Source organism: Streptomyces sp. NPDC021100 (assembly GCF_044333095.1).
GTDB lineage: Bacteria > Actinomycetota > Actinomycetes > Streptomycetales > Streptomycetaceae > Streptomyces.
Map to the genome: position 1 here is coordinate 1 of NZ_JBIRQH010000017.1, position 114,498 is coordinate 114,498.

Consider the following 114,498-nt stretch of genomic DNA (forward strand, 5'->3'; position numbering starts at 1 on the left):
GGTTGATAGGCCAGGTGTGGAAGACCGGTAACGGTTGGAGCTGACTGGTACTAATAGGCCGAGGGCTTGTCCTCAGTTGCTCGCGTCCACTGTGTTGGTTCTGAAACCACGAACAACCAAAGTGCCGGTTGTTGTTATGTTTCATAGTGTTTCGGTGGTCATAGCGTTAGGGAAACGCCCGGTTACATTCCGAACCCGGAAGCTAAGCCTTTCAGCGCCGATGGTACTGCATGGGGGACCGTGTGGGAGAGTAGGACGCCGCCGAGCAAATTTTGACAGTAAGCCCTGGTGGGGAGCATCGCTCCCTGCCAGGGCTTACTTGCGTTTACGCCCCCGTACAACGAATTGGGGCCGGCCCCGCCCCGAGGGCGCCTTCGCGCCCCCGGGTAGCGAGTTATGCGGTGGAAGAGAACGGGTCAGCCGGAGTTCGTGGCGCGGATGAGTTCCACGTCCAGCGACTCGCGGCGAATCCGCTGGTCCAGATAAATCAACGCCGTTACGCCGGCCATAAACGGCAGGGCGGCCGTGGAACTGATGACGGCACCCACACCGCTAATGATCAAGGAAGGCCAGGTGACGGATGCGCCGGAATCAAGATCGCCAATAGTGATCATTTGAATGGCGCTGACCGGAACCTGCACGACCATGGTGATCGCGGATATGACCAACAGGGCGACAACCTGCACTCCGAGAATCCGCCACCAAACTCCCCGGACCAGCTTCGCGCTCCGTCGCAGGGACTCCGTCACGCCCTGCTTTTCCAGCATCAGCGCCGGCGCCGCGAGGGAGTAGCGGACCCAGAGCCACACCATGGCGGCCAGCCCGGCCAGCGAGCCCAACAGGGCGAGCGCGACGCCGGCGGAGTCCGCTCCGGCCGCGAAAAGGAGCAGGCCCGGGACCGCGCCGAGGGCGAAGACGCCGAGGAGCATCAGCGGGATCAGACACAGCAGGCCCGCCATCCGGGCCAGTTGGGGACGCGCGTCGCGCCATGCCTCCGCCGTGCTGACGGGCCGTCCGAGAACGGCCCGGCTCACCACGACCGTCAGGATCGACGAGGCGAGGATCGACCCGACGAGGCCGGCGACCATGGTGATGCCCAGCGCCCCCAGGCTGTCCTTCATGGTGTCCAGCACCTGCTGGGAAGTGGCGTCGTCGCGCAGATCGTCCAGCGCCTGGCCGTCCTTCAGCCACAGGCCGTTGGCCGCCGTCGTCGCGGCCTGGGTCACCAGGGCGATGCCGAAGGAGACCGGCAGCACCGTCCGCCAGTACCGGGACAGGGTCGCGAACGAACCCTGGAGGATCTCGCCCAGGCCCAGCGGGCGCAGCGGGACGACACCGGGCTGTGGGGCGCTCGGCAGAGGTGCCCACTGGCGGTTGCCCCAGCCGGGGCCGTTCTGCCACCCAGGGGGCGGCGGGGGGCCGGGAGGGCCGGGCGGGTGGGGTCCGGGCGAGTTCCGGCCCGGAGAGTCGTTCATGGTCTGTCGCTCCTTCTGGGCCCGCGTGCCGGTGCGGCGTCCGAGCCGTACTCCGACATCGTGTCATGGGGGAGTGGGGGCGCCCCGGGCCCGTAAAGCGGCCCGGAGGGCCTTGGCGGAAGCCTGACGGAGGTGGCGGTGGGGCGTGCGGTGACCGGTTCGGGACCCCCGTCGGCGCCCCCTGGTCTCATAAGGGGGAGAGAAGCGAGAGGACCTTCAATAGTCGCCCCGGGACGGGGCAGACTGGGTGAATGGCCGATCAGTACGCGCGACCTTCGGATGCCGCTGCTCTTTCCGCCACTCCGCCCCTCCGCTGGGAGGAGCCACCGGAAGGGCCCGTGATCGTCCTCCTGGACCAGCGGCGCCTGCCCGCCGAGGAAGTGGAGCTGGTCTGCACGGATGTGCCGGCCCTCGTTGACGCCATGCAGACGCTCGCCGTCCGTGGGGCTCCGCTGCTGGGAGTGGCCGGTGCGTACGGTGTGGCGCTGGCGGCGGTGCGCGGGTTCGATGTGGAGGAGGCCGCCGAGATGCTGGCCCGTGCCCGTCCCACCGCGGTCAACCTCGCGTACGGCGTCACCAGGGTGCGTGACGCCCACCGGGCGGCGGCCCGGAAGGGCGGGGGTGACGGGCGGGCCGCCGCGGCGGCCGCGCTGGCGGAGGCGCGGGCGGTGCACCGGCAGGACGCGGAGGCCAGTGCCAGGATGGCCGAGCACGGGGTCGCCCTGCTCGAAGAGCTGCTGCCGGGCGGTGGCTACCGCATTCTGACCCACTGCAACACCGGAGCCCTGGTCTCCGGCGGCCAGGGCACGGCGTTCGCCGTCGCCGGGGCCCTGCACGGCGCGGGGCGGCTGCGGCGGCTCTGGGTGGACGAAACGCGTCCGCTGCTCCAGGGGGCGCGGCTGACCGCGTACGAGGCGGCCCGCGCCGGGATGGCGTACACGGTGCTCACGGACAGTGCCGCGGGCTCGCTGTTCGCGGCCGGGGAGGTGGATGCCGTCCTCGTGGGCGCGGACCGGATCGCGGCGGACGGTTCGGTGGCCAACAAGGTGGGCAGCTATCCGCTCGCCGTGCTGGCCCGCTATCACCACATCCCGTTCGTGGTGGTGGCGCCGAGCACGACGGTGGACCTCGGCACGGAAGGCGGCGCGGATATCGAAGTGGAGCAGCGGCCCGGCCAGGAGGTCACCGAAATCCCCGTTCCGCCGCAGGCGGCGGGTGTGGGGGCCGGGGCGGGGGTGCCGGTGGCACCGCTGGGGGCGCAGGCGTACAACCCTGCGTTCGACATCACACCTCCCGAGTTGATGACCGCGATTGTCACGGAAAACGGGGTTGTTTCCCCCGTGACGAAGGCCGGTCTGGCGGAGCTGTGTGACAGGTCACGATCGGGTAATGGGATGATGTCGATATGAAGGGACGCGTCCTTGTCGTCGACGACGACACCGCACTGGCCGAGATGCTCGGAATTGTGCTTCGTGGTGAGGGTTTCGAGCCGTCGTTCGTAGCCGACGGTGACAAGGCACTCGCCGCTTTTCGCGAGGCCAAACCCGATCTTGTTTTGCTTGATCTGATGCTGCCCGGCCGGGACGGTATCGAGGTGTGCCGGCTGATCCGTGCCGAATCCGGTGTGCCGATCGTGATGCTGACGGCGAAGAGCGACACCGTCGACGTGGTGGTCGGTCTGGAGTCCGGGGCGGACGACTACATCGTCAAGCCGTTCAAGCCCAAGGAGCTGGTGGCCCGGATCAGGGCCCGGCTGCGGAGATCGGAGGAGCCGGCTCCCGAGCAGCTGACCATCGGCGACCTCGTCATCGACGTGGCGGGTCACTCCGTGAAGCGGGACGGGCAGGCGATCGCCCTGACGCCGCTGGAGTTCGACCTGCTGGTGGCGCTGGCCCGGAAGCCGTGGCAGGTGTTCACGCGCGAGGTGCTCCTGGAGCAGGTGTGGGGATACCGGCACGCGGCCGACACCCGGTTGGTCAATGTGCACGTGCAGCGGTTGCGCTCGAAGGTCGAGAAGGACCCCGAGCGCCCGGAGATCGTGGTGACCGTGCGGGGCGTCGGCTACAAGGCCGGGCCGAGCTGACATGACGGACGGCGGTGCCGCTCCGGAGCGGGGCGCGGGGCGGCCCGCCGAGGTGACGGGCGGGGTATCTCTCTTCCGGCGGCTGTGGCGGGCCGGCCGGCTGCTTCCCGACGGGGCGGCGACGGCGCCCGTCCACCCGGTGCTGCGCCTCTACGCGCGCTGGGTACGCCGTCCGCTGCTGCCGGTGATGCGGTTGTGGCTGCGGAACATCCAGTTGCGCGTGGTCGCCACCACGCTGCTGATGTCCCTGGGTGTGGTGCTGCTGCTGGGCGTCGTGGTGATCGGCCAGGTGCGCAACGGCCTGCTGGAGGCCAAGCGGAACGCGGCCCAGAGCCAGGCCGAGGGCGGCTTCAAGGCTGCCAGGGACGCCGCCGACGCCGGGGCGACCGGTGCGGACGGGCGGGCCCAGGACACGCCGCAGACGGGTGGGAGGTCCCCGGACCCGGGCGCCTGGCTCACCGGGCTCGTCCAGCAGCTCGCCAGTGGCGGCCAGGGCGTCTACTACGTCGTCGCGCTGAGCGACGGCGGTTCCGACGGGGCACACGTGGGGACGCGCGGGCCGCGGGCCTCGGGGGACATCGATCCCGAGCGCAGCGTGCCGCAGGAGCTGCGCAAGCGGCTGGAGAAGCAGGGGGCCTTCGAAGAGCCCACGTCGATCCGGCGCAGCGGTTCGGACGAGGGCGAGCCCGCGCTCGTCGTCGGCAAGCGCCTCTACGACATCAGCGGCAGGCCGTATCAGCTGTACTACCTCTTCCCGTTCACGCAGGAGGAGAAGTCGCTGAGCCTGGTGAAGGGCACGCTGGCGACCGCCGGGGTGTTTCTGGTGGTGCTGCTGGGGGCCATCGCGTGGCTGGTGGTGCGGCAGATCGTCACTCCGGTGCGGATGGCGGCCAGCATCTCCGAGCGGCTGGCGGCCGGGGTGCTCCAGGAGCGGATGAAGGTCACGGGCGAGGACGACATCGCGCGGCTGGGCGAGTCGTTCAACAAGATGGCGCAGAACCTCCAGGTGAAGATCCAGCAGTTGGAGGAGCTGTCGCGGATGCAGAGACGGTTCGTCTCCGACGTGTCGCACGAGCTGCGGACGCCGCTGACGACCGTGCGGATGGCGGCCGAGGTCATCCACGAGGCCCGGGACACCTTCGACCCCGTCACGGCGCGCTCGGCGGAGCTCCTCTTCGGACAGTTGGACCGGTTCGAGTCGCTGCTCGCGGACCTGCTGGAGATCAGCCGGTTCGATGCGGGCGCCGCGGCCCTGGAGGCCGAGCCGATCGACCTGCGGGACGTCGTCCACCGCGTCATCGAGGGCGCGCTGCCGCTGGCCGAGCGGAAGGGCACCCGGCTGCTCGTCGAGGGCGGCGAACGGCCGGTGATCGCGGAGGCGGACGCCCGGCGGGTGGAGCGCGTGCTGCGGAACCTCGTCGTCAACGCCGTGGAGCACGGTGAGGGGCGGGACGTGGCGGTCCGGCTGGCGATGGCCGGCGGAGCGGTCGCGGTGGCCGTCCGGGACTACGGCGTCGGGCTCAAGCCGGGCGAGGCCACCCGGGTGTTCAACCGGTTCTGGCGCGCCGATCCGGCGCGGGCCCGGACGACCGGCGGGACGGGCCTCGGGCTGTCCATCGCGGTGGAGGACGCGCGGCTGCACGGCGGCTGGCTCCAGGCGTGGGGCGAGCCGGGCGGCGGGTCGCAGTTCCGGCTGACGCTGCCCTGTACGGCGGGGGAGCCGCTGCGCGGTTCGCCGATCCCGCTGGAGCCGGCGGACTCGCGGCGCAACCGCGGGGTGAACGAGGCCGGGGTGCCGCTGGCGGCGGCCGGCCGCGGGGCGCCCGTACCGCCGCAGACGCGGCAGACGCCGGCCGTGGACCCGACCGCGCTGCCGGGCAGCGGGGCGCGGGTGGTGGCGCGGCCGGGCGGGACGACGGCGGACGGTTCGATGGGTGGCGTTCAGAGCGGTCAGAGCGTTCAAGGCGCTTCGGGCGCTTCGGGCGCTTCGGGTGTTCAGGGCGTTCAAGAGCGGAGGCGGCCGTGAGCAGGCGGAACGACCGGTGGCGCGCGGCGCTGCCCGCGGTGGCGGCCGTCGCCGGACTGCTGCTGGCCGGCTGCGCGTCGATGCCGGACAGCGGCGAGGTGCACGCCGTCGACTCCTCGCAGCGCGCGGACGCCGACTCGCAGGTGCGGGTGTACGGTGTGCCGCCGCGCAAGGGCGAGCAGCCGACGGAGCTGGTGAAGGGCTTCCTGGAGGCGACGACCAGCGACGACCCGGACTACGCGACGGCGCGGATGTACCTGGCGAAGTCCGTCAAGCGGCAGTGGGATCCGGCCGCGTCGACGACGGTGCTGGCGGATATGCCGCAGGTGCAGGTGGAGCCCGGGGGCCGCGACCGGGACCCGGGTGCGGTGCCCTCGCGGCGGGTCAAGCTGACCGGCAAGCAGGTCGCGCGGGTGGACGTCAAGCACGCGTACAAGCCCGACGATCGGACGTACGAGCAGTCGGTGCACCTGACGTACGAGGACGGGGAGTGGCGCATTGACGTGCCGCCCCCCGGGCTGGTGGTCGGCGTTCCCGATTTCCAGCGCATCTACCGGTCGGTCAACAAGTACTACTTCGCCGAGCTGGGCCCGGGGGCGGCCGGGAAGGGGCGGGACGTGCTCGTCGCCGACCCGGTGTACCTGCGCAAGCGCATAGACACGGTGACGTCCGCCGTGAAGGCGCTGCTGGACGGGCCGACGACGTGGCTGAACCCGGTCGCGGCGACCGCGTTCCCGCCGGGGACGCGGCTGGCGGCCGAGCGGCTGTCGCTCGACGACTCCAACAACCTCAAGGTGCGGCTCGACGGCAAGGCGGCCCGGGTCGGGGAGCGGCAGTGCCAGCAGATGGCGGCGCAGCTCTTCTACACCGCGCAGGAGTCGGCGCGGGTGGAGAGCGTGACGCTGCAGAGCGGTGACGAGACGCTGTGCTCGCTCAAGCGGGACCGGGCCGCGGACTTCGGGCCGGACCAGACGGCGGGGCGGCCCTATCGGCAGTACTTCCTCGACAGCCGGCGCCGCGTGGTCGAGCTGGCCGACGCCGAGGACGAGGCGCGGCGGGTGGCCGGGCCGTTCGGGGCGGACGGGCCGCGGCTGGGGTCCGTGGCGGTGGACCGGGACGAGCGGCTGGCCGCCGTGGTGAGCGCCAACGGCCAGTCGTTGTTCGTCGCGGGCCTGGAGTACGGGACGCAGCCGGGCGAGGCGCGGCTGACCTCGCGCGGCGGCGCCAAGGCGGGTCTCACCACGCCCAGCTGGGACGGTCTCGGTGACCTGTGGGTGGCCGACCAGGACCCCGAGCACCCGCGGCTGCTGCGGCTGCGCGAGGGCAAGGGCGCGCCGGAAGAGGTGCCGGTGAGCGGGCTGGACGGCGGCCGGATCACCGGGGTCCGGATAGCGGCGGACGGGGTGCGGATCGCTCTGGTGGTGACCAAGGGGGACCGTTCCTGGCTGCGGCTGGGCCGGGTGGAACGGCAGGGCCACGACGGGCGGCCGGAGCTGTCGGTGCATGACCTGCGGTCGGTGGCGCCGAACTTCGTGCACGTGGACGCCGTCTCCTGGGCCGGCGGGAGCCGGCTGCTGGTCGCGGGGAACGAGCAGGGCGGCCTGCAGCAGGTGGAGTTCATCGAGACGGACGGTTCGCTGTCCGGTGTCTCGGCGCTGCCGGGCATCACCGGTGTCGGCGGGGTGGCCGCTCCGGAGGGGCAGGGTCGGGCGACGGCGCTGCTCGCGGAGCGGGACGGGGACATCGTCCGGCTGCTGCCGGACACCAACTGGAAGCCGGTGGCGAAGGACGGGGCGGCGCCGGTCTATCCGGGGTAGGGGGCCGGGCGGGGCGGCGCCTGGGCGGGGCAGGGGCTTTCGCGGGGAGTCCGGGCCGGCTGGGTGCGGTGAGCGGGCTGAGCGGGCGGTGTCGTGGGGCTGTCCACAGGGTGTCGTGCCCATGCCCGGAGTTGTCCACAGGGGTGGCGGGTCCGGTCTCCCGGCGGGAGAGTGGAGACCGTGCGGGGGTGGTGGCAGGAGATCGCCGGGCTGGTGCTCCCGGCCGACTGCGCGGGATGCGGGGCTGCGCGCCGCGTCCTGTGCGAGGAGTGCCGGGAGGAGCTGTCGGCGCGCTCGGCGCGGCGGGCGTGGCCGGATCCGGTGCCGGCCGGGCTGCCGCGGGTATACGCCGCGGCCTGGTACGCGGATGCGGTGCGGTCGGTGCTGCTCGCGCACAAGGAGCGGGGAGCGCTGGTGCTGACGGAGGCCCTGGGCGGCGCGCTGGCGGGCGCGGTGTGCCGGGTCGCTACGGGTGGCGCGCGCCGGGGCGCGCGGGGCCTGGGCGGGCCTCTGCTCCTCGTCCCGGTGCCTTCCGCACGGCGGGCCGTGGCGCGGCGCGGGCACGATCCGGTGCGCCGGCTGGCCGTGGCCGCGGCCGGGGTGCTGCGGCGGTCCGGCGCCGAGGCCCGGGCGGTGCCCGTGCTGCGGCAGCGCCGGGCGGTGGCCGACCAGGTGGGGCTGGACGGACGGGAGCGGCGGGCCAATGTGGCCGGTGCGCTGGCCGTGCCGGCGTGGGCCGCGCGGCTGTGGGCCGGGGGCACGGTGGTGGTGCTGGTCGACGACCTGATGACGACGGGAGCGTCGCTGGTCGAGGCGGCGCGGGCGGTGGGCGCCGCGGGCGGCCGGGTGGCCGGGGCGGCGGTGGTCGCGGTGCCGCCGCGGGAGGCCGGGAGGGGAAGACCGGGGAGCTCCGGGAGATCCATGGCGCGGTCGTGGTGATGGCGCGGCTGTGCCGGCGGGATTCATGGGGACGAAAGTGATCTCGGGGGAGTGAGGGGCGCTGGTGGGGACAGACGTCAACCAAGCGCGGAGGCCCGCCGGACCGGCAAGCGGAACTCGCGGGTAAGCCCCGTCGTTCCACATGGAAACGGGTGGAGAACACCTGAATGGAGGTACGGCGGGGTAAGGGGTACCGACGGGCCTCCCCGCGAGATATGTTCGGTTGTGAGGAATGGCGAAAGCTATGACTCATATCTCCGAATGGCGCGTTTTGCGCGCCTTCGAAGAAGCTGGAACCGGGTGGGACGCAGGTCTTGCCGCCGGGGAGGAGGAGGTGGAACCGCCGTGTCGGTGGCTCCGGTCAGCTCCGGGGCCTGATGCAAGAGGGATGCGCTCCGCACCTTCGGCGGGGCGATCCGGGAACGGAGTTCTGCGTGGACATCGTCGTCAAGGGCCGCAAGACAGAGGTGCCCGAGCGCTTTCGCAAGCACGTGGCCGAGAAGCTGAAGGTCGACAAGATCCAGAAGCTCGACGGCAAGGTGATCAGCCTCGACGTGGAGGTGTCCAAGGAGCCCAACCCCAGGCAGGCGGACCGTTCGGACCGTGTCGAGATCACCTTGCGCGGTCGCGGACCGGTGATCCGGGCGGAGGCCGCCGCGACGGATCCCTACGCCGCGCTGGACCTGGCCACAGCCAAGCTGGAAGCGCGGCTGCGCAAGCAGCACGACAAGCGTCTCGACCGCCGGGGCAACGGACGTATTCCGGCGAGCGAGGTCGGGGTCGCCGTCGACGGCGCCGCGCGCCTCGACGACAGCGGCCGGCTGGCCACGGAGACCGCGGACGAGGTGCCGGTGACCCGCATGGGGCCGCTGGAGATCCGGGGCGAGGGCCCCGTCGTGGTCCGCGAGAAGACCCACACCGCCGCTCCGATGACGCTCGACCAGGCGCTCTACGAAATGGAGTTGGTCGGCCACGACTTCTATCTGTTCGTCGACTCCGACACCAAGTTGCCCAGTGTCGTCTATCGGCGGCACGCCTACGACTACGGCGTCATCCACCTCAACGCCGACCCCTTCGCCGAGGCGGAGCCCGGCGGGGCCGGCGGAGCGCTCGGCGGCTGACGCCGGGCCGCGGCCCGGCGCCGGCCGCGGGTGAGCGCGACACGCCACGCCGGCCGCCGGTCCGCGGTTCCCTCCGAGGCGGTGCCCCGGAGCCCGGGAGGGCTTCCGGGGCTCCGTCGTGCGTCCCGCGCCCGGCCGCGGCGGCAGCGCGGTCCGGCCCGGCATGGAATCATGGGCGGGCGGCAACGGCTGGTCCGGCGGGACCGGTTGGGGTGCGCATCGTGCAACCGCGAGGGGCCATGGCCTTCAGGGGGAGGAACAATGGCGGACAGGTTCGGATCCGTGACCGGCGCCGGCGAGGACGACGTCGAGGGCGCCCGCACGGACCCGGTCGCGGGGGCGGCCCCGAGGAGCGAGCCGATCCGGGTCCTGGTCGTGGACGACCACGCGCTCTTCCGCCGCGGGCTGGAGATCGTGCTGGCACACGAGGAGGACATCCTCGTCGTGGGCGAGGCGGGCGACGGGGCCGAGGCCGTGGACAAGGCCGCCGACCTGCTGCCGGACATCGTGCTGATGGACGTGCGGATGCCGCGGCGCGGGGGTATCGAGGCGTGCACCTCCATCAAGGAGGTGGCCCCCAGCGCCAAGATCATCATGCTGACGATCAGCGACGAGGAGGCCGACCTCTACGACGCGATCAAGGCGGGCGCCACCGGCTACCTCCTCAAGGAGATCTCCACCGACGAGGTCGCCACCGCGATCCGGGCGGTCGCCGACGGGCAGTCGCAGATCAGCCCCTCCATGGCGTCCAAGCTCCTCACCGAGTTCAAGTCCATGATCCAGCGCACCGATGAGCGCCGGCTGGTACCCGCGCCCCGGCTGACCGACCGCGAGCTGGAAGTGCTCAAGCTGGTGGCCACCGGCATGAACAACCGTGATATCGCCAAGGAGTTGTTCATCAGCGAGAACACGGTGAAGAACCATGTGCGCAACATTCTGGAGAAGTTGCAGTTGCATTCCAGGATGGAGGCGGTGGTGTACGCGATGCGGGAGAAGATTCTGGAGATTCGCTGAGGATCGCGCCGGGGGCCACCGGTGGGCTGGGGGCCCGGGGGTTATCCCCCGGAGTGTCGCAGTATCAGCGAGAACACGGTGAAGAACCATGTGCGCAACATCCTGGAGAAGTCGCAGTTGCACTCCAGGACCGAGGCGATGGTGTACGCGATGTGGGAGAAGATCCTGGAGATCCGCTGACCCGGTGGCCGGTCAGGCCGTGAGTGCGGTCCGCAGTGCCTCCCCCAGCCGCGCGTCGTCGCAGCGCTCCACGCGTACGTCGTCGCAGCCGACCCACTCGGCCGCCTCGCGCAGTGCCCGGGCCATCGGTGCCACCGCCCCCGCTCCGGCGAGCGAGACCTGGCGGGCCACCAGCGTCCGTCCCTCCCGGGCCGGGTCCACCCGGCCCGCCAGCCGGCCGCCCGCCAGCAGGGGCATCGCGAAGTAGCCGTGCACGCGTTTGGCCTTGGGGACGTACGCCTCCAGGCGGTGCGTGAAGCCGAAGATCCGCTCCGTGCGCGGCCGGTCCCAGATCAGCGAGTCGAAGGGGGACAGCAGCGTCGTACGGTGCCGCTGCCCGCGGGCCGTCGACTCCGCGTCCAGCGCGGCCGGGTCCGCCCAGGCGGGCGCGGTCCATCCGGCCACGTCCACCGGGACCAGGCCGGAGCCCTCCAGCGCCGCGTCCACCTGCTCCGCCTTGAGCCGGTGGTAGTCCGCCAGGTCCGCCCGGGTGGCCACCCCCATGGCCGCCCCGGCCTGGGCGACCAGCCGCCGTATGCACGCCGCGTCGTCCAGGCCGTCGTGGAAGAGGGCGTCCGGCACCGCGCGTTCCGCCAGGTCGTACACCCGCTTCCAGCCGCGCCGTTCGGTGCAGACCACCTCTCCGGTGTCGAGTAGCCACTCGACGGCGATCTTCGTCTCGGACCAGTCCCACCACGGCCCGCCCTTCTTGGCGCCGCCCAACTCGGTCGCGGTGAGCGGCCCGTCGGCCAGCAGGCGGTCGCGTACGGCGGCGCAGGAGCGCTCCGCGTCCGCCATGATGTGCCAGCGGTGGCCGCGTTCCCGGAACGCCCGCCGCCGGAACGCGAAGAGGGGCCACTCCTCGATGGGCAGCACGCACGCGGCGTGCGACCAGTACTCGAAGCCGTGCGGCGGCTCCGCCGCGCCACCGGCCGGCCGCGGCGTCCAGTAGGCGGACTCCACCACGTCCCGGCCCACGGCGCCCAGCCGGGCGTAGGGGACCAGCTCGTGCGAGCGGGCCAGCACCGAGATGGTGTCCAACTGGACGGCGCCCAGCCGCCGCAGCACCCCGCGCACCCCGGCCCGCCGGTCCGGCGCGCCGAGCAGGCCCTGGGCGCGCAGCGCGATGCGGCGCGCCTCGTCGGCGGAGAGGCTGATGTCGGCCCTACGGCCCTTCGAGGTGGCGGCAGTTGTCATGCGATCACCCTAGGGCGTGGCACTGACAACGCCCCCTGTGGTCAGGCTCCGGCCGCCCGGTCCCGTCCCGGATACGGCAGGTAGGGCGTCGGCGACGGCAGGCCCAGGTCCGAGGGGAGCAGCGTGCCCGTCCAGGCGTCGCGGCGTGTCCCGTTGTGCGGGATCAGGGCGCGGACCGTGCCGTCCATCCGGAACCCGACCTTCGCAGCGACCGCCCGGGAGCCCTCGTTCCCGGCCTCCGCGATCCACTCCAGCCGTTCGGCGCCGAGGTCCTGGAACGCCCAGCGGACGATCTCGCGGGCCGCCTCGGCGGTGTAGCCGCGACCGCGCAACTCCTTGGCGGTCCAGTAGCCGATCTCGGCCTGCCGTTCGGGAGCGGCCAGTTTGAGCTGTATCAGGGACATCGAGCCGACGAGCCGGCCGTCGTCCCGGGTGAAGACCCCGAACGTGTACGCGGTGTTGTCGCGCCAGCCGGCCGGGCAGCGTTCCTCGACGAAGAGACGGGCGTCCTCGAGCGTGTACGGGGAGGGCACCGGGGTGTAGCGGGGGATCGCGGGGTCCTGGCAGGCGGCGTGCACGGCCGGGATGTCGTCCGGGGTGAAGGGGCGCAGGAGCAGGCGCTCGGTGGTGAGGGGTGTCGGTTCCATGATCCGAGAGTCTGGTGGGTGGGCGCCGCCGCGTCGCCGGGGCCCGGGGATTTCTCGCGGCGGAAGCGTCGGGAAGCCCCGGGAAGCGTCGGAAAGCGGCACATGCGCGTGCGCAATGGACCGGAAGACAACATTCCGTATACCGGTTACCCCCGTCGGGCACGTCGCGGGCGCCCCGTGCGTTCACCGTGCGGGTGATCCCCGGCCTCCGCGATGACGGACCTCCCGGCGCGGTGGGGTCCTCGCTTACGATGGCCGTTGCGGCGGGGACTGTCCCGTCGTGCCCGCGCACCCTCTCCCCGCCGGTGGCGGGGGACAGCCAGTGCCAGGCCCGACCGGCAAGGAGTCAGCCTACGTGTCCGTCTTCGGCAAGATCATGCGTGCAGGAGAAGGCAAGATCCTGCGCAAGCTGCACCGCATCGCGGACCAGGTCAATTCCATCGAAGAGGACTTCCTCACCCTCTCCGACGCCGAGCTGCGCGCCCTGACCGAGGAGTACAGGCAGCGGTACGCCGACGGCGAGAGCCTCGACGACCTGCTCCCCGAGGCGTTCGCGACCGTCCGCGAGGCGGCCAAGCGCGTGCTCGGCCAGCGCCACTACGACGTCCAGCTCATGGGCGGCGCCGCGCTGCACCTCGGGTACGTGGCGGAGATGAAGACCGGTGAGGGCAAGACCCTCGTCGGTACGCTGCCCGCCTATCTGAACGCGCTCTCCGGCGATGGTGTGCACCTGATCACCGTCAACGACTACCTCGCCGAGCGCGACTCCGAAATGATGGGCCGGGTCCACAAGTTCCTGGGTCTGTCGGTCGGCTGCATCCTGGCCAACATGACGCCGGCCCAGCGCCGCGAGATGTACAGCTGCGACATCACGTACGGCACGAACAACGAGTTCGGCTTCGACTACCTGCGCGACAACATGGCGTGGTCGCAGGACGAGCTCGTGCAGCGCGGGCACAACTTCGCGATCGTCGACGAGGTCGACTCGATCCTCGTCGACGAGGCCCGTACCCCGCTGATCATCTCGGGCCCGGCCGACCAGGCCACCAAGTGGTACGGCGACTTCGCCAAGCTGGTCACCCGGCTGAAGCGCGGCGAACCGGCCAACCCGCAGAAGGGCATCGAGGAGACCGGCGACTACGAGGTCGACGAGAAGAAGCGCACGGTCGGCATCCACGAGGCCGGTGTCACCAAGGTCGAGGACTGGCTGGGAATCGACAACCTCTACGAGTCGGTCAACACGCCGCTCGTCGGTTACCTCAACAACGCCATCAAGGCGAAGGAACTGTTCAAGAAGGACAAGGACTACGTCGTCATGGACGGCGAAGTCATGATCGTCGACGAGCACACCGGCCGTATCCTCGCCGGCCGCCGCTACAACGAGGGCATGCACCAGGCGATCGAGGCGAAGGAAGGGGTGGACATCAAGGACGAGAACCAGACGCTCGCCACGATCACCCTGCAGAACTTCTTCCGCCTCTACAACAAGCTTTCCGGCATGACCGGTACGGCCATGACCGAGGCCGCCGAGTTCCACCAGATCTACAAGCTCGGCGTGGTGCCGATCCCGACGAACCGTCCGATGCAGCGCAAGGACCAGTCGGACCTGATCTACCGCACCGAGGTCGCGAAGTTCGACGCCGTCGTCGAGGACATCGCAGAGAAGCACGCCAAGGGCCAGCCGATCCTCGTCGGCACCACCTCGGTGGAGAAGTCGGAGTACCTCTCCCAGCAGCTCTCCAAGCGCGGCATCCCGCACGAGGTCCTCAACGCCAAGCACCACGAGCGCGAGGCGCAGATCGTCGCGCAGGCCGGCCGCAAGGGCGCCGTCACCGTCGCCACCAACATGGCCGGCCGCGGTACCGACATCAAGCTCGGCGGCAACCCCGACGACCTCGCCGAGGCGGAGCTGCGCCAGCGCGGCCTGGACCCGGTGGAGCACGTCGAGGAGTGGGCCGCCGCCCTGCCCGCCGCGCTGGAGAAGGCCGAGGCCGCGGTCAAGGCGGAGTTCGAGGAGGTCAAGGCGCTCGGCGGGCTCTACGTCCTGGGCACCGAGCGGCACGAGTCGCGCCGTATCGACAACCAGCTGCGCGGTCGTTCCGGCCGTCAGGGCGACCCCGGCGAGTCCCGCTTCTACCTGTCGCTCGGCGACGACCTGATGCGCCTGTTCAAGGCCCAGATGGTCGAGCGCGTCATGGCCATGGCCAACGTGCCCGACGACGTGCCGATCGAGAACAAGATGGTCACCCGGGCCATCGCCTCCGCCCAGTCGCAGGTCGAGCAGCAGAACTTCGAGACCCGCAAGAACGTCCTCAAGTACGACGAGGTGCTCAACCGCCAGCGCGAGGTCATCTACGCCGAGCGCCGGCGCGTCCTGGAGGGCGAGGACCTGCACGAGCAGATCCAGCACTTCATGGACGACACCATCGACGACTACATCCGCCAGGAGACCGTCGAGGGCTTCGCGGAGGAGTGGGACCTGGAGCGGCTGTGGAGCGCGTTCAAGCAGCTCTACCCGGTCAAGGTCACCATCGAGGAGCTGGAGGAGGCGGCGGGCGACCGCGCGGGCATCACCGCCGAGTTCATCGCCGAGTCCGTCAAGGACGACATCCACGAGCAGTACGCGGCCCGCGAGGAGCAGCTCGGCTCCGACATCATGCGCGAGCTGGAGCGCCGCGTCGTCCTGTCGGTCCTGGACCGCAAGTGGCGTGAGCACCTCTACGAGATGGACTACCTCCAGGAGGGCATCGGCCTCCGCGCGATGGCCCAGAAGGACCCGCTGGTCGAGTACCAGCGCGAGGGCTTCGACATGTTCCAGGCCATGATGGAGGGCATCAAGGAGGAGTCGGTCGGCTACCTCTTCAACCTGGAGGTCCAGGTCGACCAGCAACTGGAGGAGGTCCCGGTCCAGGCCGGCGAGGCGCCCTCGCTGGAGAAGGCCCCGGCCGACGCGGTGCCGGCCGCCCGTCCGGAGATCCGGGCCAAGGGGCTCGACGCCCCGCAGCGTCCGGACCGGCTGCACTTCTCCGCCCCGACGGTGGACGGCGAGGGCGGCGTCGTCGAGGGCGACTTCACCAACGACGACGGTCCGGTCCGCTCCGCGGCGGACGGGATGACCCGGGCCGAGCGCCGCAAGGCGCAGCGGAACGGCGGCGGTGGCCGGCGTCGCAAGAAGTGACCTGACAGGTCGTGAGGAGGGGCGGGACGCCGGTGCGTCCCGCCCCTCCGGCGTGTTCAGGCGCGGGCGCCGCCCAGCTCCACGGCGGAGCACCGCCAACGGCGGTCCGTGCCCTGCTCCAGCCGGAAGGCCAGGGCCCGCACCCGGTCGCCGGAGGCGATCCGCGCGTACGCCTCGATCACGCCGGGGCGCGGCTGGAACTGGTCGCAGCGGTGTACGACCGGGGTGCCGCCGCCGGGGGCCGGCGGGCGCAGGGGCGCCCGTGGCGCGAGCTCGACGAGCAGGTCGTAGGCGGCGGGCAGGGTGTAGCCGAGCATGCGGTGCACCGGGCGCTGCCCGCTCAGGGTGAGCAGGAGCTGTTCGGCGAACCAGTAGCGCGGGATGCCCGCGCGGAGTTGCCGGGCGGCCGGTCCTGCGCCTGGGCGCCGGGCGTCCGTCCGCCGCGGTGGTGCGGTGCGCCGGGCGGTGTCCCGGCCCGGTCCGGTGGTCCTGTTCAACGCTGTTCGCCCCCTTCGGTCGGGGATCTTCTACCGGCGCGCGGATGGGCCCGGCAAGGACCTCCGGCGGGCGGGGGCGGTTCACCTATCCGGGTGAGGGATGTGCGGTTTCCGCTGGTCGCGGCCGTGGGCCGGGTGGGGGCCGGAGGCCGGTCGACCGGTGTCCGGCACTTCGAAGGGGGACGCGCCCCGGTCCGGCGCGCCCCCGTATGCTGGCAGCGCACCCATCCACAGGTACTCCGGAAAGCGGCGGACATGCGCGTCTACGTCCCTCTGACCCTCCACGGTCTCGCCGAGGCGCACCGGACGGGCGAGCTCGGCCCGGCCCCGTTCGACGCCTACGCCGTCACCCCCGCGCTGCGCGAGTGGTACGTCTCCGACGACATGGAGGAGCTGGAGTATGCGGCGCTCGGGCGCGCCGCGCAGGCGTCGCTCCGGCGGATCGCCACCGACCCGGAGGCGCCGCGGCGCCGGGTGGTCGTCGCGGTCGACGTCCCGGACCGGGAGACCGCCGTGGACCCGGACCGGGGGCTCGACGAGTCGGCGCTCGGCGAGGTACGGCTGTCCCGTCCGGTGCCGCTGGCGAAGGCCGCGGCCGTGCACGTGGACGCGGACGACGCCGAGGCGGACGTCGCGGCCGCCGCGGCGGCGCTGGGCGCGGCCGACCAGGGCGACGAGGACGCCCGTTTCACGGTGGACGGCGCGGAGGACCACGAGCTGATGTGGTTCGGCGTGCAGGAGATCCCCAACCTGATCTGAGCCGGCCCGGTCCGAGGGGCGTCCGCCCTGGTCGGACGGGGGGCCCGGGGCGTTGTCAGTGGGGGCCGGTACGGTCTTTCCATGACACAGCACGGGGCTCATATCGTCTGGGACTGGAACGGCACGCTGCTGCACGACGTCGACGCGGTGATGGCCGCGACGAACGCCTCGTTCGCCGAGGTGGGGCTGGCCCCGATCACGCTGGAGCGGTACCGGGACCTGTACTGCGTGCCCGTGCCGCGGTTCTACGAGCGGCTCATGGGCCGGCTGCCCAGCGACGCCGAGTGGCAGGTGATGGACGCGGCGTTCCACCGGCACTACGCGAAGTACGCCGTGGAGGCCGAGCTGGCGGAGGGGGCCCGGCAGCTGCTCGCGGACCGGCAGGCGGCGGGCCGCACCCAGTCGCTCTGTTCGCTGGCGTCGCACGACGACCTGATACCCCTGGTGCGGACGTACGGGATCGAGCACCACTTCGTGCGCGTCGACGGCCGCACGGGCCGGAGCGACCGGGGCAAGGCCGAGCAGATGGCCCGACACGTGGCGGCCCTGGAGGGCACGGTTCCGGAGCGGGTGGTCGTCGTCGGGGACGCGGTAGACGACGCGCTCGCCGCGGCGCACGTGGGCGCGAAGGCGGTGCTGTACACCGGGGGGTCGCACAGCAGGGCGAGCCTGTCCGCCGCCGGGGTGCCGGTGGTCGACACCCTGACGGAGGCGGTCGAGCTCGCGGAGCACCTGGTGGCGTGAGGCCGGCGGCTGCCGACGAGTCGCGGGCGGCGGGCGAATGCCGAGGTGAACGGGGGGAAAGCGGTGAGGAGAGCGCCGGGAAGGGGTGCCGGGCCGCGGCCGGGGGCGGGTCGCTGTCCAGACCGTCAAAGACAGGGGCCGTCTTTTGTACACAATCGGCTCATGACGCGGTCCCCCGGAAGAGCGATAGCCTTACCGGGTGATCAGCGCGATATCCCGCGGGGGCGACGACGCCCCTGTGCGCCGCCCGGAGCGCCACGGCGCCCGGGCCACCGCTGGTCCCCGGAACCGGGTCCGTCCGACGCTTCTGACGTTTCTAACAGAGTTGTCCGAGAACGGCCCGGTCACCCCTCATCCCGGCATACCGTCGAAGTCGACCGGAGAACCGGCGTCGCGGCGTGATGCCTTCACCACCTATGTCACGCAACGGCGCGCGACAGGAGCCAGAGGACATGCAGACCAAGCTGGACGAAGCCAAGGCCGAGCTGCTCGCGCGGGCGGTCCGCGTCGCCGAGAACACGCCGGCCGGGGCACCGCACCCGACCGGGCCGAACGGTGAGGGCGGGCTCGACCAGGACACCCTGACCGCGTACCTCCAGCGCTACTACCTGCACACGGCGCCGGAGGACCTGACGGGCCGCGACCCCGTCGACGTCTTCGGCGCCGCGCTGTCGCACCACCGGCTCGCCGAGAACCGGCCGCAGGGCACCGCGAACGTGCGGGTGCACACGCCCACGGTCGAGGAGAACGGCTGGACGTGCAGCCACTCGGTGGTCGAGGTGGTCACCGACGACATGCCGTTCCTGGTGGACTCGGTCACCAACGAGCTCTCCCGGCAGAACCGCGGCATCCACGTCGTCATCCACCCGCAGATGGTCGTCCGCCGCGACCTGACCGGCCGTCTGCTGGAGGTCCTCGGTTCCAACTGCGACGCGCACGGCACCGGCAAGGACGCCGAGCTGCCGCACGACGCGCTCGTCGAGTCCTGGATCCACGTCGAGATCGACCGCGAGACCGACCGCGACGACCTCAAGCAGATCGGCACCGACCTGCTGCGCGTCCTCTCCGACGTCCGCGAGGCCGTCGAGGACTGGGAGAAGATGCGGGAGGCCGCGCTGCGGCTGGCCGACGGGCTGCAGGACGAGCCCGCCCCCGCCGACCTGCCGGTCACCGAGGTGGACGAGGCCCGCGAGCTGCTGCGCTGGCTCTCCGCCGACCACTTCACGTTCCTCGGCTACCGCGAGTACGAGCTGACCAAGGTGCCCGCCGACAGCGGCGACGAGGACGCGCTGACCGCCGTCCCCGGCACCGGCCTCGGCATCCTCCGCTCCGACCCCGCGCACACGGCCGACGGGCACCACGAGGGCCCGCACGCGCCGCTGGCCCGGCCCGCCTCGGCGTCCTTCAGCCGGCTGCCCGCCGACGCCCGGGCCAAGGCCCGTGAGCACAAGCTCCTCGTGCTGACCAAGGCCAACAGCCGCGCCACCGTGCACCGCCCCTCGTACCTCGACTACGTGGGCGTCAAGAAGTTCGACGCCGAGGGCAACGTCGTCGGTGAGCGCCGCTTCCTGGGCCTGTTCTCCTCGGCCGCCTACACCGAGTCGGTGCGCCGGGTCCCGGTCATCCGCCGCAAGGTGGCCCAGGTGCTGTCCGACGCCGGGTTCACGCCGCACAGCCACGACGGGCGCGACCTGCTCCAGATCCTGGAGACCTACCCGCGCGACGAGCTGTTCCAGACCCCGGCCGACCAGCTGCGCTCCATCGCCACCAACGTGCTCTACCTCCAGGAGCGCCGCCGGCTGCGGCTGTTCCTGCGCCGCGACGAGTACGGGCGCTACTACTCCGCCCTGGTCTACCTGCCGCGCGACCGCTACACCACCGGCGTCCGGCTGCGCCTGATCGACATCCTCAAGGAAGAGCTCAACGGCACCAGCGTCGACTTCACGGCCTGGAACACCGAGTCCGTCCTGTCCCGGCTGCACTTCGTCGTCCGGGTCGAGCCCGGCTCCACGCTGCCGGAGCTGAGCGACGCCGACGCCGAGCGCATCGAGGGCCGCCTGGTGGAGGCCGCCCGCTCCTGGGCCGACGGCTTCGCCGAGACCCTCACCGCCGAGGTCGGCGAGGAGCGCGCCGCCGAGCTGCTGCGCCGCTACGCCCACGCCTTCCCCGAGGGCTACAAGGCCGACCACAGCCCGCGCAGCGCCGTCGCCGACCTCCAGCACCTGGAGAAGCTGACCACGGCCGGCGGCGACCGTGACTTCGCGTTCAGCCTCTACGAGCCGGTCGGCGCCGCCCCCGGCGAGCGTCGCTTCAAGATCTACCGCACTGGCGAGCCGATCTCGCTCTCCGCCGTGCTGCCGGTCCTCAGCCGGCTGGGCGTCGAGGTCGTCGACGAGCGCCCCTACGACCTGCGCTGCTCGGACCGGACGACCGCGTGGATCTACGACTTCGGGCTGCGGATGCCCGAGCACGTCGAGGGCGACGACGCCCGCGGCCGCTTCCAGGACGCGTTCGCCGCGGTCTGGACGGGCAAGGCGGAGAACGACAACTTCAACCAGCTCGTGCTGCGCGCCGGTCTCGACTGGCGGCAGGCGATGGTGCTGCGCGCCTACGCCAAGTACCTCCGGCAGGCCGGTACGACGTTCAGCCAGTCGTACATGGAGGACACCCTCAGCAACAACGTCCACACCACGCGGCTGCTGATCAACCTGTTCGAGGCCCGGATGTCGCCGGCCCTCCAGCGGGCGGGCCGGGAGCTGACCGACGGGCTGCTGGAGGAGCTGGACGGCGCCCTCGACCAGGTCGCGAGCCTGGACGAGGACCGCATCCTGCGGGCGTTCCTCACGGTCATCAAGGCCACCCTGCGGACGAACCACTTCCAGAGGGATGCGCAGGGGCAGCCGCACGACTACCTGTCGATCAAGCTGGACCCGCAGGCCATCCCGGACCTGCCGGCGCCGCGCCCGGCCTTCGAGATCTGGGTCTACTCGCCGCGCGTCGAGGGTGTGCACCTGCGCTTCGGCAAGGTCGCCCGCGGTGGTCTGCGCTGGTCCGACCGGCGCGAGGACTTCCGTACCGAGGTGCTGGGCCTGGTCAAGGCGCAGATGGTGAAGAACACCGTCATCGTGCCGGTGGGCGCCAAGGGCGGCTTCGTCGGCAAGCGGCTGCCGGACCCGTCGGTGGACCGCGACGCGTGGCTGGCCGAGGGCATCGCCTCGTACAAGACCTTCATCTCCGGTCTCCTCGACATCACCGACAACATGGTCGGCGGCGAGGTCGTGCCGCCGAAGGACGTCGTGCGACACGACGAGGACGACACCTACCTGGTGGTCGCGGCCGACAAGGGCACCGCGACGTTCTCCGACATCGCCAACGAGGTCGCCCAGTCGTACGGCTTCTGGCTCGGCGACGCCTTCGCCTCCGGCGGTTCGGCGGGCTACGACCACAAGGGCATGGGCATCACCGCCCGCGGTGCCTGGGAGTCGGTGAAGCGCCACTTCCGGGAGCTGGGGCACAACACCCAGACCGAGGACTTCACGGTCGTCGGCGTCGGCGACATGTCCGGCGACGTGTTCGGCAACGGCATGCTGCTCTCGGAGCACATCCGCCTGGTGGCCGCCTTCGACCACCGGCACATCTTCCTGGACCCGAAGCCGGACGCCGCCACCTCGTACGCCGAGCGCCGGCGCCTCTTCGAGCTGCCGCGCTCCTCGTGGGCCGACTACGACACCTCGCTGCTGTCCAAGGGCGGCGGCGTGCACCCGCGGACGGCCAAGTCGATCCCGCTCAACGCGCACGTCCGCGAGGCCCTCGGCATCGAGCCGGGCATCACCAAGATGACCCCGGCCGAGCTGATGAAGACCATCCTGCGGGCCCCGGTCGACCTGCTGTGGAACGGCGGCATCGGCACCTACGTCAAGGCGTCCACCGAGTCCCACGCGGACGTCGGGGACAAGGCGAACGACGCGATCCGCGTCGACGGCGGCGACCTGCGGGTCAAGGTCGTCGGCGAGGGCGGCAACCTGGGCCTGACCCAGCTCGGCCGGATCGAGTTCGCGCTCGCGGGCGGCCGGGTCAACACCGACGCCATCGACAACAGCGCCGGCGTGGACACCTCGGACCACGAGGTGAACATCAAGATCTTGCTCAACGCGCTGGTCACCGACGGCGACATGACCGTCAAGCAGCGCAACAAGCTGCTGGCGGAGATGACCGACGAGGTCGGCGAGCTGGTCCTGCGCAACAACTACGCGCAGAACGTCGCCCTGGCCAACGCGGTGGCCCAGGCCCCCAGCCTGCTCCACGCCCACCAGCGGATCATGCGCCGCCTCAGCCGGGACGGCCACCTGGACCGCGCGCTGGAGTTCCTGCCCACCGACCGGCAGATCCGCGAGCGGCTCTCCGCCGGGCGCGGCCTGTCCCAGCCGGAGCTGGCGGTCCTGCTCGCCTACATCAAGATCACGACCGCCGAGGAGCTGCTGGCCACCGACCTGCCGGACGACCCGTACCTCCAGCGCCTGCTCTACGCCTACTTCCCGGGTGCCCTGCGGCAGACGTTCGGCGAGCAGATCGACCACCACGCCCTGCGCCGCGAGATCGTGACGACCGTCCTCGTCAACGACACGGTCAACACCGGCGGTTCGACCTTCCTGCACCGGCTGCGGGAGGAGACCGGGGCCTCGCTGGAGGAGATCGTCCGGGCGCAGGCCGCGGCCCGCGAGATCTTCGGCCTGGGCGCGGTGTGGGACGCCGTCGAGGCGCTGGACAACAAGGTCACGGCGGACGTGCAGACCCGGGTGCGGCTGCACTCGCGGCGGCTGGTCGAGCGCGGCACCCGCTGGCTGCTCAACAACCGTCCGCAGCCGCTCCAGCTGGCCGAGACCATCGAGTACTTCCGCGACGGGGTGGCGACGGTCTGGGGCGAGCTGCCCAAGCTGCTGCGCGGCGCGGACCTCGACTGGTGGCAGTCCATCCACGACGAGCTGACGGAGGCCGGGATCCCCGGCGAGCTGGCCGTCCGGGTCGCGGGCTTCTCGTCCGTCTTCCCGGCGCTGGACATCGTCGCCATCGCGGAGCGCACCGGCAAGGAGCCGCTGTTCGTGGCGGAGGTCTACTACGACCTCGGCGACCGGCTGCACATCACCCAGCTCATGGACAAGATCATCGAGCTGCCGCGCGCCGACCGCTGGCAGTCCATGGCCCGCGCCTCCATCCGCGAGGACCTGTACGCGTGCCACGCCGCGCTCACCGCCGACATCCTCTCGGTGGGCAACGGCTCCTCCACGCCGGAGCAGCGCTTCACGGCGTGGGAGGAGAAGAACGCGCCGATCCTGTCCCGCGCGCGGACCACGCTGGACGAGATCCGCGGCTCGGACTCGTTCGACCTGGCCAACCTGTCGGTGGCCATGCGGACCATGCGCACCCTGCTGCGGACGCACAGCTGACCGGTTGACCGATCGCCGTCGAGGGGCGGCCCCGGGGTTCCAGAACCCCGGGGCCGCCCCTTTTCGTCCTTCTTCATCCCCGCGTTCCTGCCGGTTCCGCCGGTGTTGGCGGCCCGGCCGCCCGGCCCTGCTGTCCTGGGGGGCCGGTGGTTCCTACGGTGGAGGTGCGGTGGTCTCGGGGCGGTACGCGGCCGGGTCGGACCCGGCGGGTCCTGCGGGCACGTCGTGATCGGGCGCGGCATGAGAGCGGCCGTGCCGCGGCCCGTGGCGGGGCAGCGTCCGGAAGACCCAGGCCCGGTACGCCCAGAAGCGGAACAGGGTGGCGGTGCCGATGCCGAGGAACTTGAAGAGGTTGCTCTGGAACGGCGAGCCCCAGCCGAAGCCGTAGGTGGCGATGTAGAGGACGCCGTTCTCGATGACCAGGCCGAGGGCGCTGAAGACCGCGAAGAGCAGCACCTCCCTGCTGCGGTGGCTCTTGTCGCGGTCGCGGTAGGTGAAGTACCGCAGGCCCAGGTAGTTGAAGGCGATGGCGACGACGGTGGCGACCACGCTGCACCGCACGACGGGGAGCCGGGTGATGCCCCGGCACAGGTTGAAGACGCCGAAGTTGACGAAGATCCCCAGCACCCCGACGGTGCCGAATTTCGCGAACTCGTGTCCGAGCGCCAACAGCCTCGCCGCACCGGGCAGGCGTCTCCCTCTTGCCGTCGTCTGTCGCAAGGGCATCTCCCGAAACGGTCGCCACGCATAGCGGACATTGCACGCAGACAGCCGATTGTAGTGTAATTTCCCGCGAAAACTAACGCAGTGCGACGATGCGACGACGATGCGCGAGGACAGTGGCATGACAGAGGCAGTACTGCTCGTCGGTGGCAAGGGCACTCGGCTCCAGCCGCTCACGCTGAACACACCCAAGCCCATGGTCCCCGCCGCGGGGGTGCCGTTCCTCGCCCACCAGCTCGCCCGGGCGCGGGCGGCCGGCGTCGACCACGTCGTGCTGGCCACCTCGTACCTCGCCGAGGTCTTCGAGCCGTACTTCGGCGACGGCTCCGCCTACGGCCTGCGGCTCACCTACGTCACCGAGGACCAGCCGCTCGGCACGGGCGGGGCGATCCGGGGCGCCGCCGACGCGCTCACCACCCGGCCGGGCGAACCCGTGCTCGTCTTCAACGGCGACATCCTCACCGGCCTCGACATCCCCGCCCTGCTCAGACGTCACGAGCAGGCCCAGGCCGACGTCACCCTGCACCTCACCCGGGTCGCCGACCCCCGGGCGTACGGCCTGGTCCCCACCGGCCCCGACGGCCGTGTGCTCGCCTTCACCGAGAAGCCCCGGCACCCGGACGAGATCGTCACCGATCAGATCAACGCCGGCTGCTACGTCTTCCGGCGGGAGGTCATCGACACCATCCCCGCCGGCCGCCCGGTCTCCGTCGAGCGGGAGACCTTCCCCGGGCTGCTGGACGGCGGCGCGCTGCTGCACGGCGTCGTCGACGCGTCGTACTGGCTGGACCTGGGCCGGCCCGCGTCGTTCATCCAGGCCTCCGCCGACCTGGTGCGCGGCATCGTCCGGTCCCCGGCGGTACCGGGCGAACCGGGCGAGCACCTGGTGCTGCCCGGCGCCCACGTCGAGCCCGGGGCCCGGCTGGCCGGCGGGACGGTCGTCGGCGCGGGGGCCCGGGTCGGGGCCGGTGCCGAGATCACCGGGTCCGTGGTGCTGGACGGAGCCCGGATCGAGGCGGGGGCGCGGATCCGGGCGTCCATGATCGGCACAGCCGCCCGGGTGGGGCCGCGCACCGTCCTGGACGGCGCCGTCATCGGCGATCACGCTGAAATCGGAGCGGACAACGAGCTGCGCGAAGGGGCCCGTGTCTGGTGCGGCACCGCCATTCCCGACGCCGCCATCCGCTTCGGCGCCGCCTGAACGGGGACCCGTCGTTCCGTACGCCCCGCCACCGCCCCCTACCGAAGAGGACAGCCCATGAGCGTTCCGCACACCCCCGCCGTCCTGACCCCGTTGCCCGCCGAATGGGCCCGCACGGTGACCACCGTGGTGATGCCCACCTACAACGAGGCGGAGAACCTCCCGATGATGGCGGAGGCGCTGATGGCGCTGCCGCTGGAGGGACTGCGGCTGCTGGTCGTGGACGACGACAGTCCGGACGGCACCGGAAAAGTCGCCGACCAGCTGGCCGAGAAGTACCACGAGCCCGGCCGCCGCCGCGTCTCCGTGCTGCACCGCACCACCAAGGAGGGCCTCGGGCGGGCGTACGCGGCCGGCATGGCGCGGGCCGTCGAGGACGGTGCCGCGTACGTCCTGCAGATGGACGCCGACGGCAGCCACCCGGTCGGCAAGGTCGCCGAGATGCTGGGCGTCGCCCTGTCCACCGGGGCGGACGTCGTCGTCGGCAGCCGGTACGTGCCCGGCGGCACGCTGTCCGCCGCCTGGGGGGCCCACCGCAGACTGCTCTCGCGCTGGGCCAACGCCTACGCGGGCACCATCCTCGGCACCCGGCTGCGCGACATCACCGGTGGCTTCAACCTGTGGAGCGCGGCGGCGCTGCGCTCCCTCGACCTCGACACCGTCGACAGCGCGGGCTACAGCTTCCAGGTCGAGGCCAAGTACCGGGCGCTGCGGGCCGGGTTCACGGTGGTGGAGGTGCCGATCCACTTCGAGGACCGGACGGCGGGGGAGTCCAAGATGAGCCTGGCGGTGCAGCTGGAATCGGTCGCGATGCCCTGGCGGCTGCGGGCCAAGGAGGTGCGTTCGAGCGGTGGGCGGGCCCGCTGAGCCGCGCGCCGTGACCACCCGGACGGAGGCCCCGCCGGCCGCCGGCGCCGCGACGGATCTGCCGTACCGCGCCCTGCTGCTGGTCACCCTGGTCCCGGCCGCGCTGCTGCTGGCCGCCGTGGTGCGGCTGCCGTGGGCCGGCGACCTGGGGATGCACGCGGCCGTGGTGGAACGGCTGCGCGCGGACCCGCTGCACCCGGGGCATCCGCTGGTGGACGCGGACGTGCCCAGCCCCTACTACTCGCCCTGGATGGTCCTGCTGGCGCTGCTCGCGGCGGCGACCGGGGCGAGCGCGCTGGCCGTGCTGCACCTCGCCGCGCTCGCCGGGCTCGTCGTGCTGGGCACCGGGGTGCGCGCGTTCGTCCGGACGCTGACCGGCCGGCGGGCGGCGGTGCCGCTGGCGCTGCTGTGCGTCCTCTTCCTGTACGGCACCCGGCTGTTCGCCTGGAGCGGGGTGCCCGGCCTGACCTCGCTGGCCCTGACCGTCGCCTATCCCAGCACGCTGGCGCTGGGGCTGGCGCTGCATCTGTGGGCCCTGCTGCGCCGGGCGGTCGGCGAGCGGTGGGGGACGGTCCGGTTTCTGGGGCTGGGGCTGCTGCTTGCCCTGGTGCTGCTGGTGCACCAATTCACGGGGGCCGTCACGGCGTTGGGGGTGGTGTCGGTGCTTCTCGGGGCGCGGCCTTTTCCCGCGCGCGCCGTCTGGCTCCGGGTGGGCGCCGGCGCGCTGCTCGCCGGCGCGGTGCTCGCGGCGTGGCCGTACTACCCGTTCACCGCGCTGTCCGGGGCCGACGGCCTGGAGGCGATCCATCGGCCGCTCTACCAGCATCTGGTGTCCAAGTTCTGCCTGGTGACCCTGGGACTGGTGGCGCTCTGTGTGCGATGGCGGCGGGACCGGCGCGATCCGCTGGTCCTCCTGTTCGCCCTGGGCGCGGCGGTGTTCGCGGCGGGCGGGCTGACGGGTCACTGGTCGTGGGGGCGGATCCTGCCCGCCGTGCTGCTCCCCGCCCAACTGGCCCTCGCGGTGGAGGCGGCCGGGCGGACCGGCCGCCGGGCTGGGCCGTTGCTCGCCGGGGCGACCGCCGCCGCCCTCCTGGTGGGAGCGTGCGTCCAGGCCGGGGCCGTGGCCTACGCCCTGCCGGCCCGCGCCGCCCGGATCGTCCGGGCGCACGTCCCGTCCATCGCCCCGTGGCCGTCGTTCACCTGGGCGGCCGCGCGGGTGCCGGCCGGGGAGACGGTCATGACCGACGACTACCACGCGCTGCGGATGCTGCCCGCCTACGGGCCGTACACCGTCGCCCCCGCCTACCCGGACGTGTTCCTCCCCGATGAACGGGAGCGCAGGACGGTGACACGCCGCTATTTCGCGCCCTCCGCCACGCGCGCGCAACGGCTGGGCGCCCTCCGGGAGTACGGGGCGCGGTGGGTGCTGCAGAAGGACGGCGGGCCCGGCCTGCCGCCCGACGACCCGGCCCTGCGGCGTGCCGCCCGGGGCCCCGGAGGACTGATGTTGCTGGAGGTGGAACGATGAGTGCGCCGGACGACGGGCCTCCGTCCCGGGACGGCTTCGCGCGCTGGATCGCCGGCCGGGCCTCGTGGCCCGTACTGGCGGCGGCCCTGCTGGTCTATGTGCTGAGCGCCGGGCGGATGCTGGGCGTCCGCCGGGCGGGCATGGACAACGCGGTCGTCGTCCGGGCCGCCCGCGCCCTGCTGGAGGGCGGCTCGCCGTACGCGGACAAACGGTTCCTTTACCTGCCGGGCGCGGTGTTCGCGGCGCTGCCGCAGGCGCCGTTCGGCAACGCGACGCTGTCCCGCGCGGTGCCGTTCGCCACCGCCGCCCTGGTGCTCGCCGGCGTCGCGCTCGCCCTGCGGATCTTCGGCGTCCGGGCGGACAGCCGGCTCGCCGCCGCCCTGACCGCCGGACTGGGCCTCTTCCTCCCCTTCCAGAGCATCGTCCACCTGGGCAACTGGACGGCAGCCTCGGCCGTGGCCTTCCCCGCCGCACTGCTGCTGGCCCTCCGCGGCCGCTGGACCGCGGCCGGCGTCACCGTCGGCCTGGCCGTCGCGCTCAAGCCGATGCTCGTGCCGCTGCTGCTGCTCTTCGTCCTCGCCCGGCGGTGGCGGGCGCTGGCCTGGGCGGTGGCCCTGCCCGCGGCGATCTCCCTCGCGGCGGCACTCGCCATGCCCCGGCCGGGGCTGTTCCTCACCAAGACGCTGCCGTTCCTGCTGCACGGCCAGGACGACTACGCCGCGCCCTTCGACGCCTCGTGGACCGCCGTCCTGCCCCGCCTCGGCGTCCCCCACCACCTGGCGTTCGTCTTCGCCGCCTGCGCCGCCGCGGCGGTGCTCGCCGTCGCCCGGCTGCGCTGGCGGCGCGGCGGTGACGAGGCGCTGCGGCTCGTCGAGTGCGGGGCGCTGCTGATGCTCGCCGCGTTCCTGGTGTCCCGGCCGTCCTTCCTGCACTACGCCCTGGTGATCGTGCCGGCGCTGGTCGCGTCGGTGGTGGTGCGGGGCGCCGCCGCGCGCTCGGTGTGGTTCTGGATGGCCCTGCTGCCGCAGCTCGCCGGGGTGCCCTGGCCCGAGCTGGGGAGCGCGCGGCGGCACGCCTTCAAGGACATCGTGATGTTCACCGGGATGGCGGCGGTGCTCGCGGTCAGCGCCTGGCGGAGCCGTCCGTGGACCGCCCGGCCGGTGACTGTCAGTGGCGCCGTCTACTCTCTGAGTAGTGATCCGGGTCCCCGGGATCCTTCCGAGATGAGGTGACTTGTGCCCGCCGCGCCCCCGCGTCCCGTCCCCGACGTCAGCGTCGTCGTCATCGTCCACAACGACGAGGACCGGCTGCCGCGCGCCGTGCGGTCCGTCCTCGGCCAGTCGCTGCGCAACCTCGAAGTGATCGTCGTGGATGACTGCTCCACCGACGGCACCCCCGAGCAGGTGCGCCGGCTGGCCGCCGCCGACTCGCGGGTGAGCGGCCTCCGGCTGCCCGTCAACAGCGGCGGCTGCGGGGCGCCGCGCAACGCGGGCATCGACGCCGCCCGCGCGCCGTACCTGATGTTCCTCGACAGCGACGACGAACTGCCGTACCACGCCTGCAAATCGCTGCTGCTCACCGCCGAACGGACCGGCGCCGACCTGGTGACCGGCGAGGTCACCCGGCTCTACGAGGCCACCGGCACCACCGGCCTCTGGTACCCCCGCCTGTTCTCCGAACCCCGCGTCGTGGAGGGCATCGAGTCGGCCCCCGAGTACTTCCTCGACCACCTCTCCACCAACAAGCTCTACCGCGCCGGCTTCCTCGCACGTCACCGGCTGCGCTTCCCCGAGGACATCCACTACGAGGACCTGTACTTCAGCGCCCGCGCCTACACGCTCGCCGAACGCTTCGCCGTCGTCCCCTGGTCCGTCTACACCTGGCGGCTGGCCGCCGACCCGGCCACCCTCTCCATCTCCTCCAGCCGGCACCGCATCCGCAATGTCGAGGACCGCGTCACCGCCTCCCGGCTGACCGACGCCTTCCTGGAGGAGGTGGGCCGCACGGAGCTCAGACCGGCCAAGGACGAGGCGTTCCTCCGCCACGCCCTGCGGCTCCACCTCGGCGACCTCCCGTTCCGGGACCGGCGGTGGACCGAGCGGTTCGCGGAGGTCGTCACCCCCTTCCTGGCCGACGTCGACCCGCGGGCGGTCGAGGCCCTCCCCCGGGAGCAGCGGATCTGCCAGTACCTGCTGAGCGCCGGGCGCCTCGCCGAGGCCGCCGAGTGCGCGCGCACCCTCGACCGGCCGCGGATCGCCCCGCGCCGCGTCGTCCGGCACGAGGGGCGCACCTACTGGGGCGGCACCGCGCCCGCGGACGCCCGGGAGGCCGCAGCACTCGACGTCACCGACTGGCACCTGGACGCCCAGCCCTTCACCACCGGCCCGCTGCGCCACGAGGTGACGCTCGTCGAACCGCACGGCACCCGGCTGCGGATCACCCTGCGCACCTACGACCCGGGCGGACTCCTCGCCGGGCCCGCCGACGTCACGGCCGAACTCCGCGTCACCGCCCGGGCCGCCCCCCTCGTCGTCCCCTTCGGCTACGCCCCGGCGCCCGACGACGCCGGTGTCCGCAGCGCGGAGCTCGTCCTCGACCTGGCCCGGGTGCCGCTCGGCCCCAAGGGCTTCACCGGCCGGCGCCATCCGGTGGTGACCCTCGGGCGGCTGGGGCTGCGCCGCACCGACCCCCTCCTCGCCCCCACCGGGCGGCCCGCGCTGCGGGCCCGCGTCGGCGGGCACGACGTCCGCGTCGGCTGCGAGGACGGGGGCCCGGGACGGCTGGAGATCCGGTGGGAGCGGACCGGCCCGCGGGCCCGCGCCGAAGTCCTGGCCCCGCACCTGGAACCCGTCCGCGCCCGCTGCGCGCGGCTGGCCCGCCGCGCCACCGGGCCCGGCGCCAAGGCGCTCGTCTCCCACGAGCTCCACCGGCTCCCCGTCGACGAACAGCTCGTCGTCTTCGAGGCCCTGGAGGGCCGCGGTTACGCCGACAGCCCCCGCTACATCCACGAGGAGCTGCTCCGCCGCGACCTCCCGCTGTACGCCGTCTGGTCGTACACCGGCAGCCGGGCCGGCTATCCGAAGGGCGTACCGCTGGTCCGGCGCGGCAGCTGGGAGTACGTCCGGACGGTCGCCCGCGCCCGCTACTGGATCGACTCGCACGGCTTCCCCGCCCACATCCCCAAGCACCCCGGCACCCGCTACCTCCAGACCTGGCACGGCCAGGCGCTCAAGCACATGGGCTACGACGCCCCCGAGCTGCGGCTCGCCGGGCCCGCCCGGCGGGCGCGGCACCGGGCCATGGTCGACCGCTGGGACGCCCTCATCGCCCCCAGCGAGGAGTTCGAACGCACCTTTGTGCGCGGCAACGCCTACGGCGGCGAGCTGCTGCGCACCGGTCTCCCGCGCAACGACGTCCTCGTCCGGTGGAACGAGCCCGCCCAGCGCGAGCGCGCCGCCGCCGCCCGCGAGCGGCTCGAAATCCCCGAGGGGAAGAAGGTGCTGCTCTACGCGCCGACCTTCCGTGACGGCGCGCGGGCCAGCGGCGAGTCGATCCGGGTGGACCTGGAGGAGCTGGTGCGCCGGGTGGGAGACGAGTGGACGGTGGTGGTCCGGCCGCATTACTACGAGCGGTTCACGGTCGCCCGGGAGGTGGGGCACGCGGTGCGCGACGGGCGGGAGTTCGCCGACCTGAACGACCTGCTGCTGGTCTCGGACGCGCTCCTCACCGACTACTCGTCCGTGATGTTCGACTACGTCAACCTGGGCCGGCCGGTGCTGCTCTACGCCGACGACTACCCGGCCTACCGGTCCACCCTGCGCGGCACCTACTACGAGCTGACGGACATCGCCCCGGGGCCGCTGCTCACCGAGACCGGTGAACTCGCCGCGGCGCTGCGGGACCTGGGCGCCGTACGGGAGGAGTGGGCGGGGGCGTACGAGCGGTTCCGGGCGCGGTTCAACCCGTACGAGACCGGGCGGGCCGCCAAGGCCGTGGTCGACCTCTTCTTCACCGGGGGCGCGCGATGAACCGGCCGCCGGGGAGCAGGGGTTCCGCCGCCTCCCGCCGCAACCTGTTCCTGGTCGGCATCGACGTGGACTCGATGGGCGGCTCCCAGCGGGTCCTGCACACCCTCGCCCAGGGCTTCGCGGAGCGCGGGCACCGGGTGGAGCTGATCGGCATCCGGCCCAGCCCCGAACCGCACACCTACCACGCGCGTCCCGCGTACCGCCGGGCCACGCTGCACCGCATGCCGGCGGCGCCCGCCCGGGACGCCGTCACCCCGGCCGAGCGGCTGCGGCCGTCCCGGCTGCGGGCCCTGCGCGCCGCGCGGCGGGACGGGGAGCGGGCCCGGGAGCGGCTCGCCCGGCGGTTCGCGGCCGTACCGCACGGCTACGTCGTCATCGGGTCGCCGTGGGCGGCGGACTGGCTGCGGACGGTGGACCACCGGCATCTGAAGGCCGTCGGCCAGTACCACGAGTCCTTCGCGCAGGCCGCGGCGTCCGCGAACCTCCGGCTGATCCTGCGGCACTACCCGGCCCTGGAGAAGGCGGTGTTCCTCAGTGAACCGGACGCCGAGGAGTTCCGCCGCCGGCGTCTGCCCAACGCGGCGGTGGTGCCCAATCCGCTCCCCTTCGCCCCCGGTCCGCCGGCGCCGCTGGACACCCGGTGCGTCGGCGCGGTCGGCCGGCTCGATCCGGTCAAACGGCTGGACCGCCTCGTCGACGCGTTCGCGGCGGCCTGCGCCGGGCGGCCGGACTGGGAGCTGCACTTCTTCGGGGACGGCCCGGAGGAGGCGGCCCTTCGGGAACGCGCCGTACGGCACGGGATCGCGGAACGGGTCCGTTTCCGGGGCACGGTGCGGGACATGGCCGCCGCCTACCGGGAGCTGTCCGTGGTGGCGCTCACCAGCGAGTGCGAGGGCCGTCCCATGGCGCTGGCGGAGGCGTCCGCCTGCGGGGTGCCGTGCGTGAGCTTCGATCTGTCGGGAGGGGTGCGGGAGTTGGTGGACCACGGGCGGACCGGGGTGCTGGTGCCGCCGGGGGACGGGGACGCTCTGGCCGCGGCGCTGGGGGAGTTGGTGCGGGACGCGGGGCTGCGGGAGCGGTACGGGCGGGCCGCGCGGGAGCACGTGGCGCCACTGGCGCTGCCGGGGGTGCTGGACCGGTGGGAGGAGCTGTTCGAGGAGGTGGACCGGTGAGAGCGGGGCGCGGGGGTGGTCTTCGGTGGTGTCGTCGGACGGTTCGGAGGGTGGGGGACGGGCGCGGCTCGCGGTGGCGCCGGAAGGCGGGTACGGGTGGCGGTGTTCGGTCTCGCTGGTGCCGGGGCGGTTCTCCGTGGTGTCGGCGTGAGAGGGCGGCGGGGGCCCGGTCCGGGCGGGACGTGGCGGGTCTGTTCCGGTCGTTCCGGTCATTACGGACGGGCGGTTCGGCGGCGGCGGAGCCGACGCGCGGCCAGGAGCAGGGCGCACCGCAGTCCGGCGGCGACCCGCAGGGAGAGCGAGCCGTTCGCCGCCGCGTACGGGCGCACCAGCAGCAGCCCGTGGCGGGCGCTCGGCAGGGCGCGGCGGCCCAGGGTGCCGCCGGCCGCCCGGACGGCGGTGCGGATGACGCCGCCGTGCGCGCAGTGCAGCCGGACCCGCAGGTCCCAGGTGCGCGGCCGGTGGCCGTGGCCCGGCGCGGCCAGCGAGGCCAGGCCGACCCACAGCCGGGCGGTCCAGTCGGGGCCGTCGGGCGAGAGGGGGGCACGGACTTCGAGCGCCGTTCCGCCGCCGCGCGGCCGGAGTTCGAGGTCCACGGTGTGCGGGCGGGCCGTGGCGAGCCGTCCGTAGAGTTCGTGGACGCGGAGCCGGAGCTCGGCCCGGGGCGGGCCGGTCAGCAGGCGGAGCGTAGCGTCGACGGTCACCGGCAGCCGGCGGGCGGGCGCGGCGCCGGGGCCGACGAGGCCGTCGAGGGTGACCGCGGGCAGGTCGTCCGCCCAGACGGGACGGTCACCGGCCCGGGCGTAGGGCGGCAGCAGCCGGGCCGGGTGGGCGGCGAGCTGGGCGAGGCGGTCCAGGTCGCGCGGGTCCGCGGCGGCCAGGACGACCCGGGCGATCCAGCGGGCGGGGGCCCGGGCCGCGGCCAGTTCGGCCTCGGCATAGCCGGTCAGGCACTCGCGGGTGGCGCGCCACCAGGCGTGCCGGTAGCCGTCGCCGCGGGCGGGCAGCTCCCGGACGTACATGCGCAGGTCGTGGTCGAGGAACTTCACCCGGGCGGCGTGTGCGAGCGGGTCCAGGCCGGCCGCACGGTAGATCTCCACCCCGCGCCGGTGGGCGCGCAGCCGGGCGTGCCAGTTGCCGATCCGGTCCCGGTCCAGGGAGATCGACGGTCGGCGGGCGCCGCGCCGCACGTGCCAGACGTAGACGGTGTCGGGGACGGTCGCGATGCGGGGGGCGGCGGCGAGGAGGCGGGCGCTGAACACGAAGTCCTCGTAGGGATAGGCCCCTTCGGGGAAGGTGACGCCGTGCTCGGTGAGGAAGCGGCGGTCGTAGAGCTTGTTGACGCAGAGGGTGTCGTGGAGGAGCGCGGGATGGTGTTCGGGGGAGGGGTGCAGGGCGGCGGCGCGGTAGAGGCCGGGCTGCCAGCGGGTGTCGAGGCGCTGGGGGAGTTCCCGGCGGACGCACAGGCCGGCGGCGACGGGTGCCGCGTGGCGGAGGGCGGCGGCCAGGAGCGTCTCCGCGGCGCCCTCGGGGAGGACGTCGTCGCTGTCGAGGAACATCACATAGGGCGTCCCCGCGGCCCGGACGCCGTCGTTGCGCGGGGTGCCGCAGCCGCCGCTGTTGACGGCGCGGTGGACGACCCGGAGCCGGGGGTCGCGGGCGGCCAGCCGGTCGAGGACGGCGCCGGTGCCGTCCGTGGAGGCGTCGTCGACGGCGATGACCTCGGCGACGGCGGGGCCCTGCGCGAGGGCCGACCGCACGGCGGTGGCGATGTGGGAGGCGTCGTCGTAGCCGATGACGATCACGGTGACGAGGCCGGTGGGCAGGGTGCCGGGAGCGTGTGGCAGGGCAGGGGTTCCGCTCTCGTTCACTGTCACGAAAGACATTTTTATCGGTTAAGAGGGATGAATCGGGTGATTCTGGGTCCGGGTGTGCCGGGCGCGGGTCGCTGATCACGGACGGGAAGGGGGAGGCGATGGTGCGGGGGCCATTGCGCGCGGTGCTGACCGGGCGGGGCGGTTCCGGGGCCGCGGCCGGGGACCGCGCGGACGGCGGAGACGGTGCCGGAGAGGGCGTCGTCGGGAAGGGGGGCGGCGCGGGAGCGGCGGCCGGGCCGGTGCCCGGGGCGCGGGACGGCGGGGGTGATCCGCCGCCCGGACGGGCGCGGGGGCGGCCGGACGGGACAGCCGGGGGCGCGGGCCGCGCGGACCGCTCACGTGCGGCGATGGCGGCCGTCCTGCTGCCGGCCGGGGTGATGCTCGTCCTCGGTCTGTGGGGGCTGGACCGTGGGACCGTGTGGCGCGACGAGGGGGCCACCCTTCAGGTGGCCCGCCGGTCGCTGCCGGAGATCTTCAAGCTGCTCCGTGACATCGACCTCGTCCACGGCCTGTACTACCTGCTGATGCACGCCGTCATGGCCGTGCACGACGACGAGGTGACGCTGCGGCTGCCCTCCGTCGTCGCGGCGGCCGGGGCGGCGGCCCTCGTCGCCGCGATCGGGTGCCGGCTCGCGCGGCCCCGGGTGGGGCTGTGGGCCGGGCTGGCGTACGCGGTCACCCCGTTCGTCGGGTACTACGCCCAGGAAGGGCGCTCCTACGCGCTGGTCGCGGCGGGCGCCGCGGGGGCCACCTGGCTGCTGGTGCGGGCCGCCGAACAGGGGACCGGGCTCCGCTGGGCCGGCTACGGGGCCGCCGTCGCCGTCACCTCCCTGCTGCACGAGTTCGCGATCCTGCTGCTCGCGGCGCACGGGCTGACCCTCCTCGGCTCCCGGGTGCCGTGGCGGACCTGGCGCGGGTGGCTGTGCGCGGCTCTCGCCGCGTGCGCGGCGGTGGCACCGTTGGCGGTGCTGTCCCGGCGGCAGAGCGCGCAGGTCTCCTGGATCCGGACGCCCGGATACGCGGAGGCGAAGGGGCTCGTGCTCGCCTTCACGGGCCCCACCGGCCTCGTCGCCGGCGCGACACTGGCGCTGGCCGTGCTCGCCCTGCTGGCGCCGCTGCCGCGGACCGGCCCGCCCGGGGCGCGGCGGCTCCCGCTGAACGCGGTGGCCCTGCCGCTCGCGGTCGTCCCGCCCGTCCTCCTCTACGCCGCGTCGCAGCGCACGCCCCTGTTCCTGGACCGGTACCTGCTGTTCAGCCTGGCGGGTGTCCCGCTGCTGGCCGCCGCGGGGCTGGAGCGGGTGCTGGGGGCGCTGCCCGGGCGGCGGGCGGTGGCGGCGGCCGGGGCGGTCCTGGTGGCGGCCGGGTTCCTGTGGCAGCTGCCCCAGCAGCAGCGCGAACGGCTGCCGGGCAGTCGCGGGGACGAACCGGCGGGGGTGGCCCGGGCGCTCGGGCGGCTGGCGCGGCCGGGGGACGCGGTGCTGTTCCTGCCGCACCACGAACGGCGGATAGCCCTGTTCTACCCGGAGGAGTTCACCGGCCTGCGGGACCTCACCCTCGGGCGCTCGGCCGCCGCCTCCGGCACGCTCTACGGGGAGGAGGCCGGCGCGGCGGAGCTGCGCGCACGGCTGGCCGCGCTGCCGGCGGACCGGCCGGTGTGGGTGGTGTCGGACACGACCACCGTCGGCGGCCGCTGGTTCCGCGCCCAGCGCGCGGAGACCGCCAAGACCCGGGTGCTGGCCGAACTGTGCCGCGAGCGGCCGGAGTCGACGGTGTACGTGCGCGGCGGCTCGGTCTCGGAGTACCACTGCGGCCCGCGGCGGGGGCGGGGGCCGTGACCGGCGGGGGAGGAACGGCCGGCGCTCGTCCGGCCGCTCCTCCCGCCGGGTGCCGCGTTACTTCACCGCGCCCGCCATCACACCGCTGACGAACTGCCGTTGGAAGGCGAAGAACACCGCCAGCGGCACGATCATGGAGAGGAAGGCGCCCGAGGCGAGGATGTCCACGTTGTCGCCGAACTGCCGGACCTGCTGCTGGAGCGCCACGGTGATCGGGGGGTTGGCGCTGTCCGCGAAGATCAGCCCGACCAGCATGTCGTTCCACACCCAGAGGAACTGGAAGATCCCCAGGGAGGCGATGGCCGGCCCGCCCAGCGGCAGCACCACCCGGAAGAACAGCCGGAACTCGCCCGCGCCGTCCAGCCGGGCCGCCTCCAGGAGTTCGCGGGGGATCTCGGCGAAGAAGTTGCGCAGCAGGAAGATGGCGAACGGCAGCCCGAACGCCGTGTGGAAGAGCACCACGCCCACGGTCGTCTCGAAGATGCCGAGCGTGTTGAAGAGCTTCGCGACCGGGATGAGGGCGACCTGGACGGGCACCACGAGGAGGGCGACGACGGCCATGAACCACCAGTCCCGGCCCGGGAAGTCGAGCCAGGCGAAGGCGTAGCCCGCGAACGCGCCGACGAGGATCACCAGGACCGTCGCCGGCACGGTGATGAAGGTGGTGGTGAGCAGCGAGTGCATCACCTTGTCGTTGTGGAACAGCGTGTCGTAGCTCGACGTCGTCAGCTGCCCCGGGTGGCTGAAGACCTTCCACCACCCGGAGGCCGCGATGTCCGACCGGTCCCGGAGCGAGGAGAGGAGCAGTCCGACCGTCGGCATCAGCCAGAACAGCCCGACGGCGACGAGGAAGAACCGGGTGACGCCGCCGCCGAGGCGGGAGGCCAGCCGGGCGGGCAGGGACCGTCGGCGCCGCACGGAACCGGCGGAGGGCGCGGGTGCGCCGGTGAGGGGGTCCGCAGTGGTCATCGCCGCCGCTCCTTACGCATGCGCCGGATGTTCACGATCACCACCGGCAGCACCAGCAACAGCAGGAGCACGGCGATGGCGCTGCCCAGCCCCTGGTTGACGGCCGTGCCGAAGGACGACTGGTAGAGCTGGAGCGCCAGCACGTTGGCGTCGGGCAGGCTGGAGCCGGGGGCGATGATGTACACGAGGTCGAAGATCTTCAGGACGTTGATCACCAGCGTGATGACGACGACCCCGAGCACGGGTGCCAGCAGCGGCACCGTGACCCGGCGGAAGACCTGCCACTCGTTGGCGCCGTCCACCCGGGCGGCCTCCAGGAGTTCGCGGGGCACGCCCGCCAGGCCCGCTGCGATGAGCACCATCGCGAAGCCGGCCCACATCCAGATGTACGCGCCGATGATCGAGGGGGTGACCAGCGTCGGGCCGAGCCATTCGGCGCCGCTGTAGCGCTCGGCGAAGTTGTCCGCCGGGAGCCGCAGCCGGGCGCCGTCGGCCTTCGCCGGGAGCGTGAACGTCCCGTCGGCGGCGGTGGTGGCGGATGCCACCGTCCGGCCGTCCTTCACGGCCTGCACGGTGATGCCCGACAGGGCCTTCTCACCCTGGTCGATCCGGCCCGGCGTGCCGCCGCCGCCCCGGACGAAGTCCAGCCAGACGGTGCCCGTCACCTTCCCGGGTTCGGGCCGGGCGGCCACGGCGTCGCGCGCCCCCTTGGCGTCCTCCGGCTTCACCGCCACCAGCGGCACCGCCGCCGGGCTGCCCTGCCGCAGCACCGTCTTGGAGGTGAACGAGCCGTCGGAGGCGGCGGCCAGGTCGCCGTTGGGCCGAGGGCGTGCGCCCGGGTAGGGCGCGGGGTCGGAGAAGGTGTCGTGGATGCCGACCCACACGGCGTTCGCGACGCCGCGGTCCGGGTCCTGCTCGTACACCAGGCGGAAGATGATGCCCGCGGCGAGCATGGAGATCGCCATCGGCATGAAGACGATCATCTTGAACGCCGTTCCCCAGCGCACCCGTTCGGTCAGCACGGCGAAGATCAGGCCGAGGACGGTGGCGATGCTGGGGGCGACGACGACCCAGATGACGTTGTTCTTCAGGGCGGTGCGGATCCGGTCGTCGGAGAAGACCTCGTGGTAGTTGTCCAGCCCCACGAAGCCGTCGCCCGAGGCGTCGAAGAGGCTGCGGTGGACGGACCAGCCGATCGGGTAGACGACCAGCGCGCCCAGCAGGGCCAGCGCGGGCAGCAGGAACAGCGCGGCCACCCAGGGGCGGGTGCCCAGGACGGTCCGCCGTCCCCGTGGTGTGCGCGCCGGCGGCACGGTGCCGGGGCCCGGTGGGACCCCCGTCGTGACGGAGCTCATGGGACCGGGCCCGTCAGTTCTTGAACGCCTTGGCCGCGTCGGTCTCCAGCCGCTGCTGGATGCCCGCCACGTCCGCCGGGTTCCGCAGGAAGTCCTGGAGGGCCTTCCACTCGCCCTGGCCCGGCTTGCCGCCGAAGGCCGCCGGCGCCTGGTCCGACATGTCGAACCGGAACGCGTCGCCGGCCTGGACCAGCGCCTTGGCGATGGTCCGCTGGGTGTCGTCCGGATAGGCGGCGAGGTCCAGGTTCTTGTTGCCCGAGATGAAGCCGCCCCGGTGGGCCCAGACCTGGGCCGCGTCCGGCGAGGCCAGGAACGTCAGCAGCGCCTGTGCGGCCTGCCCGTCCTTGAGCGCCACGCCCACGTCGCCGCCGGTGACCACCGGCGCCTGGGCGCCGACCTTCGGGAACGGGAAGACCTTGGCGTCCGTGCCGATCTTCGCCTTGGCGGCCGTGATGTTGGCGGCGGCGAAGTCCCCCTCGTAGACCATGGCGGCTTTCGCCTTCTCGCCGCCGCTGAACGTCTGGGTGACGGAGGTGGGGAACTGCGTCTGGAGCGCCCCGCTGTTGCCGCCCGCCAGCAGCTCCTTCTTGCCGAGCAACTGTCCCAGCGTGGTGAGGGCGTCCTTGACGGACGGATCCGTCCACTTGATCTTGTGTGCGGCCAGCTGGTCGTACTTCTCGGGACCGGCCTGGGAGAGGTAGATGTTCTCGAACCAGTCGGTGAGCGTCCAGCCGTCCGCGCCGCCGACGGAGACCGGGGAGACGCCGTAGTCGGCGATCGCCTGGGCCGTCTTCATCAGCTCCGGCCAGGTCGCCGGCTCCTTGACGCCCGCGGCGTCGAAGATCTTGGTGTTGTACCAGACCAGTGACTTGTTGCTGGCCTTGAAGTAGACCCCGTACGGCTTGCCCTGGTGGGAGCCGAGGTCCACCCAGCCCTTGGCGAAGTTCTTCCGCAGCTCCGCCGTGGCCTCGGTGGAGAGCGGTTTCAGCCAGCCCTTCTCCGCGAACTCGCGGAGGGCGCCCGGCTGTTGCAGGAGTGCGACGTCCGGCGGGTCACCGCCCGCGACCTTCGAACCGATGAACGCCGACATGTCGTCACCGCTGGGGACGTACGACACCGAGGCGCCGGTGCGCTTGGCGAACTCGTCGAGCACCTTGGTGAAGTTGGCCTGCTCGGCGCCGGTCCAGACGGCGGTCACCTTGATCTTCTGCCCGTTCAGCTTGGGGAGCCGGACGGTATTCGGTATGACGTCCGAGGAGCCGGACGCGGTGACGTTCGGCTTCCCCTCGTCCTTCTTGCCGTCGCTGTCACTGTCACCGTCACCGCCGCAGGCCGCCGCCGACAGGGCCAGGGCGCCCGAGGCCAGTACCGCCAGCGCGCCGCGCGCCACGCGGTTCCTCCACAGCGTTGTACGCATTGCCGTCCCTTCCGTGCCCGGTCGCAGCGGACGGCCGCCCCGTACGTCGTCCCCCGTACGACCGCACTCCCGTGCGACAGTCCTACGCCGCCCCGGAGGTGCCCGCAATAGCGGTCCCGGTGTCAACTCGCCGATCGTGACCGGGATGTGATGTCGCGTGGGCAGGCGCGCGGAAACGGCCGGGGAGGAGCGGGAACGGTGGGGCGGAAGGGCCCGGAAGGTGCCGTTGGCGCCGGTTCCGCCCGGGGTGTCGGCGGGTGTCCCGGGCGGGGCGAGGCGGGGTGGGGTGGGGTGGCGATGGGCGTTCCCCTGGGCCGGGAGCGGATCACGCGGTGGCGGCGGGCATCCGCCGGGCCGGGCGCGTGCCGCCGCCGGGCCGGGCGTCGGCCATCCGGGCGTCGGCCATCTGGGCGTCGCTCGCGGCGGCGCGCGGTCGGTCCGGCGCCGCTACCGGCATGCGTCTGGTGACGCGTGTCCGGCCCCGGCACGGTGCCGCGTGGGCACCACGCCTGCGGTGACGCGCGCCCGGATCCGGCACGATGCCGCGTCGGCACCGCGCCGGATCACCGCCGCATCACCGTCGGCTCACAGCAGGGGCGGCGCCGGGCGGGCGCCCGCCGACTGGGCGGCCCGCTGCAGGGCGCTGGCGAGCAGGGCCAGGTCGGTCGGGCCGTTGCCCAGCTCGCGCACCGGCCGGCGGGTCGGCGGATCGCCCATGCGCTGCCAGTCCAGTGGGACCACGGTCGGGCGGAGCGTCGCCGTACGGGGGATGCGGCCGGTGACCCGGCCCGCCTGGAACGGGGTCGCGGCCTCGTCGTCGGGACGGCGCAGCCGGCCCCGGCCGGGAGCCGGTCCGCCGTCGCCCTGGGCACCCGCCTCCGCCGGGGCGATCTCCAACGCCGCGCGCAGCGCCGCCCGTTCGGCGGCCTCCGTGCTGTCGGTGCGGTCCGGGCGGCCGGAGGCAGCGATCAGGTGGAGGCCGAGCCGCTCGCCGTCCCGGGCGACGGCCTCCAGGGCCCGGACCACCGAACCGGCGGCCGGCCGGCCGGTGCTGCCGAGGGCCGGCGCGACCAGGGCGTCGTAGTCGTCGACCAGGACGACGAGCCGCGGCAGCGCGGTCTCCGCCGTCCGGGCGGCGCTGTCGCCGCCCCGCGCGGGGCGCAGCCGGAGGGTGCCGGTGGGGGGCGAGTCGAGGTCGCCGGACGACGGGTCGGCGGACCGCCGGGGGGGTACCACCTGGGGCTGTGGCGGGGCGTGCCGCTCGTGCCAGGCGGCGAAGTCGAGCGTGCCCAGCAGCTCGGCGCGGCGTTTCAGCTCCGAGCCGAGGGCCTGCGCGAACTCCCGCATCCGGACCGGGTCGGACGCGGCCAGGTAGGTGGAGACGTGCGGCAGGTCCGTGCACACGCGCAGGCCCTCGCCGCGTTCGGCCGCCGCGCCGTCCACGAGGACGAGCGAGAGCCGGTCGGGGCGGTCGGCGGCGGCGAGCGAGGCGGCCAGCGAGCGCAGCAGCTCCGTCTTGCCGCTGCCCGGCCCGCCCTCGACCAGCAGGTGCGGACCGTCGGCCGCCAGGTCGACGGCGAGCGGACCGTGCGGGCCCGCGCCGAGGACGGTGACGGCCCGGCCGCCGGGGCGGCTGCCGGGGTCGGTGGCCTCGGCCCAGCGGGCGGTCAGCGAGGCGGGGGTGGCGCGGGCCAGGCCGAGCTCGTCCAGCAGCCGCGCGGTCCTGGGCAGGGCGGCGACGCGCGCCGAACGGCCCGTCGGGTCGGCGTCGGTGACGCGCAGCGGCGCGAGGGCCCGGGCGAACCGCTCCGCCCAGGCGCCGGACACGGCGTCCACGGCGGCCACGACCGAGCCGCCGGGCGGCGGGGCGGAGACGGACCGGTCGCCCGGCCGCGCCGTCCGCTCGATGACCTGGACCACCGTGGCCACGTCGCCGCCGAGCAGCGCCACCGCGCCGCAGTGCGGGAACGCGGGGGAGCCGGCGGCGGCGGTCTCCAGCGCGGCCGGGACCGGGGAGCTGGCCGTCGTCGCCGGCGCCTCGGCGAGGCAGACCAGATGGATGCCCGCGGCGGCGCCGCGCGCGGCCAGCCGGGCGACGGTCTCCCGGAGCGCGGACGTGCCCGGGTCGCCGTCCACGATCACCACCGTGTACGGCCCGGGGTGGCGATCGGCCGCCGCCGCGACGTCCTCCGGGGGCGCGGTCGGCCAGCCGGGGCCGAGCGGGCCGTCGTCCAGCCGGCGCACCAGCTCGGCGACGCGCGCCGCGGCCTGCTCCCGGTCGTAGGCGACCAGCAGCCGGCAGTCCTGGCCGTGGGCCGGGCGGAGGTGCGGGAGCCAGCCCAGCCAGGACCACTCCGCCTGCCGCCGGTCCGCGGGGCGGGCCGGGTCGGCGGCGATCAGGACGAACTCCAGGACCGACGGCGAATGCAGGGCCGCCAGGTGGGCGAGGGCGGACCGGGCCAGCCCGGCCAGCCGCCCCCGGGGCCCGGCCAGACCGAGCGAACCGGCCTGCCGCAGGGCGACGGTGACGGGGACGGCGGGCAGCAGGGTGCGGCCGGTGGCGGTGTCCGGGGCGGGGGCGTAACGGTCGGCGGTGCCCAGGCGGACGGTCAGCAGGTCCGCGTGGTCCGGGCCGCGCTCCCACAGGCGCGGGCCCGGGCCGAGCGCCGTGAGCAGCACGGCGGCCGGGTCAGGCCAGCGCTCGCGCAGGCTCGCGGCGTCCGCGGCGGCACCGCGGGCGTCCGCGCGTCCGGGGCCCGGTTCGGCGGCCACCCCGGTGATCGGGGGTTGGGCGGCGTCGATGCCGGTGTCGGCGGTCTGCGGCTGACGGTCGCCGCGACCGCCGGTGAGCCGGCGCGCCCAGGCCGCTATGCCGCGGCCGCGGGGTCGCTTTCCGGGCGCGGGTGAGGGGGCGGCGTCGGGACCCGGCGGGGGTGAGGGGGCGGTGGGACTTCCGTCCGCGTAAAGGGTTTGGGGGCCGGGGGCGGGAGCGTCTCCGGCGGCCTCGGGTTCGGCGGGGATCCGGGCGGTGACCCGAGGCGTTCGCGCCGCGAGCGCGTCGGTCCGGTGCTGCCCGCCGTGCCCGTCCGTGGCGGGGTGGGCGGTACCGGAGGCGTCGGAGGCCGGGGAACGGAGGTGCGCGGCCCCCCGGTGGTCCGTCGTCGGCGCGGCCGGGGCGTGCGCCGGGTCCGCTTCCCGGGCGGTGCCCGGCGTCCGGCCGGCTTCGGATGCCGACGCTGCGTGCGGCCGGAGGTGGCCGGTGGCCCAGGAGGGGCGGCCCGCCTCCGACGGCGCGTCCGGCCCGGTTTCGGGAGCGGTGTCCCGGTGCTCTGCACGGGGCTGTTGGGGGACGTGAGGCGTCGTGCGGCCGGAGTGGCCGGGCAGATTGGTGGTGCGCGGGTCATCGGCCGTTGAGGTCGCGGCGAAGTGGGCGGTTCCGGTGCCCGTCGTGCCCGTGCCTGTCGTGCCTGTGCCCGGGCCCGCGCCGTGCCGGACGCCGTTCGCGGGCGTGGCGGTCTCCGTCGTTCCGGCGTCCGTACGACCGGCCGCCGACAGCCCGGCGCCCGACGCGTGCCCCCTGCTTCCGGCGCCCGGCGCCCCGGCGCCGCTCGCGGCCCTGGCCTGCCCGGGAACGCCCGCGCCCGAGGCGGTGCGCCGGCTGTCGGCCGCCGTCAGGTCACCGTGGTGTGCGACGGCGCGCCGAGCGGCGTCGAGGGCTTCCGCGCCCTCCGACCGGGGAACGCCGCCGGATGTGCCGGCCTCCGCCCGGAACCCGCGCGCGTGCGTGCCGCGTTCGGAGTCGGCGGTCGTGGGAACGCGGGATGCCCCGGAACCCGCGCCGGTCACGCGGGCGCCACGACCGTCGGACACCGCCGGGGACGCTCCGGCGTTCCCCGGCTGCCCGTTCGCCGGGCCGGTGGAACGGGCGTCCTGAACGCCTCGCGCCCCGGCCGCGCGGCCGGACGCGTCGCCGGCTCGCACCGAACCGGTGCGACGGAACGCGTCGTCGGGACCGTCCGGTTCGTCGAGGGCCCCTTGGCCGGGGGTGCCTTGAACGCGAGAGCCCGGTCCGGACGCGCCCGCCTGGGGGCCGTCGGGATTGGTGGCTCCTCGCCGCAGCGCGGGGACGCCGGGACCGGCCGGGGCCGGGCCGCCCGTGCGTGAAGTCAGGCTTCCGGCACGGCCGTCGGGGGGCGTGGCGCCTCCGTCGGCGACGTGCCCGGCCCGGGCGGACCGCTGCTCACCGAAACCGGAACCGGGACGGGAACGGAAGTCGGCCCCGGCCCCCTGGTCCCGTCCGCCGTCCGCCCGGGCCGCAGCCTGAGGGGACGTGCCCGCGTCCCCGGCCCGGGTGCCGTCGAGGCCGCGCGCCCTGTCCGGTGCGGACGGTCCGTGCCCGCGCCCGGCCGCGTCCGATGCCTGGCCGCCGGCGTCCGTACGGCCCGACGCGCCGTGGGCGAAGCCGTTCGTCGAGGGCGCGTGCGGCGCCGATCCGCCGGCGCGCCCCGTGGAGGCCCCGGTACCGGGGTTCGTGGTTCCGCCGCCGCCGGCGGGCGTGAGCCCATGGTCCTGGATACGGGTGTCCGCGGTCGGTGCCTCGTACGGTCGCGCCGATCCGCCGGCCGCCACTCCGCGGCCGTGCGTGCCGTGGGCCTCGCCGTGCGGAGGGCCGGCCGGGCTCGGCGCCCGACCGTCCCCGCCTCCGGCCGTCAGGTCGCGCCCGGCCTCGGCCGCCGCTTCCCCATGGGCTCCGGCCCGGGACCCGGCGTCCGGGCGGGCGGTGAGGGGGCGCGCGCCGGAACCGGCGGACACCACCGCCGGGCCTTGGGGGGAGGCGTGGGTGCCCGTGGTGGACGGGGCGCGGTGCTGCGCGCTTCCCGCTGCCGCCGAGGCGTCGCCGTCGCTTCTCCGGAGCGTGTGGTCCGTGTCCCGGGAGGCGCTCGCCGGCCGGTGGGCGGGCACCCGTCCGGCCCAGGACGCCCCGGTTTCCGGTCCGCGGCCGGCCGCGTCCTCGGCTTGGGACGGACGCGCATCCGCCGCGCGGACGTCCGCGGCCGTCCCCTCCCCGCCGGGCGGCGGGGCGGCGTGCGCGGGCAGCCCCTGCGTGCGCGGGGCCGCGGCCCCGGAGCGCGGCCCGGCAGCCTGCCCCGGACGGGGCGCGTCCGGGGCGGGATCGGCCGTCCGCACGGCGGACGCGACGTCGGCCGCCACGGGGGAGTGGCCGGTCTCGTGGCGCTGACCGCCGTGCGCGGGGTCCGCGGCGGGTCGCCCGCCGTGCGCGGCCGACGCGGACCCCGCGCCGCCGTGCGGCGGTTCGTGCGTCCCGGCCGTCCTGTCAGTCGCGGCAGCCCCGGCGGAGCGCGCGGTGCGGCCCGGCGCCTCCGTGCGCCCCTGCGCGCCCCCGCGCAGGTCCGTCCCCGATGTGGCGGACCGCCCGCCGGACAGGGCCGGCGTGCTCGACCCGGCCGAACCGGAACCCCCGGCGTCGCGCGGCAACGCGTGCTGTGCCGCGGCGGCGGCCGTACCGCCCGCGCCGCCCGCCGCGCGTCCGTCCCGTGGCCCGGGGACGTCCGTCCGGGTGACGGCCGTCGGACGGTGTGCCCGGGGCGTCACCCGAAGGTGTCCCTCGCCGTCGGGTGATGTGGGGAGGAGGAGGGGGGAGCCGGGCCCTTCCGCCGTCGTGCCGGGCGCGGGGGCGGGACCGGCGGAACGGCCGTCCGTGCCGTCGGGACCGTGCAGGACCAGGGTCGATTCACCCGCGCGGAGCAGTGCCCCGGGGCGGAACGGCACGGGGCGTTCGTCGACCGGGGTCGCGTCCAGGGTGGTGCCGTTGGTCGAGCCGAGGTCGTGGAGGGTCACGCGGCCGTCGTCGCCCAGGGTGACCGCGCAGTGCAGCCGGGACACGTCCGGGTCGTCCACCGGGATGTCGGCCGCCGAGGAGCGGCCGATGCGGACCTCGCCGCCGTGCAGCAGGTGCACTCCGCCCGCGTCCGGCCCGGAGACGACGTGGAGCCGGGCGGTGGTCTCCGCCGACAGGGCGAGGGGCGTGGTGGGGTGCCGCTCGGGGTCGGCGGGGGCGCCGAGGGAGAGCACCGCGCCGTCGATCAGCGGGGGCTCGCCCAGCGCACAGCGCTGGGCGTCCAGCCGCTCGGTGCCCGCGTAGACGGCGACGGCCCCGGTACCGAGGTCGGAACCGGCCGCGGCCAGGACGGCGGCCAGGCCGCTCGTCACACCGGCGAGGGCGGTGCCCGCCGGGGCGGTCACCAGAACGTCGCAGGCGTGCGCGGCGTGGCCGCCGAGCGACGGCCCGAGGACGGTCAGCCGGATCTGCATCGGCGTCCACAGTCCCTTCCTGCCCCTGACGCGCCCGACAGGGGCAGGACGCTCCCCCACCGGCCGCACGGGCGCTTCGGCACGTACAGGTCACCACGGAGCGCGGGGCCTCGGCTCCGCCCCCACCGCACCGTGCTGCGAGCATCCTCGCACCTGCCACTGACAGCGCGCCCGGCGCAGGCCGATTCGTGATCTTGAAAATCGGTCGGCTCGTACGGTGTGGTGGAGAAAACGTCCGATCACGACCGAGGAGTGATTGGATCCGGGGGGACTTTCTTCCCTTCTTCTTCGCTTTCCTTCGCCTGGTGACAGCCTGCCCACGCCTGCCGGCGCCCCCGCCGGAACTCCCGCCCCCGCTCGTGGCAACCAACCGTCCCGGAGGCGCGTCTTTCCCCCATGCCCCACCGATTCGCCAGGACGGCGCCGCGTGGGGCCGCACTACAGTGGGCCGGAGGGCCGGTCCCCGGGAGACCGGGAGCCGGAAGGCCGGACACCGAACCGAAGGCAACCGGTGGGAACCGGGAAGAACCGGAACGAAGAGGCGGCCCGGCATCCGGTCCGCGGCATGACCGCGGGCCGGCCACCAGGCCGGAGTACACGACCAGGGAGCGCATGACGTGCGGCCGGTAGGCAGCAAATACCTGCTCGAAGAGCCGCTCGGACGCGGGGCGACGGGCACCGTCTGGCGGGCGAGCCAGCGGGAGGCGGCGGGTGCCGAGGCGGCCGTGGCCGGGCAGCCCGGCGAGACCGTCGCCATCAAGGTCCTCAAGGAGGAGCTGGCCAACGACGCGGACGTCGTCATGCGCTTCCTGCGCGAGCGCTCCGTGCTGCTGCGGCTCACCCACCCGAACATCGTCCGCACCCGCGACCTCGTCGTCGAGGGCGATCTGCTGGCCCTGGTGATGGACCTGGTCGACGGCCCGGACCTGCACCGCTACCTGCGGGAGAACGGCCCGTTCACCCCGGTGGCCGCGGCCCTGCTGACCGCCCAGATCGCCGACGCCCTGGCGGCCAGCCACGCCGACGGCATCGTCCACCGCGACCTCAAGCCGGCCAACGTCCTCCTGAAGAACGAGGACGGCCGGATGCACCCGATGCTCACGGACTTCGGCATCGCGCGCCTCGCGGACTCGCCCGGCCTGACCCGCACCCACGAGTTCGTCGGCACCCCGGCGTACGTCGCGCCGGAGTCCGCCGAGGGCCGCCCGCAGACCTCCGCCGTCGACATCTACGGCGCCGGCATCCTGCTGTACGAGCTGGTCACCGGCCGTCCGCCGTTCGCCGGGGCGACCGCCCTGGAGGTGCTGCACCAGCACCTGAGCGCGGAGCCGCGCCGCCCCACCACCGTTCCCGAGCCCCTGTGGACGGTCATCGAACGCTGTCTGAGCAAGCGCCCGGAGGGGCGGCCGAGCGCCGAGAACCTGGCCCGCGCCCTGCGCGTGGTGGCCGCCGGCATCGGCGTGCACGCCAGCCCCGCCCAGGCCGAGGCGGCGCTCGGCGTCGCGGCCCTGCTCGCCCCGGACCCGCAGCCGGCCCAGGTGCCCGGCACGGGCCTGGCGGGTCAGCAGGGCGGCCCCGGCGGCGGCTTCGGCGACGCGGACCCCACCCAGGTGCTGCCCCCGACCGTCAACCCCTCGGCCGGCCAGGGTCCGGGCGCCTACGACCCCAACGCGGCGACCAGTGTGCTGCCCAGCACCCCGCCGGGCCCCGACGCCGGCCCGACCCAGATCCTGCCCACCGGCTCCGCGCCGGGCCCCGACGGCACCCGGATCATGCCCACCGGCCCCGGCGGGTACGGCGGCGCGGACCCGACGCGCGCCATGCCGCCCGTCGGCCCGGACCAGCAGCAGGCCGACGGCCCGCACCCCTGGCAGACGCAGCTGCGCGCGGCCCGCGACCGCAACGACCAGACGCAGGTCCAGTACCTGGACCCCAGCGAGGACCCGCTGCGCCGGCGCCCCACGCGCCGGCCGGCCCCGCAGCAGCAGCCGTACCAGCAGCCCCAGCAGTCGCAGTACCCGCAGCAGGGCTACCCGGACCAGCAGGGTTACGCGAACCCGCCGTACCCCGGCCCCCAGCACCAGCCGTACCCCCAGCAGGCGCAGCAGTACCCGCCGCAGCAGCCGCAGCAGCGTCAGGCCGCGCCTCAGCGGCCCGCTCCCCAGCGGCCCGAGCGCCGCCGCCCCGAGCCGCGCCGGCAGCAGCCCGCGCCCGCGCCGGAGCCGCAGCGGTACGCGCCGCCCGCGCCGGAGCCCGCGCCCCGGCGCGAGCCCCGTCCGCCCCGGCAGCGCAGCGCGAATCCCATGCGCATCCCTGGCCTCGGGTGCCTCAAGGGCTGCCTTTTTGTGATCGTCATCCTGGTCATCGGCTCCTGGGCGGTATGGGAGTTCACCCCGCTGAAGGACTGGGTCGCCGACGGCAGGAGCTTCTGGGACGCCGCCTGGGACTGGGTCACCAAGGCCAAGGACTGGGTGTCCGAGCTGGGGTCGAAGGCGTAGTCCCGGACGGACGGTCCCGGGGGAGCGGCCACGACGTGTGGACGGCGGATCCGGCCGGGGTGGCGAAACGATGCGCCCCGGCCTCGAAAGCGCGACCGGCCGACGGGAACGCGACCGGCGGACGGCCGGGGTCAGGAGCGGGCCGCCACCCGTAGGGTGGCTAGTGCCGCGAAAATCACGGGAAACGCAGTCCGGCACCGGCCGGTGCCCCTAGCATCCCCTCGGCCGCGTAGGTTGTCGGTGACGCGCCTGTCGGATGTCGGAGGAGTCGGGGAACAGTCTTGGCACGGAAGATCGGCAGCCGGTACACCGCCCACCAGGTCCTCGGCCGGGGCAGCGCCGGAACGGTGTGGCTGGGCGAGGGGCCCGAGGGCCCGGTCGCGATCAAGCTCCTGCGTGAGGACCTCGCGTCCGACCAGGAGCTCGTCGGCCGGTTCGTCCAGGAGCGCGCCGCCCTCCTCGGTCTCGACCACCCGCGCGTGGTCGGCGTCCGCGACCTGGTCGTGGACGGCGCCGACCTCGCCCTGGTGATGGACCTGGTCCGGGGCACGGACCTGCGCACCCGGCTCGACCACGAGCGCCGGCTGGCCCCCGAGGCGGCCGTCGCCATCGTCGCGGACGTCGCCGACGCCCTGGCCGCCGCGCACAAGGCCGGGGTCGTCCACCGCGACGTCAAACCGGAGAACGTCCTCCTCGACATGCAGGGCCCGCTCGGGCCCGGCGGCGCCCACCCGGCGCTGCTGACCGACTTCGGCATCGCCCGCCTCGTGGACGCCCCGCGCCCGGCCCGGGACCGGCAGCTGGGCTCGGGCGCGGGCGGCCGGGCGGCCGCGCAGCGGAGCGTCATCGGCACCCCCGACTACCTAGCCCCCGAGATCATCGAGGGGCTGCCGCCGCGCGCCTCCGTCGACGTGTACGCGCTGGCGACCGTCCTCTACGAGCTGCTCGCCGGGTTCACGCCGTTCGGCGGCGGGCATCCCGGGGCCGTCCTGCGGCGGCACGTCACCGAGACGGTGGCGCCGCTGCCGGGCATCCCCGACGAGCTGTGGCAGCTGATCGTCCAGTGCCTGGCCAAGGCGCCCGCCTCCCGGCTGCGCGCCTCCGAGCTGGCCTCCCGGCTGCGGGAGCTGCTCCCCGGCCTGGCCGGACTGCCGCCGCTCGACATCGACGAGCCGGGCGCCGAAGAAGAGGGGGCGCACGCGGAGTACGCCGGGTACGGCGAGGCCGGTGAGGTGTCCGCCGACGGCGCCGGGGCGCCCGGCACGGCGTACGCCGTGCCGGGCGCGCCCGCCGGGACGGCGCCCGCGCCGCAGCGCCGGGGTGCGGTGCCCCTCGTGCCCACCCCCGCCTTCGACTCCACCCGCGACACGCATACGAGCATGCGCGTACCGGGTCCCGAGGAGCTCGCGGGCGGCGCGCACGGCACGGCCCGCGCTCCCCGGGCCGCCGGTGAGCCCCGGGCCGGTTCCGCCCGGCACCGCACCCCCGCCGAGGCCCGGCGCCGCCGCCGGATCAAGCTGGGCGCCGCGGCGGCGGCCCTGGCCGCCGCGGCAGGCGTGGGCGGCTGGCTGGCCACCGCCGACCACGACTCCGGCGACGCCAAGCCGGGCGTGCACCGCACGGACACGCCCCAGGGCGAGCTCCCGTAGCGGACCCCGCCCGCCCCGGAAAGGGGCGCGCGGCCGCCCGGGGGCCGCCGGGACCGTCCCGCGCGCCCCTGGATCCCGGCCGGACACCCCGGTCCCGCACGGCGTCCCCCACCGCCCCGCGCACCGGTTAGGCTGGTCGCGTGGCAGTCGTTGACGTATCCGAAGAGCTCAAGTCCCTCTCCTCCACCATGGGGTCGATCGAGGCCGTTCTGGACCTCGACAAGATGAGGGCCGACATCGCCGTGCTCGAGGAGCAGGCGGCAGCCCCGTCGCTGTGGGACGACCCGGAGGCGGCGCAGAAGATCACCAGCCAGCTGTCGCACCTCCAGGCCGAGCTGCGCAAGGCCGAGACGCTGCGCGGCCGCATCGACGACCTCGCGGTGCTCTTCGAGCTCGCCGAGGCCGAGGACGACGCCGACGCCCTCGCCGAGGCGGAGACCGAGCTCGTCTCCGTGCGCAAGGCGCTCGACGAGATGGAGGTCCGCACCCTCCTCTCCGGCGAGTACGACGCCCGTGAGGCGCTGGTCAACATCCGGGCCGAGGCCGGCGGCGTGGACGCCTCCGACTTCGCCGAGCGCCTCCAGCGGATGTACCTGCGCTGGGCCGAGCGCCACGGCTACAAGACCGAGATCTACGAGACCTCGTACGCCGAAGAGGCCGGCATCAAGTCGACCACCTTCGCCGTTCAGGTCCCCTACGCCTACGGCACCCTCTCCGTCGAGCAGGGCACCCACCGCCTGGTGCGCATCTCGCCCTTCGACAACCAGGGCCGCCGCCAGACCTCGTTCGCGGGCGTCGAGGTGCTGCCGGTCGTCGAGACGACCGACCACGTCGAGATCGACGAGTCCGACCTCCGCGTCGACGTCTACCGCTCCTCCGGCCCCGGCGGCCAGGGCGTCAACACCACCGACTCCGCGGTGCGCCTGACGCACATCCCGACCGGCATCGTCGTCTCCTGCCAGAACGAGCGCTCGCAGATCCAGAACAAGGCGACCGCGATGAACGTCCTCCAGGCCAAGCTGCTGGAGCGGCGCCGCCAGGAGGAGCAGGCCAAGATGGACGCCCTCAAGGGCGACAGCGGCGGCTCCTGGGGCAACCAGATGCGGTCGTACGTCCTGCACCCCTACCAGATGGTGAAGGACCTGCGCACCGAGTTCGAGGTGGGCAACCCGCAGGCCGTGCTCGACGGTGACATCGACGGCTTCCTGGAGGCCGGCATCCGCTGGCGTAAGCAGCAGGAAAAGTAAGACGAAACCTGAAACACATACGGCGCAAACGCTGAAGGATCCGGACATACCGCCCGGATCCCGCTTGACGCTGCCCTGGAATCTCGGAAGGCTGGCGAGCGGCATGCGTATCACTGGGGTGCGTGTGGCGGGGGGCGTGGGACCCGGCCGTACGGCCGGAGTCGTCGCGCACGGTTCCCCGGAGCCGCCGCCCCGTGGATAGCTGCTCCATCGACGAGACCAGCTACTGGGGGTAGCAGGCATATGACCAACAAGACGCGGTTGCGCGTGGCGCGTATCACCGCGGGCGCGGTGATCGCCGCGGGTGCTTCGCTGACGGCCGCGGGTGTGGCCTCGGCCGCCGGCGTGGACGTTCCGCTGGACGGCCTGAAGAAGGGCAAGTCCGTTTCGGTGCCCGACGGTCCGGGCGACGGCCAGACCCCGCCGCCGGGCGGTACGGAGACGACGCAGCCTCCGACGAGCATCCCGCAGCCCACCACGGAGCCGCCGACCGGGAACCCCGATCCGACGGGAGCCCCCGACCCGACGCAGGACCCGACGAAGGGCCCTGAGCCGACGCAAGACCCGACGAAGGGTCCCGAGCCGACGCAGGACCCGACGAAGGGCCCTGAGCCGACGCAGGATCCGACGAAGGGTCCCGAGCCGACGCAGGATCCGACGAAGGGCCCTGAGCCGACAGGCGGCCCGAAACCCACATCGGACCCGACGTCCGAGCCCACGACCGGTCCCACGAGTGAGCCGACCCCCGGCTCCACCGGCTCGCCCTCCACCGGCAGTGTCCCCGGCGCCACCGACAAGGCCTGCCCGGTGGACACCAGCAGCGGCAACTGCAACACCGGTGCGGACGGCGCGGCCGTCAAGCCGGTTCAGCAGGCCAAGCCCAAGGAGGAGCTGGCGCAGACCGGTGCCGGGCAGACCGAGTTCCTGGTCGCCGGTGCCGCGACGATGATCGCGGGCGGGATCGGCTTCCGGCTGCTGCCCCGGGTGATCAACCGCAACACCGTCGCCTGACCGTCACCCGCCCGACCGCCGCGCGGAAACGTTCCGGCGCGGCCCGGTGCGAGGGCGCCGACGCGACGAGGCCCGGGGTGCCGTACCGCACCCCGGGCCTCGTCGCCTGTCATGATCGTGATGTCCGTACCGAGAGGAACCCCCGACCGGATCGTGACCCTCGGTTACGCCGCGAAACTGCGCGCGACGACCGCCACCGCCACCAGCGCCACCAGCAGTGCCACGAGCGCGGCCGGGGTCAGGCCCGCGAAGAGGCCCTCCTGCTGCTGCAGCCGCTCCCGGCTCGCCCGGCAGACCGGGCACCGTCCCTCGCTGACCGGGGACGCGCAGTTGGCGCACACCAGTCGGTCGCATGTCATGCGAATTCCTCCTCCGGTACGTCCAACGCGAGAGAGAGCCGTGCGGTTCCCCCTACCACTGTGCCAGCTTTCCCGCCCTTCGGCGCGACCGGTGTCCGGGAGCCGCCCCGAACGGTACCTCCGCACGCCGCGCTGACGCCCGTGCGGGCCGATTGTCCCGTTTTCTTCAGCCCTCCCGGGTCCGGCCGGCGGTCACGGGCGTCCCGACACAGGACGCCGACTGCGCGTACACGGGTCGTTCGCGTATGGTCACGCTCACCGACGGGCGCCACGGCCGTGGCGTTCCGTGCCGCTCTCCAGGTCGCACGTGGTGCACTCGTGATTCGATTCGACAACGTCTCCAAGTCCTACCCGAAGCAGAGCCGCCCGGCGCTCCGGGATGTCTCGCTCGAGATCGAGAAGGGCGAGTTCGTCTTCCTGGTCGGTTCCTCGGGTTCCGGCAAGTCCACCTTCCTCAGGCTTCTGCTGCGCGAGGAGCGGGCCAGCCACGGCCGGGTGCACGTCCTGGGCAAGGACCTCGCCCGGCTCTCCAACTGGAAAGTGCCGCACATGCGCCGCCAGTTGGGCACGGTGTTCCAGGACTTCCGGCTGCTGCCCAACAAGACGGTCGCCCAGAACGTGGCCTTCGCCCTGGAGGTCATCGGCAAGCCGCGCGGTGAGATCCGCAAGGCCGTCCCGCAGGTGCTGGAGCTGGTCGGGCTCGGCGGCAAGGAGGGCCGGATGCCCGGCGAGCTCTCCGGCGGCGAGCAGCAGCGGGTGGCCATCGCCCGGGCGTTCGTCAACCGGCCGATGCTGCTGATCGCCGACGAGCCGACGGGCAACCTCGACCCGCAGACCTCGGTCGGCATCATGAAGCTGCTCGACCGGATCAACCGGACCGGCACCACCGTCATCATGGCCACCCACGACCAGCAGATCGTGGACCAGATGCGCAAGCGGGTCATCGAGCTCGACCAGGGCCGTCTCGTGCGCGACCAGTCGCGCGGCGTCTACGGCTACCAGCACTGAAAGGCAGTGAAAGGACGCCATGCGCGCCCAGTTCGTTCTGTCGGAGATCGGCGTCGGTCTCCGCCGCAATCTCACGATGACCTTCGCGGTGATCGTGTCGGTCGCCCTCTCGCTCGCCCTGTTCGGCGGTTCGCTGCTGATGAACGAACAGGTCAACTCGATGAAGGGCTACTGGTACGACAAGGCCAACGTCTCGATCTATCTCTGCAACAAGACCGACAAGGCGAACTTCCCGTCCTGCGCCAAGGGCGCGGTCACGGATGAGCAGAAGAAGCAGATCAAGGCCGATCTGGAGAAGATGCCGATCGTCCAGAACATCCAGTTCGAGACGACGGACGAGGCGTACAAGCACTACAAGGAGCAGTTCGGCAACCAGCCGCTGGCCACCGTGGTGACCGCCGACCAGATGCAGGAGTCCTTCCGCGTCAAGCTCAAGGACCCGACCAAGTACGAGGTCATCTCCAGCGCCTTCCAGAAGCGCCCGGGCGTGCAGACGGTCGAGGACCAGAAGGACACCCTCAAGAGCCTGTTCAACCTCCTGAGGTACATGAACTGGGGTGCGCTGGGCGTCATGTTCCTGATGCTCGTCGTCGCGCTGCTGCTGATCGTCAACACGGTCCGGGTCTCCGCGTTCAGCCGCCGCCGGGAGACCGGGATCATGCGGCTCGTCGGGGCGTCCAGCTTCTACATCCAGGTGCCGTTCATCGCGGAGGCGGCCGTCGCCGGGCTGCTGGGCGGCGGGCTCGCCTGCGTGCTGCTCGTCTCCGGCCAGCAGTTCCTGGTGAACGACCTGCTCGCCACCCACATCGACGTCATCCAGTTCATCGGCTGGGGCGCGGTGCTGACCAAGCTGCCGCTCATCCTGGCGACCGGCCTGCTGATGCCGGCGCTGGCCGCGTTCGCGGCGCTGTGGAAGTACCTGAAGGTCTGAGCGGCCCCGGTGCGCCGGGCGTCCGACGGTCCGGGAGGCGGTCAACTCCCCGTACGGCGCCCGGCGGTGTCCTAGACTCTCGCGCATGTCCGGCCCGACGATGTTCGTACCGCACCGCCGTCACCGGCGCGGCGCGGTCCTGACGCTGGTCTTCGCCGGGGCGCTGGCGACCGGGGCGGCCACCGGCTCCTGGGGCGCGGACGCCCGCGGCGGGCCGCTGCCCGCGGCGGCCCGCGCCCCGCGCCCGTCCGCCCCGGCAGCGCACGCGAAGAGCGCCCGGCCGCCCGTCCGCGCCCCCGCGAACACCGGGCGCTCCGCGGACCGCTGGGGCGGGGTCTACAGCGCCACCGAGTACGAGGGCTTCCAGCGCGCCCTGCGCGGCGAGTACGTCGGCGTCGGGCTCTCCGTGCGCCGGGCCGCCGACGGGCGGATGGAGGTCGACGGCGTCGAGCGCGGCGGCCCCGCCGCCCGGGCCGGGATCGCCCCGGGGGACCGGCTGCGGTCGGTGGACGGCACGGAGGTGACCGGGCGGCCGGTCACCGAGGTCGTCGCCCGGCTGCGCGGCGGCCCGTCGGGCAGCGGTACGCCCGTCACCCTCGGCCTGGCGCGGGACGGCGGCCGGGAGTGGGAGAGCACCCTGCGCCGCGCGCGGCTGCGCACCCGCAGCGTCGTCGCCGAACGCTTCCGGGACGGGCCCGCCGCCGGCACCCGGATCAAGGTGGAGTCGTTCACCCACGGCACCGGGAAGCAGGTACGGGCCGCGGTCCGGGGCGCGGGGCCGCGCGAGGGCGTCCTGCTCGACCTGCGCGGCAACTCGGGCGGGCTGGTCACCGAGGCCGTCACCAGCGCCTCCGCCTTCCTCGACGGCGGGCTCGTCGCCACGTACGACGTGCACGGCCGGCAGCGGGCCCTGGAGGCGCGTCCGGGCGGCGACACGAGACGCCCGCTCGTCGTCCTCGTCGACGGGGGCACCATGAGCGCCGGCGAGCTGCTGGCCGGCGCCCTCCAGGACCGGGGGCGGGCCGTCGTCGTCGGCTCCCGGACGTTCGGCAAGGGCTCGGTCCAGATGCCCCGGCCGCTTCCCGACGGCTCGGTCGCCGAGCAGACCGTCGGCCACTGGCGCACCCCCTCGGGACAGGCCGTCGACGGCCGCGGGATCACCCCGGACCTGGTCGTCCACGGGGACGCGGAGCCCCGGGCCCGCGCGGTATTGGGTGGCCTCGGCCCGGGGGCCTAGTGCGAGAATGACCGCACTATGGGAAAGCAGCAGAAGCAGCCCAAGGAACCCGGGCGCAAGCTCGTCGCGCAGAACAAGAAGGCGCGGCACGACTACCACATCATCACCACGTACGAGTGCGGCATGGTGCTGACCGGCACCGAGGTCAAGTCGCTGCGGCAGGGCCGGTCCTCGCTGGTGGACGGCTTCGTGCAGATCGACGGCGGCGAGGCGTGGCTGCACAACGTGCACATCCCCGAGTACGCCCAGGGGACGTGGACGAACCACAGCGCGCGCCGCAAGCGCAAGCTGCTGCTGCACCGCGCGGAGATCGACAAGCTGTCCTCGAAGGCCGACGAGACCGGTCACACGATCGTGCCCCTGGCGCTGTACTTCACGTCGGGCCGGGCCAAGGTCGAGATCGCGCTGGCCAAGGGCAAGAAGGAGTACGACAAGCGGCAGACGCTGCGGGAGAAGACGGACCGCCGCGAGGCAGACCGCGCCATTTCCGCCGCCCGTCGGCGTCAGCGCGCGCAGGCGGCCCGGTAGTCCCCTGGGGGGACCTCCGGGAATGCGCTGGCACCGCTCGGCGTTGGTCACGTACGATGGGCAGCGCACGCCCCACCGTGGGTTGCACGTTGAAAAAACAACATGGGGATGATCGGTTTCGACAGCGGATGTCGAAGCAGGGGAAGCGAGCCGAGGAAGCGGCAATGATCTCGTAAACCATATGTCGCAACCAATAATCGCCAACACCAAGCGCGATTCCTTCGCCCTCGCTGCCTAAGTAGCGACTTGCGAAGTGTCAGCCCGGGGATGTTCCCGACCCGGATCCTGGCATCAGCTAGGGGACTAAACCACTAGGTCCGGTCACGGGGCCTGGTGGGAAACCAAACAGTGACTGAGCCCGTCGGAGACTTGTCCGCGTGATCTCCGGGGCCGAGAAAATCGCAGCGGACTGCGCTCGGAGAAGCCCTGATTCCGCACCGTTGGACGCGGGTTCGATTCCCGCCATCTCCACAGATCACCCATGTGAGGCAAAGGCCCCACCGCCCCGGCGGTGGGGCCTTTGCCGTACCCCGGCCCGGGCCGTGCCCGATGCCCGATGTCGTACCCGAGTGGTTCCATGGCAGGAAGCAGCGCAACCGGAGGGCCCCGGCGGCCCTCTTCCAGAGACAGAGGGGGGTGGCGCCATGAAGAGGATCGTCCGAGCGGCCGCCACGGTCGCGGCCGGTGCGGGGGCGGTGCTGCTGGTGGGGGCCGCCGGGGCGGCGGCCGCCGACGGGCCCGGCCGCGGGACCGTCCACGTGCTCGTCAACGGGGCGTTCGAGAACCGGCCGGGGGAGCTGGTCGACATCGACGTGCAGGGCGTCCGGGCGGGCGCCGCCGTGACCGCCCACTCGCCGGCCTTCCGCGGGCCGGTGCGCCTCGCGCCCTACGGCGGACGGGCGCCGGACACCGGGCAGGGGCACCACGCGCGGCCCGCCGTCGCCCCGTCCGCCCGCCCCGGCGCGTACCCGCTGACCGTCCGGGTCGGCGGCCGGACGGTGGCCGAGGACCTGGTGCGGGTGCGGGCGCCGAAGCCGCCGCTGTTCCAGGTGGCGGGCGGGGGCGGGGCACTGCGGCCGGGGGAGCGGGTCGGCCTCTGGTACGACGATCTGTACCCGGGGGAGCGCGGCACCTCCTTCACGGTCCGCTCGCCGGTCTTCCCGGCGCCCGTGCGGCTGGTCCACGACCCCAGGGGCACCCACTGGAACAACCCGCGGATGTTCGGCGCCTCGGTGACGCTGCCGCTCGGCGCCAAGGACGGCACGTACAAGGTGACGCTCGCCGGCCCGGGCGGCCGGGCGCTGCGCGAGGCGCGGCTCGTGGTGCGCGCCGCCCGCCCCGGCGACGGCGACTACCTGGGCCGTGCGCGCGGGCCCGCCTTCTTCACCGTCCCCGGCACGCCGGAACGGGCCCGTACGGACGGGCAGCGGGTGGGCGCCGGCGGGACGGTCAACGTCCTGTGGCGCGACGCGTCGCCCGACCCCGGCGAGGACGGCCGGCTGACGGCGACGTCCCCGGCCTTCGAGACGCCGGTCCCGCTCCGGCGCGACGACAGCAAGGCGGGCGACGGCGACGATCCGCGCTACTTCGGGCCGGCACGCATCCGCCGGGCGCTGGGCCCGGGCGCGTACCCGGTGACGGTGGTGAGCCATCACGGGCGGGTGCGGAAGACGGGGCGGCTGCTGGTCACCGGCACCGGCATCGGTACGGGCACCGGCACTGGTACCGGTACCGGTACCGGGAGCAGCGGCGCCGAGCGGCCGGGTGACGACATACGGCCCGCCGTGAGCGCGGCCGACGGCCGGGGCGGACGGGCCGCGGAAGCGGGCGGAAGCGGCGGGTCCGGCGTTCCGGTGGCCGCGCTGGCGGGGGCCGGCGGAGGGGTGGCCGGCGCGGCGGTGCTGGGTGCCGTGCTGGTCCGGCGGCGCCGGGCGCGGACGATCGATTAACGGCGAGCGATTAACGGGGGTCGGTGGGGGCGGGCTTCTTTCCGCCGGCCCGCGCCGTGCGGAGCCGGCGGAGCAGGGGCGTCCGGCCGCGGGGCGGCGCGGCGTCGGAGTGGCGGGGAGGGGCGGCGAGGAAGAGGAGGTGGGCGGTCATGTGATCAGCCTCGCGCCGGACGCCGGGCGTGGTCCAACACCTGATCGATGGCCATTCACGCACTCTTGTTGTTGACTGCGCCGCATGCCGCACGACATCGAGCCGCGCCTGCTGCGAGCCTTCGCCGCCGTCGCCGACGAACTGCACTTCACCCGGGCCGCCGCCCGGCTCCACCTCGCGCAGCAGGCGCTCAGCCGGGACGTCCGCCGGCTCGAACATCGGCTGGGCGCACAGCTGTTCAGCCGCACGACGCGGGCGGTGACGCTGACGGCGGAGGGCGCGCGGCTGCTGCCGTACGCCCGGCGCGTGCTCGCCGCGCAGGACGAACTGGCGGCGGCCTGGGCGCGCGAGGAGCGCCCGCTGCTGGTGGACGTCGTCTCCCCGGTGAGCACCGCCCACCGGATCGTCGTCCGGGCCCGCGCCGCCGCGCCCCGGGTGGAGCTGGTCGCCCGCCACCACAGCGGCCTCACCGGCGCCGCCGCCGCGATCCTGGCGGGACGGCTGGACGTCGCCTTCGGCCGGGTGGCGGGGCTGCCGGTGGAGGTCAGGACGGCGCTGGAGCACCGGCCCGTACGGTACGAGCGGATGGCCGTCCTGCTGCCCGACGGCCACCGGCTGGCGGCCCGCGCGACCGTACCCCTGGAGGCGCTGCGCGGCGAGACCCTGTACGCCGCCGCCGGCAACCCGGCCACCGCCGAGTGGACCGACCTGGCCCGCCGCCTCTTCGAGGGCCGCGGCATCGCGATGGCCGAGCCCTTCCCCGAACTGGAGGGGGACGAGGAGTTCGTGCGTGTCGTGCGCAAGCGGGGGTGGTCGGTGCTGGCGGGCACCGAGTTCCTGAAGGTGCCCGGGATGGTCCTGCGCCCCCTCACCGACCCGGTACCCCTTTCCCCGGTCTCGATGGTCTGGCGCAAGGGCCTCCGCCACCCCGGACTCGACGCCCTCCTCACCGCCGCCTCGGGCTTCCCGGAGGAACGCTGGCTGGAACGCCCGCCCGGGGCATGGCTCCCGGCGGAGGACGCGGCGCTGATGGGCGGGTGCGCGGGGGCGGCGGACGGCGTTGCCGCCGTTTGAAGGGGAGGCGGCGGACGACGGCGGGGTGACGGCGCCCCCCGGACGGTCTGGGGCCGCCACCGGCCGGCCCGTCGCCTGCCGCGGGCGGCCGTGGCCGTGGCGGTAGGCGGTGCCCGCCGCCCCCGCGCGCGTCGCGAGAGGCGACCGCCTCGGGCGTCGTGCCGGAGCCGGGCAGCGCCCTACCGCGTCGGCCGCGGCGCCCTACCGTGTCGGCCGCGGCGCCTTACCGCGTCGGCCGCGGCCGACGGGGCGTGGACGGGGACGCGGTGGGCCACCGGCGCCCGGCCGCGTACGGCGCCGGGTGCCCGTATGCGGCGCCCGGCCGCGTCAGCGTCACCCGGCGCGGACGACGGCCCCGGCCGGGCTCGCGTCCCCCCGGCGGGTGGCGCCGACGCCCGGCGCGTGCTCCGGCGGATGATCGGCGGCGGTTGCCGCCCGGCGGTGCGGCGGCCGACAATTGCCCCGGTGATCCGGTCCGGAGCCGAACCGTCCGGCCGGAGCCGCCGGACCGAAGCGTGCTCCACTCGTGCCACGGAGGCCGACATGGCGGGATTCCTCGACCGGGCGAAGGAACAGGCCCAGCAGGCGTTGCAGCAAGGCAAGCAGAAGGTCGACGAGGTGCAGGCCCAACGGGCGGGCGCCGAGCTGCTGAAGAAGCTCGGCGCCGCCTACTACGCCGAGCAGCGCGGCAAGGGCAGCGGCCAGGCGACCCAGGACGCCCTCAACGCCCTGGAGGCCCATATCGCCGTCCACGGCGACGGGTTCCTGCGCGGCTGACGCCGGGGCGGAGGCCCATCCGCGCGGAGGCCGCCACGGTGGCGTGTCCGCCGGTCGTGGGGGTTCCGGCCGGGCGTCCGGCCGGGCACCCTGTGGGGTGGCGCATCTCTCCGCGCGGCGCAGCTCCGCACAGGGCTCCCCAGGGAAAAGGTGACAGGCAGATGGCGGCGGCCTCCCACGACCTGCGGTTCGACTCCGGGCGGCTCTGCCTGGACCTGGTGGCCACCGGGGTGGGGCGGCCCGGCGACGGTCCCGGGGAGCGGCTCGGCACCCCCGAGCGGCTGCGCGCCTGGCTGCTGGGCGCCCGGGTCGTACCGCCGGGCACGCCGCTGGAGGCCGTCGACGCCGGCTGGCTCGGGCGTTTCCACGCCCTGCGCCACCTGCTGCACCGCGTCGTCCGCGCGGAGGCCGTGGACGGTCCGGAGCACGCCGCCGAGGCGGACCTCGCACAGGTCAACGCCCTCGCCGCCGAGCCCCCGCCCGCCCCGCGGGCCGTCCGGGGCGCCGACGGCGGTCTCGTCCGCACCGTCGCCGGCCCGCCCGACTGCGCGGCGCTGGTGTCCCTGGTGGCCCGGGACGCGGTGGAGCTGCTCACCGATCCGGCCGTCCGCGGCCTGCTGCGCCAGTGCGAGGGCGAGAGCTGCACCCTCCTCTACCTGGACACCTCCCGGGGCCGGCGGCGCCGCTGGTGCTCCAGCGAGGTCTGCGGCAACCGGGAGCGCGTGGCCCGGCACCGCCGCCGGGTGATGAACGGCGAGGGAGCACAAGAAGGAGCGAGAGAAGGGGCGCGAGAGCCGGGCGCCACCGCTGAGGCGTCCGCAACCGGGCCCGGCGGCGCGGACGTTAGGCCGTCGCCGCACCCCGTCAAGCCATGACCGACCGTGCCAAACCTCTCATGTCCTGACAGGTGCGCTAGGTACCCCTGTTCGCGTACGGTTGAAGGCTGCCCTACGCACACAGAAGGGGGCCTGGGTGGCCGCGCAGAACGCCACACGCGCGCAGGTGGCGACGGATCCGCAGAACGCCGGGAACGGTGGGGGAACCACGCATCCGGACGGGATCCGTGACCGTGAGATCGGTGCCGAGCAGCACCATCTGGACCGGGTGTACCGGCGCCTCGAGGAGAAGATCCACGAGGCCGAGTTCCTCATGGACGACGCCGCCAAGCGCGGCCAGGTGGGGACGCCGGGGGCGCTCGCCGAACGGGACGCCCAGGTGTTCCGCGCCGGGGTCCACCTCAACCGGCTGAACAGCGAGTTCGAGGACTTCCTCTTCGGCCGCATCGACCTGCTGCGCGGCAAGGACCGCAAGAAGGGGCCCGACGGCGCGTACACCTCGGTCGAGCCCGCCGACGACGCCGTCCGCGACGACCGGGCCGAGATCGCCGAGACGCTGCACATCGGCCGCATCGGCGTCCTGGACGCCGACTACTCGCCGCTCGTCATCGACTGGCGGGCGCCCGCCGCCGCGCCCTTCTACCGGTCGACGCCGGTGGCGCCCGGCCGTGTGGTGCGCCGCCGGGTGATCCGCTCCAAGGGCCGCCGGGTGCTCGGCGTCGAGGACGACCTGCTCCGCCCGGAGCTCCGGGCGACCCTGGACGGCGCCGCGCTGCCGGTGGTCGGCGACGGCGCCCTGATGGCCGCGCTCGGCCAGGCCCGCAGCCACACCATGAGGGACATCGTTTCTTCGATCCAGGCCGAGCAGGACCTGGTGATCCGCGCCCCCGCCGCCTCGGTGACCGAGGTCGAGGGCGGCCCGGGCACCGGCAAGACCGCGGTGGCCCTGCACCGCGCCGCCTACCTGCTCTACCAGGACCGCAGACGCTACGCGGGCGGCATCCTGATCGTCTCGCCGACGCCGCTGCTCGTCGCGTACACCGAGGGCGTGCTGCCGTCGCTGGGCGAGGAGGGCCAGGTCGCCATCCGCGCCCTCGGTTCGCTGGTGGACGGCGCGGAGGCGGACACCTACGACGAGCCGGCCGTGGCCCGGATCAAGGGCTCCTCGCGCATGCTCAAGGTGCTCCGCAAGGCCGCGCGCGGTGCCCTCGACGTCCCGCGCGACGGGGCCGTCCCGGACCGGCTGCGCGTCGTCGCCTTCGGCGCCCGCGTCGAGCTGGGCCCCGAGGACCTGGACCGCATCCGGCAGTCCGCGCTCGGCGGCACCGCCCCCGTCAACCTGCTGCGGCCCCGCGCGCGCCGGCTGCTGCTGGACGCCCTGTGGTCCCGCGCGGGCGGCCCCAAGCGGTACACCGACCCGGAGATGGCCGCGGAGGCCCGCGCGGCGTTCGACGAGGACATCACCACCGAGGACGACTTCCTGACCTTCCTGGCCGCCTGGTGGCCGGAGTTGGCGCCCCGTCAGGTGCTGGCGCTGCTCGCCGACGAGCGGCGGCTCGGGCGCTGGGCCCGCCGGGTGCTCAACCCGCGCGAGGTGCGGCAGCTGGCCCGCTCGCTGGGCCGGCTGGACGCGGACGGCAAGGGTCCGCTCTCGGTGCACGACGTGGCGCTGCTGGACGAGCTGGAGACGCTGCTCGGCACCCCGGCCCGGCCCCGCAGGCCCCGTGAGCTCGACCCGCTCGACCAGCTCTCCGGCCTGGAGGAGCTGATGCCCGAGCGGATGGAGAGCCGCCGCGAGCGGGCGGAGCGGCTGGCGCAGGAGCGCCGCGACTACGCGCACGTCATCGTCGACGAGGCGCAGGACCTGACGCCGATGCAGTGGCGGATGGTCGGCCGCCGGGGCCGCCACGCCACCTGGACGATCGTCGGCGACGCGGCCCAGTCGTCCTGGTCCGACCCGGACGAGGCCGCCGCGGCCCGGGACGAGGCGCTGGGCACCCGCCCCCGCCGCCGCTTCCGGCTCACCGTGAACTACCGCAACCCGGCCGAGATCGCCGAACTGGCGTCGAAGGTGCTGGCGCTGGCCATGCCGGGGATGGAGTCCCCGTCCGCCGTCCGCTCCACGGGCGTCGAGCCGCGCTTCGCGGTCGCGGGCCGCGACCTCGCCGCGTCCGTCCGCGCGGAGGCGGAGCACCTGCTGGCCGAGGTGGACGGGACGGTCGGCGTCGTCGTGCCCATGGGCCGGCGGGCCGAGGCCCGGGCCTGGCTGGCCGGTCTCGGCGACCGGGTGGTGGCGCTGGGCAGCCTGGAGGCCAAGGGGCTGGAGTACGACGCGACGGTCGTCGTCACGCCGGCCGAGATCGCCGACGAGTCCCCGGCCGGGCTGCGCGTCCTGTACGTGGCCCTGACCCGCGCCACGCAGCGGCTGACGGTGCTGGCGGGGAAGCGCGACGAGCCGGACGCGGACGGGGTGCCGGACCTGCTGCGGGACTGAGCCGTCCGGCGGCCCGGGGATGGCGGACGGCCGAAGTGCCGTACGCCGCCCGGATGGTCGTCCGGCCGGTTCCGGCGGAACTCCCGGTACCGGGAATGACTTCCGGGAGGCGTTTGTTAGCCTGAATACGGCACCGGCTCGATCCAAGCCCCCGGGCCCAACCTTAGTCGCTTCGAGCGACCACTTGCCGCGAGGCGAGCATGGCGGGCCGGTGCCGCTGAACCTTCCGCACGACGGGCGGTTCCCTCCGAAGACTCAGGAGGGAACCGCCCGTTCGTCTTCGGTCGTGTTCAGTCGTGTCCGGTGCCGTCCGTGCGGGCTTTGCCTGCGGTTTAACGGGGTCGGCGCATGATGGGAAGGCGGGGATCCGCCCAGGTGGGCGGCCCCGAGGGCGCTCATGGCGCTCTCATATGGTGAAACCCACCTTCCGGAAAGACGGTGCTGGTTACCGTCTACCGGCCGGTAGGTGCGACGATCGGATGTCGCCCGGCGGGGGACGGCCCCGGCCGGACCGCACGCCCGGGCGCGCGGAACAACGCAATCAGCGAAAGCAGGGGAAAGCGGCCATGGCAACGGCGCCTAGCGTCTCGTACTCGATGACGGTCCGACTGGAGGTGCCCGCCGGCGGTACCGCGGTCAGCCAGCTCACCACGGCCGTGGAGTCCTCCGGCGGATCGGTGACCGGCCTCGACGTCACCGCCTCCGGCCACGAGAAGCTGCGGATCGACGTCACCGTCGCCGCGACGTCCACCGCCCACGCCGACGAGATCGTGCAGAAGCTGCGCGGCATCGAGGGTGTCAGCGTCGGCAAGGTCTCCGACCGGACCTTCCTGATGCACCTCGGCGGCAAGATCGAGATGGCGTCCAAGCACCCCATCCGCAACCGCGACGACCTCTCCATGGTCTACACGCCGGGCGTCGCCCGCGTCTGCATGGCCATCGCCGAGAACCCCGAGGACGCCCGCCGCCTGACCATCAAGCGCAACTCCGTCGCGGTGGTCACCGACGGCTCCGCGGTGCTCGGCCTGGGCAACATCGGCCCCAAGGCCGCGCTGCCCGTCATGGAGGGCAAGGCGGCCCTCTTCAAGCGCTTCGCCGGCATCGACGCCTGGCCGATCTGCCTGGACACCCAGGACTCCGACGCCATCGTCGAGATCGTCAAGGCCATCGCCCCCGGCTTCGCGGGCATCAACCTGGAGGACATCTCCGCGCCCCGCTGCTTCGAGATCGAGGCCCGGCTGCGCGAGGCCCTCGACATCCCGGTCTTCCACGACGACCAGCACGGCACCGCCATCGTCGTGCTCGCCGCCCTGACCAACGCGCTCCGCGTGGTCGAGAAGTCCATCGGCGACGTACGGGTCGTCATGTCCGGCGCCGGCGCGGCCGGTACGGCCATCCTCAAGCTGCTGATCGCCGCCGGCGTCAAGCACGCCGTCGTCGCCGACATCCACGGCGTCGTCCACGCCGACCGCGAGGACCTGGTCTCCGCCGACCCGGGCTCGGCGCTGCGCTGGATCGCCGACAACACCAACCCCGAGGGCATCACCGGGACGCTCAAGGAGGCCGTGCGCGGCGCCGACGTCTTCATCGGCGTCTCGGCCCCCAACGTCCTCGGCGCCGAGGACGTGGCCGCCATGGCCGACGGCGCGATCGTCTTCGCGCTCGCCAACCCCGACCCCGAGGTCGACCCGGCGATCGCCCGCCAGACGGCCGCCGTGGTCGCCACGGGCCGCTCGGACTTCCCCAACCAGATCAACAACGTGCTGGTCTTCCCGGGCGTCTTCCGCGGCCTCCTGGACGCCCAGTCGCGCACCGTGAACACCGAGATGATGCTGGCCGCCGCCGGCGCCCTCGCCGACGTCGTCGCCGAGGACGAGCTGAACGCGAACTACATCATCCCGAGCGTCTTCAACGAGAAGGTCGCGGGCGCGGTCGCCGGGGCCGTCCGCGAGGCCGCGAAGGCCGCCGGAGTGGCTGTGACGGCCGCCACGACGGCCTGACCACGGCGCGTCGCGTGACGCGGCGCTCCTACGGCCCCCATAGGGTGTCGGGCAGTGAACGGGCCGCGGAAACGCGGCCCCCTCCGAGGCTGTGGCGCTTTCCGTGTGACTCTCCAGGGTGCCGGATTGGCTTTCCCACCACTGGTGGGGGCAGGATGCTCCCCCGAGGACTCCGTCCAGGGGGCACCCCCCGGGGCGCGAGGGATCTAGTGGCGGACCCGGGTCCGGGGACTGTCCGAGGGCCCTGGCAGCATCGGCTTCGATCTCACGCCTCATTGGCAAGAAAGACACGGGAGTACAACATGAACCGCAGTGAGCTGGTGGCCGCTCTGGCCGACCGTGCCGAGGTGACCCGCAAGGACGCCGACGCCGTTCTGGCCGCCCTCGCCGAGACCGTCGGTGAGGTCGTCGCCAAGGGCGACGAGAAGGTGACCATCCCCGGCTTCCTGACCTTCGAGCGCACCCACCGTGCCGCTCGCACCGCCCGTAACCCGCAGACGGGCGAGCCGATCCAGATCGCTGCCGGTTACAGCGTGAAGGTCTCCGCGGGCTCCAAGCTCAAGGAAGCCGCGAAGGGCAAGTAAGCCTTCGGACGCCGGAGGGCGGCCGTTCCCCGGGCGGGGGCGGCCGCCCTTTCGCGTGCGCGGCGCTGCGCGGGCGCCTGCGGCGGGCTGTGCCCCTGGCCCGCCCTTTCACCGTTTCTTGCGGGGGCGAGCCCCCACACCCCCGAAACCGCGCTCCGCGCGGTTGTCCTCAAGCGCCGGACGGGCTGATTTCAGCCCGTTGGGGGTGCCCCCTCTGGGGGAGTTTGAGGACGAGCGGCGAAGCCGCGAAAAGGGGGTCTGGGGCGCAGCCCCAGGAAACGGCGAAGGGGCGGGACAGGGGCATCCCACCCCCGCCCCGCCCCCACGGCGGACGAGCCGTCACGCTCCCAGTGGACGCTCCACGTTCGCGCCCAGATCCTGCAGCTTCTGCATGAAGTTCTCGTACCCGCGGTTGATCAGCTCGATCCCGTGCACCCGCGACGTCCCGTCCGCGGCCAGCGCCGCGATCAGGTAGGAGAAGCCGCCCCGCAGGTCGGGGATGACCAGGTCGGCGCCCTGCAGCTTCGTCGGGCCGGAGACGACCGCCGAGTGGAGGAAGTTCCGCTGGCCGAAGCGGCAGGCGGAGCCGCCGAGGCACTCGCGGTAGAGCTGGATGTGGGCGCCCATCTGGTTGAGGGCGGAGGTGAAGCCCAGCCGGGACTCGTACACCGTCTCGTGGACGATGGACAGGCCGGACGCCTGGGTCAGGGCGACGACGAGCGGCTGCTGCCAGTCGGTCTGGAAGCCGGGGTGGACGTCCGTCTCCAGCGCTATGGCGTTGAGCTCGCCGCCGGGGTGCCAGAAGCGGATGCCCTCGTCGTCGATCTCGAAGGCGCCGCCGACCTTGCGGTAGGTGTTGAGGAAGGTCATCATCTCGCGCTGGCTGGCGCCGCGGACGTAGATGTTGCCCTTGGTGGCGAGCGCCGCGCTCGCCCAGGAGGCGGACTCCAGGCGGTCGGGGAGCGCGCGGTGGTTGTAGCCGCCGAGCGAGTCGACACCGGTGATCCGGATCGTCCGGTCGGTGTCCATGGAGATGATCGCGCCCATCTTCTGCAGCACGCAGATGAGGTCCTCGATCTCCGGCTCCACGGCCGCGTTGGACAGGACGGTGACGCCCTCCGCCAGCACGGCCGTCAGCAGCACCTGCTCGGTCGCGCCGACCGACGGGTACGGGAGCTGGATCTTGGTGCCGCGCAGCCGCTGCGGGGCCTCCAGGTACTGCCCGCCCTCGCGCTTCTCGATGGTGGCGCCGAACTGGCGCAGCACCTCGAAGTGGAAGTCGATGGGCCGGCCGCCGATGTCACAGCCGCCCAGGCCCGGGATGAAGGCGTGGCCGAGGCGGTGCAGCAGGGGGCCGCAGAAGAGGATCGGGATGCGCGAGGAGCCGGCGTGCGCGTCGATGTCGGCGACGTTCGCGCTCTCCACGTGCGAGGGGTCGAGAACCAGCTCGCCCGGCTCGTCGCCGGGGCGCACGGTCACGCCGTGCAACTGCAGCAGACCGCGGACGACCCGCACGTCACGGATGTCGGGGACGTTGCGCAGGCGGCTGGGGCCGCTGCCGAGCAGGGCGGCGACCATGGCCTTCGGCACGAGGTTCTTCGCACCGCGGACACGGATCTCGCCCTCGAGCGGGGTACCGCCGTGGACAAGCAGGACATCGTCAGGGCCGGTCATGGATCTCGCGTTCCTGGAGTTGGGCAGGGGGCAAGAAGAAAGGGTAATGCGACCGGAGGGGCCTGATGCCGCCCCGAGGGGGGCCTTGGCACGTCATGGGTTTGTCACAACACGCTGCGTTAACGGAGTGGTCGCTACCGGTTATCGTCGGGCACCGGTAATGAGCGTCTCCCGGCGCGCCCCCTCCCCCGTGCTCCGGAACGCTTCGTACCGGCCGGTTTTTCGTCCCTTTCGGGGGCTCCCGCGGGCCCGGAATGCGGGATCATGTCGCCATGACGGAGGTGTCCTCGCTCACAGGGCGGCTGCTGGTCGCGACCCCGGCGCTGGCGGACCCGAACTTCGACCGCGCGGTCGTGCTGCTGCTCGACCACGACGAGGAGGGCTCGCTCGGCGTGGTCCTCAACCGGCCCACGCCGGTCGGCGTGGGCGACATCCTCGCGTCGTGGGCCGCGCTGGCCGGCGAGCCGGGCGTGGTGTTCCAGGGCGGACCCGTCTCGCTGGACTCGGCGCTCGGCGTGGCCGTCGTCCCCGGCGACGAGCCCGGCAAGGACACCCCCGCCGGCGGCCCGCCCGGCTCCGGCCCCGCGCGCCGCCCGGGCCGGGGCGACCCCGCGGGCTGGCGGCGGGTGCACGGCGCCATCGGCCTCGTCGACCTGGAGGCCCCTCCCGAGCTGCTGGGCTCCTCCGTCGGCTCGCTGCGCATCTTCGCCGGGTACTCGGGCTGGGGGCCCGGGCAGCTGGAGGAGGAGCTGGTGGAGGGCGCCTGGTACGTGGTGGAGTCCGAGCCGGGCGACGTCTCGTCCCCCGATCCGTCCCGGCTCTGGCGGTCGGTGCTCCGGCGGCAGCGGAACGAGCTGGCCATGGTCGCGACCTATCCGGACGATCCCAGTCTGAACTGAGGCGCGGGGCGGTGTGGACCGGGGACGCGGCGGCCGCCGGACGCCGCGTCCCCCGAGCCTCCGCCGACCGTGCCGCTCCCCAGTACCCTTGGGGACCATGAGCACTCTCGAGCCCGAGCGCGGGGCAGGTACAGGCACCCTCGTAGAGCCGACACCGCAGGTGTCGCACGGCGACGGCGACCACGAGCGCTACGCCCATTACGTCCAGAAGGACAAGATCATGGAGAGCGCGCTCTCCGGCTCCCCGGTCGTCGCCCTCTGCGGCAAGGTCTGGGTGCCCGGGCGCGACCCCAAGAAGTACCCGGTCTGCCCGATGTGCAAGGAGATCTTCGAGGGCATGGGCGCCGGCGGGGACGACAAGGGCGGCAAGGGCGGCGACAAGAAGTAGCCCCCGGACGGGCGGTGCGTGGCGGGCGGTGGCCCGCGGTACGTACCGCCCCCCGTGCCCCGGCCCCTCGTCCCACCTCGCCTCGGCCCCCGAGCCGCCGGCCCGTCCGGCGGGCGGGTTCCCGTCTCGCTCCACGGCTCCCCGCCGCGTCACCGTCCGCGGCCGGGGAGCCGTCGCGCGTTCGCGGCGGTGAAGGGGCGACGGCGTGGGCGTGAGGGGGTGATCGGATTCGCACCGGTGCGGGGTGCGGCGTACGGCGGGCCCGAGTCGGCCGGGGTCTGGTCCAGACCATCGGTTCCGGGAGAGGATCCGTTCCGGAGAACCGGACCAGGACCCCCTGCCGGAAAGGCTGCCATGAGCGACACCGAGACCGGGCTCGTCCCCGCGCCGCGCCGCTTCACCTGGGTCCCGCCCGGCAAAGGGCTGGAGGTGCTGGACGAGGAGACGGGGATCAACGCCGGCCCGGGCACCGAGGGCACCGCCCGCTGGCTGCGCGCCACGGTCGGGGCCGCCACCGGGCTGCCGCTGCCCGACGGCGACGACCACCACAACCACCTCGTCCTGCGCATCGACCCGCGGGTGGCCGGCGAGCTGGGGCCGGAGGGCTACCGGATCGTCATCGACGGGTACGGCGTCTTCCTCGACGGCGCCGATCCGGCCGGGCTCTTCTGGGCCGCCCAGACCTTCCGTCAGATGCTGGGCCCCGACGCCTTCCGGCGGGCACCCGTCGCGGCGCGGCGGGAGTGGCACGTCCCGTGCGTCAGCGTCCAGGACGCGCCGCGCTTCGGCTGGCGCGGCGCCCTGCTCGACGTGGCCCGGCACTTCGTCCCCAAGGACGGCGTCCTCCGCTTCCTCGACCTGCTCGCCGCGCACAAACTCAACGTCCTGCACCTGCACCTGACCGACGACCAGGGCTGGCGCGTCGAGATCGAGCGCTACCCGCGGCTGACCGAGGTCGGCGCCTGGCGGTCCCGGACGAAGCTCGGGCACCGGGCGTCGCCGCTCTGGGACGAGCGGCCGCACGGCGGCCACTACACCAAGGACGACCTCCGCGAGATCGTCGCGTACGCCGCCGAGCGGCACGTCACCGTCGTGCCCGAGATCGACCTGCCCGGCCACTCGCAGGCCGCCATCGCCGCGTACCCCGAGCTCGGCAACGCCGACGTCGTCGACACCGCCGCCCTCGGCGTCTGGGACACCTGGGGCGTCAGCCCGAACGTGCTCGCCCCGACGGACGCCACCCTGGCCTTCTACGAGAACGTGCTGACCGAGGTCCTCGACCTCTTCCCCTCGCGCTTCGTCCACATCGGCGGTGACGAGTGCCCCAAGGACCAGTGGAAGGCGTCGCCGACGGCGCGGGCCCGGATGGCGGCCGAGGGGCTGGCCGACGAGAAGGAGCTCCAGAGCTGGTTCATCCGGCACTTCGACCGCTGGCTCGCCGCGCGGGGGCGGCGGCCGATCGGCTGGGACGAGATCCTGGAGGGCGGGTTGGCGGAGGGCGCCGCCGTGGCGTCCTGGCGCGGCTACGCGGGCGGCGTCGCCGCGGCCCGGGCCGGGCACGACGTCGTCATGTGCCCCGAACAGCAGGTCTACCTCGACCACCGGCAGGCCCCGGGGCCGGACGAGCCCGTGCCCATCGGCTGGGTCCGCACCCTGGAGGACGTCTACCGCTTCGAGCCGGTGCCGCCCGAGCTCACCGCGGAGGAGGCCGGGCGTGTCCTCGGGGCCCAGGCCAACCTCTGGACGGAGGTGATGGAGGACCAGCAGCGCCTCGACTACCAGGCGTTCCCCCGGCTGGCGGCCTTCGCCGAGGCGGTGTGGTCGGCCCTCCCGCCGCCCGCCGAACGGGACTTCGCCCACTTCGAACAGCGCATGGCCGTCCACTACCGGCGGCTGGACGCGTTGGGCGTGGCCTACCGGCCGCCCGGCGGTCCCCGTCCCTGGCAGCGCCGGCCCGGGCTGCTCGGACGCCCGATCGAGGGGGCGCCCCCGATCGTGTGACGTGGAGCGGAAGGTCTCGGTCCGCCCGGTGCGGCCCTGGCACGGTGGACCTCCGCACACCGCCGTAAGTCGTACAAGGCATGGTCAAAGACGGTCATATGCCGCCATGGTGGGCGGGGAGTGGCGGGGCGGGGCGTAGCGGGACGTGGACGAAGGCCGGAGCGGCAGCCGAGACGATGACGAGACGATGACCGGGGCGACCGGGCCCACTGGGGCGACCGGGCCGACCGGAACCGCCGGGACCCCGCGTGCCGCGAGGCGCCCGCGTGCCGCCTCGGCGGCGGTCGGAACGTCCTCGTCCGCCGGGGGCGGAACACCTCCGGCCGGCCGGCGCCTTCCGCTGCCGGGTCCCGTCCCCGGTGCGTGCCGTGCCGCGCCCGGGCGGGTGCCGCGGGGCCTCCGGCCGCGACGCGCCCGGGCGTTCGTCCCCCGGGCCGTGACACCGCCGCGGCCCGGGCGCGTTCGGGCGGCGTGCCCGGTGGTCCCCGCGCCCGCCGCTCCGGGGCGGGCGGGACGGGCGGGGAAGGGCGGCGGTTCGCGGACCCTCGCGACGGCGGGCTCGGAAGATGTGCCAGAGTTGCCACGTCCGGACCGTGAGCACGTACCGTACGGCGGAATGCCGGCGCGACGGCCGGAACAGCCGGGACCACCGGGGAAGGGGCAGCTGGGTTGACCACGCACGCACCGCAGGCGGCGCACACGGTGACGTTGCCGGGCTCGCTCGACGAGGCCGTGGCGGCGCTGGCCGCCATGCCCGCCGCCGTGCCCGTCGCGGGCGGCACCGATCTCATGGCAGCGGTCAACTCGGGCCTGCTGCGCCCCGCCGCGCTCGTCGGCCTCGGGCGCATCAGCGAGATCCGCGGCTGGCAGTACCAGGACGGCCACGCCCTGCTCGGCGCCGGACTGACCCACGCCCGCATGGGCCGGCCGGACTTCGCCGCCCTCATCCCCGCGCTCGCCGCCGCCGCCCGCGCCGCCGGACCCCCGCAGATCCGCAACGCGGGCACCCTCGGCGGCAACATCGCCTCCGCCGCGCCGACCGGCGACGCGCTGCCCGTCCTCGCGGCCCTGGAGGCGTCCCTCGTCATCGCGGGCCCCGGCGGGCGGCGCGAGATCCCGGTCGGCAGGCTGCTCGCCGGGATCGAACTGCTGCACCCGGGCGAGCTCATCGGCTACGTCCGCGTCCCGCTGCTGCACGCCCCGCAGACCTTCCTGAAGGCCACCGGCCGGACCGGCCCCGGCCGCGCCACCGCCTCCGTCGCGGTGGTCCTGGACCCGGCCCGGCGGATGGTCCGGTGCGCGGTCGGCGCGGTCGCGCCGATGCCGCTGCGCCCGTACGACGCCGAGCACTGGGTCGCCTCGCTCATCGACTGGGACGGCGAACGGACCCTGGCCCCCGAGGCGCTGGCCGCCTTCGGCGACTACGTGGCCGCCGCCTGCATCCCCGACCCGCCGCCGGGCCCGCAGGGTGCCGACGACGGCACCGGCCACGCCGTCCAGGCGCCGGGAGAAGGTACCCTGCCGCCGGCCGTGCTGCATCTGCGGCGTACCGTGGCGACTCTGGCCCGCCGAGCACTGGGGAGGGCACTCGCGTGAGTGACGATCAGCAGCGACACGCCCGGACGCCCGTCGAGGGCGGCTGGCAGCCCATGCCGCGCGGGGCGGAGATCGACGCGGAGGGCACGGCGTTCGTCCAGCTCCCGCCCGAACTGCTGGCGCACCCGGGCACCGGCGCGAACACCGGCTGGGCGCCGCTGGCCGCGCCCGGGACGGGGTACGCGCCGCCCGCGGCGGCGTCCTCCTGGGACGCGGTGCCGCAGTATCCGGCGGGCGGTCAGGAGCACCCGGGCGGCGCCGGCTACCCCCAGGGCGGTCAGCAGGGCGGGGCGCAGCACCAGCCGGGTGTCCACCAGCCCGGTGTCCAGCAGACAGTGCCCCACCAGTCCGTGGCGCACCATCAGCAGCACCAGCAGGCGGGTCCGCAGCAGCACCAGGGCGCGTCCGTGCCGCAGCAAGCCGGCGCGCGCCCCGGGGACGCCGGGCGCGCGGCGCAGCCCGAGCACGACGACTGGCCGGCCGGCCCGTACGTCTCCGGCATGGTCGACGGGCCGGCGGAGTGGGCCGCGCCCGCGGACGCGTACGGTCCCGGCCCCGGCACCACCGACACGTACGGCTCCGGCGTGCCCGGCGCCGACGGGCAGGATGGCGACGTCCACGGCGGTGAGGGGTACGGTGCCGAGGCGTACGCGGCGGACGCGTACGGGCCCGGCGGCACGTACGGCTCCGGCGTACCCGTGGCCGGCGGTCCCGACGGCTCCCCGGCCCCCGCCGCGCCGGGCGCGGCCGGCGGTCCCGACGGTTCCGACGGTTCCGGCGGGCTGCAGGACACCGCGCAGTGGCCGCTGCCGTACCCGCCCGGCGTGGAGCCGGACGCCGCCGCGCAGAGCGGTTCCACCGGGCAGTGGTCGGTCCCGGCGGCCGGGGACGACCCGGTCGACGAGTCCGGCGAGTACGCGCTGCACGCCGCCCCGCACGGGGCGGGCGCCGCGCCCGCCGCCGCGCAGCCGGCGGTGGAGTGGCCCGCGCCCGCGCCCGGTTCCGCCGACACCGGCGCCTGGCACCAGCCCCTGGGCGGCGGTACGGAGGGGACGGACGGGGCCGGTGTGCCCGTGTCCCCGGCGCCTTCCGCCGACGCGGCCGACCACGCCGGGCCGACCGGACCGTGGTCGGTGCCGGCCGCCCCCGCGACGGCGGGCGACACGCCCGACGCGTCGGGGGAGTACCGGGTGAACGCGTACCCGGGCGACGGGTTGACGCCACGGCCCGGTACGGACGCCACGAACGTCACCGATACGGGCGAACAGGCGGTCAGTGGCGCGTGGGAGGTGGTGACCGACGTTCCGGGCGCCCCTGCCGCCGCCCCGCACGCGAACGGGCATCAGGGCCGCGACGCCCACGATGCGCACGACACGCAGGACGCGCACGGCGGGTACCGGCAGCACGGGCTCGCCGCGCCGCACGACGCTTCCGGTGCGGCTCCCGAGGCCGTGCCGCACGCCGAACTCCTGGCGCACGCCGCCGAGTCCGTACCGGGACACGGCCCGGAGCAGCCGCACGCGTCCGCGGACCACGGGGAGCACGGGGCCCACAGGGAGTACGGAGAACACGGGATCGCTGCCGCCGGTGACCCGGCGGAGGCGGGGCACGAGCCGCCCGCCGGGCGGGAGCCCGCGCCGGGACCGGACGCCGCCGCGCCCGTACCGCGCGACGCGCCCGCCCCGCACGCCGCGCCCGCACCCGTCGAGCACCTGCCCGAGGAAGGCGCCCCCGGCGCGCCCCACGAGCAGCTCGAACAGCCCGAGCCGCCCGGCCCGTTCGACGCGCCCGCCTCCCCGGACCCGTCCGACGCCTCCTCCGTCCCCCCGGAAGGCACCGGCCCGGGCGTCCCCGCGGACCCGGCGGACCCCGCCGACCTTCCCGCCCCCTCCGCGCTCGACGAGCCGCAGGCGCCCGCCACCGAGCACCCCTGCGCCTCGTACGTCCTGCGCGTCAACGGCACCGACCGGCCGGTCACCGACGCGTGGATCGGCGAGTCCCTGCTCTACGTCCTGCGCGAGCGCCTCGGTCTGGCCGGCGCCAAGGACGGCTGCTCGCAGGGCGAGTGCGGCGCGTGTTCGGTGCAGGTGGACGGCCGGCTGGTGGCCTCCTGCCTGGTGCCCGCCGCGTTGACGGCCGGCTCGGAGGTGCGGACGGTCGAGGGGCTGGCCCAGGACGGGCAGCCCTCCGACGTCCAGCGCGCGCTCGCCGACTGCGGCGCCGTGCAGTGCGGCTTCTGCGTGCCCGGTCTGGCGATGACGGTCCACGACCTCCTGGAGGGCAACCACGCCCCCACGGAACTGGAGACCCGCCAGGCCATCTGCGGCAACCTCTGCCGCTGCTCGGGGTACCGGGGGGTCCTGGAGGCCGTCCGCCAGGTCGCCGACGAGCGCGCCGAGGCGGCCGCGGCGCTCGACGAGGCCCAGCAGGCGCCCGGGGAACAGGACTCGGCGACGGGACGCATCCCGCACCAGACGGGGCCGCACGACGGCGGCAGTGGAAAGGCGACGGCATGACGGGGATGGGCGGCAGCGCCGGAGCGGGCGGCTCGGGAGGGCCGGACGACGTGACGGGTGTGCTCGGCGCTCTGGTCACCTCCTCGGTCACCGCGCCCGCGCCGGTCCCCGACGGGCCTCCGCAGGGCATCGGCGTGTCCGTCCCGGCCACCGACGCCGCGGCCAAGACGCAGGGCACCTTCCCGTACGCCGCCGACCTGTGGGCGGAGGGCCTGCTGTGGGCGGCGGTGCTGCGGTCCCCGCACCCGCACGCCCGGATCGTCTCCATCGACACCGCCACGGCCGCCGCCATGCCGGGCGTGCACGCCGTCGTCACCCACGCCGACGTGCCGGGCGACGCCGCCCACGGGCGGCGGGTCGCGGACCGCCCGGTGTTCGCGTCCGACGTGGTGCGCCACCACGGCGAGCCGATCGCCGCCGTCGCCGCCGACCACCCGGACACCGCCCGGCTCGCCGCCGCCGCCATCGCCGTCGAGTACGAGGTGCTGGAGCCGGTCACCGACCCCGAACTGGCCTTCTCCGCCGAGCCGCTGCACCCCGACGGCAACCTCATCCGCCACATCCCGCTGCGCTTCGGCGACCCCGAGATCACCGGCGAGGTGGTGGTCGAGGGGCTGTACCGCATCGGCCGGCAGGACCCGGCGCCCATCGGCGCGGAGGCCGGCCTCGCCGTGCCGCGGCCCGACGGCGGCGTCGAGATCTACTGCGCCTCCACCGACCCGCACGCCGACCGCGACCTGGCCGCCGCCTGCTTCGCGCTCGAACCGGAACGCGTCAAGATCGTCGTCACCGGTGTGCCCGGCGCGATGGGCGACCGCGAGGACTCCGGCGTCCAGCTGCCGCTCGGCCTGCTCGCGCTGCGCACCGGCCACCCGGTGAAGCTCGCGGCCACCCGCGAGGAGTCGTTCCTCAGCCACGCCCACCGCCACCCGACGCTGCTGCGCTACCGCCACCACGCGGACGCGGAGGGCAAGCTGGTCAAGGTCGAGGCGCAGATCCTCATGGACGCCGGCGCCTACGCCGACTCCTCGTCGGACGCGCTGGCCGCCGCCGTCGCCTTCGCCTGCGGCCCGTACGTCGTCCCGCACGCCTTCGTCGAGGGCTGGGCCGTCCGCACCAACAACCCGCCCTCCGGCCACGTCCGGGGCGAGGGGGCCATGCAGGTGTGCGCCGCCTACGAGGGCCAGATGGACAAGCTGGCCGCGCGGCTCGGCATCGACCCCGCCGAACTGCGGATGCGCAACATCATGGCGACGGGCGACATCCTGCCCACCGGCCAGACGGTCACCTGCCCGGCCCCCGTCGCCGAACTCCTCGCCGCCGTCCGGGACTTCCCCCTCCCCGCGCTCCCCAAGGACGACCCCGAGGAGGAGTGGCTGCTCCCCGGCGGCCTGGAGGGCGCCGGCGAACCGGGCGCCGTCCGGCGCGGCGTCGGCTACGGCGTCGGCATGGTCCACATGCTCGGCGCGGAGGGCGCGGACGAGGTGTCCACGGCGACGGTGAAGGTCAGCGGTTCCGTCGCGACCGTCATCTGCGCCGCCGTCGAGACCGGCCAGGGCTTCTCCACCCTCGCCCGGCAGATCGTCCAGGAGGTCCTGGGCATCACGGACGTGTACGTGGCGCCGGTCGACACCGACCAGCCCCCCTGCGGCCCGGCTGCCCACGGCCGCCACACCTGGGTCTCGGGCGGCGCGGTGGAACGGGCCGCCCGCATGGTCCGCACGCAGTTGCTGCAGCCCCTGGCCGCCCAGTTCGGCATGTCCACCGAGCTGCTGACGATCGCCGACGGCAAGATCACCTCGTACGACGGCGTGCTCAGCACCACCGTCGCCGAGGCCCTGGACGGCAAGGAGCTCTGGGCCACCGCCCAGTGCCGCCCCCACCCCACCGAGCCCCTGGACGAGACCGGCCAGGGCGACGCCTTCGTCGGCATCGCCTTCTGCGCGGTACGGGCCGTGGTGGACGTCGACGTCGAACTCGGCTCCGTCCGCGTCGTCGAGATGGCCGTCGCCCAGGACGTCGGCCGCGTCCTCAACCCCGCCCAGGCGCACGCCCGCATCGAGGCCGGCGTCACCCAGGGCCTCGGCGCGGCCCTCACCGAGAACCTCCGCACCTCGGCCGGCCAGGTCCGCCGCCCCGACTTCAGCGGCTACGCCCTGCCGACATCCCTGGACGCCCCGGACATCCGGATCGTCAAGCTCGTCGAGGAACGCGACGTGGTCGCCCCCTTCGGCGCCAAGGCCATCAGCGCCGCCCCGGTCGTCACCTCCCCGGCCGCCATCGCCTCGGCCGTCCGCGCCGCCACCGGCCGCCCGGTCAACCGGTTGCCGATCCGACCGCAGGCGGCGGTGGCGACGTAGTACGGGTCGGGGCGGGACCAGTGGAGGGGGCCCCGGAAGGGCTGTTCACCGCCGCTTCCGGGCTGCCTTCCACCGGCGGTACCGGCGTTCCTTCTTCTCGCTGTCGAGCGGCTCCTTCAGCCGTGGCGACAACTCGGGCAGCACGGCGCCCCGCTCCTGGGCGACCAGCAGCCCCCGGACGTACGCGCGCGCCTGCTCCTCCAGCGGCCCTAGGCGATTCCACCGCCGGCCAGCGAGCACCCGCAACCAGATCACGAGGGGCACGAGCAGCAGCGCCGCGCAGGCGGCGGGCACCCCTTCGGTGGACGCGTACAGCGCTCCCAGGGCGGCGGCCACGGCAAGCAGGCACCCTCCCTCGTCGTACCACTCACCCTTGCCCGCGATCCGTTCGTAGTGAGCGACGGCTTCCGGCTTCGGCGGGATGAGACCGTCGGGTGCTGCGACATGAGTGCCCTTCGGACGTCGACGAGAAAACATCCACTTTGCAGCTATTTGCCGTGCTGCGTACGGACGTCGAGTTATACCTATGGTGCATGCGTGCTTACCTGTCAGTAGTCTCGCATGGCTTGATGTAGGGCCCATGGAGTAGTGGGTGGACGAGGGGGGCGGAAGTGGGGGCACAGTCCGCGAGCGACCGGCTGAAGGTGGAACTCGGCACGCTCAAGACCTTCAAGAGGCGCGTCGACGAAGCGCTGGGCAAACTGGGCGGTTCGGAAGCGGACCCGTCGCGCGTGGAGCAAGCGACGTTCGATCAGGGGCGTTTGGGCAAGGGCTTCGACGCGGTAGGGGTGCTGTACGGCGCCTACCTACCGGGCCGTGCATCAGGACCTGGCCGCTCTGTCGAAGCTGCTCGCCGACCAGATCGAGGCCCTGAGCCTGGCCGTGCAAGGGGCGCACAACGGCTACCAGGAGACGGACCGGGAGCACCAGCGCCGCATATGGGCGGTCCAGCAGGAAGTCACGAAGCACTACGACCCGAAGCTGGATCCGCACGCGCCCAAGGGCGGCGATCCGGACCACACGGGTGGGGACCATGACAAGGGGGGCATGTGACGTGAAAGGCCAGGAGAACGGAGCGTACCCCGGCCCGGCCAGGCCCACGTTCACGCCGGCCGTGGTTCCCGACTTCGGCACGTACTCCCACGAGCAGCTGCTCGCCATGGTCGAGCACGCCGACGAGCACAAGATCGGGGCCATCGGGCTCAGGCTCCAGGAGGCGGCTCAGACGATCGGTGAGGTGGGGCAGGGGCTCAAGGAGCACATGGTCCGTCTGGAGTGGGACGGCGAGGGCGCACGGGCCTTCCAAGCCTGGGGTGCCGACATGTCCAACGCCACCCTGCATCGGGCCTGGAGGCGTGCCGATGTCACGGACGCCCGTCGCACCGGGCCTGCCCGGAGTCGCTGACGTGCCACCGGCCGGTTCTCGGGGGCCCGCCGACGGCGTGGTGGGCGGGCGCCCTGCCCCCAAGGCTCCTGGTCAGGGCATCCCCACGACGGCCAGGGGCGCCGTCGTCGGTGCCGAGCCCGGAGTCCCGGCGGGGCAGGGACGCCCTGGCATGGGCTACGGTCCCGGTTTCGCGGGCTCACCGGGTGGCGCCGGGGGCGGAGTGGGGAACCGAGCCGGCCGGGCGGGCAGCCGCCGGCTGTCGTCCGAGGGCGGCGGCGTAGTAGGAGGTCAGGCTCCACGCGACGCCTTTTCCGGAGACCGCCCCTTCACCCAGGGCGGGTCCGGCCTGGTCCATGGTTCCGCCGGGGCGAAGTCCGGGCGGAAAGGCGGTATCGGCAGCGGTCGGGCCGAGTACCTCGTCGAGGAGGAGAACCCGTCTCACGGGGGACACGGCACCCATCCCCCGTCGTCGACTGAACTCACCTGAGGAAGAGGGCGTTTCCGCAGATGACCGGGTACAGGAACCCCACTCTCAGGACGGTTATACGCGGTCTCGCCACCGCACTTTTCCTCCTGCCGGTCCCCGGTGGATCAGCTTGGGCGGACACGGTAAGGGACCACCAGTGGTACCTCGACGGCATGCACGCCGAGGAAATGTGGCGGACCAGCACGGGATCCGGAGTGACGGTAGCCGTGATCGACAGCGGCGTCGACGACGGCCTTCCGGACCTGCGCGGACAGGTACTGCCCGGCAAGGACTTCCTGCCTTCCGGGACTGGTGCCCACAAGGACGCCGTGGGGCACGGCACCTCGATGGCGGTACTCATCGCAGGGACCGGCGAAGGGCCGGAGAATTCGGCGACCAAGGGCCTGGCGCCCGGGGCGAAGATCCTTCCCTTACGCGTGCTGAGTCACGTCGACGGGTGGGCGGCTCAGAACGAGGCCGTCGTCCGCGCCATCCGCTACGCGGCCGACTCTCCGGCGAAGGTCATCAACATGTCGTTCGGTAACCCGGGCCAGGGCCGACCGATGGAAGAGGCAGTGCGGTACGCCCTGTCCCGGGGCAAGTTGCTGTTCGCCTCGTCGGGAAACGAAGGGCGCGAGGGGAACCCGGTCGAGTATCCAGCGGCCTTCCCGGGTGTGGTGGCCGTCAGCGCGATCGACAAGGACGCGCGTGTGACGGCGGAATCGGTGCGAGGGCCGCAAGTCTCCTTGGCGGCCCCGGGGGATGACATGTTCCACAGTTGCCCCGGAAGCACCGGCATCTGTCGCAGCCACGGCACCAGCGCCGCCAGCGCCCTGGCCTCCGCCTCCGCCTCCGCCGCCCTCCTCTGGTCCGCCCACCCGGACTGGACGGCCAACCAGGTCCTCCGTGTCCTGATCAACACCGCCGGCGGCCCGAAGAGCGGCGAGAGGCGGAGCGACACGCTCGGTTACGGCGTGGTCCGGCCGCGGGTCGCCCTGAAGGATCCGGGTGATCCCGGGCCTGCGGACGTCAACCCGCTTACCGGAGCCGGTGGTTCGGGCATGGCCGTCAAATCGGTACCGGACCGGTCGGACGCCCGGGCCGGTGACGCCTCCTCGGTGGGAGCCGCCCGTGAGGTGGGGGGCGGCGGGGGGACGAGTACCACGACCTGGGTGCTGCTGGGGGCGGGGGGCGCGTTGGCCGTCGGGGCCGGGGGCGTGGGGACTCTGGTGGTCGCGAGGCGGCGTCGGGCGAAGCCCGGTTTCGGCCGCCTTCCCATGGGTGAGCGCTGAGGGGGCCGGTAGCCGGGCGCTCCCGGACACGTTCTCACACCACCGGCATCGCCGTCAGGCTCCCGTCCGAGGACAGGAACACGCGGTTGCCCGAGCCGACGAGCCAGGGGGAGACGCTGCCGCGCCAGGGGTAGGACCAGAGGGGTTTGCCCGTCTGTTTGTCGAGGGCCAGGGCGGCGGAGGCGCTGCCGCCGGTGGCGGTCCAGAGGGTTCGGGCCTGGACGGCGGGGGGTGTGAGGGGCGGGTAGGCGCGGTCGTCCAGGCGGTGGGTCCAGATGGTCCTGCCGGTGCGGCGGTCGAGGCAGTGGACGGTCGGGGTGTCCACGGCGTAGAGGAAGGAGCCGTCGACGGCCGGGCCCGACCAGCCCTGGTACGAGCAGGTGCCGCCGCTCACCGTGGGGCTGGTCCGGAAGGAGGCGGAGGGCAGGGACCAGAGCTTCCCGCCGTCGTCCAGGCGGTGCGCGGCCAGGGTCTTGCCGCCGAGGTACACGATGCCGTCGCGGACCGCCGGCATCACCGCGTCCTGGGCGTCGGGTCGTTGGGTGAGTTTCCACGCGGTGCGGCCGGTGGCGGTGTCGAGGGCGTGGACGTCGCCGTTCTTGCCGTAGACGACGAGGCGGTTCCGGGCGGGGACCGCCAAGGCGGCCTCGGAGTGGTCCGGTTCGCGGTCCGGGTGGGGGACGGCCCAGCGGACCGTACGGGAACGGATGTCGAGGGCGCTGATCCGGGTGGGGCGCATGGCCTCGGCGCCGTCCACGAAGTACACCGTCTCGTCGTCCATCGCGAGGACGTGGTCCGCGTCGACCGACGCGCTCCAGCGTTCGTCGCCCGTGGCGGCGTCCAGTCCGACGAGCCGGCCGTGGTCGAACGGGGTCGCCACGATGCCGGAGCGGCCCGCGAAACGGCCGTAGTGCTCGCTCTTCACCCGCCACTTCGGTTTGCCGTCGCGTACGGAGAAGGCCGCCAGGCCGTCGCTCGTCACGGCGAGGACCAGGTCGCGCACGGGCAGCGGGGCGGGGGCGAAGGGGAAGGTGGTGACGGGCCCCCAGAGTTCGGCGGGCGGGCGCCCTTCCTCGTACTGGCCGGTCGTCAGGGGTTTGGCGTCCCAGGGGTGGGACGAAGGTGGCGGGTCGAACTTCAGGGACTCGGCAGCCGGGTGTTCGCCGCGGAGGAACCACCACGCCCCCGCGCCGCCCGCCGCGGCCACCGTGGCGCCGCCCGCCACGAGGGCGGTGACGAGGCGGCGGCGGGAGGGGCCGGACGCGGTGGCGGGAGCGGCGGTCAGGGTGGCCAGTTCGCGGGCGGCGGTCTCGCGGCGGGTGATGCCGGCGGCGAGGGGGCCGCGGCGCCAGACGCGGTCGGCGCCCTTGGGCGGGGCCATCGCGGTGGCGATCAGCGCGGGCCGCGGGCGGTGTTCGGGTTCGCGGGCCAGGCAGGGCGCGATGAGGGCGTGCAGCGGGGCGGGGAGGCCCGCCAGATCCGGTTCCTCGTGGACGACCTTGTACTGGACGGACGCCACGTCCGTACCGTCGTAGGCGCGGCGGCCGGTGGCCGCGAAGGCGAGTACGGCGCCGAGCGAGAACACGTCGCCGGGCGGGCCGACGCGCCGGCCGAGCACCTGCTCGGGGGCGCCGTAGCCGGGGGTGACGGGGTTGGTGCCGGTGGTGGTGAGGGTGAGGCCGTGCTCGGGGCGGGCGATGCCGAAGTCGATGACGCGCGGGCCCGAGGAGGTCAGGACGATGTTGGACGGCTTGATGTCGCGGTGCACCAGGCCGGCGGCGTGGACGTCCCCGAGGGTCCGCGCCAGCGCGGCGCCCAGGGCCCTGACCCCTGCCTCGTCGAACGGCCCGTGCTCCTCGACCGCCTCGGTCAGCGTCGGCCCGGCCAGGAACTCGGTGGCGATCCACGGCCGTCCGCCCTCCGTCCACGCCCCGAGCACCCGCGCGACGCCCGGGCTCGTCACCGCCCGCGCGGCCTGCGCCTCGCGGACGAAGCGCTGCGCCATGTGCGGGTCGTGGGCCATCTCCGGGTGCAGCACCTTGACGGCGGCCGCGGCCCCGGCGGCGTCCCGGCCGAGGTAGACCTTGCCCATGCCGCCCGCGCCGAGCACGCCGACGAGACGGTAGGGACCGAGGCGGAGGGGGTCACCGGTGGTGAGGGGTTCCATGGAATGACGGGCCTGTCCGGACGGGGGGAGCTGCGCACACGAGGTCGCCTCTTACGCGGCCGATTCTCCCGGTGGCCGTCCGGGGACGGGCAGGCGGGGGCGTCTCCCCGCCCGTCTCCCCGCCGTCACCGCGCGATCGAGAGGACGACGAACCACGTCGCCATCAGCATCATGAGGGCGGTCATCCAGGCCATTGGGCCGTTCTCGCGGCGGGAGGCCAGGCCCCAGGTACCGAGGAGAGCGGCGGCGGGAGAGGCGAGGCCCGGCGTCCAGAACACGGCGTTCTGTCCCGCGACCGTGCAGATCATCCCGGTGTCACCGGTGGTGCAACCGTCGCTTGCCATCACGGAGATGGGCAGGGTCGTGAAGGTGAACGCGGCGAAGAGCCACAGGGCCACGCCGCCGAGGAGCTTCAGGAAAGCCGTGCCGGCGCTGGACGCGCCTTCCGGCGCCTGGTGGGTGTCGGCCGATGTCATGCCCGTCACGCTACGAGCGGGGGGCCGGCCCGGGCATCCGTACGACCGCCCTGACGGCGAGGAGCCGGGCGTGAGTACGGGTACTCAGATGCCCTGGCAGGAGAGGCCGTGACGGGATTCGAACCCGTGTAACTCGCTTTGCAGGCGAGCCCCTGAACCACTCGGGCACACGGCCGTGTCGTGCTCTGTCCCCGACGATAGGGAGGGCGCCCGGCGGGCCACAACAGGCGGGCGGCGGCTGCCACATGAGTGTCACACCGCGTTCACGGCCGCGGTCCTCAGTGGCTCAGGAAGTCCTCGACCAGGGGGCGGAACATCTCCGGTTCGTCGACCCACGGGTAGTGCCCCACCCCGTACAGCGTCCGCACCTCCGTGCGGGCCGCGGCGGGGAAGGACGCCGCGACCACTTCTCCGGCGCGGACGCCCGTGATGGCGTCGCGGTCGCCGGTGACGACGAGGAGGGGGAAGGGGGCCGAGCGGAGGTGGTCGAGGAGGGCGCGGCGGGCGGGTTCGTCCACGCCCTGCCAGAAGGCGATGCGGGGGACGGGGTGGAGCTGGCCGTCCTCCGTGGCCGCGTGCGCCTGCTGCGGAGCGTCCCAGCGGCCGTAGCCCATGGGGGCGGCGCGCCGGAGGAGGGCGCGGGCCTCGGTGAAGTCGTGGGTGTCGGCGAGGGAGTGGACGGCGACGTAGGCGTCCACCCACCAGTCCTCGGTGGCGCGCGACTCGAAGATCTCCTCGGCGTCCGTGGGCAGTTCGCCCTGGAGGCGGGAGCCGGGCGCGACGAGGACGAGGTGGCTGACCCGGTGCGGGTAGAGGGCGGCGTACGCCTGGGCGGTGGCGCAGCCGGCGTCGTGGGCGAGGAGGGCGAAGCGGTCGAGGCCGAGGTGGCCGCGGAGCGCCTCGACGTCCTCGGCGAGGGCCGGGAAGGCGTAGCCGCGCGGGTCGTCGGCGGGCGGGGAGTCGCCGGTGCCCCGGCTGTCGGGGACGACGAGGGTGTGCCGGGCGTCGAGACCGCCGAGGTCGCCCAGGTAGGCGGCGTCCCGGCCGGGGCCGCCGGCGAGGCAGACGACCGGCGGGCCGGGGTCGTCGGCGGTGCGCGCTTCCAGCACTCGGTAGGCCAGTTCCGCCGCGTCGTACGAGACGTAGCGTGATGTGTGAGCTGCGTGAGGCGCCATATGTCCACCATGCCTCAAAGGTCCGTTGATCCAGAAGTCATTCAAGCCGGATCTGCCCGCTACCCCAAATTCCGCTTATGATTCCGGCGTGTTCGACTCCCGGCACATCAAGACGTTCCACGCGGTGGTCGCGGCCGGTTCGTACTCCGCCGCCGCGCGGGCCCTCGGCTACACCCAGCCCGCGATCACCCAGCAGATGAAGGCCCTGGAGCGGTCGGTCGGCACCCCGCTGTTCACCCGCGTCGGCCGCCGGATGCGGCTCACGGAGGCGGGAGAGGCGCTGGCGCGGCACGCCGAGACGATCCTGGACACCCTCACCGTCGCCCAGCAGCAGATGAGTTCGCTGACCCGGCTGCGGGCCGGGCGGGTGCGGGTCTGCGCCTTCCCCAGTGCCGGCGCCACCCTCGTCCCGGAGGCCCTGGCCCGGCTGGCCGCCGACCACCCCGGCGTCCGCGTCGAGCTGCTGGAGGGCGAGCCGCCCGACTCGCTCCGCCGGCTGGTGCGCGGCGAGTGCGACATCACCCTCGCCTTCACCTACCCCGGGCTGCACGACGAGGTGCCGGACGAGCTGGCGGAGATACCGCTGCTGGAGGACCAGCTCACCGTGCTGCTCCCCGCCGGGCACCCGCTGGCCCGCCGCCGCGCCGTGGGCCTGGCCGATCTCGCCGACGAGCGGTGGATCGCCGGCTGTCTGCGCTGCCGCACCAACTTCCTGCACGAGTGCGCCGAGGTCGGCTTCGCCCCCGACATAGCCTTCACCACCGACGACAACCTGGTGGTGCAGTCCCTCGTCGCCGAGGGGCTGGGGGTGGCGATGATGCCGGGGCTCGTGCTGTCGTTCCTCCGCCACGACCGGATCACCGGCCGGGCGCTCGACCCCGCCTCCCGGCGCCGGGTCTCCGCGTACGTCCTCCGCGACCACCTGCGCGTTCCCGCCACCGCGCTGGTCCTCGACGAGCTCAAGGCCGCGGCGGCGCGGCGGGTGGGGTGCTGAGCGGTTCGTCCCACGGGCCGGGCTGCCGTCTCACTCGCCGGGCTGTCGTCCCACCGGCCTGGCCGCCGTCCCACGCCCGGCCGCCGTCCCACGGGCTGGTGACCGTCTTCCGGCCGGTCGCCGTCTCCCGCGCCGGCCCCCCCGGCCCCCGGGTCGCCGCCCTCTGGCCGCCGTCCCCGCGCCGGCCGCCGTCTCCCCGAGACGCCCCGCCCGGCCGGCGCTTCCGCCCGATCCATAAGCGGGAGTTGGGTCCCGGCCAACAAACTGTCGTTGGACGTGATGGATCACGCCCCCGACCCTGCCCGTATGACCACTCCTACCGCAGCCCCGACGACCGCCCGCCTCCGCGGGCTCATCGACGACGTCCGGGAGGCAGTGGGCCGCGGCCTGCCGCCGGACACGACGGCCTACCTCGTCGGCGAGCGGCTCGCGGGCCACCTCGGCTCCGACGACCTGCTCACCCCCGAGCAGTGCGAGGGCGACCCCGAGCGCTACCGCCAGCACATCCTGCACGCGGAACCGGACGGCAGCTTCTCGCTCGTCGCCCTGGTCTGGCTGCCGGGGCAGCAGACCTCCGTCCACGACCACGTCTCGTGGTGCGTCACCGGCGTCCACCAGGGCGCCGAGAGCGAGCGCCGGTACCGGCTCGTCCCGGACGGCACGAGCTGCCGGCTGGTCGCCACCGAGGACGTCGTCAACGCGCAGGGCGACGTCTGCGGCTTCGCGCCCCCCGGGGACATCCACCGGGTGCGCAACGCCTGTTCGTCCACCGCGATCTCGATCCACGTCTACGGCGCGGACATCGCGCGGCTGGGCTCCAGCGTGCGGCGCGTCTACCACCTGCCCGCCGACGAGCTGTGATGGGGGAGCGGCGGAGAGCGAGCCGGATATACCAGATCATCCGGTCATATAGGGTTTACCGGCCGTACGAGCCGGAACAGGAACACCAGGGGGAACAGCCGTCATGGCGGTGATCAACGCGCGGCCGGGCGCTGCCCGCACCGGAACGGCCGCCGCGCCCCCCGGCAAGCTCCCCGGACTGGCCATGGCCGTCCTCGGCGTCGCCCTGGCCTGGACGGTCCACCGGCTCGTCCCCGCCGTCCCCATGCTCACCGCGGCCGTGGTGCTCGGCATCGCCGCCGCCCACCTGCCGGGCGTCAAGGCCCGGGTGCGGGGCGTCGGACGGCCGGGGCTGACGCTCGCCGGAAAGCGGCTGATGCGCGTCGGCGTCGTCCTCCTCGGGCTGAAGCTGAGCATCGGCGACGTGCTCGGGGTCGGCTGGGCGACGGTGGCGATGGTGCTCGTCGTCGTCACGGCCACCTTTTTCGGCACGCTCTGGCTCGGCCGCCGGCTCGGGCTGCGCGGCGACCAGCCGCTGCTGATCGCGACCGGCTACTCGATCTGCGGTGCCTCCGCGATCGGCGCGGTCAGCGAGGTCTCCGGCAGTGACGAGGAGGACGTCGCCACGTCCGTCGCCCTCGTCACGCTGTGCGGGACGCTCGCGATCGCCGTGCTGCCGCTGCTGCACCACCCGCTCGGGCTCGACGACTCGCAGTTCGGGCGCTGGGTCGGCGCGGGCGTGCACGACGTCGGCCAGGTGGTGGCGACCGCGCAGACGGCCGGGCCGACGGCGCTCGGCGAGGCCGTCCTGGTGAAGCTGATGCGCGTGGCGCTGCTGGCACCCCTGGTGGCGGCCGTCGCCGTGTCCGTGAGCCGGCGGCGGGCCCACGCCCGGGCGGCACTCGCCGATGAGGGGCCGGCCGACCAGCAGAAGCGGCCCCCGCTCGTCCCCCTCTTCGTCCTCGGCTTCCTCGCCATGGTCGCCGTGCGCAGCACCGGACTCGTGCCGGGCGGTGTGCTCGACGGCGCCCAGCACGTCCAGGAACTGCTGCTCGCCGCCGCCCTGTTCGGGCTCGGCAGCGCGGTCCACCTGCCCTCGCTGGTACGGACCGGGGGGCGGGTCGCGGCGCTGGGGCTGTGCTCGTGGGTGGTCATCGCGGGGGTGTCCTACGCGGGCGTGCTGCTGACGACGTGACCATCCTCGGATGACGGCGTGACGATGCGCGGATCGCGGGGCTCGTGTGACTCCGGAGGTAGGGCGAAGGGATGAGGCCGAAACGGTTCCGGAGCCAGAGGCGGTCCGCACGGCCCCTCCCTACGCTGCATCGCATGAGCACCGCCGACTCCATAACCCCGCCGCCGGACCCCGTCTCCGTCACCCCGTCCCCGTCTCCGGCCGCGTCCGCCACCGCGTCCCCGCCGGACGACGAAGGCGGTGTGCTCGGCCGCCGCTACCGCGGGCTCACCTTCGGCATCATCTCCGTGATCTCGCTCATCGCCTTCGAGGCCAGCGCGGTGAGCACGGCCATGCCGATCGCCGCCCGCGCGCTCGACGGCATCGGCCTCTACGCCTTCGCGTTCTCCGCCTACTTCACGGCGAGCCTGTTCTCCATGGCGCTCTCGGGGGAGTGGAGCGACCGCTCCGGCCCGCTCGGGCCGCTGTTCACCGGCATCGCCGCGTTCGGCGCCGGACTGGTCCTGGCGGGCTGCTCGCAGGACATGTGGATGTTCGTGGGCTCCCGCTTCGTCCAGGGGCTGGGCGGCGGCATGGTGGTCGTCTCGCTGTACGTGGTCGTGGGCCGCGCCTACCCCGAGCGGCTGCGGGCGAAGATCCTCGCCGCGTTCTCGGCGGCCTGGGTGGTCCCGGTCCTGGTGGGCCCCGTGGTCGCGGGGTCGGTCGCCGAACGGCTGAGCTGGCGCTGGGTCTTCCTGGCGATCCCGGTCCTCGTCCTGCTGCCGCTGCTGATCATGCTGCCGGCCCTGCGGAAGCTGCCGCGCACCGACCGCGGCGGCAGCGTGGACCGGCGGCGCGTGCTGCTCGCGCTGGCCGTCGCCGGCGGTGCCGGGCTGCTCCAGTACGCCGGGCAGGACCGTACCTGGCTCGCCCTGGTCCCGGCCGCCGCCGGGCTCGCTCTGCTCGCGCCGTCCATCGTCAGGCTGGTGCCGAAGGGCACGTTCCGGGCCGCGCGCGGGCTGCCGTCCGTGGTGCTGCTGCGCGGCGTCGCGGCCGGCGCCTTCCTCGGCGCGGAGAGCTTCATCCCGCTGATGCTGGTCAGCGAGCGCGGCCTGTCCGCCACCGCCGCCGGCCTCTCCCTGACCGGCGGCGGCCTCGCCTGGGCCCTCGGCTCGTTCACCCAGAGCCGCTCCGGCCTGGAGCGGCACCGGAACCGGCTGATGGGCCTGGGCATGGTGCTCGTCGCGGTGTCCGTCGCGCTGGTGCCGCTGGTGCTGATCGACGGGGTGCCGGTCTGGCTGGTGGCCGTCGCGTGGATCATCGGCGGCTACGGCATCGGACTGACGATCTCCAGCAGCGGCATCCTCGTCCTCTCCCTGTCCCGCCCCGGCGAGGAGGGGGTCAACTCGGCCGCCCTCCAGCTCTCCGACGCGCTCGGCAACATCGTCCTCGTCGGCGCGGGCGGCGTCCTCTTCGGCGCCTTCGGCGGCGGGACCGTGGCCACGGACGGCGACGCGGCCGACGCGGCGGCTCCGCCGGCCGCCTTCGTCTCCGTCTATGTGACGCTGGCGGCGGTGGCCCTGGCCGGCGCCTGGATCACGACCCGGCTGCGGCCGGCGGCGGAGGGAACGGCCGTCCGGGAGGACGGCGGTTCGGCGAGCGGCGTCGAGCGGAAAACCGGTACCGCCCCCGCCCGTTGACGCCCTAGCGTTCGCACATGTCCCTGAACCTCCGCCTCGACGACGACCGTACGGCGGCGCTGTGCGAGCGCGCCCGCCGGGAAGGCATCACTCCGCGGGCCGCCGCCCTGCGCGCGGTGGACGAGTACCTGTCCGCGACCGACCGCCGCGCCCGCGTCCGGCGGACGGCCGGCCGGCAGGCGGAGGTCTGGCGCGAGCTCCTGGACCGGCTCAAATGACCACCGCCAGGGCCGACTGCCTGACCCCCGAGGACGCCCTCGTCGTCGCCGGCTGCGCCTGTGCCGGGGACACCGAGGTCGTCGTCCGCGACGCCGGCGGGCTGGCGTCCGCCCTGCACCGCCCGGCGGCGGAGATGTACGGGCACGAGGTGCACCCGGAGCTGATCGGCAAGGCCGCGGCGCTGCTCCAGGGCCTGGCGATCAACCACCCGCTGGTCGACGGGAACAAGCGCACCGCCTGGCTGGCCTGCGTCACGTTCCTGGCCCTGCACGGCGTGGAGCTCCGGCGGGACGTCGACGCCGCCGAGCGGCTCGTCCTCGACGTCACGACGGGCCGGGTGCGGGACGTGGCGGAAGTCTCACGGCGGCTCGGGGAGCTGCTCGCGGGCTGACGGGAGGTGGCCGTCGGCCGTGCCCGCCAGGGCCTGTCCGAAATGATCCGGAACCGGCCGGAACCGGTCGGGACCGTCTGAGTGCTCGCGCGGGCGGACGGTCCCCGGCCCGGCCCCGGTAGGCTGACGCGGTTGTCGTTTACCGATTTCTCAAGGCCCCGATCCAGCCGACGGAGACCGTGACTACCACCACAGCCAACCACCATCTCTCGCCCGCCTTCCCCGGCCGGGCCCCCTGGGGTACCGCGAACAAGCTGCGCGCCTGGCAGGAGGGCGCGATGGGGAAGTACATCCAGGAGCAGCCGCGCGACTTCCTCGCCGTCGCCACCCCCGGCGCCGGCAAGACCACCTTCGCGCTCACCCTCGCGTCCTGGCTGCTGCACCACCACGTCGTCCAGCAGGTGACCGTCGTCGCCCCGACCGAGCACCTGAAGAAGCAGTGGGCGGAGGCCGCCGCCCGCATAGGCATCAAGCTCGACCCGGAGTACAGCGCGGGTCCGCTGGGCCGCGAGTACCACGGCGTCGCCGTGACGTACGCGGGTGTCGGCGTACGTCCGATGCTGCACCGCAACCGCTGCGAACAGCGCAAGACGCTCGTCATCCTCGATGAGATCCACCACGCCGGCGACTCCAAGTCCTGGGGCGAGGCGTGCCTGGAGGCGTTCGAGCCGGCCACCCGCCGGCTCGCCCTCACCGGCACGCCGTTCCGCTCCGACACCAACCCGATCCCGTTCGTCACCTACGAGGAGGGCAACGACGGAATCCGGCGGTCCGCCGCCGACTACACCTACGGCTACGGCAACGCCCTCAACGACGGCGTCGTCCGCCCGGTGATCTTCCTCTCCTACAGCGGCAACATGCGCTGGCGCACCAAGGCCGGCGACGAGCTGGAGGCCCGGCTCGGCGAGCCGATGACCAAGGACGCGATCAGCCAGGCGTGGCGCACCGCGCTCGACCCGCGCGGCGACTGGATGCCCAATGTGCTGCGCGCCGCGGACCGCCGGCTCACCGAGGTCCGCAAGAGCATCCCGGACGCGGGCGCCCTCGTCATCGCCTCCGACCAGGACTCGGCCCGCGCCTACGCCAAGCTCCTCCGCGAGATCACCGGCGAGGGCCCGACGGTCGTCCTCTCCGACGACTCGGGGGCGTCGCAGCGCATCGACGACTTCGCGGCGGGCGACTCCCGGTGGATGGTCGCCGTCCGCATGGTGTCCGAGGGCGTGGACGTGCCCCGGCTCGCGGTCGGCGTCTACGCGACGACGATCTCGACGCCGCTGTTCTTCGCGCAGGCGGTCGGCCGCTTCGTGCGGTCACGGCGGCGCGGCGAGACGGCGTCGGTCTTCCTGCCGACCATCCCCATGCTGCTCGGCTTCGCCAACGAGATGGAGGTGGAGCGCGACCACGTCCTCGACAAGCCCAAGAAGGAGGGCGAGGAGGACCCCTACGCCGAGTCCGAGAAGGAAATGGCGGAGGCGGAGAAGCAGCAGGACGAGGACACCGGCGAGCAGGACATGCTGCCGTTCGAGGCCCTGGAGTCGGACGCGGTCTTCGACCGGGTGCTGTACAACAGCGCCGAGTTCGGCATGCAGGCCCACCCCGGCAGCGAGGAGGAGCAGGACTACCTCGGCATCCCCGGGCTGCTGGAGCCGGAGCAGGTGCAACTGCTGCTGCAGAAGCGGCAGGCGCGGCAGATCGCGCACAGCAGGCGGAAGCCCGACGAGGAGGCCGACCTGCTGGAGATGCCGGCCGAGCGCCGGCCCGTGGTCACGCACAAGGAGCTGCTGGAGCTCCGCAAGCGGCTGAACTCCCTGGTCGGCGCCTACGCGCACCAGAGCGGCAAGCCGCACGGCGTGATCCACACCGAGCTGCGCCGCACCTGCGGCGGGCCGCCGAGCGCCGAGGCCACGGCCGGGCAGCTGAACGAGCGCATCAAGAAGGTGCGCGAGTGGGCCACGCGCATGAAGTGACGTGAGCGGCTCGCGGTCCGGGCGCCCGCGGTGAAACGGTTCGTTGATCGTCCGTTTCTCAAATACTCTGCGGGGCGCCCGGATTGTGGGCAGACTCTTCCGGAGAGCGGACCGGCTCGCTACCGTGCCGGTCACGTACACGCCCCGTGGCAGCGCCGCCGCGGAGCGCGGCCGGTGGTATGCGTCAAGGAACGTATGCGTCAAGCGACCCGGCGGCCTCTCCTCGCGCGCTGCCGGACGGGACCGGAAGCGCAACCCCACCGCGATGGGAGCCCGCCTTTCATCGGAGGAGGGGGCGTCGTGACCGCGGAGACTTCGCAGACGCTCGACAGAGGACTGCGTGTCCTGAAACTGCTCGCCGAGACCGATCACGGGCTGACCGTCACCGAGCTGGCCAGCCGGCTCGGCGTCAACCGCACGGTCGTCTACCGGCTGCTCGCCACGCTGGAGCAGCACGAACTCGTCCGCCGGGACATCGGCGGCCGGGCCCGCGTCGGGCTCGGCGTCCTACGGCTCGGACGCCAGGTCCACCCACTGGTCAGGGAGGCCGCGCTGCCCGCGCTGCGGGCGCTCGCCGAGGACGTCGGGGCGACGGCCCACCTCACGCTCGTCGACGGCGCGGAGGCGCTGGCCGTCGCCGTCGTCGAGCCGACCTGGACCGACTACCACGTCGCCTATCGCGCCGGGTTCCGCCACCCCCTGGACCGCGGCGCGGCCGGCCGGGCGATACTCGCCGCCCGGGCCGGCGAGGTCGACAACCCCGGATACGCCCTGACCCACGGCGAACTGGAGACGGGCGCCAGCGGCGCCGCCGCCCCCCTGCTCGGGGTGAGCGGCATCGAGGGCAGCGTCGGGGTGGTCATGCTCACCGACGCCGTACCGCACCGGGTCGGGCCGCGGGTGATGGAGGCGGCGAAGGAGGTGGCCGACGCGCTCCGGTGAGGGCGCTCCGGTGAGGGCGCGGCTCCCGGTGGTGCGGTGGTGAACTAGATTCGCGGTATGCCACTTTCGTCTCCGTCCGCGTGGTCCCGCCGCACCCGGACCCTCGCCGTCTGCGCCGTGCCGGTCCTGGCGCTGCTCGTGACCGCCGCGTTCGCGCCGCTGCCGTTCACGATCGCGAGACCCGGCTGGACGGTGAACGTCCTCGGCGACCACCAGGGCAAGCCGGTGATCACGGTCAGCGGCGCCGAGGCCCGGCGCACCAGCGGTCAGCTCCGCATGGTCTCGATCATCGCGACCGGGCCGGACGCGGAGATCACGCTGCCCGAGGTCGCGTCGGACTGGTTCCGCACGGACCGGACGGTGATGCCGCACGACTCCGTGTTCCCGCCCGGGAAGTCGGACAAGGAGACGGAGGAACGGAACGTCGAGGAGATGAAGAAGTCGCAGGACTCGGCGGTGCGGGCCGCTCTGCGGCATCTTCACCGGTCGCCGTCCGATGTGAAGGTCAGTCTGAGCCTGGGCGACATCGGGGGGCCCAGCGCGGGGCTGATGTTCACCCTCGGGATCATCGACAAGCTCGACGGGGACGGGCGGGGTGGTGACCTCACCGGGGGGCGGACGATCGCGGGGACCGGGACGATCGATCCTGATGGGTCGGTGGGGCCGGTGGGTGGTGTGGGGCTGAAGGTGCAGGCCGCCGGGCGGGACGGGGCCGGGGTGTTCCTGGTGCCGAAGGCGCAGTGTGCGGAGGCTTCGGCGGGGGCGCCTTCTGGCTTGCGCCTTGTTCCGGTACGGAAGCTTGGGGATGCGGTGGAGTCGTTGCGGGCGTTGGCGTCCGGGGGGTCGGTGCCGCGTTGTTGACGCGGTGGGGTGTGCCCCGGTCCCGCCCCTTCGCCGTTTCCTGGGGCTGCGCCCCAGACCCCCTTTTCGCGGCTTCGCCGCTCGTCCTCAAACGCCGGACGGGCTGATATAGCCCGTCCGGCGTTTGAGGACAACCGCGCGGAGCGCGGTTTCAGGGGGTCCGGGGGCTTGCCCCCGGGAATCGGCGAAGGGGCGGGACCGGGGCACACCTCACCCCCCGGCAGCCTGCCGCACCAGCGGAATGATCCGCAGCGGCACCGCATCCTCCATCACGATCGCCGTCGAGGCCCGCACGATCCCCTCGATCCCCACCACCTTGTCGATCACCCGCTGCAAATCCGCGTTCGACCGTGCGACGAGCCGGCAGAGCATGTCCCCGTGCCCGGTGATGGTGTGCAGCTCCAGCACCTCGGGCACCCCGGCGAGGTGGGACCGCACGTCCGGCCCTTCGCCCTGCTTGATCTCCAGGGTCGCGAACGCCGTCACGGGATAGCCGAGCGCGGCCGGGTCCACGTCCGGGCCGAAGCCGCGGATGACGCCCTGGGAGAGCAGCCGGTCCAGCCGGGCCTGGGCCGTCCCCCGGGCCACCCCCAGGCGGCGGGACGCCTCCAGGACGCCGATGCGCGGTTCCTGTGCCAGCAGCTCGATCAGCCTGCCGTCCAAACGATCGATCGCCACAGCCGACCCCTCGTGGTCACCATGTACAGAACGTCCGGCGGTCCCGGGCGTTCACTGTGCAGGTTGCCCAGCGAAAACAGAAACTATTGCGCACCTTGTGGATCGGCGAGACGCTGCGCGTATGACGCAGACCACAGAACACGCCTTTGACACCGCTCGGCAGGCCGACCCCTTCCCGGTCAAGGGGATGGACGCGGTGGTCTTCGCCGTCGGGAACGCCAAGCAGGCCGCGCACTACTACGCCTCGGCCTTCGGCATGAAGCTGGTCGCCTACTCCGGACCGGAGAACGGCAGCCGGGAGACGGCGAGTTACGTCCTGGAGTCGGGCGGTGCCCGGTTCGTGTTCACCACCGTCATCAAGGCGGCCACCGACCGCGGCCGCTTCCTCGCGGAGCACGTGGCCGAGCACGGCGACGGCGTCGTGGACCTGGCGATCGAGGTGCCGGACGCCCGTGCCGCCTACGCCTACGCCGTCGAGCACGGCGCGCGGGGCCTGGAGGAGCCGTACGAGCTGAAGGACGAGCACGGGACCGTCGTCCTCGCCGCCATCGCCACCTACGGCCAGACCCGCCACACCCTGGTGGACCGCTCCGGCTACAGCGGCCCGTACCTGCCCGGCTTCGCCGCCGCCACCCCGGTCGTGGCGCCGCCCGCCAAGCGCAACTTCCAGGCCATCGACCACTGCGTCGGCAACGTCGAACTCGGCCGGATGGACGAGTGGGTGGAGTTCTACCACCGGGTCATGGGCTTCACGAACATGAAGGAGTTCGTCGGCGACGACATCGCCACCGAGTACTCCGCGCTGATGTCCAAGGTCGTCGCGGACGGCACCCGGAAGGTGAAGTTCCCGCTCAACGAGCCCGCGATCGCCAAGAAGAAGTCGCAGATCGACGAGTACCTGGAGTTCTACGGCGGTCCCGGCCTCCAGCACATCGCGCTCGCCACCAACGACATCGTCACCACCGTGCGGCAGATGAAGGCGGCCGGCGTCGAGTTCCTGGACACCCCGGACAGCTACTACGACACCCTCGGCGAGTGGGCCGGCGAGACCCGGGTGCCCGTGGAGACGCTGCGCGAGCTGAAGATCCTGGTGGACCGCGACGAGGACGGCTACCTGCTGCAGATCTTCACCAAGCCGGTCCAGGACCGCCCGACCGTCTTCTTCGAGATGATCGAGCGCCATGGCTCCATGGGCTTCGGCAAGGGCAACTTCAAGGCCCTCTTCGAGGCCATCGAGCGCGAGCAGGAGAAGCGCGGCAATCTCTGAGCCGGCCCGGAGCCTCTCCCGGAGCCCCTTGAGGCCCACCCCCCACCCGGCGCGGTCCCGCCCTTCCCGGCGGGGCCGCGCCGCGCCACGCGATCTCCCCCGGGCCGCCGGGGGGTGGGAAGGTGAACGCATGGGCGATCTGATCAGTCTCCTGCGCGAAGGACTCCCCGAGAGCGCGGTCCTCACCGACCCCGACGTCACCGCCTCCTACGCCAACGACATGGCGGGCTTCTGCCCGGCCGGCGCCCCCGCCGTCGTCGTCCTGCCGCGGACCGTGGACCAGGTGCGGCACGTGATGCGCACGGCGACCGCGCTCCGCGTCCCCGTCGTGCCACAGGGCGCCCGCACCGGCCTGTCGGGCGCGGCGAACGCCGTCGACGGCTGCGTGGTGCTGTCGCTGGTCAAGATGGACCGGATCCTGGAGATCGACCCGGTCGAGCGCATCGCCGTCGTCGAACCGGGCGTCGTCAACGCCGTGCTCTCCCGCGCCGTCCTGGAACACGGGCTGTACTACCCGCCGGATCCGTCCAGCTGGGAGCAGTGCACCATCGGCGGCAACATCGGCACCGGGTCCGGCGGCCTGTGCTGCGTCAAGTACGGCGTCACCGCCGAGTACGTGCTCGGTCTGGACGTCGTCCTCGCCGACGGCCGGCTGCTCACCACCGGCCGCCGCACCGCCAAGGGCGTGGCCGGCCTCGACCTGACCCGGCTGTTCGTCGGCTCCGAGGGCGGCCTCGGCGTCGTCGTCCGGGCCGTGCTCGCGCTCCGCCCGGCCCCGCCCGCGCAGCTCGCGCTGGCCGCCGAGTTCCCGTCCACCGCCACGGCCTGCGAGGCGGTCCGCCGGATCATGGCGCGCGGGCACGCGCCGTCGCTGCTGGAGCTGATGGACCGCACCACCATCCGGGCCGTCAACTCGCTGACCGGCATGGGCCTCCCGGAGTCCACGGAGGCCCTGCTCCTCGCCGCCTTCGACACCCCCGACCCCGGCCCCGACCTCGCGGCCGTCGCCGAGGTGTGCACCGCCGCGGGGGCCACCGAGGTCGTGCCCGCCGACGACCCGGCCGAGTCCGAACTCCTGCTCCACGCCCGGCGCGTGGCGCTGCCGGCCCTGGAGGCGCTGAGCCCGGCCACCATGATCGACGACGTGTGCGTACCGCGCGGGCGCCTCGCCGCGTTCGTCGACGCCACCAGCGTCATCGCCGAGCGGCACGGCCTCACCATCGGCGTCTGCGCCCACGCCGGCGACGGCAACACCCACCCCGTCGTCTGCTTCGACCCCGCCGACGAGGACGAGACGCGCCGCGCCCGCGAGTCGTTCGACGAGATCATGGCGCTCGGGCTGGCGCTCGGCGGCACGATCACCGGGGAGCACGGGGTGGGGCTGCTGAAGAAGGAGTGGCTGGCGCGGGAGGCCGGGCCGGTGGCGATGGAGATGCAGCGGGGGATCAAGGCGGTGTTCGATCCGCTGGGGATCCTCAACCCGGGCAAGGTGTTCTGAGGGGTGCCCAGGTGCTCCGGGGGTACGGGGACCGGGCCCGGCCCCCGTACCCCCGCTCCCCTCAGGTCCCCTGCGCCAGCAACTCCCGCAGCCCCTCGTCCAGTCCGAGCCGCTCCCGTTCCGCCCCCAGCGGCACCAGCCGCAGGGTGCCGGCCAGCCAGCCCGCCACCTCCTCGGCCGGCGCCTGGAGCAGCGCCTCCCCGTCCGGCGAGGTCAGCCCCACGCACACCACCGACCGTCCCCCGCTCCGCGCCGGCCACACACGGACGTCCCCCGTACCGCTGGCCCGCCGCAGCCCCTCCGTCAACAGCTCGCGCCCGAACGTCCAGTTGACCGGCTCGTCCGACGTCACATGGAAGGAGATCCGTACGGCGTACGGATCCTCCGCCCGGTAGTGCAGCCGCGCCGGCACCGGAACGCGGTGCCCCGGCGACAGCACCAGGTCGATCTCCAGGTCTCGCTCCACCACGGAATACATGAAGTGCGCCCTCTCGCTCCGTTCCACTGCCCGGTGCGCGGTCTCTCGCGAACCGGGTCCGCACAGAACAGAGCGGACCGGCCCCGGGTCATGACGCGACTTCGCACCGCCTCCTCGCCTGCTCGCGCGTCTCACCCTCCACACCACCCGCGTGCGGCATCGCGTGGTGCTCCCGGTCGCACGTGTGAGTGGTTCCGTCGGCAACGCATCCCACGGAGGAATGCCGTCTGGTAGACCTGTTGGCCGCGCCCCGGGTTGTCTTTTGCGCATAGATGTCACAGGGAAACGCGTCCGCGGTCGCGGGCACGGGCACCGGAGCGGTACACAGGACACCACGCCAGTGCGGCAGACTTCCTGACATCCCAGCACGGCCGAACAGATACGGGACACCGGAGACCATGAGCGCACCCATCCCGGGATCCGCCGGCAGCAGCCCCGGCGCCGGCTTCTACCCGGACCCGTCCATCCCCGGCTACATCCGCTACTGGAGCGGCACCGCCTGGGTCCCCGGGACGAGCCGGCCCGCGCCCGCCGACGGCGAGCCGCTGCCGGCGCCGCCGCCCGGTCTGCCCGTGCCGCCGCCGGCCGTTCCGCAGGGCCCGACGCCGCCCGCGCGGCAGGGCCCGGGACCGTCCACGCCACGGCGGACCGGCGCCGCCTCGTCGAACGAGACGGGGCCGGTGTTCCTGGACGAGGAGCCGGTGGCGGGAGCCGTCGACGGTGTCCGTGACGCACGTGATGCCCATGGCGCTCGTGACCCCTGGGGCGCCGGGAGCGGCCGGGCGGACGGGCGCGTCGGCGGGAACGGCTATGGGGACGGGTACGAACGGGGGTACGGCGGTGGGGCCGTCCCGGGGGCTCCGGCGGCCTCGCCGTCCGGAGTGTCCGCAGTACCCGGGGCGCCCGGAGCGTCCGGGGTGCCCGGTGGCTGGGGCGGGGTCGGGCCCGTGGCGGAGCGTTCCGTCCCGGGCGGCCGTGATCCGCGGCTGCCGGACGCCGCGGGGCCGCGGGGCGGCCAGGGGACCGTCGACCTCGGCGGACGGCCCGCCCCTGCGGCGCCGGGCGGCGGGGAGGCGTGGCACCGGGAGCCGGACGCGACGCCCCGGCCGGTGACGGCGCGGCCGCTTCCGCAGCAGGCCCAGGACCCCGCCCGGGGCCGGCCTCCGGCTCCGGCCGGGCAGCACGGGCAAGCGCAGGCACACGGGCAGGCGCAGGGCGTTCCGGGACAGTCGCCCTACGGCGGCTGGACATCGCAGCAGCCTCAGCAGTCCCAGCAGCCTCTGCATCAGCCGCAGTCTCAGTTCGCCCCCCAGCACCAACCGCAATCGCAGCAACCTCAGCAATCGCAGCAACCGCACCAGGCCCAGCAGCCGCAGCAGGCCGCCCACCAGGCGCCCCCGAAGCCACAGCCGCAGCCGCAATCACCACCGCAGGCGCAGCCGCAACCGCGGCCACAGGCCCAGTCCCTGCCCGTGCAGCAGTCGGCCGCCGCCGCCCCGCCCCCGGCGTCCGCGCGGCAGACGGCTCCCGCCGCTCCCCAGCCCGCACCCGCCTCCCCGCCGGCGTCCCCCGCGCAGCCCCTCCCCGTCCAGCAGGCCGCGCCCGCCCCGCAGGCGGCCCCCGCGCCGTGGAAGCCGCCGGCGGAGAACCCGTTCCTGCTCGCCGCCCGACAGGAGGGCCGTCCGGCGGGGCTCGGGCGGCGCCTCGCGGCCCGGCTGATCGACACGGTCGTGCTCGGCGGAGCCGTCGCCGCCGTCGCGGTGCCGCTCTGGGCCAGGGCCGTGAGCCACATCGACGAGAAGGTGGACCGGGCCAAGCGCTCCGGCGAGACCGTCACCGTCTGGCTGCTCGACGGCACCACCGGCACGTACCTCGCGATCGTCCTCGCCGCCCTGCTGCTCGGCGGCGTGCTCTACGAGGTCCTGCCGACCGCCACCTGGGGCCGCACACCGGGCAAGAAGCTCTGCGGGGTGCGGGTCCTGGGCATCGCGTCGCACGACACCCCGTCGTTCGCCGCCGCGCTGCGCCGCTGGCTGGTGTACAGCCTGCTGGGCGTGGTGGCCGTCGGGGTGCTCAACGCGGTGTGGTGCCTGTTCGACCGCCCCTGGCGGCAGTGCTGGCACGACAAGGCGGCCCGCACCTTCGTCGCGTCGGGCCGCGGCTGATCGTCAGGCCGGGGCAACTCGAACGGCATACGGTCGGATGCGGCGGCCCGTCCTCCGGGGTGTACTCGGGCCATGAGCACGGACCAGCCGCAGGACGACGACCCGTTCGGCAAGAAGCCGCCGGAGGACCTCCCGCCGTACGGGGGAGCGCCCGGCGGCGGCCCGCCCGCCGGCGGCCCCCACGGGGGCGGCCAGTACGGTCCCGGCCCGGGTCCCGGCCCCGGTCCCGGCGGCCCCTACGGCGCCGGGGGACCGCCCCCGCACGGCGGTCCGGGCAACCCCTACGGGGACGGGTTCGGCGCGGCGGACCCGCTGGCGGGCATGCCGCCGCTCGCGAGCCGCTTCAAACGGCTGCTCGCCCGGATCATCGACTTCCTGATCGTCTTCGTCCCGGTCAGCCTGATCTACTCGGCGTTCGTCTGGGACCACTGGGACCCGTCCCAGGACAACACCAAGAACACCGGCCTCAGCGTCCTCGTGGCGATCGTCTACTTCCTCTACGAGGGCCTGATGCTGACGGCCCGTGGGCAGACGGTCGGCAAGATGGCGATGGGCATCCGCGTGGCGATGCTGGAGAACGGCGCCGTGCCCCGGAACGCGCCGGGCTGGATCCGCGCCGCCGTCTACTGCCTGCCGTGGGTCGTGCCCTGCTGCGGACCGCTGTTCTGGCTGGTCAACGTCCTCTGGTGTGCCTGGGACAAGCCGTATCAGCAGTGCATCCACGACAAGGCGGCCAAGACCGTGGTGGTCTCAGCCGTGCAGTGAGTGCTCGCTCACCCGGTCGCTCACCCGGCCGCCCAGCCGCTCGCCCACGCGCGCGCCCGCCGGCCGCGCCCGGGCGGGCCGGCGCACGGGGGGCTGCACCGCCTCCGCCCGTGGGCTCCGGCGCGCGCCGGGCACCAGCGCGGCCACGAGCAGGCCGAGCGCCAGCGCGCCCAGGGCGACGACGGCGGTCCCGGCGCCCGAACTCGTCCGTGACAGCAGCAGCATGAGGAGGGTCGAGAGAACAACGGTGGCCGAGCCGTAAACGATCTGTGCTGACGTCGGACGCGGCATGACGGAATCCGTCCTCGGGGGGGATGGTGGGGTGCAGAGCCGACAGGTACGTACCGCAAAAAGACTCTACGGTCCTGTCTGCCCTAGGGGAACGGCCGGTAAGCACGCCCTTGCCCACCGTCCCGAGGCGTGAGAGGCGCGGGGCGTGGCCGATCCGCCCGGGTGGTGGGCCGGACGCGCCCGCGTAACCGCTCGCGGCAGGCGCCCCCACTACTGACAGCCGCCTCCCGGCCGGCCGGAGGAGGCGCCGGGCGGTGGTCGGCCCGGAGCCGCAAGATCATTCGCGCTGCGGATAAAGCGCCAGGTCAGAGCCGTTTTTCCGGATTTCCCTGGCGGGTCGCCGTCGATGGGGGTTGGATGCGGTGGTGACGGTCCCTTGTTGACACGGGGACCGACCCGGAGGCTCCACGGAGGGTGATGCGGATGGCCGGCGGCGGATTCGTCAAGCTCCCGGACGGCAGTGTGGTCGTCGCCCTGTCCCTGCCCAGCCCGCCCGGCGGCGAGGCGCGGCCGGGGACGCGGGTACGGGTCCTGGTGCACGCCGCGAACCGTCAGCGGGCGCTCACCCGGGTACGGAATCTCGGCCTCCGGGCGGTCTTCCTCCGCGGGAACAGCGAACCGCCGAGCCCGGACGAGGTGAGCGCCGCGCTGCACCATCCGGACGGGCTGGTGTGGCGGTCGGCGCCGGAGGACGAGACGGAGTGGTGGCATCCGATAGCGCGGCTGCTCCGCCGCCCGGCGGGAGCCGCCTGAGCCCCGGGGGCCGGCCCGTCAGCCCACCACGGGCTTGCCCATCAGCTCCACGCCCGCCCCGCGCAGCTCCTCCAGGGCGGTGTCGACGGTCTCCCGGGCCACGCCCGCCGTCAGGTCCAGCAGGACGGTCGTGGCGAATCCCTGCCGGCGGGCGTCCAGCGCGGTCGCCCGGACGCAGTGGTCGGTGGCGATGCCGACCACGTCGACCTCCGCCACGTCCCGGGCGTGCAGCCAGTCGGCGAGGCCGGTCCCGTTCTCGTCCGCGCCCTGGAAGGCGCTGTAGCCGGCCGCGTAGGCGCCCTTGTCGAACACCGCGCCGATCGCGCCCGAGGCGATGGCGGGCGCCAGGTTGGGGTGGAAGCCGCTGCCCTCGGTGCCGGCCACGCAGTGGACGGGCCACGAGTCGACGTAGTCCGGGTGCTCGGAGAAGTGGTCTCCGGGGTCGATGTGCATGTCGCGGGAGGCGACGATGTGGGCGTAACCGGCGGTGGCCTCGCCCACCAGGTCGGTTATCGCCGCCGCCACGTCGGCGCCGCCGGCCACCGCGAGGGCGCCGCCCTCGCAGAAGTCGTTCTGCACGTCGACGATGATCAGTGCACGGTTCATGGCGCTTGATCCTTTACGGAAGGGCCCTCGGCCGACGGTGCGGAAGACGTTACGGAGCCGGCTGCTTCGCTCCGGCCGCGACCCGGGACCGCGGCGGCCGCGACGCTGTTCGACTCTCTGTGACCGAGGGTAGTGAGTCCCCTGGGACGGGGGGAGGGGCACAGGGGGCGGTCGGAGGTACGCCGACGGTGCGTCGGCGACGGACCGGCCCCCGAGGAGCGGTCAGAGGTACTCCGTGGGCAGCACCGGCTCGCCCTTCGACAGCTGCGTGGCGGACAGCGGCAGTCCGCCGCGGGCGGCGGTGTGCCGCTCCCGGGCCGCGTCCAGCGGCTCCCGGGCGACGACCTCGCCGCCCCGGACGAGCTCGACGAGCAGCTGCCGCCCCGCCAGCTCGTCCGGCACCGGCCCGGTGCCGACGACCTCGGCCTCCGCGACCCCGTCCGCGTCGGTGCGCCGGGCGGCCCACTTGCGGCCGCCGAGGGACATCTTCCCGCCCATCGACTTCTTGGCGACCGGCCGCAGCGGGGCGTCCGGGTCCGCCGAGTCCGCGCGGGCGACCAGCTTGTAGACCATCGAGCAGGTGGGGTGGCCGCTTCCGGTCACCAGCTGGGTGCCGACGCCGTAGGCGTCCACGGGGGCGGCGGCCAGCGAGGCGATGGCGTACTCGTCCAGGTCGCTGGTCACGACGATCTTCGTCTTGTGGGCGCCCAGGTCGTCGAGCTGCTGGCGCACCCGGTGGGCGAGCAGCAGCAGGTCGCCGGAGTCGATGCGGACGGCGCCGAGCTCCGGCCCGGCGATCTCGACGGCCATCCGGACCGCCTCCGTCACGTCGTAGGTGTCGACGAGCAGCGTGGTGCCGCCGCCCAGCGAGTCGACCTGCGCGCGGAAGGCGTCGCGCTCGTTGTCGTGCAGCAGGGTGAACGCGTGCGCGCTGGTGCCGACGGTCGGGATGTTGTAGCGGAAGCCGGCGGCGAGGTCGGAGGTGGTGGCGAAACCGCCCACGTAGGCCGCGCGGGCCGCGGCGACGGCGGCCAGTTCGTGGGTGCGCCGGGCGCCCATCTCGATCAGCGGCCGGCCGCCCGCCGCGACGGCCATCCGGGAGGCCGCGGCGGCCACCGCGGAGTCGTGGTTGAGGATCGAGAGGATCACCGTCTCCAGCAGCACGCACTCGGCGAAGCTGCCCTCCACCCGCATGACCGGCGAGCCGGGGAAGTAGACCTCGCCCTCGGGGTAGCCCCAGATATCGCCGCGGAAGCGGTAGCCGGACAGCCACTCCAGGGTCGGGGCGTCCACGATGCCGCGGTCGGCGAGGAACTCCAGGACGCCGGGGTCGAAGCGGAAGTTCTCGACGGCGTCCAGGACCCGGCCGGTGCCCGCGACCACGCCGTACCGGCGGCCCTCGGGCAGCCGCCGGGTGAAGACCTCGAACACCGAGCGCCGGCCGGCCGTCCCGGCGCGCAGCGCGGCCTGCAGCATCGTGAGTTCGTACCGGTCGGTGAAGAGCGCCGTCGACGGCACAGCCACCGGCAGCCCCAGGTCCGCAGCGTTCACTTGGCCCTACCTCGCATTCCCGTTCTGGCTTCGACCGGATGCTACCGCGAATACTCGTCAGAGTGACGATTTCGGGGGGCCGTTTGTGCGCCCGGGGCCGTGAAGTGGCAGCATGGGAAGTGCGTATGGACCGCCGTGTCCCGACGGAGAAGCGAGGCGTGGAGCGGGCGTGAGTGTGGCACCTGTCGAGATCGAACGTCCGGAGACGGGCGAATCCCCCTTCGCCGTGGCCGAACCCGACGTTCCCTGGGTCACCCTCGTCCACAACGACCCCGTGAACCTCATGAGCTATGTCACCTACGTCTTCCAGGCGTACTTCGGTTACTCCAAGGACAAGGCCCGCAAACTGATGCTCGACGTCCATCACAAGGGCCGCGCCACGGTGTCCAGCGGATCGCGCGAGGAGATGGAGCGCGACGTGCAGGCGATGCACGGCTACGGCCTGTGGGCGACCCTCTCGCAGGACCGCTGATGGCCGGGCACTTCGAGCCGCTGCCCGGCGGCGGGGCGGCCATCGCCCTGGACGAGATCGAGGTCTCCATCCTCCGCAACCTCACCGTGCAGCTCCTGGAGCTGATCGGCCCCGACGACGGGCCCGCGGACGGCGCGGACGAGGACCCGCTGGCCCGCCTCTTCGCCGAGGGCCCCAGCGAGCCGCCCGCCGACCCGGCGCTGGCCCGCCTCTTCCCGGACGCCTACGGCACCCCCGGCGCCGAGCAGGACGAGCAGGCCCGCGCGTACGCCGCCGAGTTCCGCCGCTACACCGAGAACGACCTGCGTGCCCGCAAGCGCGACGACGGCCTGGCGGTCGTCCGCTCGCTGGACGGACTGTCCGCGGCGGACGGGCCCGGGGGCGGCGCGGCCGTGCTCCGGCTCTCCCCGGAGGGCTCCCGGCAGTGGCTGGGCACCCTCAACGACCTCCGGCTGACGATCGCCGCCCGGCTGGAGATCACCGACGAGGACGAGAGCGACGCCCTCTTCCGGCTGCCGGACGACGATCCCCGCAAGCCGATGGTGATGGCCTACCTGTGGCTGGGCGGGCTTCAGGAGACACTGGTCGAGACGCTGGGCCAGCGCTAGCCGGCACTCGCCCCCGGCCGGGCTCGGTGCGGCCCTTTGCCCCTCTTTTCCGATCTTTGCGGACGATCTACGTCCGCTTTTCGGGTAATGGTGTCCGCATAACGATCGCGTCACCGCGGTGGCGGCGAAAGCCCATCTTTGCGGGGTTTGCCCCACTCTGCCTGTGGCTTGGCGCACATTCGAACTGGCGATCTACGTATTACCCGTGATAAATCTTCACGACCTGCATCCACCGACGCCACCCATGTCGTGGAGCGGGAGCGCTATGGCCGACCGACCGTCGGCTCGTGCAGGACTCCATCCGGGGGGATCGGAACCCGATCCGGACGATCCGGATCGGTATGGAGAAAGGCGTTCCACCATGACCTCTGAGCAGGTCGCGGACCGCGTCGCAGGCGAGGCCGGCGAGCGGGACGGAAGCGGTGAGGCTTCCGAGGGTTACCAGCGGGGGCTGGGCAACCGACAGATCCAGATGATCGCCATTGGTGGCGCCATCGGCACCGGACTTTTCCTCGGCGCCGGCACGGCCATATCCAAGGCCGGACCGAGTCTCATCCTCGCGTACGCGATAGCGGGACTCGTTATTTTCTTCATCATGCGGGCGCTCGGCGAGCTCCTCATGTACCGCCCGGTCTCGGGCTCCTTCTCGGACTACGCCCGTGAGTTCCTCGGGCCGTTCTGGGGCTATGTGACCGGCTGGACCTACTGGCTGTTCTGGGTCGTCACCGGCATCACCGAGGTGACCGCGGCGGCCAAGTACGTCCAGTACTGGGACAAGTCGATCCCGCAGTGGGCCTCGGCCCTGGTCTTCACGGCCGTCCTCTACCTGGCCAACCTGATCTCCGTGAAGCTCTTCGGCGAGCTGGAGTTCTGGTTCTCCATGGTCAAGGTCACCGCCATCATCGGCATGATCCTGATCGGTATCGGCGTCATCACCCTCGGGTTCTCCGACGCCGGTGACACCGCGTCCTTCTCGCAGCTCTGGTCCCACGGCGGGTTCTTCCCCAAGGGCATCGGCGGCACGCTGATGACGCTGCAGATCGTCATGTTCGCCTTCCTCGCCGTCGAGCTCGTCGGCGTCACCGCGGGCGAGGCGGCCGACCCCAAGAAGACGCTGCCCAAGGCCATCAACACCGTGCCGTGGCGCATCGCCGTCTTCTACCTGGGCGCGCTGATCATCATCCTGTCCGTGGTCAGCTGGACCGTCTTCGAGCCGGGCGTCAGCCCGTTCGTCGAGGCGTTCGCCAAGATCGGCCTGCCGGCCGGTGCCGGAATCGTCAACTTCGTGGTCCTCACCGCGGCGCTGTCCTCCTGCAACTCCGGCATGTACTCCACCGGCCGCATGCTGCGCGACCTGTCCCTCAACGGCCAGGGCCCGAAGTTCTTCGCCGTCCTGACCAAGCGCGGCCTGCCGCTGCGCGGCACCACGGTCTCCGCCGCGTGCATGCTCGTCGGCGTGTGGATCAACTACCAGTGGCCGGGCAAGGCGTTCGAGTACGTCGTCTCCTTCGCCACCATCTCCGGTATGTGGGCCTGGATCATGATCCTGATGGCCCAGCTCCGCTACCGCCGCAAGGCCGACCGCGGCGAGCTGCCGCAGTCGGAGTTCAAGGCCCCCGGAGCGCCCTGGACCAGCCTTTTCGCCCTCGCCTTCATCGGCATGGTGATCGTGCTCATGGGCATCGACAAGGATGCGCGGATCTCGCTGTACTGCGCGCCCGTCTGGGCCGGGATCATGGTCGTGTCGTACTTCGCGCTGAAGGCCCGCAACCCGCAGGCGTTCGAGCGCAAGGACTACTCGGCCGCCGCCCGGGAAAGCGTCGACCAGGCCGCCTGACGCCGGCACCACGCCGGGCCATCGGGCCCGCCCGCACCCTCCCCCCCCGGTGCGCGGCGGGCCCGTCGCGTATCCGGAAGTGCCCGGCGGGTGGCGTCCGTCACGGCCCCAGCGGGGCCCCGCGCACCCCGACCTATGCTGGCCCGCATGCTGACCATCACCCAGGCCCTGCACGACCGGATCGTCGAGCACGCCCGCGCCGACCACCCCGACGAGGCGTGCGGCGTGGTCGCCGGCCCGGCCGGCAGCGACCGCCCCGAGCGGTTCGTCCCCATGCTCAACGCCGCCCGCTCGCCCACGTTCTACGAGTTCGACTCCACCGATCTCCTCACGCTGTACCGCGAGATGGACGACCGCGACGAGGAGCCGGTGGTCATCTACCACTCGCACACCGCCACCGAGGCGTACCCGTCCCGTACGGACGTCTCGTACGCCAACGAACCCGGCGCCCACTACGTGCTGGTCTCCACCGCGGACACGGACGGCTCGGGCCCCTTCCAGTTCCGCTCCTTCCGCATCGTGGACGGCGGGATCACCGAGGAAGAGGTCCGGATCGTCGCGGCCTATTGACGGTCCCACCAGGCGGGACCTCGCGTCCCGCCCACCGGGACGGCCATGGGGGAGCGGGGCGGGGAATCGATAGCATGCGCCCACGGTTGTCCCGGGAGAACACCCGTTCCGTTCCCCGCGCCCCAGCCGTTCCGCACGCCTCTCCGCACCCACGCACTCCGACGAGGAGCACCACCATGGCCATCGAGGTACGCATCCCGACCATCCTCCGCACCCACACCGGCGGCGAGAAGTCCGTCGAGGGCGCCGGGGCCACGATCGACGAGCTCTTCAAGGACCTGGACGCCCGCCACCCGGGCATCCGCGAGCGGCTGGTGGACGAGGGCGGCGCGCTGCGCCGGTTCGTCAACGTCTACCTGAACGACGAGGACGTCCGCTTCCTGGCCGGCCTGGGCACCGAACTCGCCGACGGCGACAGCGTCACCATCCTCCCGGCCGTCGCCGGCGGGGCTCGCTAGGCATGCGGTACGACAGCCCGCTGGCCGCGGTCGGCGACACCCCGCTGGTCCGCCTGCCCCGGCTGTCCCCCTCCGGGGACGTCCGGATCTGGGCGAAGCTGGAGGACCGCAACCCCACCGGCTCCGTCAAGGACCGCCCCGCGCTGCACATGATCGAGCAGGCGGAGAAGGCCGGCCGGCTGACCCCCGGGTGCACCATCCTGGAGCCGACCTCCGGCAACACCGGCATCTCCCTGGCCATGGCCGCCCGCCTCAAGGGCTACCGCATCGTCTGCGTGATGCCGGAGAACACCAGCGAGGAGCGCCGGCAGCTGCTCGCCATGTGGGGCGCCGAGATCGTCTCCTCGCCCGCGGCCGGGGGGTCGAACACGGCCGTCCGCGTGGCCAAGGAACTGGCCGCGGAGCACCCCGACTGGGTGATGCTCTACCAGTACGGCAACCCCGACAACGCGGGCGCCCACTACGGCACCACCGGCCCCGAGATCCTCGCCGACCTCCCCGGGATCACCCACTTCGTGGCCGGCCTCGGCACCACGGGAACCCTGATGGGCGTCGGCCGCTACCTGCGCGAACACGTCCCGGACGTACGGATCGTCGCCGCCGAACCGCGCTACGACGACGTCGTCTACGGCCTGCGCAACCTCGACGAGGGCTTCGTGCCCGAGCTCTACGACGAGACGGTCCTCACCACCCGCTACTCCGTCGGCTCCGAGGACGCAGTCCGTCGCACCCGCGAACTTCTCGCCGAGGAGGGCATCTTCGCGGGCGTCTCCACCGGAGCCGTCCTGCACGCCGCGCTGGGCGTCGCCCGCAAGGCCCAACGCGCCGGGGAGCGCGCGGACATCGTCTTCATCGTGGCCGACGGCGGCTGGAAGTACCTGTCCACCGGCCTCTACACCGCGCTCACCACCGAGGCCGCGGTGGCCGCGCTGCACGGGCAGCTCTGGGCCTGAGCACCCGCCCGGGAGCGGGCCGGGGCCGCCGGAGAGACTGCCCCTACCGATGTTGGCGACCGGCTGACATCATCCCGTAGGAGACGCACATGAACTGTCCCGCATGTGGATCTTCGGACATGAGGCAACTCAACAATGGAAACTGGCAGTGCGGAAACTGCGGCGCAGTCACGGCTGGATCGGGCGGCCTGGGATGCGCTCGCCCCTGAGACGCGTGAACGGCTGGCGGCCGTGATGTCGCCGGAGGAGTTCACGGTGACGGCCGGCAGCGAGGAGTCCGCCGAGCGCTTCCGGCGCTTCATGGACACCCTCGACCGGGCGGAGCGGGTCCGGCCGCTCTAGCGGCCCGCCGCCGCTTTCACCGCACTGCGGACCCGTCCGCCGCCCCCAGGGGGCGCGGGCGGGTTTTCGCGCGCTCCGGCGCCCGGCGCCGTCCGTCCTGGTGATTCCAGCCACAGACCCGGCCCACGATGGAGCGGCCGCTCGGTTCCCGCCTTACCCTCGGACGCACCGCACGGTCACCGGCCCCCCGTCACCGGCCCACGGAGGTTCAGGCCCGCATGAAGCTCACCGTCGTCGGATGCGCGGGCTCGTTCCCGTCCACGGAATCCGCCTGTTCGAGCTATCTGGTGGAAGCCGACGGCTACCGGCTGCTCCTCGACATGGGCAACGGCGCCTTGGGCGAGCTCCAGCGCCACATCGGCCTCTACGACCTCGACGCGGTGCTGCTGTCCCATCTCCACCCCGACCACTGCATCGACATGTGCGGCTACTTCGTCGCCCGCTACTACCGGCACGACGGCGGCCGGGCCGGCGCCATCCCGGTGCACGGCCCGGAGGGCACCGAACAGCGGCTGCTCGCCGCCTACGGCGACGTACCGGACCCCGCCTGCATGCGCGAGGTCTTCGACTTCCGCACCCTGGAACCCGGCAGCTTCTCCGTCGGCCCGTTCACCGTCTTCACCGACCGCGTCAACCACCCCGTCGAGGCGTTCGCCTTCCGGGTGGAACACGGCGGTTCCGCCCTCGTCTACTCCGGCGACACCGGTCCCTGCGAGGCGCTCAACTCCCTCGCCAAGGACGCCGACCTGCTGCTCTGCGAAGCCTCCTTCACCCACGGCAAGGAGGACATCCCCGACCTCCACCTCAACGGCCTGGAGGCCGGCCACCTCGCCGCCTCCGCCCGCGCCGGGCGCCTCGTCCTCACCCACATCCCGCCGTGGACGGACCCGCTGCGCAATCTGCGCGATGCGCGGTCTTTGTACGACGGGCCCGCGGAGCTGGCCCACGCGGGGGCGGTGTACGAGTTCTAGGGTGCCCCGGTCCCGCCCCTTCGCCGTTTCCCGGGGGCCAGTCCCCCGAACCCCCGGCATCGCGGCTTCGCCGCGAGGTCCTCAAACGCCGGACGGGCTGATATAGCCCGTCCGGCGTTTGAGGACAACCGCGCGAAGCGCGGTTTCGGGGGCGCGGGGGCGCAGTCCCCGCAAGAAACGGAGAAAGGGCGGGACCGGGGCAAGGCAAAGCCCCCGGGACCGCCCACGGTCCCAGGGGCTCGGCAGAGCTCAAGCAAAGATCAGCGCTTGGCCTTGGAAGCAGGCTTCCGCTTCCTCTGGGCAGGCGCCTTCTTGGCCCCACCCTTGGCGGAGACCGGCTTCGCAGCCGGCTTCGCGTCAGCCTTGGCCACAGACACCGGCTCCGGCTTCCGCTCCGGCGCCGGCGCCGAAGCCGGCTCCGCCTCCGCGAACTCCGGATCCGCCTCCCGCCCAGGCGTCGGCAGATTGAACTTGACGATCGCGAAGCGGAACAGCACGTAGTAGATCGCGCCGAAGACCAGGCCGATCGGAATGATCAGCCACGGCTTCGTGGCGTGCGTCCAGTTCAGGGCGTAGTCGATGAATCCGGCCGAGAAATTGAAGCCGGCGTGGACACCGAGGGCCCAGGTGACGGCCATCGAGAGAGCGGTGAGGAGCGCGTGGATCACGTACAGCACCGGCGCGAGGAACATGAACGTGAACTCGATCGGCTCGGTGACACCGGTGACGAACGAGGTCAGCGCCAGCGAGACCATCATGCCCAGTACGACCTTGCGGTTCTCGGGGCGGGCCGTGTGCGCGATGGCGAGGGCGGCGGCCGGGAGGCCGAACATCATGATCGGGAAGAAGCCGGCCTGGAACATACCGGCGCTCGGGTCGCCCGCCAGGAAGCGGGTGATGTCGCCGTGGACGACCTCGCCGGCCGAGTTGGTGAAGTCACCGAGCTGGAACCAGGCGACGGTGTTGACGAACTGGTGCATGCCGATCGGGATCAGCCCGCGGTTCACACCGCCGAAGAGGGCCGCGCCACCGGCGCCGAGGCCGGTCATCCACTCGCCGAAGTCGGTGATGGCGTCACCGATCGGCTCCCAGACGAGGCCGAAGAAGACGCCGACGACCAGGCCGACGAAGGCCATGATGATCGGCACGAGGCGACGGCCGTTGAAGAAGCCGAGCCAGTCGACCAGCTTGGTGCGGTGGAACCGCTGCCACAGCACGGCCGCGAGCAGACCCATGATGATGCCGCCGAGGACGCCCGGGTCGTTGTACTTGGCTTCGACGATCTTGCCGTTGGCGATGTGCTGTTCGACGATCGGGAAGGCCTGGAGGACCTTGCTGTAGACGAGGAAGCCGACGACGGCCGCGAGCGCGGTGGAGCCGTCCGCCTTCTTGGCGAAGCCGATGGCGACACCGAGGCAGAACAGCAGCGGCAGGGCGCCGGTGATCGCGCCGCCCGCGTTGCCGAACACGGCGGAGACCTTGTCCCAGCCGAGCCCGTCCTTGCCGAAGACATCGGGCTGACCGAGGCGGACCATGATGCCCGCGGCCGGCAGAACGGCGATCGGCAGCTGAAGGCTGCGACCCACCTTCTGCAGGCCCTGCAACACGCCCTGCCTCCGCTTCTTTGCGGGGGCCTTTACGGGGGCCGCCTTCGCGGTGGCCGTACTCATCGGATTCCTCCAGGTGAGGCGGGCACTCGGGGGTGTGGGACGGCCCGCTTTATGGTCTAAACCACCAAGTGGTTTAGACCTGTTGTAGCACGTGAGTCCGGCATAAAGGAATCCGCGACTTCCGAGTGTGCCAGGACACAGGAACACGGCCTCCGGTGGTGTGCCCAGGGGCCGTGCGGCGGTGACGCGGGGGCGGCCTAGTCCTTGACGGTCCCCTCCCGCATCTCCTTCGCCGTCTCCTCCGGCTCCCGCCCCGGCGTGGGCAGGTCGAACCGCGTGATCGCGAAGCGGAACACCGCGTAATAGACGACGGCGAACGCGAAGCCGATCGGGATGATCAGCCACGGCCTGGTCGCCAGCCCCCAGTTGATCACGTAGTCGATCAGTCCGGCCGAGAAGCTGAAGCCGTCGTGCACGCCGAGCGCCCACGACACGGCCATCGAGACACCCGTGAGCAGCACATGTGCCGCGTACAGCAGTGGCGCGATGAAGAGGAACGAGTACTCGATGGGCTCCGTCACGCCCGTCACGAACGACGTCAGGGCCACCGACAGCATCATGCCGCCGACCATCTTCCGGTTCTCCGGCCGGGCCGTGTGGGTGATCGCCAGGGCCGCCGCCGGCAGGGCGAACATCATGATGGGGAAGAAGCCGGTGGTGAACTGGCCGGCCGACGGGTCGCCGGCCAGGAAGCGGTTGATGTCGCCGTGCACCACCGTTCCGTCCGGCTTGGTGAAGTCGCCGAACTGGAACCACATGAAGGTGTTCAGGAACTGGTGCAGCCCCACCACCAGCAGCGCCCGGTTCGCCACCCCGAAAACGCCCGAGCCCGTCTCGCCCAGGTCCGACAGCCACTGGCTGAAGCTCGTCAGGGCGTGGCCGACCGGCGGCCAGACCCAGAGGCAGACCACGGCGAAGAGCAGCGCGACGAAGGACATCATGATCGGGACCAGCCGCCGCCCGTTGAAGAAGCCCAGCCAGTCCACCAGCCGCACCCGGTGGAAGCGGACCCAGAACCAGGCGCTCATCAGGCCGATCACGATGCCGCCGAAGACCCCGGGGTTCTGGTAGCCGGCGAGCGTCGCCGCCCCCGACCCCGAGACGCAGACGCCGCTCCACAGCCCCGCCCCCGCGAACTTCGCCGTCTGCGGGCAGTCCTCGGGGAACTGGTGCAGGACGGAGAAGTAGACGAGGAAGGCCACGACCGCCGCCAGCGCCGTCGAACCGTCCGCCTTCTTCGCCATGCCGATGGCGACGCCGACGCAGAAAAGCAGCGGCAGTCCGAGCGCCGAGTCGAGCAGCGCGCCGCCCGCCCCGGCGAAGACCTTGGCGACGTCCGTCCAGCCCAGGCCGTCGGCGCCGAAGACGTCGGGCTGGCCCAGCCGGTTGAGGATGCCGGCGGCCGGGAGCACCGCGATCGGCAGCTGGAGGCTGCGGCCCATCTTCTGCAGCCCGCCCAGCAGGCCCTGCCACCGCTTGCGCCGCGGCGGGCTCGCGGCCTCCGCACTCATCTGCGTCCTCCCGGGGCTGGCATACTGGTGTAGACCACTTGGGGTACGTTTTCGGTCCTCCGGAACGCGGGGCCCGGTGGCCGCCATCCTTCGCCAGATGACGGACATACGCCCGCATAGTTGCTCTGAACGTGGTTTACCGTGGGAAAGCCGGTCGGCGGTACCGCCGAGGGCCGAGACAACAGGAGTGCACATGGCCAGCAAGGCAGAGAAGATCGTCGCCGGTCTCGGCGGGCTCGACAACATCGAGGAGATCGAGGGCTGCATCACCCGTCTCCGCACCGAGGTCGCCGACCCCGAGCTGGTCGACGAGGCCGCCCTCAAGGCCGCCGGCGCGCACGGCGTCGTGAAGATGGGCACCGCCATCCAGGTCGTCATCGGCACCGACGCCGACCCGATCGCCGCGGAGATCGAGGACATGATGTGAGCCGCTGAGCTCCCGTGAAGGGCCCTGTTCCGGCCAGTGACGCGTGATCGCGCACGAACCGGAACAGGGCCCTTCGTGATCCCGATAGGCTCATCACCATGTCTCGCATCGACGGCCGCACACCCGACCAGCTCCGCCCCGTGACCATCCAGCGTGGCTGGAGCAAGCACGCCGAGGGCTCCGTCCTCGTCTCCTTCGGCGACACCAAGGTCCTCTGCACCGCCAGCGTCACCGAGGGCGTCCCGCGCTGGCGCAAGGGCAGCGGCGAGGGGTGGGTCACCGCCGAGTACGCGATGCTGCCCCGCGCCACCAACACCCGCGGCGACCGCGAGTCCGTCCGCGGC

General features: G+C 73.5%; 90 protein-coding genes, 1 tRNA gene, 1 rRNA gene, 1 other RNA gene and 3 pseudogenes (1 of these 96 only partly in view). 69 read left to right on the plus strand and 27 right to left on the minus strand.

Annotated elements, in window-relative coordinates; all coding sequences use genetic code 11:
* Window positions 1-150 precede the first annotated feature (150 nt).
* Window positions 151-267, plus strand: a 5S ribosomal RNA gene (gene rrf / locus ACH4PU_RS26265).
* A 149-nt stretch (window positions 268-416) separates the two neighbouring features.
* Here the strand turns inward: rrf and ACH4PU_RS26270 are convergent.
* Window positions 417-1,475: a glycerophosphoryl diester phosphodiesterase membrane domain-containing protein gene (locus tag ACH4PU_RS26270; protein ID WP_398276824.1), complete on the minus strand. Its 1,059-nt coding sequence runs from the start codon at window positions 1,473-1,475 to the stop codon at window positions 417-419.
* A gap of 251 nt (window positions 1,476-1,726) precedes the next feature.
* On the opposite strand from ACH4PU_RS26270, the gene mtnA reads away from it, so the two are divergent.
* The 8 genes and pseudogenes from mtnA to ACH4PU_RS26310 form a co-directional block, all read left to right on the plus strand.
* Window positions 1,727-2,884, plus strand: a complete 1,158-nt coding sequence (mtnA, locus tag ACH4PU_RS26275; protein ID WP_398276827.1) for an S-methyl-5-thioribose-1-phosphate isomerase — start codon at window positions 1,727-1,729, stop codon at window positions 2,882-2,884.
* A complete protein-coding gene (gene mtrA, locus ACH4PU_RS26280; protein ID WP_004946863.1) occupies window positions 2,881-3,558 on the plus strand; it encodes a two-component system response regulator MtrA in 678 nt (225 codons plus the stop codon). The genes mtnA and mtrA overlap by 4 nt, the downstream gene beginning before the upstream one ends.
* Window position 3,559: 1 nt before the next feature.
* Window positions 3,560-5,584 carry an MtrAB system histidine kinase MtrB gene (gene mtrB, locus ACH4PU_RS26285; protein WP_398276831.1) on the plus strand — a complete coding sequence of 675 codons (2,025 nt, stop codon included), beginning with the start codon at window positions 3,560-3,562 and terminating at the stop codon, window positions 5,582-5,584.
* Window positions 5,581-7,401 (plus strand): LpqB family beta-propeller domain-containing protein, encoded by a 1,821-nt coding sequence (locus ACH4PU_RS26290; protein ID WP_398276834.1) that lies wholly within the window; start codon window positions 5,581-5,583, stop codon window positions 7,399-7,401. Before mtrB ends, ACH4PU_RS26290 begins: the two co-directional genes overlap by 4 nt.
* Window positions 7,402-7,581: 180 nt before the next feature.
* Window positions 7,582-8,340 carry a ComF family protein gene (locus ACH4PU_RS26295; protein ID WP_398276837.1) on the plus strand — a complete coding sequence of 253 codons (759 nt, stop codon included), beginning with the start codon at window positions 7,582-7,584 and terminating at the stop codon, window positions 8,338-8,340.
* Between the two features lie 434 nt (window positions 8,341-8,774).
* Complete coding sequence (gene hpf / locus ACH4PU_RS26300; protein WP_398276840.1) at window positions 8,775-9,461, plus strand: ribosome hibernation-promoting factor, HPF/YfiA family; 687 nt, start codon at window positions 8,775-8,777, stop codon at window positions 9,459-9,461.
* Window positions 9,462-9,722: 261 nt separating this feature from the next.
* Complete coding sequence (locus tag ACH4PU_RS26305) at window positions 9,723-10,475, plus strand: response regulator transcription factor (RefSeq protein ID WP_004946877.1); 753 nt, start codon at window positions 9,723-9,725, stop codon at window positions 10,473-10,475.
* Between the two features lie 63 nt (window positions 10,476-10,538).
* Window positions 10,539-10,655, plus strand: a pseudogene (locus ACH4PU_RS26310) (LuxR C-terminal-related transcriptional regulator); the annotation flags it as partial.
* 12 nt (window positions 10,656-10,667) lie between these two features.
* On the opposite strand, the gene ACH4PU_RS26315 reads toward ACH4PU_RS26310, so the two are convergent.
* Both ACH4PU_RS26315 and ACH4PU_RS26320 read right to left on the minus strand, forming a co-directional pair.
* On the minus strand, window positions 10,668-11,891 hold the full coding sequence (locus tag ACH4PU_RS26315; RefSeq protein WP_398276843.1) for a winged helix-turn-helix domain-containing protein: 1,224 nt from the start codon (window positions 11,889-11,891) through the stop codon (window positions 10,668-10,670).
* Window positions 11,892-11,932: 41 nt separating this feature from the next.
* Window positions 11,933-12,538, minus strand: coding sequence for a GNAT family N-acetyltransferase (locus ACH4PU_RS26320; protein ID WP_398276846.1), 606 nt, complete (start codon window positions 12,536-12,538; stop codon window positions 11,933-11,935).
* Window positions 12,539-12,893: 355 nt separating this feature from the next.
* On the opposite strand from ACH4PU_RS26320, the gene secA reads away from it, so the two are divergent.
* Window positions 12,894-15,716: a preprotein translocase subunit SecA gene (gene secA, locus ACH4PU_RS26325; RefSeq protein WP_398276849.1), complete on the plus strand. Its 2,823-nt coding sequence runs from the start codon at window positions 12,894-12,896 to the stop codon at window positions 15,714-15,716.
* Window positions 15,717-15,772: 56 nt separating this feature from the next.
* Here secA and ACH4PU_RS26330 read toward each other — a convergent pair whose 3' ends face one another.
* Complete coding sequence (locus ACH4PU_RS26330) at window positions 15,773-16,213, minus strand: Rv3235 family protein (protein WP_398276852.1); 441 nt, start codon at window positions 16,211-16,213, stop codon at window positions 15,773-15,775.
* Window positions 16,214-16,468: 255 nt separating this feature from the next.
* Here ACH4PU_RS26330 and ACH4PU_RS26335 point away from each other — a divergent pair, with 255 nt between their 5' ends.
* From ACH4PU_RS26335 to ACH4PU_RS26345, 3 genes are all read left to right on the plus strand, one after another.
* A complete protein-coding gene (locus ACH4PU_RS26335) occupies window positions 16,469-16,972 on the plus strand; it encodes a DUF6912 family protein (protein ID WP_398276855.1) in 504 nt (167 codons plus the stop codon).
* An 81-nt stretch (window positions 16,973-17,053) separates the two neighbouring features.
* Entirely contained in the window at window positions 17,054-17,716 is a 663-nt protein-coding gene (locus ACH4PU_RS26340) for an HAD family hydrolase (protein WP_398276858.1), read from the plus strand.
* A gap of 452 nt (window positions 17,717-18,168) precedes the next feature.
* A complete protein-coding gene (locus ACH4PU_RS26345; protein WP_398276861.1) occupies window positions 18,169-23,160 on the plus strand; it encodes an NAD-glutamate dehydrogenase in 4,992 nt (1,663 codons plus the stop codon).
* A gap of 153 nt (window positions 23,161-23,313) precedes the next feature.
* Here the strand turns inward: ACH4PU_RS26345 and ACH4PU_RS26350 are convergent, their stop codons facing one another.
* Window positions 23,314-23,886: a GtrA family protein gene (locus ACH4PU_RS26350; protein WP_398276864.1), complete on the minus strand. Its 573-nt coding sequence runs from the start codon at window positions 23,884-23,886 to the stop codon at window positions 23,314-23,316.
* A 118-nt stretch (window positions 23,887-24,004) separates the two neighbouring features.
* On the opposite strand from ACH4PU_RS26350, the gene ACH4PU_RS26355 reads away from it, so the two are divergent.
* From ACH4PU_RS26355 to ACH4PU_RS26380, 6 genes are read left to right on the plus strand one after another with little or no spacing between them, the layout of a single operon-like run.
* Complete coding sequence (locus ACH4PU_RS26355; protein WP_398276867.1) at window positions 24,005-25,084, plus strand: sugar phosphate nucleotidyltransferase; 1,080 nt, start codon at window positions 24,005-24,007, stop codon at window positions 25,082-25,084.
* Between the two features lie 57 nt (window positions 25,085-25,141).
* Complete coding sequence (locus ACH4PU_RS26360; protein ID WP_398276870.1) at window positions 25,142-25,951, plus strand: polyprenol monophosphomannose synthase; 810 nt, start codon at window positions 25,142-25,144, stop codon at window positions 25,949-25,951.
* Window positions 25,952-25,961: 10 nt separating this feature from the next.
* A complete protein-coding gene (locus ACH4PU_RS26365) occupies window positions 25,962-27,479 on the plus strand; it encodes a hypothetical protein (RefSeq protein ID WP_398276873.1) in 1,518 nt (505 codons plus the stop codon).
* Entirely contained in the window at window positions 27,476-28,711 is a 1,236-nt protein-coding gene (locus ACH4PU_RS26370) for a glycosyltransferase 87 family protein (RefSeq protein WP_398276876.1), read from the plus strand. The genes ACH4PU_RS26365 and ACH4PU_RS26370 overlap by 4 nt, the downstream gene beginning before the upstream one ends.
* A 3-nt stretch (window positions 28,712-28,714) precedes the next feature.
* Window positions 28,715-31,507 (plus strand): CDP-glycerol glycerophosphotransferase family protein, encoded by a 2,793-nt coding sequence (locus ACH4PU_RS26375; protein WP_398276879.1) that lies wholly within the window; start codon window positions 28,715-28,717, stop codon window positions 31,505-31,507.
* Window positions 31,504-32,679, plus strand: a complete 1,176-nt coding sequence (locus tag ACH4PU_RS26380; RefSeq protein ID WP_398276882.1) for a glycosyltransferase — start codon at window positions 31,504-31,506, stop codon at window positions 32,677-32,679. The genes ACH4PU_RS26375 and ACH4PU_RS26380 overlap by 4 nt, the downstream gene beginning before the upstream one ends.
* A 212-nt stretch (window positions 32,680-32,891) precedes the next feature.
* Here ACH4PU_RS26380 and ACH4PU_RS26385 read toward each other — a convergent pair whose 3' ends face one another.
* On the minus strand, window positions 32,892-34,550 hold the full coding sequence (locus ACH4PU_RS26385; RefSeq protein WP_398277237.1) for a glycosyltransferase family 2 protein: 1,659 nt from the start codon (window positions 34,548-34,550) through the stop codon (window positions 32,892-32,894).
* Between the two features lie 353 nt (window positions 34,551-34,903).
* On the opposite strand from ACH4PU_RS26385, the gene ACH4PU_RS26390 reads away from it, so the two are divergent.
* Window positions 34,904-36,391, plus strand: a complete 1,488-nt coding sequence (locus tag ACH4PU_RS26390) for a glycosyltransferase family 39 protein (RefSeq protein ID WP_398276885.1) — start codon at window positions 34,904-34,906, stop codon at window positions 36,389-36,391.
* Between the two features lie 57 nt (window positions 36,392-36,448).
* Here the strand turns inward: ACH4PU_RS26390 and ACH4PU_RS26395 are convergent, their stop codons facing one another.
* From ACH4PU_RS26395 to ACH4PU_RS26420, 6 genes and pseudogenes are all read right to left on the minus strand, one after another.
* The gene (locus ACH4PU_RS26395) at window positions 36,449-37,360 is read right to left on the minus strand and encodes a carbohydrate ABC transporter permease (protein ID WP_398276888.1); all 912 of its coding nucleotides are present in this window, start codon (window positions 37,358-37,360) and stop codon (window positions 36,449-36,451) included.
* Window positions 37,357-38,715 carry a carbohydrate ABC transporter permease gene (locus ACH4PU_RS26400; protein WP_398276891.1) on the minus strand — a complete coding sequence of 453 codons (1,359 nt, stop codon included), beginning with the start codon at window positions 38,713-38,715 and terminating at the stop codon, window positions 37,357-37,359. Before ACH4PU_RS26400 ends, ACH4PU_RS26395 begins: the two co-directional genes overlap by 4 nt.
* A 13-nt stretch (window positions 38,716-38,728) precedes the next feature.
* Complete coding sequence (locus tag ACH4PU_RS26405; protein WP_398276894.1) at window positions 38,729-40,132, minus strand: ABC transporter substrate-binding protein; 1,404 nt, start codon at window positions 40,130-40,132, stop codon at window positions 38,729-38,731.
* Between the two features lie 325 nt (window positions 40,133-40,457).
* Window positions 40,458-40,589, minus strand: coding sequence for a hypothetical protein (locus ACH4PU_RS26410; protein ID WP_398276897.1), 132 nt, complete (start codon window positions 40,587-40,589; stop codon window positions 40,458-40,460).
* Window positions 40,590-40,717: 128 nt separating this feature from the next.
* Window positions 40,718-44,002, minus strand: a complete 3,285-nt coding sequence (locus ACH4PU_RS26415; protein WP_398277240.1) for an FtsK/SpoIIIE domain-containing protein — start codon at window positions 44,000-44,002, stop codon at window positions 40,718-40,720.
* A 1,878-nt stretch (window positions 44,003-45,880) separates the two neighbouring features.
* Window positions 45,881-46,465: pseudogene (locus tag ACH4PU_RS26420) on the minus strand (FHA domain-containing protein); the annotation flags it as partial.
* Between the two features lie 617 nt (window positions 46,466-47,082).
* Between ACH4PU_RS26420 and ACH4PU_RS26425 the strand changes: the two are divergent.
* The 4 genes from ACH4PU_RS26425 to ACH4PU_RS26440 all read left to right on the plus strand — a co-directional run bounded on the left by ACH4PU_RS26425 (window position 47,083) and on the right by ACH4PU_RS26440 (window position 52,870).
* The gene (locus ACH4PU_RS26425) at window positions 47,083-48,963 is read left to right on the plus strand and encodes a serine/threonine-protein kinase (RefSeq protein WP_398276900.1); all 1,881 of its coding nucleotides are present in this window, start codon (window positions 47,083-47,085) and stop codon (window positions 48,961-48,963) included.
* Window positions 48,964-49,244: 281 nt separating this feature from the next.
* Window positions 49,245-50,612, plus strand: coding sequence for a protein kinase (locus tag ACH4PU_RS26430; RefSeq protein WP_398276903.1), 1,368 nt, complete (start codon window positions 49,245-49,247; stop codon window positions 50,610-50,612).
* Window positions 50,613-50,752: 140 nt separating this feature from the next.
* The gene (gene prfB, locus ACH4PU_RS26435; protein ID WP_398276906.1) at window positions 50,753-51,859 is read left to right on the plus strand and encodes a peptide chain release factor 2; all 1,107 of its coding nucleotides are present in this window, start codon (window positions 50,753-50,755) and stop codon (window positions 51,857-51,859) included.
* Window positions 51,860-52,102: 243 nt separating this feature from the next.
* Window positions 52,103-52,870 (plus strand): hypothetical protein, encoded by a 768-nt coding sequence (locus ACH4PU_RS26440; protein WP_398276909.1) that lies wholly within the window; start codon window positions 52,103-52,105, stop codon window positions 52,868-52,870.
* 164 nt (window positions 52,871-53,034) lie between these two features.
* Here ACH4PU_RS26440 and ACH4PU_RS26445 read toward each other — a convergent pair whose 3' ends face one another.
* Window positions 53,035-53,229: a hypothetical protein gene (locus ACH4PU_RS26445; RefSeq protein ID WP_185944177.1), complete on the minus strand. Its 195-nt coding sequence runs from the start codon at window positions 53,227-53,229 to the stop codon at window positions 53,035-53,037.
* Window positions 53,230-53,547: 318 nt separating this feature from the next.
* Between ACH4PU_RS26445 and ftsE the strand changes: the two genes are divergently transcribed.
* The 6 genes from ftsE to ACH4PU_RS26475 all read left to right on the plus strand — a co-directional run bounded on the left by ftsE (window position 53,548) and on the right by ACH4PU_RS26475 (window position 58,882).
* The gene (gene ftsE, locus ACH4PU_RS26450) at window positions 53,548-54,237 is read left to right on the plus strand and encodes a cell division ATP-binding protein FtsE (RefSeq protein WP_004951920.1); all 690 of its coding nucleotides are present in this window, start codon (window positions 53,548-53,550) and stop codon (window positions 54,235-54,237) included.
* A 19-nt stretch (window positions 54,238-54,256) separates the two neighbouring features.
* Window positions 54,257-55,168 carry a permease-like cell division protein FtsX gene (ftsX, locus tag ACH4PU_RS26455; protein ID WP_398276914.1) on the plus strand — a complete coding sequence of 304 codons (912 nt, stop codon included), beginning with the start codon at window positions 54,257-54,259 and terminating at the stop codon, window positions 55,166-55,168.
* Window positions 55,169-55,253: 85 nt separating this feature from the next.
* Window positions 55,254-56,405 (plus strand): S41 family peptidase, encoded by a 1,152-nt coding sequence (locus ACH4PU_RS26460; RefSeq protein ID WP_398276917.1) that lies wholly within the window; start codon window positions 55,254-55,256, stop codon window positions 56,403-56,405.
* A gap of 18 nt (window positions 56,406-56,423) precedes the next feature.
* On the plus strand, window positions 56,424-56,933 hold the full coding sequence (smpB, locus tag ACH4PU_RS26465) for an SsrA-binding protein SmpB (RefSeq protein ID WP_398276920.1): 510 nt from the start codon (window positions 56,424-56,426) through the stop codon (window positions 56,931-56,933).
* Window positions 56,934-57,037: 104 nt separating this feature from the next.
* Window positions 57,038-57,407, plus strand: a transfer-messenger RNA (tmRNA) gene (ssrA, locus tag ACH4PU_RS26470).
* Between the two features lie 170 nt (window positions 57,408-57,577).
* On the plus strand, window positions 57,578-58,882 hold the full coding sequence (locus ACH4PU_RS26475; protein ID WP_398276924.1) for a hypothetical protein: 1,305 nt from the start codon (window positions 57,578-57,580) through the stop codon (window positions 58,880-58,882).
* A gap of 10 nt (window positions 58,883-58,892) precedes the next feature.
* On the opposite strand, the gene ACH4PU_RS26480 is transcribed toward ACH4PU_RS26475, so the two are convergent.
* Entirely contained in the window at window positions 58,893-59,033 is a 141-nt protein-coding gene (locus tag ACH4PU_RS26480) for a hypothetical protein (protein WP_398276927.1), read from the minus strand.
* An 84-nt stretch (window positions 59,034-59,117) separates the two neighbouring features.
* Here ACH4PU_RS26480 and ACH4PU_RS26485 point away from each other — a divergent pair, with 84 nt between their 5' ends.
* From ACH4PU_RS26485 to ACH4PU_RS26510, 6 genes are all read left to right on the plus strand, one after another.
* Window positions 59,118-60,107, plus strand: coding sequence for a LysR family transcriptional regulator (locus tag ACH4PU_RS26485; protein WP_398276930.1), 990 nt, complete (start codon window positions 59,118-59,120; stop codon window positions 60,105-60,107).
* Between the two features lie 543 nt (window positions 60,108-60,650).
* Window positions 60,651-60,884 (plus strand): hypothetical protein, encoded by a 234-nt coding sequence (locus ACH4PU_RS26490; protein WP_398276933.1) that lies wholly within the window; start codon window positions 60,651-60,653, stop codon window positions 60,882-60,884.
* Window positions 60,885-61,045: 161 nt separating this feature from the next.
* On the plus strand, window positions 61,046-61,759 hold the full coding sequence (locus ACH4PU_RS26495; protein ID WP_398276936.1) for a CGNR zinc finger domain-containing protein: 714 nt from the start codon (window positions 61,046-61,048) through the stop codon (window positions 61,757-61,759).
* 127 nt (window positions 61,760-61,886) lie between these two features.
* Window positions 61,887-64,214 (plus strand): HelD family protein, encoded by a 2,328-nt coding sequence (locus ACH4PU_RS26500; RefSeq protein ID WP_398277243.1) that lies wholly within the window; start codon window positions 61,887-61,889, stop codon window positions 64,212-64,214.
* A 566-nt stretch (window positions 64,215-64,780) separates the two neighbouring features.
* Window positions 64,781-66,214 (plus strand): NAD-dependent malic enzyme, encoded by a 1,434-nt coding sequence (locus ACH4PU_RS26505; protein WP_185944186.1) that lies wholly within the window; start codon window positions 64,781-64,783, stop codon window positions 66,212-66,214.
* Window positions 66,215-66,516: 302 nt separating this feature from the next.
* Window positions 66,517-66,798: an HU family DNA-binding protein gene (locus ACH4PU_RS26510; RefSeq protein WP_004951951.1), complete on the plus strand. Its 282-nt coding sequence runs from the start codon at window positions 66,517-66,519 to the stop codon at window positions 66,796-66,798.
* Between the two features lie 339 nt (window positions 66,799-67,137).
* On the opposite strand, the gene murA is transcribed toward ACH4PU_RS26510, so the two are convergent.
* Window positions 67,138-68,472, minus strand: coding sequence for a UDP-N-acetylglucosamine 1-carboxyvinyltransferase (gene murA / locus ACH4PU_RS26515; protein WP_398276940.1), 1,335 nt, complete (start codon window positions 68,470-68,472; stop codon window positions 67,138-67,140).
* Window positions 68,473-68,744: 272 nt separating this feature from the next.
* On the opposite strand from murA, the gene ACH4PU_RS26520 reads away from it, so the two are divergent.
* The 6 genes from ACH4PU_RS26520 (at window position 68,745) to ACH4PU_RS26545 (ending at window position 78,232) form a co-directional block, all read left to right on the plus strand.
* Window positions 68,745-69,371 (plus strand): YqgE/AlgH family protein, encoded by a 627-nt coding sequence (locus ACH4PU_RS26520; protein WP_398276943.1) that lies wholly within the window; start codon window positions 68,745-68,747, stop codon window positions 69,369-69,371.
* Window positions 69,372-69,468: 97 nt separating this feature from the next.
* Window positions 69,469-69,759, plus strand: coding sequence for a DUF3039 domain-containing protein (locus ACH4PU_RS26525; protein ID WP_078588184.1), 291 nt, complete (start codon window positions 69,469-69,471; stop codon window positions 69,757-69,759).
* A 354-nt stretch (window positions 69,760-70,113) separates the two neighbouring features.
* The gene (locus ACH4PU_RS26530; protein ID WP_398276947.1) at window positions 70,114-71,760 is read left to right on the plus strand and encodes a beta-N-acetylhexosaminidase; all 1,647 of its coding nucleotides are present in this window, start codon (window positions 70,114-70,116) and stop codon (window positions 71,758-71,760) included.
* Window positions 71,761-72,429: 669 nt separating this feature from the next.
* Window positions 72,430-73,356 (plus strand): FAD binding domain-containing protein, encoded by a 927-nt coding sequence (locus ACH4PU_RS26535; RefSeq protein ID WP_398276950.1) that lies wholly within the window; start codon window positions 72,430-72,432, stop codon window positions 73,354-73,356.
* Entirely contained in the window at window positions 73,353-75,872 is a 2,520-nt protein-coding gene (locus ACH4PU_RS26540) for a 2Fe-2S iron-sulfur cluster-binding protein (RefSeq protein WP_398276953.1), read from the plus strand. Before ACH4PU_RS26535 ends, ACH4PU_RS26540 begins: the two co-directional genes overlap by 4 nt.
* Before the next feature lie 5 nt (window positions 75,873-75,877).
* Window positions 75,878-78,232 (plus strand): xanthine dehydrogenase family protein molybdopterin-binding subunit, encoded by a 2,355-nt coding sequence (locus tag ACH4PU_RS26545; RefSeq protein ID WP_398277246.1) that lies wholly within the window; start codon window positions 75,878-75,880, stop codon window positions 78,230-78,232.
* A 45-nt stretch (window positions 78,233-78,277) separates the two neighbouring features.
* Here the strand turns inward: ACH4PU_RS26545 and ACH4PU_RS26550 are convergent, their stop codons facing one another.
* Complete coding sequence (locus ACH4PU_RS26550) at window positions 78,278-78,568, minus strand: hypothetical protein (RefSeq protein WP_398276956.1); 291 nt, start codon at window positions 78,566-78,568, stop codon at window positions 78,278-78,280.
* A 480-nt stretch (window positions 78,569-79,048) separates the two neighbouring features.
* Here ACH4PU_RS26550 and ACH4PU_RS26555 point away from each other — a divergent pair, with 480 nt between their 5' ends.
* The 3 genes from ACH4PU_RS26555 to mycP all read left to right on the plus strand — a co-directional run bounded on the left by ACH4PU_RS26555 (window position 79,049) and on the right by mycP (window position 81,377).
* Complete coding sequence (locus ACH4PU_RS26555; protein WP_398276959.1) at window positions 79,049-79,285, plus strand: hypothetical protein; 237 nt, start codon at window positions 79,049-79,051, stop codon at window positions 79,283-79,285.
* 1 nt (window position 79,286) lies between these two features.
* Entirely contained in the window at window positions 79,287-79,637 is a 351-nt protein-coding gene (locus ACH4PU_RS26560) for a hypothetical protein (RefSeq protein WP_398276962.1), read from the plus strand.
* Window positions 79,638-80,258: 621 nt separating this feature from the next.
* Window positions 80,259-81,377: a type VII secretion-associated serine protease mycosin gene (gene mycP, locus ACH4PU_RS26565; protein WP_398276965.1), complete on the plus strand. Its 1,119-nt coding sequence runs from the start codon at window positions 80,259-80,261 to the stop codon at window positions 81,375-81,377.
* Between the two features lie 34 nt (window positions 81,378-81,411).
* Here mycP and ACH4PU_RS26570 read toward each other — a convergent pair whose 3' ends face one another.
* The 4 genes from ACH4PU_RS26570 to ACH4PU_RS26585 all read right to left on the minus strand — a co-directional run bounded on the left by ACH4PU_RS26570 (window position 81,412) and on the right by ACH4PU_RS26585 (window position 85,195).
* Window positions 81,412-83,544 carry a PQQ-binding-like beta-propeller repeat protein gene (locus ACH4PU_RS26570; protein ID WP_398276968.1) on the minus strand — a complete coding sequence of 711 codons (2,133 nt, stop codon included), beginning with the start codon at window positions 83,542-83,544 and terminating at the stop codon, window positions 81,412-81,414.
* 125 nt (window positions 83,545-83,669) lie between these two features.
* On the minus strand, window positions 83,670-84,020 hold the full coding sequence (locus ACH4PU_RS26575; RefSeq protein WP_398276971.1) for a hypothetical protein: 351 nt from the start codon (window positions 84,018-84,020) through the stop codon (window positions 83,670-83,672).
* A 103-nt stretch (window positions 84,021-84,123) separates the two neighbouring features.
* Window positions 84,124-84,195 (minus strand) — tRNA-Cys (locus tag ACH4PU_RS26580).
* 103 nt (window positions 84,196-84,298) lie between these two features.
* Window positions 84,299-85,195, minus strand: a complete 897-nt coding sequence (locus ACH4PU_RS26585) for an alpha/beta fold hydrolase (protein ID WP_398276974.1) — start codon at window positions 85,193-85,195, stop codon at window positions 84,299-84,301.
* Between the two features lie 88 nt (window positions 85,196-85,283).
* Between ACH4PU_RS26585 and ACH4PU_RS26590 the strand changes: the two genes are divergently transcribed.
* The 9 genes from ACH4PU_RS26590 to ACH4PU_RS26630 all read left to right on the plus strand — a co-directional run bounded on the left by ACH4PU_RS26590 (window position 85,284) and on the right by ACH4PU_RS26630 (window position 94,283).
* On the plus strand, window positions 85,284-86,189 hold the full coding sequence (locus ACH4PU_RS26590) for a LysR family transcriptional regulator (protein WP_004950592.1): 906 nt from the start codon (window positions 85,284-85,286) through the stop codon (window positions 86,187-86,189).
* A 306-nt stretch (window positions 86,190-86,495) separates the two neighbouring features.
* Window positions 86,496-87,050: a cysteine dioxygenase family protein gene (locus tag ACH4PU_RS26595; RefSeq protein WP_185944205.1), complete on the plus strand. Its 555-nt coding sequence runs from the start codon at window positions 86,496-86,498 to the stop codon at window positions 87,048-87,050.
* A 103-nt stretch (window positions 87,051-87,153) separates the two neighbouring features.
* Entirely contained in the window at window positions 87,154-88,224 is a 1,071-nt protein-coding gene (locus ACH4PU_RS26600) for a YeiH family protein (RefSeq protein WP_398276979.1), read from the plus strand.
* A 134-nt stretch (window positions 88,225-88,358) separates the two neighbouring features.
* The gene (locus tag ACH4PU_RS26605) at window positions 88,359-89,903 is read left to right on the plus strand and encodes an MFS transporter (protein WP_398276982.1); all 1,545 of its coding nucleotides are present in this window, start codon (window positions 88,359-88,361) and stop codon (window positions 89,901-89,903) included.
* Between the two features lie 17 nt (window positions 89,904-89,920).
* The gene (locus ACH4PU_RS26610; protein ID WP_398276985.1) at window positions 89,921-90,121 is read left to right on the plus strand and encodes a CopG family transcriptional regulator; all 201 of its coding nucleotides are present in this window, start codon (window positions 89,921-89,923) and stop codon (window positions 90,119-90,121) included.
* Window positions 90,118-90,513, plus strand: a complete 396-nt coding sequence (locus tag ACH4PU_RS26615; protein WP_398276988.1) for a type II toxin-antitoxin system death-on-curing family toxin — start codon at window positions 90,118-90,120, stop codon at window positions 90,511-90,513. Before ACH4PU_RS26610 ends, ACH4PU_RS26615 begins: the two co-directional genes overlap by 4 nt.
* 179 nt (window positions 90,514-90,692) lie before the next feature.
* Complete coding sequence (locus tag ACH4PU_RS26620; protein WP_398276991.1) at window positions 90,693-92,480, plus strand: DEAD/DEAH box helicase; 1,788 nt, start codon at window positions 90,693-90,695, stop codon at window positions 92,478-92,480.
* Window positions 92,481-92,780: 300 nt separating this feature from the next.
* Window positions 92,781-93,422 (plus strand): IclR family transcriptional regulator, encoded by a 642-nt coding sequence (locus ACH4PU_RS26625; protein ID WP_185944208.1) that lies wholly within the window; start codon window positions 92,781-92,783, stop codon window positions 93,420-93,422.
* A gap of 57 nt (window positions 93,423-93,479) precedes the next feature.
* Entirely contained in the window at window positions 93,480-94,283 is an 804-nt protein-coding gene (locus ACH4PU_RS26630; protein WP_398276994.1) for a hypothetical protein, read from the plus strand.
* 210 nt (window positions 94,284-94,493) lie between these two features.
* On the opposite strand, the gene ACH4PU_RS26635 is transcribed toward ACH4PU_RS26630, so the two are convergent.
* Window positions 94,494-94,961, minus strand: coding sequence for an Lrp/AsnC family transcriptional regulator (locus tag ACH4PU_RS26635; protein WP_398276997.1), 468 nt, complete (start codon window positions 94,959-94,961; stop codon window positions 94,494-94,496).
* Between the two features lie 121 nt (window positions 94,962-95,082).
* On the opposite strand from ACH4PU_RS26635, the gene hppD reads away from it, so the two are divergent.
* On the plus strand, window positions 95,083-96,228 hold the full coding sequence (gene hppD, locus ACH4PU_RS26640; RefSeq protein WP_398277000.1) for a 4-hydroxyphenylpyruvate dioxygenase: 1,146 nt from the start codon (window positions 95,083-95,085) through the stop codon (window positions 96,226-96,228).
* A gap of 130 nt (window positions 96,229-96,358) precedes the next feature.
* Window positions 96,359-97,726: an FAD-binding oxidoreductase gene (locus tag ACH4PU_RS26645; RefSeq protein ID WP_398277003.1), complete on the plus strand. Its 1,368-nt coding sequence runs from the start codon at window positions 96,359-96,361 to the stop codon at window positions 97,724-97,726.
* A gap of 61 nt (window positions 97,727-97,787) precedes the next feature.
* Here the strand turns inward: ACH4PU_RS26645 and ACH4PU_RS26650 are convergent, their stop codons facing one another.
* Window positions 97,788-98,204: an SsgA family sporulation/cell division regulator gene (locus ACH4PU_RS26650; RefSeq protein ID WP_398277006.1), complete on the minus strand. Its 417-nt coding sequence runs from the start codon at window positions 98,202-98,204 to the stop codon at window positions 97,788-97,790.
* Window positions 98,205-98,602: 398 nt separating this feature from the next.
* Between ACH4PU_RS26650 and ACH4PU_RS26655 the strand changes: the two genes are divergently transcribed.
* Together ACH4PU_RS26655 and ACH4PU_RS26660 are read left to right on the plus strand one after the other, a co-directional pair.
* Window positions 98,603-100,369 (plus strand): RDD family protein, encoded by a 1,767-nt coding sequence (locus ACH4PU_RS26655; protein ID WP_398277009.1) that lies wholly within the window; start codon window positions 98,603-98,605, stop codon window positions 100,367-100,369.
* A 72-nt stretch (window positions 100,370-100,441) separates the two neighbouring features.
* Window positions 100,442-101,134, plus strand: coding sequence for an RDD family protein (locus ACH4PU_RS26660; RefSeq protein ID WP_398277012.1), 693 nt, complete (start codon window positions 100,442-100,444; stop codon window positions 101,132-101,134).
* Here the strand turns inward: ACH4PU_RS26660 and ACH4PU_RS26665 are convergent.
* The gene (locus tag ACH4PU_RS26665; RefSeq protein ID WP_398277015.1) at window positions 101,120-101,425 is read right to left on the minus strand and encodes a hypothetical protein; all 306 of its coding nucleotides are present in this window, start codon (window positions 101,423-101,425) and stop codon (window positions 101,120-101,122) included. The genes ACH4PU_RS26660 and ACH4PU_RS26665 overlap by 15 nt on opposite strands.
* Window positions 101,426-101,848: 423 nt before the next feature.
* On the opposite strand from ACH4PU_RS26665, the gene ACH4PU_RS26670 reads away from it, so the two are divergent.
* Window positions 101,849-102,178, plus strand: coding sequence for a hypothetical protein (locus ACH4PU_RS26670; RefSeq protein ID WP_398277018.1), 330 nt, complete (start codon window positions 101,849-101,851; stop codon window positions 102,176-102,178).
* 18 nt (window positions 102,179-102,196) lie between these two features.
* Here ACH4PU_RS26670 and ACH4PU_RS26675 read toward each other — a convergent pair whose 3' ends face one another.
* Entirely contained in the window at window positions 102,197-102,784 is a 588-nt protein-coding gene (locus ACH4PU_RS26675; RefSeq protein WP_185944228.1) for an isochorismatase family protein, read from the minus strand.
* A 222-nt stretch (window positions 102,785-103,006) separates the two neighbouring features.
* Window positions 103,007-104,335: a nicotinate phosphoribosyltransferase gene (locus ACH4PU_RS26680; protein WP_398277022.1), complete on the minus strand. Its 1,329-nt coding sequence runs from the start codon at window positions 104,333-104,335 to the stop codon at window positions 103,007-103,009.
* A 169-nt stretch (window positions 104,336-104,504) separates the two neighbouring features.
* On the opposite strand from ACH4PU_RS26680, the gene clpS reads away from it, so the two are divergent.
* The 8 genes from clpS to ACH4PU_RS26720 all read left to right on the plus strand — a co-directional run bounded on the left by clpS (window position 104,505) and on the right by ACH4PU_RS26720 (window position 110,546).
* Window positions 104,505-104,807, plus strand: coding sequence for an ATP-dependent Clp protease adapter ClpS (gene clpS, locus ACH4PU_RS26685; RefSeq protein ID WP_004951066.1), 303 nt, complete (start codon window positions 104,505-104,507; stop codon window positions 104,805-104,807).
* A complete protein-coding gene (locus tag ACH4PU_RS26690) occupies window positions 104,807-105,415 on the plus strand; it encodes a DUF2017 domain-containing protein (protein WP_398277025.1) in 609 nt (202 codons plus the stop codon). The genes clpS and ACH4PU_RS26690 overlap by 1 nt, the downstream gene beginning before the upstream one ends.
* A gap of 361 nt (window positions 105,416-105,776) precedes the next feature.
* Window positions 105,777-107,252: an amino acid permease gene (locus ACH4PU_RS26695; protein WP_398277028.1), complete on the plus strand. Its 1,476-nt coding sequence runs from the start codon at window positions 105,777-105,779 to the stop codon at window positions 107,250-107,252.
* A gap of 147 nt (window positions 107,253-107,399) precedes the next feature.
* The gene (locus ACH4PU_RS26700) at window positions 107,400-107,822 is read left to right on the plus strand and encodes a Mov34/MPN/PAD-1 family protein (protein WP_398277031.1); all 423 of its coding nucleotides are present in this window, start codon (window positions 107,400-107,402) and stop codon (window positions 107,820-107,822) included.
* Window positions 107,823-107,998: 176 nt separating this feature from the next.
* Window positions 107,999-108,280: a MoaD/ThiS family protein gene (locus tag ACH4PU_RS26705; protein ID WP_398277034.1), complete on the plus strand. Its 282-nt coding sequence runs from the start codon at window positions 107,999-108,001 to the stop codon at window positions 108,278-108,280.
* A gap of 2 nt (window positions 108,281-108,282) precedes the next feature.
* Window positions 108,283-109,233: a PLP-dependent cysteine synthase family protein gene (locus tag ACH4PU_RS26710; protein ID WP_398277037.1), complete on the plus strand. Its 951-nt coding sequence runs from the start codon at window positions 108,283-108,285 to the stop codon at window positions 109,231-109,233.
* A 119-nt stretch (window positions 109,234-109,352) separates the two neighbouring features.
* The gene (locus tag ACH4PU_RS26715) at window positions 109,353-109,442 is read left to right on the plus strand and encodes a hypothetical protein (RefSeq protein ID WP_158688820.1); all 90 of its coding nucleotides are present in this window, start codon (window positions 109,353-109,355) and stop codon (window positions 109,440-109,442) included.
* Window positions 109,443-109,793: 351 nt separating this feature from the next.
* Window positions 109,794-110,546 carry an MBL fold metallo-hydrolase gene (locus ACH4PU_RS26720; protein ID WP_398277041.1) on the plus strand — a complete coding sequence of 251 codons (753 nt, stop codon included), beginning with the start codon at window positions 109,794-109,796 and terminating at the stop codon, window positions 110,544-110,546.
* A gap of 410 nt (window positions 110,547-110,956) precedes the next feature.
* Here the strand turns inward: ACH4PU_RS26720 and ACH4PU_RS26725 are convergent.
* Both ACH4PU_RS26725 and ACH4PU_RS26730 read right to left on the minus strand, forming a co-directional pair.
* A pseudogene (locus ACH4PU_RS26725) lies at window positions 110,957-112,216 on the minus strand (PTS transporter subunit EIIC); the annotation flags it as partial.
* 197 nt (window positions 112,217-112,413) lie between these two features.
* On the minus strand, window positions 112,414-113,727 hold the full coding sequence (locus ACH4PU_RS26730) for a PTS transporter subunit EIIC (protein ID WP_398277044.1): 1,314 nt from the start codon (window positions 113,725-113,727) through the stop codon (window positions 112,414-112,416).
* A gap of 97 nt (window positions 113,728-113,824) precedes the next feature.
* Between ACH4PU_RS26730 and ACH4PU_RS26735 the strand changes: the two genes are divergently transcribed.
* On the plus strand, window positions 113,825-114,154 hold the full coding sequence (locus tag ACH4PU_RS26735) for a glucose PTS transporter subunit EIIB (RefSeq protein ID WP_398277047.1): 330 nt from the start codon (window positions 113,825-113,827) through the stop codon (window positions 114,152-114,154).
* Between the two features lie 98 nt (window positions 114,155-114,252).
* On the plus strand, window positions 114,253-114,498 hold the beginning of the coding sequence (rph, locus tag ACH4PU_RS26740; RefSeq protein WP_398277050.1) for a ribonuclease PH. It continues 486 nt past the right edge of the window; the window shows 246 of its 732 coding nt (coding positions 1-246); the start codon lies at window positions 114,253-114,255; its stop codon lies beyond the right edge, outside the window.

What these genes read in the sequence shown, in the direction of transcription:
- ACH4PU_RS26270 (WP_398276824.1), bottom strand. Translation starts at nt 1,475, where the DNA reads ATGAACGACTCTCCGGGCCGGAACTCGCCCGGACCCCACCCGCCCGGC.
- mtnA (WP_398276827.1), top strand. Translation starts at nt 1,727, where the DNA reads ATGGCCGATCAGTACGCGCGACCTTCGGATGCCGCTGCTCTTTCCGCC.
- mtrA (WP_004946863.1), top strand. Translation starts at nt 2,881, where the DNA reads ATGAAGGGACGCGTCCTTGTCGTCGACGACGACACCGCACTGGCCGAG.
- mtrB (WP_398276831.1), top strand. Translation starts at nt 3,560, where the DNA reads ATGACGGACGGCGGTGCCGCTCCGGAGCGGGGCGCGGGGCGGCCCGCC.
- ACH4PU_RS26305 (WP_004946877.1), top strand. Translation starts at nt 9,723, where the DNA reads ATGGCGGACAGGTTCGGATCCGTGACCGGCGCCGGCGAGGACGACGTC.
- ACH4PU_RS26315 (WP_398276843.1), bottom strand. Translation starts at nt 11,891, where the DNA reads ATGACAACTGCCGCCACCTCGAAGGGCCGTAGGGCCGACATCAGCCTC.
- ACH4PU_RS26320 (WP_398276846.1), bottom strand. Translation starts at nt 12,538, where the DNA reads ATGGAACCGACACCCCTCACCACCGAGCGCCTGCTCCTGCGCCCCTTC.
- ACH4PU_RS26335 (WP_398276855.1), top strand. Translation starts at nt 16,469, where the DNA reads ATGCGCGTCTACGTCCCTCTGACCCTCCACGGTCTCGCCGAGGCGCAC.
- ACH4PU_RS26340 (WP_398276858.1), top strand. Translation starts at nt 17,054, where the DNA reads ATGACACAGCACGGGGCTCATATCGTCTGGGACTGGAACGGCACGCTG.
- ACH4PU_RS26345 (WP_398276861.1), top strand. Translation starts at nt 18,169, where the DNA reads ATGCAGACCAAGCTGGACGAAGCCAAGGCCGAGCTGCTCGCGCGGGCG.
- ACH4PU_RS26350 (WP_398276864.1), bottom strand. Translation starts at nt 23,886, where the DNA reads ATGCCCTTGCGACAGACGACGGCAAGAGGGAGACGCCTGCCCGGTGCG.
- ACH4PU_RS26355 (WP_398276867.1), top strand. Translation starts at nt 24,005, where the DNA reads ATGACAGAGGCAGTACTGCTCGTCGGTGGCAAGGGCACTCGGCTCCAG.
- ACH4PU_RS26360 (WP_398276870.1), top strand. Translation starts at nt 25,142, where the DNA reads ATGAGCGTTCCGCACACCCCCGCCGTCCTGACCCCGTTGCCCGCCGAA.
- ACH4PU_RS26370 (WP_398276876.1), top strand. Translation starts at nt 27,476, where the DNA reads ATGAGTGCGCCGGACGACGGGCCTCCGTCCCGGGACGGCTTCGCGCGC.
- ACH4PU_RS26380 (WP_398276882.1), top strand. Translation starts at nt 31,504, where the DNA reads ATGAACCGGCCGCCGGGGAGCAGGGGTTCCGCCGCCTCCCGCCGCAAC.
- ACH4PU_RS26390 (WP_398276885.1), top strand. Translation starts at nt 34,904, where the DNA reads ATGGCGGCCGTCCTGCTGCCGGCCGGGGTGATGCTCGTCCTCGGTCTG.
- ACH4PU_RS26395 (WP_398276888.1), bottom strand. Translation starts at nt 37,360, where the DNA reads ATGACCACTGCGGACCCCCTCACCGGCGCACCCGCGCCCTCCGCCGGT.
- ACH4PU_RS26400 (WP_398276891.1), bottom strand. Translation starts at nt 38,715, where the DNA reads ATGAGCTCCGTCACGACGGGGGTCCCACCGGGCCCCGGCACCGTGCCG.
- ACH4PU_RS26405 (WP_398276894.1), bottom strand. Translation starts at nt 40,132, where the DNA reads ATGCGTACAACGCTGTGGAGGAACCGCGTGGCGCGCGGCGCGCTGGCG.
- ACH4PU_RS26410 (WP_398276897.1), bottom strand. Translation starts at nt 40,589, where the DNA reads ATGCCGGTAGCGGCGCCGGACCGACCGCGCGCCGCCGCGAGCGACGCC.
- ACH4PU_RS26440 (WP_398276909.1), top strand. Translation starts at nt 52,103, where the DNA reads ATGACCAACAAGACGCGGTTGCGCGTGGCGCGTATCACCGCGGGCGCG.
- ACH4PU_RS26445 (WP_185944177.1), bottom strand. Translation starts at nt 53,229, where the DNA reads ATGACATGCGACCGACTGGTGTGCGCCAACTGCGCGTCCCCGGTCAGC.
- ftsX (WP_398276914.1), top strand. Translation starts at nt 54,257, where the DNA reads ATGCGCGCCCAGTTCGTTCTGTCGGAGATCGGCGTCGGTCTCCGCCGC.
- ACH4PU_RS26460 (WP_398276917.1), top strand. Translation starts at nt 55,254, where the DNA reads ATGTCCGGCCCGACGATGTTCGTACCGCACCGCCGTCACCGGCGCGGC.
- smpB (WP_398276920.1), top strand. Translation starts at nt 56,424, where the DNA reads ATGGGAAAGCAGCAGAAGCAGCCCAAGGAACCCGGGCGCAAGCTCGTC.
- ACH4PU_RS26475 (WP_398276924.1), top strand. Translation starts at nt 57,578, where the DNA reads ATGAAGAGGATCGTCCGAGCGGCCGCCACGGTCGCGGCCGGTGCGGGG.
- ACH4PU_RS26480 (WP_398276927.1), bottom strand. Translation starts at nt 59,033, where the DNA reads ATGACCGCCCACCTCCTCTTCCTCGCCGCCCCTCCCCGCCACTCCGAC.
- ACH4PU_RS26485 (WP_398276930.1), top strand. Translation starts at nt 59,118, where the DNA reads ATGCCGCACGACATCGAGCCGCGCCTGCTGCGAGCCTTCGCCGCCGTC.
- ACH4PU_RS26490 (WP_398276933.1), top strand. Translation starts at nt 60,651, where the DNA reads ATGGCGGGATTCCTCGACCGGGCGAAGGAACAGGCCCAGCAGGCGTTG.
- ACH4PU_RS26495 (WP_398276936.1), top strand. Translation starts at nt 61,046, where the DNA reads ATGGCGGCGGCCTCCCACGACCTGCGGTTCGACTCCGGGCGGCTCTGC.
- ACH4PU_RS26505 (WP_185944186.1), top strand. Translation starts at nt 64,781, where the DNA reads ATGGCAACGGCGCCTAGCGTCTCGTACTCGATGACGGTCCGACTGGAG.
- ACH4PU_RS26510 (WP_004951951.1), top strand. Translation starts at nt 66,517, where the DNA reads ATGAACCGCAGTGAGCTGGTGGCCGCTCTGGCCGACCGTGCCGAGGTG.
- murA (WP_398276940.1), bottom strand. Translation starts at nt 68,472, where the DNA reads ATGACCGGCCCTGACGATGTCCTGCTTGTCCACGGCGGTACCCCGCTC.
- ACH4PU_RS26520 (WP_398276943.1), top strand. Translation starts at nt 68,745, where the DNA reads ATGACGGAGGTGTCCTCGCTCACAGGGCGGCTGCTGGTCGCGACCCCG.
- ACH4PU_RS26525 (WP_078588184.1), top strand. Translation starts at nt 69,469, where the DNA reads ATGAGCACTCTCGAGCCCGAGCGCGGGGCAGGTACAGGCACCCTCGTA.
- ACH4PU_RS26530 (WP_398276947.1), top strand. Translation starts at nt 70,114, where the DNA reads ATGAGCGACACCGAGACCGGGCTCGTCCCCGCGCCGCGCCGCTTCACC.
- ACH4PU_RS26545 (WP_398277246.1), top strand. Translation starts at nt 75,878, where the DNA reads ATGGGCGGCAGCGCCGGAGCGGGCGGCTCGGGAGGGCCGGACGACGTG.
- mycP (WP_398276965.1), top strand. Translation starts at nt 80,259, where the DNA reads ATGCACGCCGAGGAAATGTGGCGGACCAGCACGGGATCCGGAGTGACG.
- ACH4PU_RS26570 (WP_398276968.1), bottom strand. Translation starts at nt 83,544, where the DNA reads ATGGAACCCCTCACCACCGGTGACCCCCTCCGCCTCGGTCCCTACCGT.
- ACH4PU_RS26575 (WP_398276971.1), bottom strand. Translation starts at nt 84,020, where the DNA reads ATGACATCGGCCGACACCCACCAGGCGCCGGAAGGCGCGTCCAGCGCC.
- ACH4PU_RS26585 (WP_398276974.1), bottom strand. Translation starts at nt 85,195, where the DNA reads ATGGCGCCTCACGCAGCTCACACATCACGCTACGTCTCGTACGACGCG.
- ACH4PU_RS26595 (WP_185944205.1), top strand. Translation starts at nt 86,496, where the DNA reads ATGACCACTCCTACCGCAGCCCCGACGACCGCCCGCCTCCGCGGGCTC.
- ACH4PU_RS26600 (WP_398276979.1), top strand. Translation starts at nt 87,154, where the DNA reads ATGGCGGTGATCAACGCGCGGCCGGGCGCTGCCCGCACCGGAACGGCC.
- ACH4PU_RS26605 (WP_398276982.1), top strand. Translation starts at nt 88,359, where the DNA reads ATGAGCACCGCCGACTCCATAACCCCGCCGCCGGACCCCGTCTCCGTC.
- ACH4PU_RS26610 (WP_398276985.1), top strand. Translation starts at nt 89,921, where the DNA reads ATGTCCCTGAACCTCCGCCTCGACGACGACCGTACGGCGGCGCTGTGC.
- ACH4PU_RS26615 (WP_398276988.1), top strand. Translation starts at nt 90,118, where the DNA reads ATGACCACCGCCAGGGCCGACTGCCTGACCCCCGAGGACGCCCTCGTC.
- ACH4PU_RS26630 (WP_398276994.1), top strand. Translation starts at nt 93,480, where the DNA reads ATGCCACTTTCGTCTCCGTCCGCGTGGTCCCGCCGCACCCGGACCCTC.
- hppD (WP_398277000.1), top strand. Translation starts at nt 95,083, where the DNA reads ATGACGCAGACCACAGAACACGCCTTTGACACCGCTCGGCAGGCCGAC.
- ACH4PU_RS26645 (WP_398277003.1), top strand. Translation starts at nt 96,359, where the DNA reads ATGGGCGATCTGATCAGTCTCCTGCGCGAAGGACTCCCCGAGAGCGCG.
- ACH4PU_RS26650 (WP_398277006.1), bottom strand. Translation starts at nt 98,204, where the DNA reads ATGTATTCCGTGGTGGAGCGAGACCTGGAGATCGACCTGGTGCTGTCG.
- ACH4PU_RS26655 (WP_398277009.1), top strand. Translation starts at nt 98,603, where the DNA reads ATGAGCGCACCCATCCCGGGATCCGCCGGCAGCAGCCCCGGCGCCGGC.
- ACH4PU_RS26660 (WP_398277012.1), top strand. Translation starts at nt 100,442, where the DNA reads ATGAGCACGGACCAGCCGCAGGACGACGACCCGTTCGGCAAGAAGCCG.
- ACH4PU_RS26665 (WP_398277015.1), bottom strand. Translation starts at nt 101,425, where the DNA reads ATGCCGCGTCCGACGTCAGCACAGATCGTTTACGGCTCGGCCACCGTT.
- ACH4PU_RS26670 (WP_398277018.1), top strand. Translation starts at nt 101,849, where the DNA reads ATGGCCGGCGGCGGATTCGTCAAGCTCCCGGACGGCAGTGTGGTCGTC.
- ACH4PU_RS26675 (WP_185944228.1), bottom strand. Translation starts at nt 102,784, where the DNA reads ATGAACCGTGCACTGATCATCGTCGACGTGCAGAACGACTTCTGCGAG.
- ACH4PU_RS26690 (WP_398277025.1), top strand. Translation starts at nt 104,807, where the DNA reads ATGGCCGGGCACTTCGAGCCGCTGCCCGGCGGCGGGGCGGCCATCGCC.
- ACH4PU_RS26695 (WP_398277028.1), top strand. Translation starts at nt 105,777, where the DNA reads ATGACCTCTGAGCAGGTCGCGGACCGCGTCGCAGGCGAGGCCGGCGAG.
- ACH4PU_RS26700 (WP_398277031.1), top strand. Translation starts at nt 107,400, where the DNA reads ATGCTGACCATCACCCAGGCCCTGCACGACCGGATCGTCGAGCACGCC.
- ACH4PU_RS26705 (WP_398277034.1), top strand. Translation starts at nt 107,999, where the DNA reads ATGGCCATCGAGGTACGCATCCCGACCATCCTCCGCACCCACACCGGC.
- ACH4PU_RS26710 (WP_398277037.1), top strand. Translation starts at nt 108,283, where the DNA reads ATGCGGTACGACAGCCCGCTGGCCGCGGTCGGCGACACCCCGCTGGTC.
- ACH4PU_RS26715 (WP_158688820.1), top strand. Translation starts at nt 109,353, where the DNA reads ATGAGGCAACTCAACAATGGAAACTGGCAGTGCGGAAACTGCGGCGCA.
- ACH4PU_RS26720 (WP_398277041.1), top strand. Translation starts at nt 109,794, where the DNA reads ATGAAGCTCACCGTCGTCGGATGCGCGGGCTCGTTCCCGTCCACGGAA.
- ACH4PU_RS26730 (WP_398277044.1), bottom strand. Translation starts at nt 113,727, where the DNA reads ATGAGTGCGGAGGCCGCGAGCCCGCCGCGGCGCAAGCGGTGGCAGGGC.
- ACH4PU_RS26735 (WP_398277047.1), top strand. Translation starts at nt 113,825, where the DNA reads ATGACGGACATACGCCCGCATAGTTGCTCTGAACGTGGTTTACCGTGG.